Here is a 114,210-nt window from a genome sequence, read left to right as displayed (position 1 = left end):
GTCAAGACGGTTGTGCTTGGGCGAGGCGATCCCGTATCGCTTGACTATCGCCTTGAGAAAACCGCCAATGGCTGGAAAGTCTACGATATGAACATCATGGGCGTGTGGCTAGTCGAGGCCTATCGAAATCAGTTCGCCAATCAAATTAGTCAAAATGGCATCGATGGCTTGGTGAAATTTTTGCAGGACCGAAACAAGCAGCTAGCAACTGTTAAGCCCGCTAATTAAGCCCCAATGAAGATGTCATTTTTATTACCTGCTTCAGTAACACAAGCCAATGCTGTGCAGTTGGAGAGAGACGGCTTGCTTAGCCTGACTACATCAGGATTGATTGACTGCTCTGGCCTTCAAGATTTTGACTCAACGGTATTGACAGTCTTAATTTCATGGCAAAAGAACTTGCAGGCTCGCGGTTTAAACCTACAAATGACTGGAGCCCCAGAAAAGTTAACGGTGCTAGCCAGTGTATATGGCGTGTCAGCATTACTTGGTTTGTCATAGTATGCATCCAGCAATCTCCATTAAAAACATATCCAAAAACTATGGTGCACTGCAGGCGCTAGATCAGGTTTCCCTATCGATTGAGCAAGGTGAGTTTTTTGGTTTGCTGGGACCCAATGGTGCGGGTAAGACAACGCTGATCTCTATTTTGGCGGGTTTGGCGACTGCGGATCATGGCCATGCTGCGATTATGGGGGCGGATGTACAGAGCCATTTTCGTGAGGCTCGCCGAATGTTGGGCGTCGTGCCGCAAGAGTTAGTATTTGATCCTTTTTTTACGGTGCGCGAAACATTGCAATTTCAGTCGGGGTACTTTGGCATCCGCAATAATGATGCTTGGATTGATGAGATCATGGCCAATCTTGATCTAGTCAATAAGGCAGACAGCAATATGCGTGCTTTATCCGGCGGTATGAAACGACGGGTTCTGGTCGCTCAGGCCTTGGTTCATAGACCCCCGGTCATTATTTTAGATGAGCCTACAGCAGGGGTAGATGTGGAGTTACGTCAATCCCTTTGGCAATTTATTAGCCGCCTCAATCAAGATGGTCATACGATCGTATTGACAACGCATTACCTAGAAGAGGCCGAGGCACTCTGCCAGCGTATTGCAATGCTTAAGCAAGGAACCATTGTGGCTCTCGACACTACTCAGAATTTACTGAGTCAGTACGGCTCAATTAAAAAAGATGGTGAGGGTAAAACCGATCTTGAGAATGTTTTCGTCAATATTATGTCGGGCAGCGTATTGTGAAAAAGATTCTCACACCCCCTGCTTTAATTTACGGCAGCGGATTTCCGATGCTCTTGCGTAAAGAAATCAAACGGTTTTATAAGGTAGGCTTTCAGACGGTTGCAGCGCCGGTCTTGACGGCTATTTTGTACCTGATGATCTTCGGTCAAGTATTAGAAGGTAGGGAGATTTATGGCCGCTTGAGCTATTCAACTTTCTTGATTCCTGGTCTAGTCATGATGAGTGTCCTCCAAAACGCTTTTGCTAATACCTCCTCATCTTTGATTCAGTCAAAAGTGACTGGTAACTTGGTATTTGTACTATTGGCGCCATTTAGCCATATAGAGTTTTATGCTGCTTATGTATTAGCTGCAGTATTTCGTGGGGTAGTGGTTGGATTTGGAGTGCTGGCCATTACTGCGCTGTATGCACCACCTGCATTTGAATACCCACTGTGGATTTTGACATTTGCGTTTCTGGGCGCAGCCATATTAGGAAGTATGGGCCTCATTGCAGGTATCTGGGCTGACAAATATGATCAATTGGCTGCCTTCCAGAACTTTATTATCATGCCGGCAACGATGTTATCGGGCGTCTTTTATTCCATTCATTCTTTGCCCGCGGCTTGGCAAATCGTCTCCCATTTCAATCCTTTTTTCTACATGATTGATGGATTTCGTTTCGGCTTCTTCGGCGTTTCTGATATTTCACCCTGGAGAAGTCTAGTCATCATCGCTTGTTTTTTTATCCTAGTCTCAGCGCTAGCTTTGCGTTTATTGCAAAAAGGCTACAAACTCAGAAGTTAATGAGTAATTGACTACGCACTCAATATCAAAACACCAATACAAAATAATTCGTCATTAGGAGAGAGTATGTTGCCCACCCCAGAACAAATTGAGGGATATATCCAGCAAGGCATTTCTTGCACGCATATACAGGTTGAAGGCGATGGCCAGCATTTTTTTGCTACGATTGTGAGCCCTGAGTTTGCAGGTAAGCGATTAATTCAGCGTCATCAATTGGTCTATGCTGCCATGGGCGATCGTATGAAAGCTGAAGTGCATGCACTCTCTATTAAGGCTTTTACGCCTGAAGAGTTTGCCCAAAACGCCACAGCTTAAGAGGGCTGTCGTACCCGTTTCGTTTTTTACTGGAATCCATTCATGGACAAATTAAGTATGGTGGGCGGTACTCCGCTCAAGGGCGAAGTATTGATTTCTGGGGCTAAAAATGCAGCACTCCCTATTTTGTGCGCTTGCCTATTAACCGATCAAGCGATCGTATTGCGTAATGTGCCCGACCTACAAGATGTGCGCACTATGCTTAAGCTCTTACAAGAGATCGGTGTAAAAGTATCCTTTCCAGATGAGGCCAATCGAACGCATCTAGTGCTCCATGCAGCAGATATCAAGAGCTCTGAAGCCACCTATGAGATGGTGAAAACCATGCGGGCTTCAATATTGGTTCTCGGCCCTTTGCTAGCTAGAATGCATAGCGCTAAAGTATCTTTGCCCGGAGGTTGCGCAATTGGTGCGCGTCCAGTGGATCAGCATATTAAAGGCTTAAAGGCGATGGGGGCGACCATTCAAATTCAGAGTGGTTATATTCAGGCAGAAATGAAGCCGCCTTTAGAGCGTCTGCAAGGAGCCTCTATTTTGACGGACATGATTACCGTTACCGGTACTGAAAATTTATTGATGGCCGCCACCCTCGCAACCGGCACGACTATTTTAGAAAATGCCGCACGGGAGCCTGAAGTCGGTGACTTAGCTGAACTATTAGTGAAGATGGGTGCAAAGATCACTGGGATTGGCACTGACCGCCTGGTCATTCAAGGCGTTGAGAAACTGCATAGTGCTGAGCACACCATCATCGCTGATCGTATTGAGACAGGTACCTTTTTATGTGCGGTAGCTGCCACTGGCGGGGAAGTGCTGGTAAAACATTGCCGCCCGGATACGCTAGATGCTGTTCTGGCTAAATTAAAAGAGGTTGGGCTAGAGATGGAAGTGGGGCCTGACTGGATTAAGGCCTCAATGCAAGTGCGTCCCAAAGCTGTTAACTTCCGCACCTCTGAATACCCTGCCTTTCCGACTGATATGCAAGCGCAGCTCATGGCAGTTAATGCAATCGCCAGCGGTACCGCTACCATTACGGAAACGATCTTTGAGAATCGTTTCATGCATGTTCAAGAGATGAATCGTTTGGGGGCGGATATTGCGATTGAAGGCAATACCGCTGTAGTCCAAGGTGTAGAAAAGCTCTCTGGTGCAGTGGTGATGGCAACGGATTTACGGGCATCAGCCAGTTTAGTCATTGCAGGTTTGGCCGCTCAAGGCGAAACGCAGGTAGACCGTATCTACCACTTGGACCGCGGATATGATCGGATGGAGCAAAAACTCACCTTATTAGGGGCTCAGATTAAGCGAATTCATTAAGCCTGATAGATAATTAAGACATGAAGTTAACTTTAGCCCTTTCGAAGGGGCGCATCTTTGAAGAAACCGCTGAGATCTTATCCAAGATCGGTATTCGTCCGCTTGAGGATCCTGAAAAATCACGTAAATTAATTATTGAGACCTCTAATCCTGATGTCCGTTTAATTATTGTGCGCGCTTCGGATGTCCCTACCTACGTTCAATTTGGCGGAGCGGATTTTGGGGTGGCTGGTTTAGACGTGTTGATGGAAAATGGTACAGACGGTTTGTATGTGCCATTTGATCTCAATATTGCGAAGTGCCGAATGTCAGTAGCGGTCAAAGAGGGTTTTGACTATGCTGCTGCTGTCAAACAAGGCTCTCGTTTAAAGGTCGCTACCAAGTATGTCAATTGTGCTCGCGAGCATTTTGCGAACAAGGGCGTACATATTGATACGATTCATTTGTATGGATCGATGGAGCTAGCCCCATTAGTGGGTTTAGCCGATGCAATCGTGGATCTAGTGTCTACTGGAAATACCTTGCGTGCAAATGGCCTGATTGAAGTAGAGCCGATTGCCGATATCAGTGCGCGACTGGTAGTGAATCAGGCTTCATATAAACGTAAACGTGCTCAGTTACAGCCTTTCTTTGAGTTGCTCAAATAATATGCCTACAGCCATCCACGTAAAACGCCTCAACAGCAGCGATCCAGGATTTACGGAAATTCTGTTATCTAGCCTTTCTTTGCCGATGGCCGATGATGAGGCTATTGATGCAGCAGTCGTCCAGATTTTGGCGCAAGTGCAAGCCCACGGAGACGCTGCTGTTTTAGATTACACAAAACAGTTCGATCGTTTGAGTGTTGCCAGCGTGACTGAATTAGAGATTTCTCAGCAAGCGTTACAGCAGGCTTATGAGGGCTTGGCGGCAGACCAGAAGACTGCTTTAGACGTTGCTGCGCAACGGGTGCGCGCGTATCACGAGCAGCAAAAAATTGAAACCGGTTGCCACTCTTGGGAATATACCGAGCCTGATGGCACTCGTTTAGGTCAGAAAGTCACTGCACTGGATCGTGTGGGGATTTATGTGCCTGGTGGCAAAGCTGCCTACCCCTCCTCGGTGCTGATGAATGCCATTCCAGCCAAAGTGGCTGGTGTATCTGAAGTGATCATGGTTGTACCTACACCAGACGGAACCCGAAATCCGCTTGTCCTGGCTGCAGCTTGGTTGGCAGGGGTGGACCGGGTCTTTACGATTGGCGGTGCGCAGGCCGTAGGTGCCTTAGCTTATGGCACTAAAACCATTCCTGCCGTTGATAAAATTGTGGGTCCAGGTAATGCCTATGTTGCGGCAGCCAAGCGCAGAGTATTTGGTACGGTTGGTATTGACATGATTGCTGGACCATCGGAAATTTTAGTGCTCTGTGATGGCTCAAGCAATCCGGACTGGATTGCGATGGATTTATTTTCGCAGGCCGAGCATGATGAATTAGCGCAGTCTATTTTGCTTTGCCCCGACGCCAGTTTCATTGAACGGGTTCAAGCTAGCATCAATCAATTATTGCCAGAGATGCCTCGAAAGAAAGTGATTGAGACCTCGCTTACCAATCGTGCCTTATTAATTGAAGTAAAAGACATGGCAGAGGCTTGTGACATTGCCAATCAGATTGCTGCTGAGCATTTAGAGATTTGCACAACTGATCCGCGCCAGTGGGCAGAACAGATTCGGCATGCCGGCGCTATTTTTATAGGCAACTACACAAGCGAATCCTTAGGCGATTATTGTGCTGGCCCTAATCACGTTTTACCAACTGCTCGTACTGCGCGCTTTTCTTCACCTTTAGGTGTTTATGATTTTATTAAGCGCTCGAGCATGATTGAGGTCAGTGAAGCAGGTGCCCAAACCTTAGGCGCAGTAGCAAGCACTTTAGCCCATGGCGAAGGTCTTCAAGCCCATGCCCGTGCAGCGGAAATGCGCTTGAAGTAGTTACCTTAGACCAGAATTTCTTTCAAAGCTGCAAGCAGCGTATTGGTTTGATCATCGGTGCCGATAGTGATGCGCAGGAATTCTTCAATACGGGGTAGCTTAAAGTGGCGCACGATGATGCCACGATCACGTAAGGCCTGATACAGCTTTGCCCCCGCATGCTTTGGGTGACGCGTAAAAATAAAGTTAGCAGTGGACGGCAAGGTTTCAAAGCCTAGCGCTGCTAATACCTGCACTAAGCGTTCGCGGGTTTGAATGACCTTGGCACAGCTTGACTCTAAGTGCGCCTGATCTTCAATAGCGGCAATTGCACCTGCTTGGGCTAATTTACCCAGCGGGTAAGAATTAAAACTATTTTTGACTCGCTCAAGGCCTTCAATCAAAGTGGGATGACTCACCGCAAAGCCCACACGTAAGCCTGCTAAAGCGCGGGACTTAGACAGGGTGTGCACGACAACTAAATTTTCCGGACAGGCTGACCCACGCAAGAGCGGAATGCAAGATTCGGTTCCATAGTCCACGTAAGCTTCATCAATGACCACCACTGAATCACGATTGCGGCTTAACAAGGCCTCGATTTCTGCTCTGGAAATAGAACGTCCGGTAGGGGCATTGGGATTGGGAAAAATGATGCCCCCACTAGGGACCTTGAAATCCTCAGGATGTACTGCAAAGTCTGAGCCCAATGGAATGGTTTGATAGTCAATGCCAAATAGCTTGCAGTACACCGGGTAGAAGCTATAGGTGATGTCGGGGAATTGAACTGGCTTGGCTTGCTTGAGGAGCCCTAAAAAGATGTGAGCAAGCACTTCATCCGAGCCATTACCGACAAAGACCTGCTTTGGGTCCAAGCCATGCAAAGTTGCAATAGCTTTCTTGAGGGCGCTACCCTCAGGGTCAGGATAGAGCCTTAAATCATCATTATTGTGCTGCTCAATGGCTGCAAGCGCCTTGGGTGATGGGCCGTAAGGGCTTTCATTGGTATTGAGTTTCACCAGCCGCTCCATTTGCGGTTGTTCTCCGGGAACATATGGAGTGAGGGTGTGAACAACGGGGTTCCAAAAACGGCTCATGAGGGACTCTGGTCAAAAATCAGCAGGTAAGTAAAAAACGCAGTATTTAATTCAGTATTAGAAATGATATTATGAGGCTTCAATCAACACTTCGCCTCGCGGCGCACGTAAGCATGCGGCAAGCCGACGTTACCCGAAATACTTCGGAAACCAAAATTCAGATTGTCATCAATTTAGATGGCTCAGGAAAAGCCGAGCTCGCCTCCGGCGTTCCGTTTTTAGACCATATGCTCGATCAAATTGCCCGTCACGGCATGATTGACCTCAAAGTAATGGCTACAGGCGATACGCATATTGATGATCATCACACTGTTGAGGATGTGGGTATCACCTTGGGCCAGGCCTTTGCGAAGGCAGTAGGCGACAAAGCGGGTATCACCCGTTATGGGCATTCCTATGTGCCTCTAGATGAGACTTTATCTCGGGTAGTGATTGATTTTTCAGGTCGTCCTGGCCTGGAATTCAATGTACCTTTTACACGTGCACGGGTAGGTGATTTTGATGTGGACCTCAGTATTGAGTTCTTCCGCGGCTTTGTAAACCATGCTGGTGTGACGCTCCATATTGACAATTTGCGGGGAATTAACGCCCATCACCAAATTGAGACTGTGTTCAAAGCCTTTGGTCGCGCACTTCGGATGGCCTTGGAAATCGATCCACGGGCAGCGGGCGTTGTTCCCTCCACAAAGGGTAGTCTGTAATTTAGAGCGCTTCTGGTGCTTTTGCTAGAAGACTGAAGACTGCTAAAGCATAAGAAAACACAGGTTCACTTTGGCACAAACCATTGCAATTGTTGATTACGGAATGGGCAATCTGCGTTCTGTATATCAAGCATTCCATCATGTGGCCCCGGATGCTAACGTGCTGATTGCTAGCAAGCCAGAAGACATCATCTCAGCCGATCGTGTAGTGCTGCCAGGTCAGGGTGCCATGCCTGACTGCATGAGGCACCTTGAGGAATCAGGCCTACTTGAAGCATTGCTAGAGACCGCAAAAAACAAACCATTTTTAGGTGTCTGTGTTGGCGAACAGATGATGTTCGACCAAAGTGCTGAAGTGCGAGCAAATGCCGATCAATTGTGGACCCCCTGCCTAGGACTGATGCCAGGAGAAGTTCGCCGTTTTGAATTAACCGGCAGGCGTCAGCCCGATGGTTCTGTATACAAAGTCCCGCATATGGGCTGGAACCAAGTGCGCCAAGATAGGGAGCACCCTTTATGGGATGGTATTCCGGACCTCACTAGTTTCTATTTTGTTCATAGTTACTATGTTGTACCCCAGCGTAACGAAGACATTGTGGGCTCAACTGAATATGGAGATTGGTTTACTTCTGCCGTAGCAAGAGATAATATTTTCGCGACGCAGTTTCATCCGGAAAAGAGTGCAGAATACGGATTAAAGCTCTATCAAAATTTTGTTTCTTGGCAACCTTAATATTTTTATAACGCTTACTTAACGCGCTGCTATGCTACTTATTCCCGCAATTGATTTAAAAGATGGCCACTGTGTTCGACTTGAGCAAGGTGATATGGATCGGGCCACGGTGTTCTCAGAAGACCCGGGCGCAATGGCAGCCCATTGGATTAGTAAGGGTGCGCGTCGCTTGCATTTGGTGGATCTGAATGGCGCATTTGCCGGTAAGCTAAAAAATGAATCTGCCATTAAATCCATTCTCAAAGCCGTGGGTAATGAGATCCCGGTTCAACTGGGTGGTGGCATTCGTGATTTAGAAACGATTGAGCGCTTACTGGATGACGGTATCTCTACGGTGATTATTGGTACGGCGGCGGTAAAAAACCCAGGCTTTGTACAAGACGCTTGTGCTGCATTTCCAGGGCACATCATGGTTGGCCTTGATGCACGTGACGGCAAAGTAGCTACTGATGGTTGGAGCAAGATCACGGGACACGAAGTGATTGATTTAGCTAAGAAATTTGAAGACTGGGGTGTCGAAGCCATCATTTACACAGATATTGGGCGCGATGGGATGCTCAAGGGTGTCAATATGGATGCCACGATTAAATTAGCTCAAGCCATTCGTATACCCGTGATTGCCAGTGGCGGCCTATCCAATAATCAAGATATTGAGGCACTTTGTGAGGCTGAGGCTGAAGGCATCATGGGTGTGATTGCAGGACGCTCTATTTATGCTGGCGATCTGGATTTAACAGTGGCTCAACAATACGCTGATGAGTTAACACTCAAATTTACTAAGAAAATGATCTAGAGTAATGATCCGTGCTCACTAAAAGAATTATTCCTTGTCTTGATGTGACGGCAGGGCGCGTAGTGAAAGGGGTCAACTTTGTTGGCTTACGCGATGCGGGTGACCCTATTGAAATCGCGCGCCGCTATGATGCGCAGGGTGCTGATGAACTTACATTTTTAGACATTACCGCTACCTCCGATGGGCGCGATCTCATTTTGCACATCATCGAGGCTGTTGCCTCACAAGTTTTTATTCCACTGACGGTTGGTGGTGGTGTGCGTGTCGTTTCGGACGTCAGACGTTTACTCAATGCAGGTGCTGACAAAGTGAGCATGAACTCTTCCGCGGTGACTAATCCTGATTTAGTTTCTGATGCCGCCGCCCACTATGGTTCGCAGTGTATTGTTGTTGCGATCGATGCCAAAAAAACGCCGGCTGGCCATTGGGAAGTATTTACCCATGGCGGTAGAACAGCTACGGGTATGGACGTCGTTGCATGGGCAACAGAGGTGACTCAGCGTGGCGCTGGCGAGATTTTGCTCACGAGTATGAATCGCGATGGCAGTAAAGATGGTTTTGATTTGGAATTAACCGCGGCTGTCAGTGATGCCGTGAGCGTTCCGGTCATTGCATCAGGCGGGGTCGGTAATTTGCAGCATTTAGTGGATGGCATCACCAAAGGCCATGCTGATGCTGTACTAGCGGCGAGTATTTTTCATTATGGTGAATACACGGTTGGCCAAGCAAAAGAATATATGGCTAGCCAAGGTATTCCTGTTCGTATTTAAAGCGTATGAGAAAAGTGTCGAGTTGATCAAAAGATGAGTCCATTTACACCAAATCCCAATATAGAAGCAGGGCCATGGCTTGATGCCGTGAGCTGGAATGAGCAGGGCCTGGTTCCGGTGATTGCCCAAGAGTTCGGAAGTAAAGATATTTTGATGATGGCCTGGATGAACCGAGATGCTTTGTTGGCGACTTTACGCCTGGGTGAGGCAGTTTATTGGACCCGTTCACGTCAGAAACTTTGGCATAAGGGTGAAGAGTCTGGCCACACCCAAACAGTAAAAGACGTGCGTTTGGATTGCGATGGGGATACTATTTTGCTAGTGGTGGAGCAAAAAGACGGTATTGCCTGTCACACCGGCGAACACAGTTGTTTTTTTCAGGGCTGGGATTGTGCGACTACCAGCTGGCTAGATGAATCCAAGTCTCAAAAGTAAGCAAACTGTGCTTTCAGTACTCAAAAGACATAAAATGAGCTTATGACGACTCCAGCCCAACCTTCATCGAACCTCGATTCTGCGCTAGCGCATTTAGCTAATGTGCTTGATCAACGTCGTGATGCATTCAAGGCGGGCCAGACCGATCCGAAGACTTCCTATACCGCGCTGCTCTTTTCCAAGGGCGATGATGGGATTTTGAAGAAGATTGGTGAGGAAGCGACGGAGACAGTGATGGCGGCAAAGGATTCTCGCCATGCCAATTTAGCGCCTGAGCAACAGCAGCTATTGGTTGGGGAGGTCGCCGATCTGTGGTTTCATTGCCTCGTTGCGCTATCTCAGTTTAATTTGCGCCCGGAGAACGTCATTGCCGAGCTAGAGCGTCGTCTTGGTACCTCGGGTATTGAAGAGAAGGCGGCTCGCAAAGCAGCTGGTACAGAGTAAAGAACAGTAGGACTAAGGACTAAGGGATAAGTGATGAACCATGATCCGAATTGTTTGTTTTGTAAGATTGTTCAAGGCCTCATTCCTTCCCAAAAGGTCTATGAGGATGCGGAAATCTACGCTTTTAAAGACATTAACCCTGCTGCACCAGTGCACTTCCTAATCATTCCGAAGAAGCATCTAGCGATGCTGGAGTCAGCCGAGCCTGTCGATGCACCAATGCTAGGTAGAATGATGGAATTAGCACCGCGGCTTGCAAAGGAGCAGGGTTGTCGTCCTGGCCAAGATGGTGGATTTAGATTAGTGGTAAATAATGGTGCGGATGGCGGGCAAGAGGTTTATCACCTGCATCTGCATGTGATGGGCGGACCCCGCCCGTGGAAAAAATAATCCAAGGAGATTGATGATGGGCTCATTTAGTATTTGGCATTGGTTAATTGTGTTGGTTATTGTGATGCTGGTATTTGGCACGAAAAAACTGCGCAACATGGGTGCTGATTTGGGTGGTGCTGTGAAGGGTTTTAAGGATGGTATGAAAGCATCTGAAGAGCCTAAGACAGAAACCCCGGACCAGATACAGCAAAACACGGTTGCTACAGAAAAAACGGTAGATGTACAAGCTAAAGACATCAAGCAATAATCATGCGATGTACACATCGATGTATCCATCGATCCATTCATGATTGACCTTGGTGTTTCTAAACTCGCGCTTATCGCTGTAGTGGCTTTAGTGGTGATTGGTCCCGAGCGTCTGCCTAAGGTTGCCCGTATGGCGGGTAATTTATTTGGCCGCGCACAGCGTTACATGGCAGATGTGAAGTCTGAGGTTAGTCGCCAGATGGAAGTCGAAGAGTTTAAGAAGCTGCGTGAAGATAGCACCTCGATGTTTAAAGAGGTGGAGAACAGTATTGCATCGACAGTCAACGAAGCGAAAGCAAACCTCAGTGATCAAGCGGACATTTATGAAAGCAACTTCACCAGAGCGCCGCTTGATGCCAAAGAGGTTTTAGCGAAGTCAATGCGCCAAGGGCGTAAAAGCTGGGGTGTTCGGCGTGCAGCCAGGCCCGTTTGGTTTAAGCGTTCATCGGGAATGCGTACCCGGGTGCAATCGGGCGCCGCCAGAATGAAGCGTTTTCACCACAGCGCAAGCAATCACTAATTACTCATGTCGGATAACCACCCATCCGAAGACTCCGGTCTTCAAGAATCGTTTCTATCGCATTTATTTGAATTGCGTGACCGGGTCATTAAGGCCGGCTTAGCCATCATCATTGTTTTTGTGTGTTTGGTGTACTGGGCGCCTGACATTTTTCATTTGTTTGCTCAGCCCCTATTAAAAGCCCTGCCTGCTGGCGGAAAGATGATTGTGACGGATGTCACCGGCTCATTTTTTGTACCTATGAAAGTCACTATGCTGGTGGCCTTCTTGGTTGCCTTGCCAGTGGTGATGTATCAGTTATGGGCCTTCATTGCCCCTGGCCTCTACCAACATGAGCGTAAATTAATTGTGCCTTTGGTAGTCAGTAGTTACAGCTTATTCATCTTTGGCATGTCCTTTGCTTACTTTTTAGTATTCCCAACCGTCTTTGAGTTTATGGCCAGTTATAACGCTCCCTTGGGCGCGGAGATGTCAACTGACATTGATAATTACTTAAGTTTTGCCATGACTACTTTCTTGGCGTTTGGTATTACTTTTGAAGTGCCAGTAGTAGTGGTGGTGCTGGTAAGAATGGGCGTCGTTTCCTTAGCAAAGCTTCGAGAAATTCGACCTTATGTCATTGTGGGCGCTTTTGTCATTTCTGCAGTGGTTACCCCACCAGATGTACTGTCGCAGCTCTTGTTAGCGGTTCCAATGACCCTGCTGTATGAGTTGGGTTTGTTGATTGCCCGTTTTTATGTGCCTAAGCCAGGCGATGATGACTCTGCCGATGCTGATGCTGATGCCAACGCCAACGCCAACGCAAACAATCCGGGTGCTTAGACCACTGCTTGATCTTGCGCGTAGTGCGTATTGAGCCACTCGGTGAGCCGATCAAATCGATAGCGTCTTTGTCGCAGATTACCTTCCTGATCTGATTCACTTCCTACAAAAGCTTTAGCGGCGGCTAGCAAGCAGCGACGTTGCTGGGTTGTATCAATCTGAATAAGCCGGGGAAGTATTTTGGGTAGCTCATGCCTAATATCCACCACCACACAATGCTCATGCTGCAGTTGGCTGACTTCGCATAGTAAAAGCTCAGCTTTGCTCAGATTAAATTGATTGGCAATAATGAGGCGATGGCACATTAAAAGCCACTCTTGATCCAATTGATGCTCAGCATGATGATTAATGACTGTTTGGGCATTGGTGGCCAAACGATGCCAATCGTTGCTTTTTTGATTAGTAATATTTTCTAAAACCTTAGAAAGTAATAATGTTGCTTCAGGTACACCTTGTTGATGGGCCTGCCATATCCAATAAGAGGCTTGTAGACCCCGTACTTTTTCTTCAGACTTCTCTCGCTTACGCCATAAGTGGGCGCCTTTTAAAAACTGCGCTTGTGCATGACCGAGATCTGCTGCCATACCAAAGCAACGATCGCTCTCGGTAGCGCTGTATCCAGAAAACTGTGGGCGGCGATAAATTTCTCCTAACGCAAACCAAGCATTGCGATCACCATCTTTTGCCGCCATGTCTAACCAATAGGCTGCTTTTTTCAAAGAGGCATTTGATTTTCCAGAACTGTTATTCGTTAATGCAGAAGCTTGAGTGGTTTGGGCCAGCCTTAAGCCCAGAGTGTATTTGGCAACAGTCAAGCCAAGCTCAGCTGCTTGCAGTAGTGCGCTTTCGTTTTCATCTTCTACCCAAGCACCCCAAAGTGAAGAGAGCGCCTCGTCTTTGGGTTGTAGCTGAATCAGTAAGGCTTTTGCTGACAAGGTGAACGGGGTATCGATACTGGCTAAATGCATCAAAAATGCTTTGGCTTGTTTTTGCAGAGAAACAAAATGGCCATCACTCTGATCGCGATTCACACCGTGATTCTCAACACGACTCTCACCACGTTTATTTGCTAGCCAATCAACAAGGTTGGCCTGAAGTATTTTTTTATCTGGGTGCAGTAGTAAATCGGCTAGTTGCCACTGGACAGCATGATTTGCTGAAACATCCCTTTGCGCCATTTGCCAAAAGATTTCCCAGCCAAAGCCAAAAGCAGTTGAATTGAGGGTGGCAGCCAAAGGCACAGTAGCAATTTGCTCCAAAATGCCAAGCAATTGGGGGTGAGTGGGGTGATCACCAGAACCTAGACTAATTTCTAAGCTTAAATTGCTAAGCTCTTGATTGGTAATGGAAAGATAGGATTTTTCCAGCCAAATCAAGGCATTAGCGGGTTGAATCGGGGTTTTAAAGGCGCCTGTGAGGTAAGCCGCAGCTACATTTTGTTGCGCGGAAACATCACCTAAACGGGCGGACTGCAGGATTTTTAAGAATTCACGGCTTGCCATCTGACAATTTTGGCATTCAAAGGCCTAAAAAGACAGAAAACAAAGTGCTTGTTGCCCTGATACAACGAAGAAAGCCAAAAAACTATCTTTTGACAAGCAAAAACAGCGCTTAAATACCCTAACCACCAGTCTAGCAAAGCAATACAAGCAAAATCCATGAGTCCCTTTTTTATTTGGGCATTACTTTCAATTTATGGAGATTTAAAGAATGAAAAAATCACTACTAGCAGTTGCAGCAATCGGTGCATTTGCATCAGCTGCACAAGCTCAGTCATCAGTGACTGTTTACGGTATTTTGGATGTAGGTTATGTTGGTAACTCTGCAAGTGGCCCAGCTACAACTGGTGCAATCCAAGGCAATGGTCCTTCTACACAAAAAGTAACTAATAGCTCTTTTGGTCAGTCAGCTGAACAATCAAGCCGTATCGGTTTTAAAGGTACTGAAGATTTAGGTGGTGGTACTTCTGCGTTCTTTACAGCAGAATTTGGTCTTCAGCCACAAGGTACAACATGGGCACCTAACAATCGCCAAAGTTTTGTTGGTTTGAAGAAAAACGGTATCGGGCAAGCTTCCATCGGTACTCAATACACAGCATTGTGGATGAATGCATTGAACCCAACAGACCCAGGTAACGGTAACAACGTTGCAGGTAACATCATTCGTCCAGTTGGTTTGTCAGCATCACAAGACGGTCAAGGTGCAGCATCAACAGCTGTAACTATTTTGACAACTAACAGTTTGTACGGTGAAACAGCTCGTTTTGCTGGTTTCAGATTGGCTGCGAACTATGTAATGAACGGACAAGATGCAACTCAGCGCACAACTGCAGCTGTAGCTACAACACCCGCGACAGCTACTACAAACGGAAAAGTAGGTTCCGCAGCAGCTGTAACCGGTGGTCCAAACACTTTTACTGGTGTAAGTTTCTCAGGCGATTACACTTTGAACAAATTGTTAGTAACAGCTGCTTACTCTAACTTTAAGCAACAGCAAATCCAAGGTGCCGCAGGAACATTTGATCCAGCACTTGCGTTCCCTTCAACAGCCGTTACTGTTGCTAGTACAACAAATACCAGTGATACTCAGTATTACGGTGGTGCGACATACGACTTCGGAATCTTAAAAGCGTATGCAAACTATGTAAATCGTAAGATTGTAGATGCCAATAACTCAAGCAAGTACCTCAGTCGTTCAGGTCAACAGATTGGTGTTCGTAGTTATGTAACTCCAGTGATCGAAGCTTGGGCATCTGCTGGTCTTGGTCGTTATCAGGCATTTGGTGCAGGCGAGCCAACAGCTAACGTTACTGCTTACCAGTTGGGCGCAAACTACTACTTAAGTAAGCGCACTAACTTATACGGAATTTTTGGCCACAGCCAAACTTCATCTGTTAACGGTAGCTCTATCGTTGGCGCAACTGCCGGTTCATCAATTTCTGGCTATGCATTAGGCTTACGTCACACTTTCTAATCGCTTGCTAGCATGAGCTAGTTTGTAATTAGTTTGGCTTTATATAAACCCACTACAGCAATGTAGTGGGTTTATTCATTGTGTGTGGTGGTGTTACTGAGCGTTGATTTTTGAGAGTTACTGACTCAACTTCTGGTATTGTTTTTAGGCCGACTACGCTTCAGTGACCAGCCAAATCTCAACTTGTGGGAAGCTGAAAGTTGCTTTACGGTTAAGTGGGAGATTTTATTTAAGTGTTTTGTTGGCTTTCTTTTGGGAATTTTTAATGTTCATTAATATCTTCTTTACGGCTTTGATTGGGTGTTTTGCAACCTTATTTTCTTTGCCTGTACTCTCAGCGTATCCAGACAGATCTATTCGTCTGGTAGTCCCATTTGCTACTGGCGGAACCTCTGAAATCATTGCTAGATCTGTTGCTAGTAGTCTTAGTACTAGTCTGGGCCAATCCGTTTATGTTGATAACAAGCCCGGTGGCGCTGGCAATATTGCGATGGAGGAAGTTAAACGAGCTAAACCAGATGGCTACACTTTAATGCTAGGCCACGTAGGTACATTGGCTGTTAATCCTGCATTGTTTGGGAAAAAATTGCCATATGACCCAAATACAGATTTTGCTCCTGTTACCTTGGTGGCGAAAGTGCCTAATGTAATTGCAGTGAGCGAAAAGAATCCAATTAAGACATTAGCAGATTTAGTGGCTGATGCCAAAAAGAATCCTGGAAAGATTAATTATGGTTCAGCAGGCAATGGAAGCGCTGGACATTTGGCAATGGAATATTTTTCTGTGGAAGCAGGTATTGATTTAGTGCATGTTCCTTATAAAGGTTCTGGCCCAATGTTGACCGATTTAATTGGCGGTCAAATTCAAGCGACCTTCAATGGTTTGCCCTCTCTAATTGGGCAGATAAAAGGCAGCACATTGCGGCCGCTAGCTGTTGGCTCGCTTGAGCGTTCAAAGGTGTTGCCCAATGTTCCCACCATATCGGAATCGGGCTACAAGGGTTTTGAAACCTCTCAGTGGTATGGAATTATTGTTCCTGCTGGAACGCCACAATCGATTATTGACAGACTTCAAAAAGATATTGCTAAGGGTTTAAAGTCAAAAGAGGATTCCAAAAGAATGTTGGAAGACGGGGCTGTGTTGATTGGCGATACACCAGCTCAGTTTGGGGTTTTTATTAAGTCTGAGCAAACCCGCTGGGCAAAGGTAGTTGAAAAAGCAAAGATTACGGTTGATTAATCGTGATTAGTAGGGCGCAGTTTCGGTTGCTTCAGCGCCATTCAGCAAATTGCTTTGCCAATTCATCACAGTAATTTTTATCGATATTTTTAAAGGGAATAGTCATGCGTTCAATCAAGTTTATAGATCTCACATTAATAATGGGATTGCTGGCACTCATGCCGCTGAAAGCTGTAGCGCAAACAAATTACCCTAATAAGCCAATCAACTTCATTGTTCCTTACGGGGCTGGTGGAGGGGCTGATGCCCGCAGTCGTCAGATTGCCCAAAAGATGAGCGTCATTTTGAAGCAGCCGATTATTGTTGAAAATAAAGCAGGAGCTGGTGGCAATATCGGTACCGAGTTGATTGCTCGCGCTGCGCCAGATGGCTACACCATTGGTATGGGCAACTTTGCACCGATGGCTGTGAATAAAACCTTGTTTGGTAACTTACGCTATGACCCTGAAACTGATTTGATGCCTATTGTTTTAATTGAAAAAGGCCCTTTGGTTCTGGTGGTGAACCCATCTTCTTCATACAAAACAGTAGGGGATATTGTGGATAGTGCCAAAGCTAAGCCTGGCATTTTGACCTACTCATCAGGTGGTATTGGAGGAAGTCATCAATTATCTGCCGAGCTTTTTAAACAAAGCGCAGGCATTGATATGATTCATGTGCCCTATAAGAGTGGCTCTGCAGCGCTGACCGATTTAATGGGAGGCAACGTCACCATGATGTTTGATCAAATGTATTCAGCAATGCCAAGTATTAAAGCTGATAAGTTGCGAGCAATTGCCATTACCAGTAAAAAGCGCTCGCCATTGCTTCCAAACATACCTACCTTTGCTGAAATAGGGTATCCAAAAGTTGAAGTACTTAATTGGCAAGGGTTGATTGCCCCCAAAGGTACTCCCAAAGCCATTATTGATAAGCTCAACGCAGCAGCTAATGAAGCTCTTAAGGATCCACAATTACGAGAGTTAATGCTATCCCAAGGAAATGAAATTGGCGGCGGTACACCGGCAGACTTTATAGCCTTGGTTAAGGCAGAATCATCCAAGTGGGGTGCAGTCGTTAAGATCGCAGGTATTAAGCCTGAGTAAGTAGTGTTGATAATGAATCAGAGGTAATTAATACAACCTTGGAAAAGACTATTCTGTACGTTATGAGAGGTGCCTAAGACATTTGGGGAATGCCAAATTAAAATTCCCCTAAATTCCTAGACCTTGACCAAACAAATTTTGCGCAAGGTCGTTAGATTAAGTGTTGTTTGTCATTCCCCTTTTATTTCTTAAGGCTGTCGCGAATCTCTCTTAAAAGCACAATATCTTCTGGCGTTGGAGCTGGGGGTGCTGCTGGAGGCTCATCCATGACTCTTACACGATTTACCACCTTGACCATTTGAAATATCACAAATGCCAACAGGATGAAATTGATGGATATGGTGATGAAGTTGCCATAAGCAAAGATAGGAATTCCAGCCTTTTTGAGGGCGTCGTAGGTATACGGAACATTTTCCGGAATTTTCCCTAAAACAATAAAAAGGTTCGTGAAATCAATATGGCCACCCAGCAGGGTAGAAATAACCGGCATCACGATGTCATTGACAAGGGAATCGACAATTTTCCCAAATGCGCCCCCGATGATGACACCAACTGCTAAATCAATGACGTTGCCCTTGACTGCAAAGTCCCTAAATTCCTTTAAAACGCTCATATTTACCTTTCTTTTGATCTGAATCCTAGTTTTCTGGATAACAATTTCACAGCTTTCTTACGCACCTTATTTTTTACTTTAAAATACCATCATTAAGTATTTACACCTATAAACATTCTTCCAAGGAATTTTGTAAATGAGTAACGACCCCAGTATGGACAATGATCGCCGCAAGTGGCTGATCGCCACTTCAGCCGTCGGTGGCGTAGGCGCAGCGGCAGCCATATATCCCTTTGTTGCCAGTTTTGAGCCCTCTGAGCGTGCCAAAGCTGCCGGAGCGGCGGTAGAGATTGATATTTCTGGTATGAAGCCAGACGAGATGAGAATGGTTGAATGGCGCGGAAAGCCGGTTTGGGTTGTGCGTCGCACACCTGAGCAGGTAGCAGAGCTATCAAAGATTGATTCTGAGCTTGCGGATCCTGATTCTTTAAGAAATCAGGCTGAACTAACACCGTCATATGCACAAAACCAATGGCGCTCTATCAATCCAGAATATCTAGTAGTAGTGGGCATTTGTACGCACTTAGGGTGTTCTCCTAGCGCTAAATTTGAAGCAGGCGCCCAACCTTCCTTGCCCAATACTTGGCCAGGTGGCTTTCTCTGCCCTTGCCATGGCTCTACTTTTGATTTGGCAGGCCGTGTATTTAAGAATAAACCCGCACCAGACAACATGGAAGTGCCGCCACATATGTATTTGAGCGACACCAAGATTGTCATTGGCGACGATAAGAAGGCCTAAGGAGAGATAAATGGCATTTCATGAAAAAGAAGTCCCTGCTGGCTCATCTGCTGCAGTCAAGGTAATGGCTTGGGTTGACTCTCGGTTACCAGTAACTGAGGCCTTTAAGCGCCATATGAGCGAGTATTACGCGCCTAAAAACCTCAATTTCTTCTACATTTTTGGCGCTTTGGCAATTGTGGTCTTGGCAATCCAAATCATCACCGGTATTTTCCTGGTGATGAACTACAAGCCAGATGCAGCTAAGGCATTTGAATCTGTTGAGTACATCATGCGCGAAGTGCCTTTGGGCTGGTTGATTCGCTATACCCACTCCACTGGCGCCTCGATGTTCTTTGTGGTGATTTACATGCATATGTTCCGTGGTTTGATCTATGGCTCATATCGTAAGCCCCGTGAACTCATTTGGATCTTTGGTTGCGCCATTTTCTTGTGCTTGATGGGCGAGGCTTTCTTTGGCTATTTGCTGCCTTGGGGCCAGATGTCCTATTGGGGTGCTCAGGTTATTGTGAACTTGTTCTCCGCAATTCCGCTAATTGGCCCAGATCTGTCCCTTTGGTTGCGCGGCGACTATGTGGTTGGCGATGCTACCCTCAACCGCTTCTTTGCCTTCCATGTGATAGCCATTCCATTGGTATTGATTGGTTTGGTTGCAGCACACATTCTGGCATTGCATGAAGTGGGCTCAAACAATCCGGATGGCGTAGAGATTAAAAACACGCTGGATGCCAAAGGTAATCCAGTAGACGGTATTCCTTTCCATCCCTATTACAGTGTTCACGATGTGATGTACTTGGGTGGATTCTTAATCATCTTTGCCTCAATCGTATTCTTTGCTCCAGAAATGGGCGGATACTTCCTAGAGGCGAATAACTTTATTCCTGCAAACCCATTTGTCACGCCAACACACATTGCACCGGTTTGGTATTTCACACCGTTCTACTCGATGTTGCGTGCTACTACGACCAATTTCCTATTGCCTTTGTGGATTTTCTTGGCATTGATCTTAGGTATGTTTGCCTTGCGCAGTAAAGAGATCAAAGTCAAAGGCGCATGCGTTGCCATTGCCGTGATTTTGGCGGCTGGCTTTTATGCATTTGATGCCAAATTCTGGGGCGTAGTTATTATGGGCGGTTCGGTAGTGATCTTATTCTTCTTGCCTTGGCTTGATCACTCACCGGTGAAATCGATTCGTTATCGCCCACAATTTCATAAGTACATTTATGGCGTGTTTGTTGTGAGCTTTGTGATCCTAGGTTATTTGGGCATTCAGCCACCATCACCCGTATTTGAAAAGATTTCTCAGATTTGTACTATCTATTATCTGGGCTTCTTCTTAGCAATGCCGTTCTGGAGCACGCTGGGTTCATTCAAGCAAGTTCCTGATCGCATTACTTTTGCAGCCCATTAATTCAATCCCTGAGAAAAATTAGGAACTAGTATGAAACGAATTTTACAAACTGTAACAGGCGTATTGCAGGCTACGGTTTTGGTTGCTGCTTTAGGTTTTGGAATGGCTGCCAATGCTAATGAGGAAGGCTTTCCTTTAGACAAGGCTCCTAATCGCGTCAGTAATAACGCTTCATTGCAAAATGGCGCCAAGACCTTTGTGAACTATTGCTCGGGATGCCATTCAGCAGTGAGTTTGCGCTACAACCGCTTACGCGATATTGGCTTGACGGATCAACAGATCAAAGATAATTTGATTCTGAATGATGCCAAAGTAGGCGATCTAATGACCATCTCAATGACGCCAAAGGATGGCAAGGCGTATTTTGGTAAAACACCACCGGACTTATCTGTTGAAGCCCGCGCGCGTGGAACAGACTGGTTGTATACCTATTTCCGCACCTACTATAAAGATGACACCACACCAACCGGTTGGAATAATCTAGTGTATCCAAACGTGGGTATGCCACATGTTTTATGGCAGCTACAAGGCGAGAGAGCGGCAAAGTTTGAGGAACGCAAAGATCCGCATGACGAGACTCGGGTTGAAAAAGTGTTTGTTGGGTTTGAGCAGTTGACCCCAGGCACAATGAAGCCCCAAGAGTATGACGACAACATCGCAGACTTAGTAGCTTTCTTATCTTGGATGGCTGAGCCAGTGCAACTAGAGCGCAAGCGTCTTGGTGTAATTGTGCTCTTGTTCTTGGCAATCTTTACCTTGTTGGCTTGGCGTTTAAATAAAGCCTACTGGAAAGATATTCATTAACAACAGATCTGAATCTGAATTCACATTCGGATTCAGATGAAGACTTGAACTCAGATTTACATTTAAAGCAGTAATGTGTTGTATTGATTTAGAAATTTAAGGAATAAATTTATGATGGTGTTGTATTCGGGTACTAATTGCCCATTCTCGCAACGCTGCCGTTTGGTGCTTTTCGAAAAAGGCATGGATTTTGAGATTCGTGACGTAGACTTGTTTAACAAGCCTGAAGACATCTCAGTGATGAACCCTTACGGTCAGGTTCCTATTCTGGTTGAGCGCGACTTGATTTTGTATGAGTCCAACATCATTAATGAATATATTGATGAGCGTTTTCCTCACCCACAATTGATGCCGCCTGATCCAGTTGCCCGCGCACGCGCACGTCTCTTCCTCTTCAATTTTGAGAAAGAGTTGTTTGTGCATGTATCGGCTTTAGAGAATGAAAAAGGTAAGCCTGCTGAGAAGACCCATGAAAAAGCGCGTTTAGCGATTCGGGATCGTTTAACTCAACTTGCCCCTATTTTTGTTAAAAATAAGTACATGCTGGGTGATGAGTTTTCTATGTTGGACGTTGCAATAGCACCATTGTTGTGGCGTTTAGAGCATTACGGTATTGATTTATCCCGTAATGCTGCCCCTTTACTCAAGTATGCCGAGCGCATCTTCAGTAGACCTGCTTACATCGAAGCTTTGACACCTTCTGAAAAGGTTATGCGTCGCTAAGCGACTCATGACGTCATCAGAGATATCAGTATGTCTGACGTTCCAAGCAACAAGCCTTACCTAATCCGTGCTCTACATCAGTGGTGCACGGATTTTGGTTTTACGCCTTTCATTGCAGTATTTGTAGATGAAAGAGTAGAGGTGCCTATGGAGTTCGTGAAAAACAATGAAATTGTTCTAAATCTATCTGTAGAGGCCTGCCATCAACTGAATTTAGATAATGATTGGATTAGCTTTCAGGCTCGATTTGGCGGAATACCCAGAAAAATCATGGTGCCGGTTACGCATATATTAGCGATTTACGCCAAGGAAAATGGGCAAGGCATGTCCTTCCCGTTTGATCCAACAAAGGTATCTGCATTGCACGTTGCAGGGCAATCTGATGCACCTGCAGACAAACCCAGGTCCAATAGGCCAAGCTTGACGATTGTGAAGTAGGCTACAATATTGATCGTTGCCCCTTTAGCTCATCTGGTAGAGCAACTGATTTGTAATCAGTAGGTGGTCTGTTCGAGTCGGACAAGGGGCACCACATTTAAAGACCTAAATTGATCATGCATTTAGGTCTTTTTGCTTTTAGAAGTGCTCTTAGTGGATTAAAGAAACAGATCTAAAGAAGCAGATCTGTTTTCTTGGTTTCAGGCAGATAAAGCAAAGCAACAACAGCCCCACAACCCAGAAATACCGTGGGATACCAAAGCCCGGCAATGCTGTTACCAGACCATTGATTCAAGCCAGTAACAATCAGAGGTAATAATCCCCCGATCCACCCCGCCGCTAAATTATGGGGGAGGGTGGCTGCACTATTTCTATTCTTTGCCGGAAAAAGCTCTGCCAGTAATGCCGATTGCGGTCCGATCACCAGTGCCAGTGAGAGGGATAGGGCGGTCAGAATCAACCCTATTTGGACTACGAAAACGTCATTGCTCGATTGAAGATACTGCGCACTGAGTATCTGCAAAATCTCAAATGCCGGATAGATCAATACCGCCCCGAATATCAGACCACAGACCACCACTGGTTTTCTACCAACTTTATCGGATAGCCATCCTGTAAAAATAGTCAGCGGGAAAAGAACCAAGGTCGCATAGATACTGAGTTGATCTACCAAGGCGCTAGGAAGGTGGGCTGCTGTTTTCAGAAAAATGGCCGTGTAAACCTGTACACAGAAAAACAAGATGGCACCACTGGATGAAACACAGAAAAAGAGTAGAAACATTCTCTTTCGAATTTCTGGGTTCTTAAAGTTATTGATCAACTGCGATTCAACTTTTGCACCATGCTTACTAAGTTCTAGAAACACAGGGGTTTCTTCTAAAGATCTACGTATCCAAAATGCAATGATCAGGAGCAATAGGGACATCCAAAATGGTACACGCCAACCCCAAGACTGGAATTGGTCATCGCTAAGATAGTGCCGAAGTAGGGCCACCTGAATAGTCGATACTAAAATGCCTAGAGGACCCATGAGTTGTAAAAAACTAGTCTTGAACCCACGATTTTCTTGCCCTGCGTGTTCAGTAAGGTAGACCGCACTCCCACCAATTTCACCGCCGGCAGAAAGGCCTTGAAGTAGTCTGAGGCCGACTAACAAGACTGCGGCCCAAATGCCAATATCGGCATAGGTCGGTAAAAATCCAACGCTCACAGTAGCAACACCCATGAGGCTAATTGTCATCATGAATACGGGCTTACGACCAATGCGATCGCCCAATGATCCAAAAAAAGCGGCACCAAGTGGTCGCACAACCATACCCACACCAAAGGTCGCTAGACTGGCTAGAAGAGCCGTATTGGGGTCGCTAGAAGGAAAGAATAGGGGGCCAAAAATGACAGCTAAGGTAGCAAAAGTTAGAAAGTCATACCACTCTAAGAAAGTACCAAAGCAGGCTGCAACAGCTACTTTTCTATAAGAATGGGGATCTGATTTTGTCAAAATCAAAAGAGCCGTTTATTCAGGATCTGCAGCAGATTCAATCAGGGGGCTTGATAAGCTCTTACTAGGTTTAACACCTAACTCCCGTACTTTTTCTGCAGTCCGAATGAGGTTGCCTTTGCCAGACTTCAATTTGTTAAACGCATCATGGTAGCTAGTTTGGGCTTGATCCAATCGCTGACCTAATTTTTCTAGGTCATCCACAAATCCGACAAACTTATCGTACAAGCTGCCGCACTGTTTTGCGATCTCTAGCGCATTGCGATTTTGGTGGTCTTGGCGCCAGAGATGGGCTACAGTTCGCAGCGTAGCCATCAAGGTGCTGGGACAAACTAAAACAATATTTTTAGAGAGGGCTTCTTGATAAAGATTAGGCGCTGTTTTTAAGGCCAGCAAAAATGCAGGCTCAATGGGAACAAACATCAGCACAAAGTCTACCGAGCCAATACCGTAAAGTGCACTGTAGTTCTTCGAAGACAGCCCCTGAATATGCTGCCGTAGTGATTGAATATGAGCCGCTAATTCTTGTTCGGCAATGGCGGGGTCAGTTTCTTGGGCATGCCGTGCATACGCAGTAATCGATACCTTACTATCGACTACAAGACTTCTTCCCTCAGGAAGCTTGACCACTACGTCAGGTTGGAGACGTGAACCATCAGTCAGAGTATGACTATCTTGAACCAAATACTCCTCACCTTTGCGTAGGCCAGAAGATTCTAGGATGGACTCCAATACCAGCTCACCCCAATTACCCTGCACTTTAGAATCCCCTTTTAATGCTTGCGTTAGGGAGCGGGTCTCATCAGACATGCGTAGATTGAGATTGGCCAGGCGTTCTATTTCATTTTTAAGGGCAAAGCGTTCGCGCGCCTCATTACCGTAAGACGTATTAACTTGTTCTTTAAATTCACTTAGTTTGGTCTGTAGTGGTTTGAGCAATGCATCTAGACTAGCCACATTTTGCTCAGCAAAGCGTTTGGATTTGTCTTCCAAAATTTCATTTGCTAGATTCTTGAACTGACTGGTGAGGGCTTCTTTAGCTTCGTTGAGAGACTCAATTCTGCCAAGGCCTTGCTTGCGTTCAGAATGTAACTCTGCCTCTAGTCGAATAGCCTGTTGCAGGGCCTGATCGCGCTCAGTTCGTAAAGTGGTGGTTAGAGCCCCTTCATTCTGAATTTGCTCTTGCACTCGCATGAGGGCAGATCGCAAGTTCAGCGCATAAACTAAAAGGCCTGCACATATACCCAATGGCAGGCCAAATAAAAGCAGGGTGCTTAAATCAAATGTCACGAATGGAACAAATGCTCAAAAATATCAATAGGATGAGTTTGAGTAATTAAGCCTGCACTAAGGTTTTTAGTTCGCCGCTCTGAAACATCTCAGTCATGATGTCTGAACCGCCAATAAACTCACCATTAATATACAGCTGCGGAATAGTAGGCCAGTTTGAAAATTGCTTAATGCCTTGGCGAATACCTTCATCTTCGAGCACATTGACTGTGAAGATGTCGTTTACACCACAGGTGCGCAAGATGTTGATCGCATTGCCGGAGAAGCCGCACTGAGGAAACTGTGCGTTGCCTTTCATGAACAGCACTACAGGGTGGCTAGTCACGATTTCTTGAATTTTTGCTTGGTTATCCATCATTTTTTCCTAAAATACGTCGTTAATATGCTGCTGTTAATAAATTGAATTTTAAGCCTATATAGAAAAAAGGGCTAATAAGTGTCTTGGTCGAATCCTATGAGTGATCGGATCGACTTTTCCTGGCAGAGGCGGCGCGGTGATGACCCGCCAAATCGAGATGCACTTCAATATCCACCAAGCCTGCCATACCCATGAGCTGAACTACGGCTTCAGACTGGTCAAATCCATGTTCTACGGCAATGAAACCCCCTGGCTTTAAGTATGAATCCGCCTGGGAAATAATTGCTTCTAAGCAGGTAAGCCCACTGGCGAAATCTGTGAGGGCGGATGATGGCTCAAACCGCAAATCCCCCTCAATTAGATGGGGATCATGATTGGCAATATACGGAGGATTGCTCACAATGACGTCAAAGCGCATTTGGGCGTCAAGCGCCTCGTACCAATTGCCCTTAGCAAATTTCACCCTATTGCTAAGCCCTAATAATCGTGCATTTTCTTGTGCAATCAACAATGCATCTTCCGATTGATCTGTTGCGGTGCAGCTTACCTCTGGGGCAGTACTGGCAATGGCAAGAACAATCGCGCCAGAGCCCGTTCCTAGGTCTAGCAATTGAATTGGCCCGCTTTGCCCCTGGATCTGGGGTAGCCGACTGATTTGGGCTAAGGCAAGATCGACTAGCAATTCAGTTTCAGGGCGAGGAATGAGGACGCCTGGAGCAACCAGTAGTTCAATATTGTGAAATCCTTTTTTCCCTAAGACATAAGCAATCGGCTCACCTTGCATTCTGCGCGCCTCCAGGTTTTGCCATGCCCTCTGGGCTTCCTCATTGAGCACCATATCGTCACGAGACATTAAGGCAGATCGAGGGAGCTGATAGTGCTGCTCTAAAATGTACGCCAGCAGAATTCGTGCTTCTTTGGGCGGCAATGTTGAGTTACTGAGTAATGCCTTTAATGAGCGGGTTGCATCCATCTGAGAGGTCGTTAATGATCGCCTAGTGCCGCCAGTAGTTCCGCTTGATGCTCAGAAGCAAGGGCATTACATAGATCGTCCAAGTCGCCATCCATCATGGAGTCAATTTTGTAGAGCGTGAGATTAATTCGATGATCTGTAATCCGACCCTGCGGGAAGTTATACGTCCGAATACGATCACTTCTATCGCCAGAGCCTACTAAAGACTTACGGGTTTGCGCTTCGAGTTGATGTTTTTCTCGTTCACGGGCATCCATGATTCGAGAAACCAATACTTTCATAGCCTGTTCGCGGTTGCGATGTTGACTACGATCATCCTGACACTCCACCACAGTGCCCGTGGGTAAGTGCGTAATACGGACTGCAGAATCTGTTTTATTAATATGCTGACCACCTGCCCCAGAAGCGCGAAAAGTATCAACGCGTAGTTCAGCGGGGTTGATTTTGACGGCTTCTAATTCATCAGCTTCTGGCATCACTGCAACTGTGCACGCCGAGGTATGAATACGTCCCTGAGTCTCAGTTTGGGGAACTCGCTGCACGCGATGACCGCCAGATTCAAACTTGAGGCGGGAGTAGACCGATTGACCAACTAGGCGTAGGACTACTTCCTTGTAGCCACCTAAATCGGATTCAGCAGCATTCACAATTTCTACTTTCCAGCCTTGGCGCTCTGCAAAGCGGGTGTACATCCGATATAGATCACTCGCAAACAGAGCACTCTCATCACCGCCAGTACCAGCTCGGATCTCCAAAAACACATTACGCTCATCATTCACGTCTTTGGGAAGCAATAGTTTTTGCAATGTTTCTGCTAGCACCTCCATCGTCGCCTGTGCTTGCTTTTGCTCCTCATCAGCAAAGTCCTTCATATCAGGATCTTTACGCATTTCCTCGGCTGCCTGAGCATCTGACTCAGCCTGTTTATATAAACCGAACTGCTCAACCACGGTGGCAATATCTGCATGCTCACGCGTGAGCTTACGATATTGATCCATATCTTTCGTAGACTCTTGAGTAGTTAACAGGGAGTTGAGTTCGGCTAAGCGCGTATCTAGATGATCTAACTTAGCCCGCATGCTAGGCTTCATCTAATGATCTTCTGGCTTAGTGTGTGAGGAAAATAATTTGGGTAGTAATTTAATGAGTGCATCACGCTCGGCACCATGAGAGTGTTGCAAAGCATGTAGGGAGCCATGTAAAAACTTATTAGTTAAGCCTTGCGCCATTGCGTTGAGCACTTCTTGAGGGTCATCACCCCGCATCAAGCGTTTCATAGCGCGATCGAGCTCAAGCTGTCTGAGATGTTCACCCTGTTGTTGAATATCCTGAATCAATGGAACGGTTTTACGACCCTGCATCCAGTGCATAAAGTTTCCAACACGATCTTCAATAATCGCTTCGGCTTGACTTACTGCAGCATGGCGCAAAGAAGCACCTGTTTGAATCATGACGCCAAGGTCATCTACGGTGTAGAGATACACATCATTTAAACGAGAAATCTCTGATTCAATATCACGCGGCACTGCTAAATCGATCATGACCATAGGCTTATGGCGGCGTTGCTTAAGCGCACTCTCAACCATGCCTAAACCAATAATTGGTAAAGATGATGCAGTACTAGAAACAATGACATCAAATTCATGCAGTCGACTAGGAAGATCGGATAATTTCAAGGCCTCTGTGTTGATGTCCTGATTGGCTATAGCATCCGCTAATTCTTGACCGCGCTCGGTTGTTCGGTTAGCAATTGCTATTACCTTTGGTTTGCGCGCAGCAAAATGGGTTGCACATAGAGCGATCATTTCTCCGGCACCAATAAAGAGTACGCGTTGGTCTGCAATGGTTTCAAAGATCCGCTCTGTAAGTCGCACTGATGCGGCTGCCATCGACACCGAGTGGACGCCAATCTCTGTAGAGCTACGTACTTCTTTAGCGACTGCAAATGTCTTTTGAAAAAGTTGGTTGAGATAGGTTCCAAGGACGCCTGCATCATTGGCGGTGCGCACAGCATCCTTCATCTGACCTAAAATTTGGGTCTCTCCAATCACCATCGAATCTAGTCCACAAGCTACTCTGAAGGCATGTCGCACGGCATCAGACTGGGGCAGCGCATACACGTGGGGTTGTAAGCTGCTTGCCGCTAACTGTTGGGTTTTGGCTAGCCAGTCAAAGGTGGCTTCATGTAATAAGCTAGCTGCATTGGCGTCATTTGCGGCGCAGTAAATTTCCGTACGATTGCAGGTAGATAAAATAGTGGCTTCTGGCAGCCCAGCCTGATTCGCGCCAACCAGATGTTGGCGAAGATCGTGCAACGCTTCTTGAAGAAATTCAGGGGCAAAGGCCACTTTTTCTCGAATAGCAATCGGCGCTGTGTGATGATTGATGCCAAGTGTCAACAACTTCATTGTGTGATTATAGAATTGATGCGCTATTAATGGGGGTTGCAATGGGGTTTTTGGCTTTTTTACTAATCGGCAGCGTATCCGGCTTATTTGCCTGGGTGTCTTATCCAGGTCCCCAATCACTCAAACCACTCAAACTATCGCGTCAAAAGTGCCTTTGGGCAGCTCTGATCGGTTTCCTAGCGGCTTTCGCCAGCTCTTTCGCAGGGCAGTGGGCCGGATTCTTCCAATCCGGACAAATGCTGGAATGGCTCAGTGCCATTGTGGCTGCTAGTGCGTCAGGCTACCTTTATGCGGTGATTGCTAGGTAGCAAACTAAGTATCTAACTAAGTATCTAACTAAGTGCCTAATAAGTACCTAGCTAAACAGCGAGCCTTGATCTGATGCAAAGAGATCCTCTCCAGATTGGTTTACCCAGCATATTGGGCTCAGACCATGTTCTGTTAACCATGTATTGGCTTTCTTAAAGTGCCCACAACTGGCTTTTCCATCAGGCTGTAAGAATGGCTGATCGGTTTTATATACCCCCAGTCCTGAGGGGTGGGAGGACTGCAGGATGAGCTGCTGAGACCCCGATTCAATGAGGGCTAGCTTGGACTGGGCATGTCCACCCCACAGCATCCAGACAAGATTTGGTTGGTACTTGACCAACTCAGCAATCAGTCGATCAATGAGCGATTTCCAGCCTAGGTTTGCGTGGCTTCCTGCTTCGCCTAATTTGACGCTCAGCGCTGTATTGAGCAGGAGTACACCTTGCTTTGCCCAGTCATGCAAATCTCCGCTAGCAAGAGCACCAAAGCCCTCTAAAGCCAATGCTTTGCGAATATTGCGAAGAGAGCTTGGGAATTGGCGAGAGTTGAGGGGGATATGGCCAGGAACAGAAAAGGCTAGGCCTTGAGCAAGGCCTGGTGAATGGTAGGGATCTTGGCCCAGAATCACCACCTTGACATTAGAAAGGGCAGTCAGCGATAAGGCTTTGAAGAAATTCTGGGGCTCTGGCCTAATCAGGCTACCTTCCAAATCAATTTCTGCTTGAAGCTTACTTTGTAGAGTTTGCCATTGGGCAGACTCAAAGTAATCACCTAATAGACTACGCCAATCTTCAGGAATATCTGTAGGAGAAAATGCCGTCATTAATGCGCTGCAGTTAATGCATATTGTGCCGGCATTTGATTCTCTTCTAATGTAGTCATGCATTGATGCTCTAGATCATCCCTATAAAAGCTGATGGTGATGACTTGTTTGCTTACAAGGCTAGATAAAATTATATCTAGGCGTGCTGCAGTGATGCGTTCCCCATTGATGCTGGCAAGCAAATCTCCAGGGGCAAGTCCAGCTAGTTGCGCTGCACCGCCATCAAGCACATGGGATATCTTGAGCCAGCCATTTGAATCGACATGACGCATACCCAACTGAAGTTTAATTTTCTCTAGCTTGGTATATGCTTTTGTTTGAACTGAAATATAGTTTTGGTCAAACCATTTCTGTAGCGGAATATCTTCAACGCCAAAAATATAGCGGGCTTTAAATGCGCTCCAGGTTTTATGAAAACCAGGACCCAATAATTCCATCATCAAGTCATTAAGACCATCCTCTGCAATGCCATTCATGGTGAGGCCATGACGTTGCCAAATGAGGCGCATCAAATCATCCAGTGAAAGTTCGTTCAGGGTAAACATCCGAATTTGAAGATCCAGACCTAGGGCAAGCAGTGCCCCTTTGCCGTAGTAGCTCACTACTGCGTTGGGCGTGTTTTCATCTGCTTGGTAGTACTTCGTCCAGGCATCAAAAGAGCTGTCAGCCAAACTTTGCTTATGTCTTCCGGGGCCTCGCAGAACGCCATTCCAATGATTGGCAACGAGCTTAAGATAGGTCTTTAGATCAATCCGTTTACTACGTAATAGCTGTAGATCATCGTAGTAACTCGTAAAGCCTTCAAATAACCAAAGCAGGCGCGTATGGTTTCTGCGATGAAGTTGGTAGGGTTGAAAGGCTTTAGCTTGAATGCGCTTAACAAGCCAGGCATGGAAATATTCATGACTACATAGACCGAGGAACTCACGATAAGCAGTTTCATCTAAGGGTGTGTGGATCTGTGGGATCTGATCCCGTCGACAAAGCAGGGCAGTGCTATCGCGATGTTCAAGCCCGCCATAGCCGGCAAGTACCGCATTGACTAGAAACAGGTAATTCTCAAACGGAGCCTGTTTCGTTGCGGGCTCAAAAAGATCAATGGTGCACGTACAGATAGCTTGTAGATCTATTGCCAATCGCGCTAAATCCACTTCATGGATACATCCCTGAATCGCCATGCTGTGGGAAACGCCATTGGATTTCCAATGCGCAATCTGAAACACGCCCAGAGCAATCGGATGATCCAGCAAATCATCATAATTTTTGGCAAGATAAAAGCCATAGCCTTGGCTGTCAACCTTGGCTGCGCGCAAACTCGTCTGCACTGTCCAATCATCAGCAGATGCATCTTGAGGTGGTATTAGGACTAGGGCGCAAGGTAATAGCTCTTGACCCTTCACAGATAAACACAAACTACTAGCATTGATAAAGGCGCGATCAGTACCTAGATAAGCAGTGCGAACGGAAGAATCAAATGCATATACCGTAGTCAGAATATCAACAGGTCCAACTACATTAGGTAAGCGCCACTGATCATTATCGATTCGTTCAAGTGTTAACGGTTGATTTGGCTTGTCAGCAACATAGGCTTGAATTGTTTCAATGTGTTTACTAAAGTCCCGAATTAAATAGCTTCCTGGAATCCAGCTTGGCATTTGGACGATCTGCCCGCTAGGAAGTGGGTTGTCAATACGAAGCTTGACATGAAAGCGGTGGCCATTTAGATCGGCTGACCAAATCGTATATTGAATAGCGGGCCAATCTGAGGGGTGAGGGGTTTTCATCATCAGTTACTTCAAACTACTAAATTTCTTTTCAATATCTGCAATTTGTACTGCACCTGGAAAGCGACTACCATCAGTAAAGAAAAGGGTGGGTGTGCCTGTGATGCCATAGGTTTTTGCAAAAGCCGTATTTTTGTCTAAGGGGGTTGTGCAGTCGCTCTTGCCGCTAGGTGCGATGCCATTAATCATCCAGTCAACATAGGTTTTTTGTGGATCTGCAGAGCACCAAATTTGCTTAGACTTCTGTGCAGAGTCGGCTGATAGAATCGGAATCAAATAGGTATAGATCGTGACGTTATCTAGTTGCTGTAAGGATTTTTCTAGGCGCTTGCAATAGCCGCAATTGGGATCTGAAAACACGGCGAGTTGCCGAGTCCCATTTCCTTTGACGGCTTTTAAGGCATTGGCTGGAGACAGCTCAGACCACTTAATTCGATTCAGATCAGCCTGTCTTTGCTCGGTAATATTTTTGCCGCTAGCAAGTTCAATAATTTCACCTTGAATGAGGTATTTAGCGTTGGTATCGGTATAAAACACATCGTTACCAACCATGACCTCATAGATGCCGCTAATAGGTGAGGCGCTCACGCTCTTAATCTTGGTGTTGGCGCCAATCTTTTTTTGAAGCTCAGACTTAATCTGTTGCTCAGACTGTGCCTGTAGAGGCCCCACTGAAAGGAGGAGTGCACATACAGCAGCAAGGTTAAAAAATAGTTTATTCAAGATTAATATCTCCAAGGGCGCGTTCAATCAGACGCCGTTTTATAAAGTGACTGCGATTCACCATGCCTAGACCCCAGTTGCGTAATTGACGCTCTGTCGCACTGCTGGCCGAGAATAATTTTTTGAGTTTATCGGTTACCCACAAGAGCGCGCTAGTATCGCCTTGACGTTGTCGCTCATATCGACGCAACAACACCTGATCATTTAGCAACCGAAAGGATTCTCTTTCACCAATAATCTGCAGCAGGCTTGCTACATCTCTCAAGCCTAAATTTAAGCCTTGTCCTGCAAGTGGATGGATCACATGAGCAGCATCACCGATGAGTACTACCTGCGGATTTTCTGCTGGCCCAATAAATCGATCGGCCTTCATTTTCTTGAGTGGAAAGGTGGCTACTTTCGAGTGCAGCGTCAAGACGCCCAACTGCGCTACGAGCGCACCCTGAGCAATATTGGAAAACGCCTCAGTCCAAGCTGTTTGATCTAGCGTTAAAAGATGATTTGCGTTTTCAGTAGAGGTAGACCACACCATTGAGACTTGTTTGTTTGGTAGGGGCAGCATGGCAACAATATCGCCGCCGGGTAAGAACCATTGGTAGGCAGTTTCAAGGTGGGCACGTGTGCAAGTCCAGTTGGCTACTACCGCATTTTGCGAATAGCTTTCTTCACTAATCGAAATACCTAATTCATTTCGCATGGGTGAGTTTGATCCATCGGCTGCAATCAGCAGCTTTGCATGAACTTCAGAGCCATTCGCAAGGTGTAAGTCCACCCCATGAGAAAGGATTGCTAGCTTCTCTACGGATGAATTCACGCGCTCTAATTTATTTTGAAAGCGCGATGCCTGATCTAATGTGTGCTCAATTAAGTTGGCTTCCCCAATCCAAGCAAGCTGGGGTACACCTGCCTCAAAAGCGGAAAGATGCAGTTGATCTTGCTTATCGCCGCGATCACCAAAAATTTTCATATCTCTTACTGCCTGTAGGCGTCGGTGATCGAGTGCGTCCCAGAGCTGTAAATAGGATAGTAATTTTTGGGTGCCTGGTGAAAAGGCATAAATGCGTTGACCCCATTGATCACCATGAGGTTCAGGAACGGCAGACCCAAGGTCAGGCGCTATCTGAATGGTTTGAAGGCCTAGCCGTGCTAAACCCAGCGCGCATGCCTTGCCGACAATGCCACCTCCCACTACGGCAACATCAACCGCCCTCAATTGGGCAGTTTTTTTGGGTAATTCACTAGGAATATTTTGGCGCGCTTCTGACATATCTCGATGATATCGAAAGTAGCCCTTTACAATAGCGTCATGTCTTTAAAATGTGGCATCGTCGGCCTGCCTAACGTCGGCAAATCTACCCTCTTTAACGCGCTTACCAAGGCTGGGATCGCGGCGGAAAACTATCCTTTCTGCACGATCGAGCCTAATGTAGGCGTAGTAGAGGTTCCTGACCCCCGTCTGGCCGCTTTGGCTGAGATAGTCAAGCCTGAGCGAATATTGCCTGCTGCAGTCGAGTTCGTCGATATTGCGGGCTTGGTGGCCGGTGCCTCCAAAGGCGAGGGGCTTGGCAACCAATTCTTAGCCAACATTCGGGAAACCGATGCTATTACCCATGTTGTGCGTTGCTTTGAAGACGCGAACATCATTCACGTCGCAGGCAAGATTGATCCGATCGCCGATATTGGGGTTATTGACACTGAGCTAGCCTTATCTGACCTTGCTACCGTTGAAAAAACACTCAATCGCTCTAGTAAAGCTGCCAAGTCTGGTAACGATAAAGATGCGGCTGCCCTGGTTGCTGTGTTGACTAAGGTTCAGGCCCATCTTGATCAAGCGCTACCTGTACGCAGTATGGATTTGACGGAAGACGAACACCTTCTATTAAAGCCGCTTTGCCTCATTACTGCAAAACCTGCCATGTATGTTGCCAATGTCAAAGAAGATGGCTTTACAAATAACCCACACCTTGATGCTGTAAAAGAGCATGCTGCCAAAGAAGGCGCACCAGTAGTAGCAGTATGCGCCGCTATTGAGGCTGAAATCGCCGACTTGGACGATGCTGACAAAGTGGAGTTTTTAGCTGACCTTGGCATGCAAGAGCCAGGCTTAGATCGCGTGATTCGGGCGGGATATGACCTATTAGGTTTGCAGACTTACTTTACCGCTGGCGTAAAAGAAGTTCGGGCGTGGACTATTCACAAAGGAGATACCGGACCTCAGGCTGCTGGAGTGATTCATACGGACTTTGAGCGGGGGTTTATTCGTGCGCAAACGATTGCTTATGAAGATTTCATCCAGTTCAAGGGAGAGTCTGGCGCCAAAGAGGCGGGTAAGATGCGCGCTGAAGGTAAAGAGTATGTCGTTAAAGATGGTGATGTATTGAACTTCCTGTTTAACGTCTAAATCCACTAGCGATCAAACATAAAAAGCCCTTAATCTAGGGCTTTTTTAGTTTTATTCCCCAACAGTAGGGGGAAGAATAGATCCAAATTAAGCTGCTTTAACAGCCTTTTCTAGGCATTTAGAGATTTCTTCATAGCGCTTTAAGGCTATTTTGGAAGGAAGTACCTCTTTTTTGCGACCATCATCATTGCTTACCATCTTGATGTAACCCATAGCACTCAGATTTTTCAGGCGCCCGTGGAGAGTGGCTTGTGAGCCTAGCTCAGACAATGAAATCAGGTCACCCACTAACAGCAATTGTTGAGCATGAAATCCTAAAACAATTTTATTGAGCAATTCTTGCTCAATGCTGTCTAAACTTTTGCCAGGATTCATGCGATCCAAGGCATCGAGAAAATTAAGGAAACGAAGATATGATAATTTTGGTTTATTCATGAGGGTGAATACTAAAAGGCCTAGCGGTAAAGAAAATTGATTTAGGTCATTAACTTAGATTATATAGTGTAAACCCTTATCCTCAGGAAATCCATCGGTAAGCCGAATGAATTAATCCATACTGACAGTAATGACAAAATTATTACCAGAGTGGCTCACCGGAGTCTGCATTAGCTTGTTTGCCTATGGTGCATTGTTTTATCTTAATTCTTGGCTTACACAGCATTTGTCTTACAGTTCTGGAGTGAACTGGATTTACCTGCCCGCGGGGTTAAGGTTGTTTTTGACCTTAGTCTTTGGTTTGCCTGGAGCACTGGGAATTATGCTCAGCTCGTTTTTGATTACCCACACGGGCGAGAACCCACCAGATCTCACAAGCTGTATTGGAATTGGCTTGATTTCAGGATTTGCGCCTTACATGGCTAGAATATTTGTACTAAATAATATTCAAGTTGCACCCGATATGAGCAATTTCAACCTACCTAAATTAGCTGGCTGTATTTTGATTTTTTCTTTAGTAAGTGCCAGCCTACATCAGTGGTGGTTTTCTATTCGGGGGTTTGATGATGCCGGTACTTTTAACCACTTCATAGTGATGTTTGTAGGCGATATCCTTGGAACTATTTTATTGATCGCGGTGATTAAATATGGTTTAAATCTAGTAAGACCCAAATCAACCGTTTAATTAAATAACTCACCTAGCGCGACCCCAGGATCAGTAGCGCGCATCAATGCCTCACCTACCAAAAAGGCATTGATATGATGATTGCGCATTAATTGGACATCCGCACGATTCATAATTCCTGATTCTGTCACGATCGTTTTACCTGCGGGAACCATCGACAGTAATGACAAGGTGGTTTGTAATGTCACTTCAAAAGTTTTTAAATTACGATTGTTGATTCCGAGTAGTGGGGTTTTCAGATCTAGGGCTTGCTCTAATTCAGGGGCACTATGTACCTCCACAAGCACATCTAAGCCAAGCTCATGGGCGCAGGCTTCCAGTTCCTGCATTTGATTGCGTTCTAGGCAGGCCACTATTAATAAAATAGCATCTGCACCTAGTGCTCTGGCTTCATAAATTTGATAAGAATCAATCGTGAAGTCTTTACGTAAAACGGGGATGCTACACGCCGCTCTTGCAGATTGTAAATAAGCGTTCGCGCCTTGAAAGTAATTCCTATCCGTCAGAACTGATAAGCAGGCAGCTCCGTTATTGGCATACGACTGTGCAATTTCTGCTGGATGAAAATGCTCACGTAAGATGCCCTTACTAGGGCTTGCTTTTTTAATTTCCGCAATGACTCCCGCTTTGCCTGAGGCTATTTTCTGATTGATTGAATGAATAAAGCCACGAGGCTTCAGAGTCTCGTCACGGTTATTTTCTTCGGCCTGCTCACGCTGGTTAGCAAGCGATATCTTTTGTGAGTCAGCAGCAACTTCTACTTTTTTAGTGGCAACAATTTTTTCGAGAATATCACTCATGAGAATCTTTAATTATTTTTGGGTAGCTACAACAAATTGATCCAGTTTTTGGCGTGCTGCACCAGAGGCAATAGTAGCTCTCGCTATTTCAATACCACTAGCAATGCTGGGGGCGATACCGGCAACATACAGCACTGCTCCTGCATTGAGACAAACAATATCGCTTGCTGGTCCAGGTATCTTGTTGAGCACATCTAAGACAATGGCTTTAGATTCTGCTGCATTGCTAACTTTGAAGCTATTGGTTAACGCAGTACTTAGGCCAAAGTCTTGCGGATGAATTTCATATTCACGTACAAGACCATCCTTGAGTTCGCCCACCAAAGTGGGGCCCTCAAGTGAGATTTCATCTAAACCGTCGAGACCATAAACCACTAGCGCATGATCCATTCCCAGGGCTTTCAATACCCGAATCTGAATACCAACCAAGTCTGCATGAAATACCCCCATCAAGATACGCTTGGCATCCGCGGGATTGGTAAGCGGCCCTAAAATATTAAAAATAGTGCGCACACCTAAGTCTTTACGAATCGGCGCAACATTTTTCATGGCTGGGTGGTGGTTGGGTGCAAACATAAAGCCTGCCCCAGTTTGAGCAATACATTGCGCTACTTGTACTGGCGAGAGCGTCAGGTTAACCCCCAGTGATTCCAAAATGTCAGCGCTGCCAGATTTGCTGCTAACACTGCGATTACCATGCTTAGCAATCTTTGCGCCTGCAGCAGCGGCGACAAACATCGCTGCTGTAGAAATATTAAAGGTATGCGCACCATCACCGCCGGTACCAACGACATCTACTAAGTTGGCGCTATCCTCAACGTGTACTGGGGTAGCAAATTCGCGCATCACCTGAGCAGCAGCCGTAATTTCACCAACGGTTTCTTGCTTGGTACGTAGGGCAATTAATAAGCCGGCCACTAATGCCGGTGGTATTTCACCGCTCATTATCAGGCGCATCATTGCCGTCATTTCATCATGAGAAAGCTCGTGATGCTCAATGCAGCGTTGCAATGCTTGTTGCGGGCTAATGGGCATAGTTATTTCGTTTGCAAAAAATTCTTGAGTAGGGCGTGGCCATGCTCAGAAAGAATAGACTCTGGATGAAATTGCACACCTTCCACTGCGAGCTCACGATGGCGTACACCCATGATTTCTCCATCTGAGGAGGTGGCAGTAATTTCCAGTACCTCTGGCAAGGAACTTTTCTCAATGGCTAGGGAGTGATAGCGAGTTACTTTAAATGGGCTTGGAAGGTTCATAAATACACCAACGCCACTATGGTGAATATCATCTGTCTTACCGTGCATTACTTTTTGGGCGCGAATAATCTTGCCACCAAAAGCCTCGCCTATAGCTTGATGCCCAAGACAAACTCCTAGAATAGGAATATGCCCCGCATAACGCTTAATTGTTTCTACGGAGATACCCGCTTCTGTTGGACTGCATGGTCCAGGGGAAATACAAATACGCGCAGGATTGATATTAGCGATTTCTTCAACGCTAATCTCATCGTTACGAAACACTTTAACTTCCTCGCCTAATTCTGCAAAATATTGCACTAGATTGTAGGTAAACGAGTCATAGTTATCAATCATGAGGAGCATCGAGTCCTCCTTGCACTAAATCGGCCGCCATTAATACGGCACGCGCTTTGGCCTCAGTTTCTTTCCACTCAGCAGTAGGGTCGGAGTCAGCAACAACGCCCGCACCTGCTTGAGAGTGCAACATACCATTTTGGATAACGCCAGTACGAATCGCAATTGCGACATCCATGTCGCCAGAAAAGGAGAGGTAACCCACAGCACCACCATAGACTCCACGTTTTACTACTTCCATTTCATCAATAATTTCCATCGCCCGAATTTTAGGTGCGCCAGATAAAGTTCCAGCAGGGAAGGTGGCGCGTAAAACATCCATATTGCTCATATTGTCCAGCAATTCACCTTCTACTGAGCTGACAATATGCTGCACATGAGAATATTTTTCGATTGACATAGAATCCGTCAGTCTGACAGTTCCCGTTTTAGCAATGCGGCCTACATCGTTGCGCGCTAAGTCAATGAGCATGACGTGCTCCGCAATTTCTTTAGGATCGGCAAGCAACTCTTTGGCTAGCCGATCATCCTCTTCGGGTGAGGTGCCGCGTGGGCGTGTGCCTGCTAGCGGCCGAATGGTCACTATTTTTTCACCTTCACGATTTTCTTGGCGTACCAGTATTTCTGGGGATGAACCCACAATCTGCATTTCACCAAAATCATAAAAGTACATATAAGGCGATGGATTTAAGGAGCGCAATGCTCTATATAAAGCCAAAGGCGAATCAGTGAATGGCTTACTAATCCGTTGGCCAATGACAACTTGCATGCAATCACCAGCCAAAATGTATTCTTTGGTTTTTAGTACGGCGCGCTCGTAGTCAGCTGCTTTGAATCGACGAATTAATTCTGTTTTAGTGCTAGGTAGTGAGGCGGGTATAGTCACCGGTTTGCTTAAGCAGGCTAATATTTCTTTTAATCTAGCTTGGCCCTGATTAAAGCTATCAGCAACATCAGGATCGGCATAAACGATGAGATAAATACGACCCGCGACGTTATCAATGACTGCTAGCTCTTCTGTCAGCATTAGCTGAATATCGGGCACACCTAATTCGTCAGGAAGCTGGTGCTTGGCTAAGCGAGATTCAATATAGCGAACCGTATCATATCCAAAATAACCGGCTAGACCTCCACAGAAGCGGGGTAAGCCAGGTTGAACGGCAACCTTAAAGCGTTTGAAAAAAGCATCTACAAAATCTAAAGGATTGTCATGATTCGTTTCGATGACTTGTTCATTGAGCAAGACCTCGGTAACTGGGGCATCTGGTGTGCCGATCGTTCTTAAAATCGTTTTAGCTGGTAGTCCAATAAAAGAAAAGCGGCCAAAGCGTTCTCCACCTAAAACAGATTCTAGAAGATAGGTATTCTTTTGGCCGAAGGCTTGTGTCAGCTTGACGTAAAGAGACAGTGGTGTTTCTAAATCGGCTAACACTTCTTTTACTAAGGGGATGCGATTGAAGCCCTGCTTTGCAAGGGCTAAAAATTCTTCATGTTGCATTACGCGATTCCTGAGTTCGCTAGCTCGGTGCGCATGGCATCAATTACAGTGCCATAACTTTTATTCCCAAAGATTGCGGAGCCAGCAACAAAGGTATCAGCACCTGCTTTGGCGACCTGAGCGATGTTGTCGACTTTAATGCCACCATCAACTTCTAGACGAATATATCGCCCAGTCTCTGCTTGGTAGCGATCTAAGCGAGCACGTACTTGAGTGATTTTGTTGAGCGTGCTGGGAATAAAAGATTGCCCACCGAAGCCCGGGTTTACAGACATCAGGAGAACTAAATCTAGTAAATCTAAGGTGTGATCTAGATGGTCAAGGGGGGTGGCAGGGTTGAAGACTAGTCCAGCTTGACAGCCTTGGTCGCGAATCAAATTCAATGTGCGATTGACATGCGGACTTGCCTCGGGATGAAAACTAATCAGGTTTGCCCCGGCTTTAGCAAAATCGGGAACAAGACGGTCTACCGGCTCAACCATCAAGTGCACATCAATCATGGCTGGTTTGCCATCTTTTGTAGCATGCGGCCGAATTGCCTCACATACCAACGGCCCAATTGTGAGGTTGGGAACGTAGTGGTTATCCATCACATCAAAGTGAATCCAGTCTGCACCCGCTAAAAGAACGTCTTGAACTTCTTTACCAAGGCAGGCAAAGTCAGCTGACAAAATAGAGGGGGCAATAACAAATTGGGTATTTGAGGGTGATTTCTGGATATCCATACCTAGATTCTAGCTTGCAGTTGGCTTCGGGATAGCGCAGAATTCGAGCATGAATCCTCACGAAATCACGATTACGGTCAAAACTCAGTACCTACCGGAACAGTCTGACCCTGAAAATAGGCAATTTGCCTTTGCTTACACTGTCACCATACGGAATGCTGGCACAGCTAACGTTCAACTCATTGGTCGCCATTGGTTCATTACGGATGGCGATAATGACGTAAAAGAGGTCCGCGGGCTGGGCGTTGTAGGGCAGCAACCGCTTCTGAGGCCTGGCGAGCAATTTGAATACACCAGCTGGGCTACTTTGCCAACGCCAGCGGGAACAATGCGGGGTGAGTACTTTTGCGTTACTGAAGAGGCCCAGTTTTTCCAGGCCCCTATCTTAGAATTTGCTCTAGTTATGCCTAGAACCTTGCATTAATACCCTAGAAAGGCTATTTTTTGCCCTTACCGGTCCAAAGGACAATGAAGAGTAGTAATGCTAAAGCCAGGCCACCTTCTAAGACAAATAGGATCATTGGGTATTCATCGAGTACATTGGCAATCATGATTTTTATATCCAAATTATTGAGTAATAAAACAGATTTTGCCTGGAGTAAGCAAACCCTAGCTCGAAGTGTATTCGCTATCGCCCTTGTTAGTATGATCATCGGCTGCATGAGTCCTCCTACGCGAGGACCCGGATATTCCCGCGCAGGTAGTAGCTCCCCAGCCGCTTATAACTCTCCTATCGCTCAATTTCAGGCGGTGTCATGGCAAGCCTTACCTGGCTGGCAGCAAGATGACCTCTCCGCCGCTTGGCCCGCCTGGCTTAAGAGCTGTGAAGCCTTACGAAAGCGTAATAGCGAGATTAATTGGCGTCCAGTTTGCATGCAAGCGAGCAATATTTCTGCACGGGATGATGACGCAATCCGTCAGTATTTTGAGGCGAACTTTCAGGCCTACGAGATACGTAATAGCGCCAATGGAAATGAGACAGGTTTGGTTACTGGTTATTACGAGCCAGTGTTGAATGGTTCTCAGACCCGAACTGCCACTTACCCTGTCCCGCTCTATGCTTACCCCCATTCGTGGAAAAGTTCAAAGCCTAGTCCTGCACCACCCCGCTCAGAATTGATGAGCTCAGGAATCTTGCGTGGTTCTGAAATTGCTTGGGTAAAAGATCCTGTGGAGGCCGCTTTTATGCAAATTCAAGGATCTGGAAAAATTCGCTTGGATGATGGCCGTGTGCTGCGTTTAGGTTACGCCGGGACTAATGATCAGCCCTTTAAGTCTTTTGCACAGTGGTTGCTGGATCGTAAGGAAATCACCCGTAGTGAGGCAACCATGCAGGGTATTTCAGCATGGGCTAAGCGAAACCCCGGTCGAGTTGAAGAGATGCTCAATGCCAACCCCAGATTTGTTTTCTTTAAAGAGCTTCCTGGTAAGGTGAGTGCTGATCTGGGGCCCATTGGTGCACTGGGCGTGCCGCTCACGAGCGAGCGCAGTATTGCCGTAGACTTAAGAGCGCTGCCGCTAGGTGCGCCCGTCTTCTTAAGTACGACAAGACCATTAAGTAAGCAAGCTTTACAGAAACTCGTTATGGCGCAAGATACTGGTAAGGCTATTGTGGGTGGGGTGAGGGCAGACTACTATTGGGGTTCTGGAGATGCTGCTGGCGAATTGGCTGGGCGCATGAAACAGGATGGCAAGATGTGGTTATTGTTACCACGTTAAATGAGTACCTATTGGAAAGAGATACATGAGCTACAACACCATATTGACTGAAGTAGAAGGCAAGGTTGCCATCATTACTTTAAATCGCCCTCAGGTTTTGAATGCCCTTAACGATGAGTTGATGGATGAACTAGGTGCGGCGATGTTAGGCTTTGATGCGGATGACGGTATCGGCTGCATCATTGTGACGGGTAGTGAAAAAGCATTTGCTGCTGGTGCTGATATTGCAGCGATGGCAAAGCATGGATTTCAGGATGTGTATCGCGGCGATTTTATTTCACGCAACTGGGAACAAATTAAGCGGGTTCGCAAGCCGGTGATTGCGGCAGTATCTGGTTACGCTCTTGGTGGCGGATGCGAATTAGCGATGATGTGCGACACCATCATGGCTGCCGATAACGCAAAATTTGCACAGCCAGAAGTAAAGTTAGGCATTATTCCTGGCGCTGGTGGCACGCAGCGTCTCACACGTGCAGTGTCAAAGGCCAAGGCGATGGATCTTGCTCTGACTGGACGCATGATGGATGCTGTCGAAGCGGAACGTGCTGGTTTGGTTGCACGTATTTTCCCGCAAGCCGATTTAATAGTAGAAGTAAAAGCAATTGCAAAAACAATTGCTGATATGCCTTTGATCACGGCGATGATGGTTAAGGAATCTATCAACGCGGCTTATGAAACTACCTTATCTGAAGGTATTCGTTTTGAGCGTCGCTTATTTCATGCTTGTTTTGCTACAAACGATCAAAAAGAAGGGATGGCAGCGTTCATAGAAAAGCGCCCAGCTAAATTTACGAACTCTTAAAAATACTCGTTACTTAGAGCGCCTCTTTCGCTAAGTAACGTTGAGCTAGCTTAACCCAGTAGCTCACACCAACTGGAATCAGGGCATCATTAAAATCATAAGAGGGATTGTGAAGATGGCATGGGCCCATGCCATGACCAACGGAGCGGTGGTCTCCATCACCGTTCCCTAGAAACACATAGCAACCAGGTTTTTCTAGCAACATAAATGCAAAATCTTCTGCACCCATAGTTGGATCGATCGATGTATTGACATGTTGAGGGCCCACTAATTCGACCATGACCTCACTTGCAAATTGCACTTCTGGATCATGGTTTATGAGCGGTGGATAGCTTCTTATAAAACCGATCTCAGCCTGGCAATCAAAAGCGCTAGCAATATTGTGAGAAATTTCTTTAAGCCTTTGCTCAATCAGATCGAGCACTTCTAGTGTAAAGGTGCGAACGGTACCGCCGATAAAAGCGCTATCAGGGATGACATTATTAGTCTTGCCCGCATTAAATTGCGTCACCGATAAAACAGCGGCATCGATAGGGCGTTTATTGCGTGTAATGATGCTTTGTAGGGCTTGCACCACCTGGGTCCCAGCAAGCAACGGATCTGCACTATTGTGTGGAAGGGCGGCATGCCCTCCTTTGCCTCTAATCGTAATTTCAAAGCTATTACTAGAGGCCATCATGGGTCCTGAGGTGACCCCAAAGTGGCCCTCAGCAAGTCCAGGCCAATTGTGCAAACCAAAGACTGCGTCACATGGAAATTGTTCAAAAAGACCGTCTTGAATCATCGCTTGAGCACCAGCACCGCCCTCCTCTGCTGGTTGAAAGATGAAAATCACAGTACCCTTGAAGTCACGGTGATTTGAGAGATATTGTGCGGCACCCAAGAGCATGGCGGTATGACCATCATGACCACAAGCATGCATCTTGCCGGGATTCTTCGAGGTATGCTCAAAGGCATTATGTTCTTGTAGTGGCAGGGCATCCATGTCGGCACGTAATCCAACCATCTTTCCGCTACCTAAGTCACCTTCAAGCTTACCAACGACGCCGGTTTTTCCGAGTCCACGAAATACCGTAATTCCCCAGCTAGAAAGTGCTTCTGCAACTAAGTCAGAGGTGCGATTTTCTTCAAAACGCAGTTCGGGATGGGCATGAATATTGCGTCGGATTTCTTGAATCGCTGCTACGGATTCGATAATTTCTGGAAGTAATCGCATAGCTTTATCTTATCCGAATTTACTAGGGTAGCCTTATATACTGCGCAGCAAAATGTAAGGCATCCACGGAGTAGGGGCTATTCGCCTGCTTTTGCAGTGTTTTTGGAAGGCTGGGAATAATGCCTAGAAAGGGTGCAAAGATTCGATCTTTCAAGGTCTGTATGTTTTCTTCTAAAAATGGCATTTCTTCAGCAAGGGTATTTGCAACCCATCCCGCAATACTGAGTTGTCTAGATTGAATAGCTTCACAAGTAAGTAATGCGTGATTAATACAGCCTAAACGCATTCCGACCACCAGAATGACTGGCAAATCGATGGCTTGGGCCAAATCACCTAAATCTTCTTGGCTGTTAAGGGGTACTAAAAAACCACCGGCGCCTTCAACTACGACAGCGTCAAACTCAGCCGTGAGCACTCCTAAGGCATCAAGAATGACAGCACAATCTAGGCGAATATTCTGTTTCTCGGCTACTAAATGTGGGGCCGCCGGCTCGTCTAGGACATAAGGACAAAGCACGTAGTTTTGTGAATCCAAGCCTGAGGCTACCCTTAATGTTTCCACATCTTCATTACATTGTTGACCATCGGAACCAACATAGGTGCCTGCAGCTACTGGCTTGAAACCAACGGTTGTTTGACCAACTTCCTTTAACTTCACAATAAGAGCGCCTGCTACTAAGGTTTTACCAATCTCAGTATCTGTGCCGGCAATGAAAAAACCAGTTGATAGGTTCATGGAGGAGTTCAAGATTGAGAGTCCTTGCTAACTTTTTGTTCGATCACGTTTAAGGTGTGGATCAGCTCAGATAGATCCTCAATACGGTGGTTGGCGGAAAAGGTCACTCTTAGACGAGCGCTGCCGACAGGGACGGTTGGTGGACGAATCGCTGGAATCCAATAACCCGCCTCATCTAGTAACTTTGCTGCTGCCAAAGCATTGGCATTGCTACCGAGAATAATCGGTTGAATAGCGGTGCATGAGGGTATTTTTTCCCAATGAGAAAAGTGCATCTCTTGGTGCCAAACGGTAATCAGTTGATTTAACTGTTGACGACGACGTATTCCCTCTGGACCTTCAATCAGCTCAAGACTTTTTAAGACGGTATGCGCAATGGCGGGCGGTGTCGCAGTGCTGTAAATATACGGGCGACCCTTTTGAATCAGCCATTCGATAAATGGAGCGGTGGCACAAACAAAAGCGCCACTCACGCCGGCCGCCTTTCCGAGCGTACCAATATAAATAATGCGTTCTGAATGAACATTGAACTGCTCAAGAATGCCATGCCCGTGCTGGCCAAGAGCCCCAAAACCATGGGCATCATCAATCGATAGAAGCGCATCATGTTGGTTGGCGATTTCAATGAGCTTGCTCACTGGCGCAATATCTCCATCCATACTAAAGACGCCGTCAAGCACAATCATTTTGAGAGAGCGTCTATCCTGATCGAGCATTGCGTCTAGCGCATCCAGATTTTGATGATCAAAAATGGCCACAGTTGCTTTTGTTTGTGCACTAGCGAGGCGGATACCATCAATGAGTGAGGCATGATTGAGTGTTGCTGAATAAATACTGACATCACCAGAAGCAGCAAGTCGAGCGAGACCGGTAATAGCGGCCATATTTGCAAGATAGCCGGTACTAAAAAAAAGTGCACGTACATTAGGAATGTGCTGACTCTGAAAAGAGGCCAATTTTTTCTCTAGTAAATCGTGAGCGATGCTATGGCCGCTAATGAGGTGGGATGCACCACTGCCGACACCATATTTCTGCGCCCCCTCTGCTAGAGCCTCGACTAGACTCGGGTGGTTTGCTAAGCCTAGATAATCATTGCTGCAAAAAGCTTTAAGTTGACGATCATCAATGGTAACTTTGGTATCGCAGGCTGACTTTGTGGAGCGAAGCTTGCGCTTTAGTAATTTTGAATCAAGATCAATAATATGATCTTCGGCCATCTGTAGTGCATTAAATGTCTGACTCATGCCAGCGTCCGATTTAAAGCGCTGTGAACTGATTTACCCATCTGGATTGTTTCTGCTTGAGACAAAATATAGGGTGGCATGACATAAATCGTATTACTAATAGGCCTAATCAAGATACCCTCCTGAATGCTGGCAGAGAACATCTCACGGGCAAAATTTGAATGACCTTGGAGGAGGTGCGGTTTGATATCAAAAGCAAGGATCATACCCTGCTGGCGCCAATGTTCGATGCGTTCATCCTCTTTAGCCCAAGCAAATGCTTTGGTAAGGTCACTGCTACGTTCAATATTATTTTGCAGAACAGATTCTGTTTCGAAAATTGCTAAACAGGCTAAGGCAGCAGCACAAGCGAGGGGATTTCCAGTGTAAGAGTGCGAATGCAAAAAGCCTTGTTGGGTTTTGTCTCCATAAAATGCTTGATAAATCTTGTCAGTAGTCATCGAGAGAGATAGCGGTAGATATCCGCCACTAATTCCTTTGGATAATGTTAAGAAGTCTGGCCATACGCCTGCGTGCTCACAGGCAAAGAATTTTCCAGTACGTCCGCAGCCCACTGCAATTTCATCAGCGATGAGATGGATATCAAACTTATCACAGAGGGCTCTGACGATACGTAGGTATTGAGGTGAGTGCATCGCCATCTGCCCAGCACATTGCACTAAAGGCTCAACAATGATGGCGGCAATATTGTGATGTTCAACTTCAAGCAGTTTTTCTAACTCGTTTGCAGCATGTCTCGCAACGTCATCAGCATTTTCACCCTGAGCGGCTTTGCGGGCATCGGGCGATGGTATGGTGAATACGCTTTGTAACAATGCGCCATAAGCATCGCGAAAGATTGCTACATCTGTTACCGCTAGTGCGCCCAGTGTTTCGCCGTGATAGCCATTTTGTAGACAAACAAACTTTTTCTTGTTAGGGCGATGATTGAGTCGCCAAAAATGGTGACTCATCTTTAGAGCAATTTCTACGGCAGAGGCGCCATCAGACGCATAAAAAACATGACCTAGATTTCCCTTGGTCAAAGCGGCTAACTTTTCTGATAGCTCCACTACCGGTGGATGAGTGAACCCTGCCAACATGACATGTTCAATTTTTTCGAGTTGATCGGCAATGGCTTGATTGATGCGAGGATTGGAGTGCCCGAATAAATTGGTCCACCAAGAGCTAATGCAATCGAGTAGTGGGTTTTCTTTTTCATCGTAAAGCCATGCCCCCTTCCCTCTGGCGATAGCAATCAATGGAAATGACTCGTGGTGTTTCATTTGAGTACAGGGATGCCAAACAGCATCCTGACTACGCTGCACTAATGGCGTTTGATGGGAGTTGGTAATAACCTTCATATTTAGTATTTGAACACTAGTTTTTCCTAATTTGCGGCCGCATCTGTTATGTTTAAGGCCTAAATTGATCTATTTTCCGGAATTTAACTATGCCAGCTACTCAAATTGCTGAAAAACCCCTTACGCAAGTGCAGTCTAAGGCGGATTTGTATCGAGAGCTTGATGCATCCGGGCCTTGGAGTGTTTCCCAGATCGAGGCTCTGTTTGCATTGCCATTTAGCGATCTGATGTTTCGGGCGCAAGAGGTACATCGATTGAGTTTTCCTGACGGCGATGTCGAATTGGCGACCTTACTCTCTATTAAAACGGGAGGATGCCCCGAGGATTGCAGCTACTGTCCACAAGCTGCCCGCTATGACACAGATGTTAAGGCCAATAAATTAATGGATTTAGACGAGGTGTTAGATGCTGCGCGGGCTGCGAAGGCTGCGGGCTCTAATCGTTTTTGTATGGGCGCTGCCTGGCGCGAGCCTAAGGATCGGGATATCGAAAAAGTAGCCGCCATGATTAAGGGTGTGAAAGCGTTAGGTCTGGAAACCTGCGCCACGCTAGGAATGCTAGAAGCCAATCAGGCTCAGGCGCTTCAGGAAGCGGGTTTAGATTTTTATAACCATAATTTAGACACAAGTGAAGACTTTTATCGCTCGGTCATTTCAACTCGAGGCTATCAAGATCGTTTGGATACGATAGCCAATGTACGCACTGCGGGTATGTCAGTCTGCTGCGGTGGCATTGTTGGGATGGGTGAAACACGAGAGCAGCGTGCAGCTTTTTTGGCGCGCCTTGCCAACTTAAACCCCTATCCTGAGTCTGTTCCTATCAATCATTTAGTGCCTGTCGCAGGTACACCTCTAGAGCACCAAAAACCCCTAGATCCCTTGGAGTTCATTAGAACAATTGCGGTAGCTCGGATTACGATGCCGCGGGCCCGGGTGCGTTTATCCGCAGGTCGCCAAGAGATGGGAAGGGCGGTTCAAGCGATGTGTTTTCAGGCTGGAGCGAACTCTATTTTCTATGGTGAGCAACTACTTACTACCGGTAATCCAGAGGCTGAGCAGGACCGCGCGCTGTTGGCTGACCTTGGACTAAAGACGAAGCAAAGCTCAAAAGCAGAAGTTTTAATCTAAGAGTACGATCATTTATGGCTTTTGTTGACCGTCTCATTATGGAGTTCGATACTGCGCTTCGGTCGATGGTGGGTGGAGCTCATGCCCATCGCCCTATGCCAGGATCAAATGGGTATCCAGTGGATCAACTTGATACTGCTGATCGAGAGCATGCTGCTGGGCTAATGCGGGTAAATCATGTAGGCGAAGTTTGTGCCCAAGCGCTGTATCAAGCCCAAAAATTAGTGGCTCGTAAGGGTGAAATTCAGCAAATGCTGAGTGATTCTGCGCAAGAGGAGATGGATCATTTGGCTTGGTGTGAAATTCGCTTGAAAGAGCTGGGCTCGCATACGAGTTACCTTAACCCTATTTGGTATGCCGGATCGTTTGCGATCGGTATCATGGCTGGCCTAGCGGGTGATAAGTGGAGCTTGGGCTTTGTAGCTGAGACCGAAAAACAGGTAGAACATCACCTAGAAAGTCACCTGCACAATTTACCCCAACAGGATCATCGTTCACGCGCCATCGTGGACCAAATGCGTGAGGATGAAATTGAGCATGGTCGGGCGGCAATTTCTGCTGGTGGAGAGCCTCTGCCGGAGCCAATCAAAAAAATCATGCAGGCTGTTTCTACATTGATGACTAAAACTGCTTACAGAATCTAATGCTAAATAGCGGGAAGCTTCATTTTGAAGGCCAATTACTGTTTATTAACACAGTATATTTACTAGTTATTTCCCTAAATAGCTAAGATCTATCCTTAAGTATATATTCCAAGTGACTGTTTCAGATGGTATTTTTATAATCACTATTTCATGAACACATCTCGCTAAGTCTTTGTAATCAATAGAGAATTTCCTAAAAAAAGACCCAAAAAGACTTGACCCTCTTATAACGATCCTCTAAAGTGGGAGGAAGTGTGAAAAGGTGGGGTTAAATCAGTGTTTCAAGGTGCGTCAGCTCTCAATTTAGATGCAAAAGGCCGCATGTCTGTGCCGGCAAAGCATCGTGACGCCTTGTTAGTTCAAGGTGAGGGTCGCATTACGCTCACAAAACACCCTGATGGATGCCTACTTTTATTCCCACGCCCCGAGTGGGAAACATTCCGCTCGCGCGTTGCCCAATTGCCAATGGATGCCCACTGGTGGCGGCGTATATTTTTAGGCAACGCTGCGGAAATAGATTTGGATGGTGCCGGAAGAATTTTAGTCAGCCCTGAATTGCGCTCTGCAGCAGGGATTGAAAAAGAAGTCATATTGCTAGGTATGGGTACCCATCTGGAAGTGTGGGACGCAGCAACCTATGCTGCAAAAGAGCAGGCTGCCATTGCGCAAGGTATGCCTGAAGCGTTAAAGCAATTTAATTTTTGATGACAGGGTGTCATGAATACAACTCATCGCCCAGTACTACTGGCCGAGGCGGTGACAGCGCTAATCAGTGGCCCACTCATCACCAGCCACAGCACAACAGAAAATCTCATTTTGATCGATGGAACTTTTGGGCGTGGTGGGCATACAAAGGCATTGTTGGCCAAACTCCCTTCCAGTGCCAAGATGATTGCATTCGACAAAGATTTGGATGCCATTGCAGTAGCTCAGCAAATCAACGATCAACGATTGCATATCGTGCACGATAGCTTTGCGCAGATGGACCAGTATGCAGAGCCAGGATCCATCGATGGTATTTTGTTGGATCTTGGCATCAGCTCTCCACAAGTAGACGAAGCGCATCGAGGTTTTTCATTTCGCCGTGAGGGTCCTTTAGATATGCGGATGAATACGGACCAAGGTCTAACGGCTGCACAGTGGTTGGAGCAAGCGCCCCCAGAAGAAATCACCCATGTAATTAAGACCTATGGCGAGGAGCGTTTTGCATTTCAAATTGCAAAAGCAATTGTGGCTAAGCGCGAAGCAGGGTTGGCGCCAACAACAACTTTAGAGCTAGCAACTTTAGTTGCAAGCGTAGTTCGAACCCGAGAGGCTGGACAAGATCCTGCTACAAGAACCTTTCAAGCTTTACGTATTTTTATAAATCGTGAATTAGAAGATCTCGAGCGGGGATTAAAGGCGGCGCTTACCTTGCTTAAGCCGGGCGCAAGACTGGCAGTGATTAGCTTTCATTCTCTCGAAGATCGTATTGTTAAACAGTTTTTACAGGCCCACTCTAAAGTGGAGATTCCTCGAGGCCTACCGGTACGAGATAGGGATTTACCACAAAGTGAATTGGCAATTATTGGGCGAATTAAACCAAGTGCTGAGGAAGTTCGAGAAAATCCTCGTGCTCGTTCAGCCATTATGCGAGTGGCCGAAAAGCGATTGGGAGCAACAGCTTGAATCGCGCCACTTTTACGCTGCTCGCGCTACTGCTGATTTGCGCCCTATCTTTGGTAGCTTCACAGCAACGTGCGCGAAAATTATTTATCGCATTAGAGCGTGCACAAATTGAAGAGCGAAAACTGAATCAAGATTGGTTACGTTTGGAGTATGAGCAACGCAACCTATCAAAGTCCGCCAGAATTCGTGATGTAGCTCGCAACCAATTGCATATGGTGCCAATTTCTCCTGAGCGTACCTTGTATCTGAAGGAGGCGAGATGAGACCGGTTGGCTTTTCAACGACGCCAAATTTAGTACTGCGTCTTCCAATGTGGCGTTCACGCCTCATGTTGTTTTTATTATTTCTCGTCTTCATGATGTTGCTGATTCGTGCCTTTTGGATTCAGGGCCCTGGAAATGCATTTTATGAAGCCAAAGGTGTGCGTGGCACACAGCGAGAGTTAGAGTTACCAGCCTCTCGGGGAAAAATTTTAGATCGTAATGGGCAAGTAATCGCAACGAGCTTAGAGGCAAAGTCGATTATTGCTTATAACGATACCGTTCCAGATGACTTATCGGTTGAGAAGATTCGTGAGTTGGCTAGTCTCTTGCAAATGGGTGAAGCGGAATTACGTAAAAAACTGAAAGAAGATCGCAAGCAAATTTTCTTGAAGCGTCAAGTCGATCCTGAAGTGGCTCAGAAAGTTAAGCAATTAGAAATTCCGGGCATTGGCTTAAATAACGAATATCGCCGTTTTTATCCTGAGGGTGAGGCGATGGCGCACGTTGTTGGTTTTACCAATGTAGAGGATCGTGGGCAGGAAGGAATGGAGCTCTCGCGAGAAAAGGAGTTGGCTGGACATCCTGGGCAGCGAAGAGTGGTAGTAGACCGATTAGGTCGTGTGGTTGAAGATGTTGCCATTTTGCAGTTACCGCAAAATGGCAAGGACTTACAACTTTCTATCGATAGCAAAATTCAATTCTTAGCTTACAACGCAGTTAAAACTGCTGTCGAGCAGCATCGTGCCAGTGCTGGTGGTGCTGTAGTACTAGACACTCAGACAGGGGAAATTTTAGCGTTGGCCAATTACCCAAGCTATAACCCAAACGATCGTAGAAAACTAACCGGCGAACAATTACGTAATCGGGTGTTAACCGATACATTTGAGCCTGGTTCAACAATGAAGCCACTTACGATTGCGATTGCTTTAGAAAAGGGTGCGGTTACGCCAACAACAAATATGGTGATTGGTGCAAAGTACTTAATTGGGCCTAAGCCAATTACTGATACCCATCCTTATAGCAATTTAACTATCTCCCAAATTATTCAGAAATCAAGCAACATTGGGACAGCAAAAATTGCTATGAATAATCTCTCGGCAGAAGAAATGTGGAACTTCTACACCTCTGTTGGTCTGGGGCAGGCACCAAAGATTGGCTTTCCTGGTGCCGTGGCTGGAACAGTACACCCCTTTAAAAAATGGATGCCTACAGACCAGGCGCGGATCGCATTTGGTTATGGCATCTCTGGTTCGCTATTTCAAGTTGCACGTTCGTATACGATTTTTGCGCGAGATGGTGAATTGGTTCCACTAACTATCGAGAGAAGTGCGGACTTTAAGCCAGGTACACACATCATTTCTGCGAAGACTGCGATTGAGATGCGCAACATGATGGAATCTGTGACAGAGCCAGGTGGTACGGCAATTAAGGCACAGGCTGAAGGTTATCGTGTGGGTGGAAAAACAGGCACTGCGCACAAGTTAGTGGGTAAGGGGTATGGCAATAAATATCGCGCTTACTTTGTTGGACTTGCACCTATTAGTGCGCCACGTATTGTTGTAGCAGTCATGATCGATGAGCCTACGGGCGGAAGTCACTATGGCGGTGACGTTGCTGCACCAGTATTTTCAACGATCGTTAGTGAAACCTTACGTTCCTTAAATATTCTGCCAGATAGTAATACAAGGCAAGCCGCATTGGATGGAAAGATCCCTAGTGATATTCAAAGTGCTGCCGTCAAGACACAGCCAGCGGTTCTTAAAAGATGATGGCAGTGATGTATACAGAACCCCATCTATTGGTTTCCCATTTGCGTGAACTGACCCCCGCCTCTGCACGAGTATGCGCTGACTCTCGTCAGATTCAGAAGGGTGATATTTTCTTTGCCTATTCTGTAGGTCATGGTAATGCGCTGCGTGATGGACGGCATTACATTAACGCTGCCCTAGAAAATGGTGCTGCAGCTATCGTATTTGATCCTTCTGGCGATATTGCAAATTCGTATCTAGAGCATCCTCAATGTTTTGCTATTGAGAACCTAGCCTCATTGGCAGGTCCGCTTTGTGCGCAATGGTATGGGTATCCCGGCGATCATCTTCAGGTGATTGGCGTTACTGGTACGAATGGTAAAACTACGATTACCCAATGGCTTGCGCAAGCTATAGATGAGAAAACTCATCGGGTAGGATTGCTTGGAACCCTTGGCACTGGTTTTGTAGACTGCTTAGTACGTAGTGGCTACACAACACCCGATGCGCCTCGTTTACAAACGCAATTAAAAGAATTTGTAGATGCTGGTGCGAGCCAAGTAGTAATGGAAATTTCTTCACATGCGCTAGACCAAGGTCGAGTTGCTGGACTGGTAGTTGAGTGCGCTGTATTTACTAATTTGACACAAGATCATTTGGATTATCACGGCACGATGTCTGATTATGCTGAGGCGAAGGCAACACTTTTTCAGCGACCTGGTCTTTTGCATGCAGTGATTAACTTTGATGATGCGTTTGGTCGTGAGCTTGCAACTCGCTTATTGGCCAAAAATGGTCCTCAAGTTTGGGGGTATGCACTTAGTCAAGATGCCTTCACTGAATTTGAGAAATTCGGAGATCGCTTAAAACGAACGTATACAAAAAATAGTGCTGTATCAGCGGTAGGCTATGAGTCCGTCTTGAGTTGTGAGGGCATTGATTCAGCATTAGTGCAGCTCCCAATAATAGGTGGATTTAATCTCAGTAATTGTTTGGCAGTCTGGACTGTTCTATTAAGTCAAGGATTTCCATGTGAAAAGGCTACAAAACGAATAACAAAATTACGTCCAGTATCGGGGCGTATGGAGTTAATTCAGTTCCATAGTGCTCATAAAACAGCACACCCATTCATTGTTGTGGATTATGCACACACACCAGATGCACTGGCTAAAACGTTAGACGCACTTCGTCCCATAGCCAACCAAAGGGGTGGAAAAATTTGGTGCGTATTCGGTTGCGGCGGTGATCGCGATACGGGGAAGCGCTCGAAAATGGGCTCTGTAGCCCAAGAGTTTGCTGATCATGTCATTGTCACTAGTGATAATCCCAGATCTGAAGAGCCAGATGCGATTATTGCCATGATTAAAGCAGGTATGACAGCTGATGTAAAAAATGTGCAATTTGTTTCAGATCGTGCTGCTGCAATTATGGCGGCAGTGCGTCATGCAGATGCAAAGGATGTTGTGCTCATTGCCGGAAAGGGTCATGAATTTACTCAGGAAATTAATGGTAAGAAATTTGATTTCTCTGATCAAGAGCATGTCCAGCTCGCTGCGGGGAGAAGCGTGTGAGTTCATTCATTACAAAGCCTATGACTACGCTTTCTCAAATGCAGGCAATGCTACCAGGTAGTCAGCTATTCCATATCGCAGCAGAGGATGCCGAAACATTATCAATTTCGCGAGTAAGTAGCGATAGTCGAAAGGTTCAGGAGGGTGAATTTTTCGTTAGCTTGGTAGGTGATCGATTTGATGCCCATGATTTTTTGGTTGATGTGGCAAGTGCGGGCGCTAGTGCTGCACTTGTTTCTAGTCTAGATAAGTGTCCAAAGTATCTTCCGGCAGTATGCGTTCCAGATGTCAGAAGAAGCTTGGGTCAGCTAGCACAAGCATGGCGTGCACAGTTTTCGACCCCAGTCGCCTTAGTTACTGGCTCCAATGGAAAAACGACTGTTAAAGAAATGATTGCTTCTATATTTAAGGCAGCAGTGGGTTTAGAGCAGGTGCTTGTGACTCAGGGAAACTTAAATAATGATATCGGTCTGCCATTGACCTTGTTGCGTATGCGTGAGAGTGACCATTTGGCTGTGATTGAGTTAGGTATGAATCATCCTGGTGAGACTGCCCAACTAGCTGCTATTGCACAAGCCAACATTGTAGTAATTAATAATGCTCAGCGTGAGCATCAAGAATTTATGGCCACAGTCGAGGCGGTCGCAATTGAGCATGCGACTGCGCTGAGTGCATTAACGCTTAATGGTGTGGCAGTTTTTCCGGCAGATTCGGAATTTACTAGTCTATGGCGCCAAGCCTCTGCTGAGCGTAAGGCCATTGATTTTGCTTTTGTATCTGACCAGAAGGCGATGAGCGCATCAGTAACGGGCTCATCCCTACCCAACGGAAAAGTAGAAATTCAAACTGAGCTAGGCGTTATTGAGGTTCGGCTCAATACGCTGGGTGACCATAACATCAGGAATGCGCTAGCAGCTAGTGCTGTCGCTTTGGGTGCGGGCCTCAGTCTTGAAAATATTAAAACAGGCTTAGAGTCTTTTTTCCCGGTTAACGGCAGGATGCAGTCTAAATACTTAAGCGCACAGCGTACGCTGATTGATGATACTTATAACGCTAACCCGGATTCTGTTTGCGCTGCGATTGATTCACTAAAGCGATCGGGAAATATATCTTGGTTTGTGTTGGGCGATATGGGTGAGGTCGGAGATCAAGGCCCTGCGTTTCATGAAGAGGTGGGAGCATATGCAGCTGAATGCGGAATTGCCCAATTCTTTGCATTAGGGGAGCAATCTCATTTTGCGGTGCAGGGTTTTAATAAGATAAAAAATGAGCGGGCGCTTACTTCCCACGCATTTCATTTTATAGATATTGATCAATTACTAGAAGTTATGGGCGCTCAATTGAGGGCACTGCCCAATAGTCAGAATCAACATTTGGATATTTTGGTTAAAGGATCTCGTTTTATGCGTATGGAGCGGGTAGTTCAGGCCTTGCTAGAGGAGGCTAAGACATGCTCTTAATATTGGCGCAATGGCTTCAGGATGATTACGGATTCTTCCGAGTATTTAATTACATTACCTTTAGGGCGGTGATGGCAACTGTGACCGCCCTTTTAATTGGCCTAGCTGCCGGCCCTTGGGTGATTCGTAAGTTGGTGGCATTGAAGATGGGTCAGGCAGTGCGCACTGACGGTCCCCAAACCCATTTAGTGAAATCAGGCACACCAACAATGGGTGGTGTATTGATTTTGCTGGGCATTTTTATTTCCTGCATGCTGTGGGCGGACCTCAGTAATCGTTTTATTTGGATTGTGATGATTGTGACCTTTGGTTTTGGTCTAGTGGGCTGGGTAGATGACTATCGCAAAGTAGTTCGTAAAGACCCTAAGGGCATGGCTTCAAAGGAAAAATTCTTGTGGCAAACCTTGATTGGGTTATTTGCTGCCATTTACTTAGCATTCTCCGTGTCTGAAGTGAATAATCTCAAAGTATTGCAGTTGTTCCTAGATTGGCTTCGGAGTGGTTTTGCTTTAAATCTACCCGCAAAATCTAATTTGCTCATTCCGTTCATGAAGGAAATTAGCTATCCATTGGGAGTAATGGGCTTCATCATTTTGAGCTACTTAGTGATTGTGGGCAGTAGTAATGCAGTGAACTTGACGGATGGTCTTGATGGCCTGGTCATCATGCCAGTGATTCTAGTCGGCGCCGCTCTGGGCGCATTTGCTTATGTAATGGGAAATGCCATATACGCAAAATATTTATTATTCCCTTACATTCCTGGTGCTGGTGAGCTCATGATTTTCTGTGGAGCGATGGGAGGCGCAGGCCTAGCCTTTCTTTGGTACAACACACATCCTGCTCAGGTATTTATGGGTGATGTAGGTGCGCTTGCCTTAGGCGGCGCTTTAGGCACTATCGCAGTGATTGTTCGTCAAGAAATCGTACTGTTTGTGATGGGCGGTATTTTTGTTGCTGAAACCTGTTCAGTCATATTGCAAGTCGTATGGTTTAAATTTACCAAAAAACGTTTTGGAGAGGGGCGCCGTATTTTTAGAATGGCGCCGCTACATCATCATTTTGAATTAGGTGGCTGGCGCGAAACACAAGTGGTCGTGCGATTCTGGATTATCACTATTTTATTAGTGCTCATTGGCCTGTCGAGCCTGAAATTACGGTAAGCCAAAAAATATGAACATTTTAGATAACCCCTTCGCAAATCCAATCCTTTTAAGGGATGCGCAGTACCAGAGCCCTGAACATTTCTTAATCCTTGGATTAGGTGAATCTGGCTATGCGATGGCTAAGTGGTGTCTCCGAAATGGGGCTCAGCTTAGCCTTGCCGATACGCGTGAACGCGTAAACCTGAGTGAGCAGCAAAAAGTCTGGTTGAGTGACTTGGAATCTTCTGGGCTGCAGAATGTTTTTCTCGGATCCCTTAATGTTGCACTTCTTGAGCACATTGATGTGATTGGAATTAGCCCAGGACTATCTCCGCTGCATGAGCCGACTCAGTCATTTTTAGCCAAAGCACACGAGTTGAATGTGGATATCTGGGGTGAGATTGAATTCTTTGCTAGAGCGATTGCCGCACTAGACCGGATGGCCCAGGTAGATCAGTCAGTATATAAACCAGCCGTGTTAGCTATTACTGGAACTAATGGTAAAACCACCACAACGGCGTTAACGGGCCAACTATGTGAACGTGCTGGGAAGAAGGTAGCCGTAGCGGGAAACATCAGTCCTGCCGCTTTGAATAAACTCATGGCATGTTTGGATGCGTCAGATCAGATTAGCGATTTACCTGAAATTTGGGTTTTAGAGTTATCGAGTTTTCAACTGATATATACGAGCACCTTTAGCGCAACTGCAGCAGCCATATTAAATATTACGCAAGACCATTTGGATTGGCATGGCGATATGCAGGCATACGCTAGTGCAAAAGCCAATATTTTTGGCTCAGACACTATCTGTATTTTGAATCGCGATGACTCCTTGGTAATGAACCTACTGTCTCAAGAGCAGAAGGCAAGTAAATCAATCGTTACTTTTGGTTCGAATCGACCTGATGAGCAGGGCAGCTTTGGTATTGAGCATGATTTACGAGCGGGTGGTATTGACTGGTTGGTATGGGCTGAAATTGATGAGGATTTAGAGCCTCAACCAAAGCGTCGCCGTAAGACGGTAGTGGTAGATGAGGAGCCACTGCGTCTAAAACGATTAATTCCAGCAGATGCACTACGTATTCGTGGCCGTCATAATGCCCTTAATGCTCTGGCCGCACTGGCTTTGGCAAGAGCAGCAGGATTGCCAATGAATGTGCTGCTACATGGTCTGCGGGATTATCACGGTGAGCCACATCGAGTACAAAGCATAGCTATTGTTGCTAACGTTGAGTACGTCAATGATAGTAAAGGTACAAATGTAGGCGCTACTGTAGCTGCACTCAATGGATTTAGTGCAAATGAATCTGGCAAGCGTATTTGGTTAATTGCAGGCGGTGATGGTAAAGGTCAAGATTTCAGTCCGTTGCGTGAACCAGCCTTCAGGTTTGTAAAGGGCGCCTTTTTAATTGGTAAGGATGCTCCTGCAATTGCCACAGTTTTAGATGGGGTCGTCCCCTGCGTGATGAGTCAAACTTTACAAAATGCAGTACAAGAGGTTGCTAAAAAAGCGCAGTCTGGGGATATTGTTTTATTGTCCCCATCCTGCGCTAGTTTTGATCAATTCAGTGATTACATTGCACGTGCTGAAGTGTTTATTGCGGAAGTTGAAGAGTTGGGCATGCAATTCGAGGGAGTGCACGCTTGAATTTGAGAAAAAAATTCTTTCCTGAGAACCGATTGGGTTTGGGGCGCTTCTGGAATTTTTCTAGAGGGGGAATTGATCATTTTCGCAGTGGCTTAAGAGACGCTGTAACAGGTGTGGAGCAAACGCGTTCCAAGATGATGGATTATGACCAGTTATTAGTATGGGCTGTTCTATCACTCATGCTTATTGGTTTAGTGATGGTCTATTCTGCCTCGATTACTTTGGCTGATGGGCCTAAGTATGCAAATTACAGTAGCAATTTCTTTTTAATTCGCCATGTGATTTCTCTTGCGATTGCCATTGGCGTTGCTATCTGGGTATTTAAGATTCCGACTACAGTATGGGATCGTTACTCTCCTATTATTTTTGGTTTTACAGTACTACTCTTGATCGCTGTGTTAATTCCAGGCATTGGTAAAGGCGTGAACGGAGCTAAGCGCTGGATTCCATTAGGACTAATGAACTTTCAGCCATCTGAGCTGATGAAGTTTGCCGCTGTGATTTTTGCTGCGAGTTATACCGTACAGCGCCAAGAGCATTTACATTCATTTGTTAAAGGGATGCTACCAATGGGCATCGCCGTTGCATTAGTGGGCGGATTGCTCATGGCTGAGCCAGATATGGGTGCGTTTGTTGTAGTGGCTTTAATTGCGTTTGGTGTTTTATTTTTGGGTGGTATTAATGCAAAATTATTTGGCGGCCTTGTATTAGTTGGATTGCTGAGTGGCGCCATCATGATTGCGCTATCGCCATTTCGTCGAGGTCGGATGCTGGCCTTCATGGATCCATGGCAGGTTGATAACGCAGCGAATAAAGGATATCAGTTAACCCATTCATTGATGGCATTTGGCCGTGGGGAGTGGTTTGGTTTGGGTTTAGGGGGTAGTGTTGAAAAGTTGCACTACCTACCAGAAGCCCATACGGATTTCATCATGGCGGTGATTGGTGAAGAGCTCGGATTTGTAGGTGTTGTAGTAATGATCTTCTTGTTTTACTGGATCGTACGTCGTGCTTTTTTAATTGGTCGGACTGCTTTGCAATTAGATCGAAGCTTTGCTGGGCTTGCTGCCAAAGGTGTAGCGATTTGGATTGGTTGGCAAGCATTCATTAATATGGGTGTTAACTTAGGTTTACTGCCGACTAAAGGACTAACGCTGCCACTAGTGAGTTATGGCGGCTCTGGCATTTTGATGAATGCTGTTGCTATGGCAATGCTACTCAGAATTGATTACGAAAATCGTATCCTGATGCGTGGAGGTAAGCTATGACGCAACCTTCGATTCTGGTGATGGCTGGTGGAACTGGCGGACATATTTTCCCTGGGCTTGCAGTTGCAGAGTACCTGCGCATATGTGGCTGGAGGGTTTCTTGGCTTGGCAATCAAAGTGGGATGGAATATCGATTGGTAAAAGCATGTGGTTTTCCATTTGAGGCAGTTGATTTTGGCGGGCTTCGTGGAAAAGGCATTAAAGCTAAATTGATGCTACCCATGAACCTTATTAGAGCGAGTATTCAGAGTTGGAAAATTTTACGTCGTTTAAAGCCTAATGTGGTTTTAGGGATGGGTGGCTACATTACCTTCCCTGGTGGCTTGATGAGTAAATTACTCAATAGACCACTAGTGTTGCATGAAGCAAATTCAGTAGCGGGTAGCGCTAATTTAGCTTTGTCTAAAATTGCAATGCGGACCTTAACGGGTTTTCCAGAGGTGATGAAGGGTGCTGAGTGGGTAGGCAATCCAATTCGTGCAGAATTTGATGTTTTAGAATTGCCCGCAAAACGTTATGAACAGCGCACTGGGAACTTATCTATTTTGATAGTGGGCGGTAGTTTAGGCGCCGCTGTCTTAAATGAAGTTATTCCTGCGGCTCTTGCGATGATGGATAAGGCGTCGCGGCCAAGCATCATCCATCAGGCTGGTGATAAGCATTTAACTGATTTGCAGCAGCGTTATCAAGCGCTAGGGGTCGATGCTGATATCCGTCCGTTCATCGAGGACATGCCGGCAGCATATGCTCAGGCAGATTTAGTTATTTGTCGGTCGGGCGCAATGACTGTTTCAGAAATTGCTGCTTGTGGCGTTGCCTCCTGCTTAATCCCATTCCCATATGCAATTGATGATCATCAAACTGCAAATGCTCAATTTTTATCAAACGCAGATGCAGCAGTAGTAATTCCACAGCATAGCCTCACTCCAGAAAATCTTGCATTGCTTATTCAAAACTACAGCCGCCAAGATTTGCAGATCATGGCCGAGCGCGCGCATGCATTATCAAAACCACATGCAACTCAGCGGGTAGCTGAAGTTTGTGCAGACTGTGCAGGAGTCAGAATATGAAGCATATCGTTCAGCAGATTCACTTTGTTGGTATTGGTGGCGCAGGCATGAGTGGCATCGCTGAGGTCCTACTCAACTTAGGCTATCAGGTCTCCGGCTCTGATTTAGCTGAGGGCGCTGTCACCAAACGACTTAGAGAGTTAGGGGCCACTATTCATATTGGACACGAACCTAAAAATATTGGTACCGCAGAGGCGGTGGTCATTTCTACGGCGGTTACTGGCAATAATCCTGAAGTTTTAGCTGCTCGTGCAGCAAAAGTACCGGTCATTCAGCGGGCTGTTATGTTGGGTGAACTGATGCGCCTAAAACAAGGTATTGCGATTGCAGGTACTCATGGCAAAACGACTACTACTAGTTTAGTTGCATCAGTATTGGCTGAGGGCGGTCTAGATCCGACATTTGTGATTGGTGGAAAATTAAATTCTGCGGGTGCCAATGCGCGCTTAGGTCAGGGCGAATTTATTGTGGTTGAGGCTGATGAATCAGATGCTTCATTCTTACAGCTATTTCCAGCGATGGAGGTCATAACTAATATCGATGCTGATCATATGGATACTTATCAGCACGACATGGCTAGGCTAAAGCAAGCCTTTGTACAATTTACTCAGCAGATGCCTTTTTATGGCGTAGCTGTCCTCTGCATTGATGATGAAAATGTTAGAGACATCATTCCTTTTGTATCGCAGCCGGTATTACGCTATGGTCTGTCAGAAGATGCTGATATTCGTGCTAGTAATGTTCGTGCGGAAGGCACTCGAATGCATTTCACAGTAGATCGTAGGACTGTGCGTCGACATGGTAACAAGCCAGGACCTTTGCAAATTCAATTGAACCTACCTGGCTTACATAATGTACAAAATGCCTTGGCTGCAATTGGCATTGCAACAGAGTTAGGTGTTAGCGATGAAGCCATTGTTGAGGCGCTATCCCAATTTAGTGGCGTTGGCCGTCGATTTCAAAAGCATGGTGCAATTCCATTGGCGAATGGCGGCAGTTTTACTTTGATTGATGACTATGGACATCATCCGGTAGAGATGGCCGCTACTTTAGCTGCTGCTCGCGGTGCTTATCCAGACCAAAGATTAGTGTTGGCATTCCAGCCGCATCGATTTACGCGAACGCGTGATTGCTTTGGTGAGTTTGTGCAGGTTCTGAAAAACTTCGATGCCTTAGTTTTAACAGAGGTTTATCCGGCCGGTGAAGCAAAGATTCATGGCGCAGATAGTCAAAGCCTTATAAAGGCAGTGCTTACAACAGACCAGGGTAGTAGTGGCGTGATCGATATTTCAGCTGTGGCGTTTGCATCAACGGTCGCTGAAATGCCTCAAAAATTAAGCGCTGTACTGCGAGATGGCGATGTCTTAATTACGATGGGCGCTGGTTCAATTTCAGGATTACCTCATACCTTAGCGGAGGTCAAGCATGGCTGATCAGAATAGTCAGATGCTCTCTTGGGCTGAGCGCGTTAAGAAAGACTTAGCGAATCTGAATATCGAGTCACTTGGGCGAGTTGGCGTTTTGCTCGGCGGACGCTCCGGAGAGCGTGAGATTTCCCTGATGTCGGGAGGTGGTGTTCTTGAGGCCTTAAAGTCGAAGGGGGTTGATGCTCATGCTTTCGATCCTGGTCTGCGCTGCGTGACAGAATTAGCGAGTGAAAAATTCGATCGTATTTTTATTGCGCTACATGGACGCTTTGGTGAAGATGGAACCATTCAAGGTTTACTGGAGCTATTGGATTTACCATATACCGGCAGTGGTGTATTGGCCTCGGCTTTATCAATCGATAAGATTGCCACTAAGCAAATTTGGTTAAGTAATAGTCTTTCCACTCCTGAGTTCGAAGAGTTGACTGTAGATAGTGATTGGGATGCAGTGGTTCAGCATTTAGGATTGCCATTAATTGTGAAACCAGCGCATGAAGGATCTTCCTTAGGGCTAACTAAAGTGCGATCCGTAGAGGACTTGCCTGCAGCTTTTGCGCTTGCCAGCGCTATGGATAAGAAAGTCATTGCAGAAACATGCATTATTGGAGATGAGCTCACATGTCCTTTAGTCGGTTTTGGCGAAACTGCTGAGGCATTACCAGTTATCAAAATTATTCCGCCGCAAGCAAACTATGATTTTCATAACAAATACTTTTCTGATGAGACGCAGTATTTATGTCCGACGGGCTTATCTCCAGAGGTCAATCTTGCCGTTCAAAATTTAGCACTAGCTGCATATCGCGCATTGGGTTGTAACACCTGGGGTCGTGCGGATGTCATGCTAGATCAAAAAACAGGCCTACCTTATTTGCTCGAGATGAATACCTCTCCAGGAATGACCTCCCATTCTTTAGTACCAATGGCCGCAAAAGCTGCTGGGATTGACTATGCTGAATTAGTGCTGTGGATTATGAGTCAGACACTAAGTACGGTGAAGGCAAAGCGAATATGAGTCGAGTGAAGCCCTTCATCAGCGGATGTAGTGAAATTGTTTCTTTAATAGCTTCCCCACTTTGGGATTATCCGCATCGGATGCAAAAACTGAGCCGGTTTTTAGTGCTTTGCTTTGTAGCGATATTACTGATTGGGACTTTGGTTTGGCTTAGTCAGCGCCCAGTTTTTGTTTTAAAGCAAGTAATCATTGAGCCTGCTGTCGGACAGACACTGATGCATATTAATAAGCCCGTTGTTAAGCAGCAGGTTTTAGACACAGTACAAGGAAACTTTTTTAGCGTGAGGCTAGAGGATGTTAAGCGCGGATTTGAGACGATGCCTTGGGTACGTCATGCCAATGTTCGTAGAGTTTGGCCCAATGGTTTGGCAGTCACTATTGAGGAGCAAAAACCGTTTGGTATTTGGAGTGGAGCAGAGCGCCATACGCTGATGAATACCCATGGAGAACTTTTTTCAGGGCGTGTATCAGATGTGAGTGACAGCATTGAGTTGATTGATGTTTCAGGACCAGATGGCTCTAGTAAAGAAGTGAAGCGTCTCTATGAAAAAGCAAACGTATGGTTTAAGCCTTGGAATGCGGAAGTCAAAAGTTTGACCTTATCCGAGCGTTACGCTTGGCATGTCAAGCTCTCTAACGGCATGAGGGTCGAGTTTGGTCGTGACGAAGAAAACTCAGACAAAACGTTGACTGAGGACAGGGTAGCTCGCTTATTTAAACATTGGCCCCAAGTACAGGAAAAATGGGCCAATCGAATAGATGCCATCGATTTGCGATATGCGAATGGTTTTACTGTACATCTTGCATCTACAGGCATGAAAAATAATGAAGCAGGCATTAAAAAGACAGAGCAAAAGCAATGAAAAATCGGAATAGAAAATCATCATGAGCAAAGACAACCGCGATTTATTGGTAGGGTTAGATATTGGCACTTCAAAAGTAGTTGCCTTGGTTGCTGAATTAGCCCCTGATGGTCAATTTAATGTAGTTGGCGTTGGGCAAACTACGTCTAAAGGCTTGAAAAAAGGGGTTGTCGTCAATATTGAGGCGACAGTACAGTCCATTCAGAAAGCGCTTGAAGAAGCTGAGGTGATGGCTGATCGTCAAATTGCTCAGGTATTTACGGGTATTGCCGGAAATCATATTGTGAGCTTTAACTCTAGCGGCATGGTGGCTATTCGAGATAAAGAGGTAGGGGCAGGTGACATTGAGCGTGTTTTAGAAACCGCTAAGGCAATCAATATCCCCACCGATCAACAGATTCTTCATATTCTGGTTCAAGAATTTATTATTGATGGACAAGAAGACGTCCGTGAGCCAATTGGTATGAGTGGACTGAGGCTTGAAGTGAAGGTACACATTGTTACTGGCGCAGTGAGTGCAGCCCAAAATATTGTGAAATGCGTAAGACGATGCGGCTTAGAGGTCAATGACTTAATTCTTCAACCATTAGCCTCTAGTTTGGCAGTACTGACCGATGACGAAAAAGAGCTTGGTGTGGTGTTGATTGATATCGGTGGAGGCACTACAGATATTGCAATTTATTGCCAAGGATCTATTCGTCATACCGCTGTGATTCCAATCGCAGGCGATCAAATTACGAACGATATTGCGATGGCATTACGCACCCCCACTATTGATGCCGAAGATTTAAAAATTCAATATGGCATTGCTCGCCAAGATATGGCTGATCCAGCAACCATGATTGATGTGCCTGGTGTCGGTGATCGAGAGCCACGCCCTATGTCTAAACAAGCTTTAGCAGCAGTGATAGAACCGCGCGTTGAAGAGTTATTTACCTTGGTACGTGGAGTAGTACGTGATTCTGGTTACGAAGATATGGTGTCGTCAGGAATCGTACTAACTGGCGGCAGTACTTTAATGCCAGGCATGGTTGAATTGGCTGAACAAGTTTTTTTAAGACCGGCCCGTATTGGTACACCAGAGTATCGCGGCCACTTACATGAAGTGTTACGTAGCCCGCGATTTGCTACTAGCATCGGTTTATTAATGGAAGGTCAGGCGCAATTATTGCGCGGCCGCAGAGTGTCTCAATCGGGCGCGTTACAAAGTGTGATCTCGCGCATGAAGGAATGGTTCGCAGGAAATTTTTAAGTTTTTGTTTTTTTACTTCGTCGTCAATGTAGTACCTTATTTACCTTGGAGGGTATATGGAATTTGAAATGTTAGATCAAGAAATGGCCGGAAAAACCATTATTAAAGTGGTTGGAGTCGGTGGCGCTGGCGGCAATGCTGTTCAGCATATGATTCGTCGTGGTGTAAACGGCGTAGAGTTTATTTGCATGAACACCGATGCCGGCGCACTTCAGCGTTCAGAGGCCTCTGTGAATTTGCAACTAGGTTCTAGTGGTCTCGGTGCTGGTGCAAAACCTGAAATCGGTGCAGCTTCTGCGCAAGAAGCAAGAGCGCGCATCGCAGACTCATTACAGGGTGCACATATGGTGTTTATTACCGCGGGTATGGGTGGTGGAACTGGTACTGGTGCAGCACCAATCGTTGCACAAGTCGCTAAAGAGATGGGCATTTTGACAGTGGGTGTAATTAGTAAACCTTTTGATTTTGAGGGTGTTAAGCGTCTCAAGGTCGCAGAAAATGGTGCGGCTGAGCTGGAGTCTTATGTTGACTCTTTGATTGTGGTTCTCAATGAAAAGCTTTTCGAAGTGATGGGTGAGGATGCTGAGTTTGATAAAGCATTTGCTTGTGCTGATGATGTATTGCATAACGCAGTTTCTGGTATTGCAGAGATTATTAATGTACAGGGCTTAATTAACGTCGACTTTGAGGACGTAAAGACGGTCATGGGCGAGCAGGGTAAAGCCATGATGGGTACAGCAACTGTCTCTGGTATGGATCGTGCGCGCTTGGCTGCAGAGGCGGCAGTTGCATCGCCGTTACTAGAAGGTGTTGATCTGTCTGGAGCGCGTGGCGTGTTAGTCAATATTACTGCTAGTCGCTCATTGAAGCTGTCTGAAACACGTGAAGTGATGGCTGCGATTCGTGGTTATGCTGCGGATGATGCAACCGTTATTTTCGGGACAGTGTATGACGAGAGCTTAGGTGATGCATTACGGGTAACGGTAGTAGCTACTGGCTTGAATAATCCCCAAGCACGGCAACATCATCAACCAGAAGTGGTTTGGAGGCAAGCAACGGGAACTCATGATGCTATGCCAACCATGGCTGATTTAAATAGCTTTGCTCCATCAAGTGCATCTGCAGCAATGACGAGGGTCAGCATCGACTCAGCGTTAGGCGCTAATGCTGGAATGGCCGTGACAGGTGCAAGTAATGTATCTTCAATGCCTGCGCAGCCAGCAGCCAGTGGAGTTGATTACAGTCAATATGATTTGCCACGCGTATTCCGTAGTTCACGAGAGGCTACACCTGCACCTACTTTGGGTGCTGATAGCTCACCTCAGGCAAGGACGATGTTGGATAAAGGCGCTGATTATTATGAAATACCAGCCTTTTTACGAAAACAAGCAGATTAAACTATTGATTGATGTAATGGTAGGTTACAAAATGCCAGCGCGGCGCCCCTCCGGACGACGAATCCCGCGCTAGCGTTGGCAGATTTATGACGACTATTTAATGGAGATTTTATGATTGCAGTTGGACAGAAGTTACCTAATGCTACTTTGTACGAATTTTTAGATGAGGCGACTGAAGGTTGCTCTATTGGACCTAATGCGTTCGAAGTTGAAAAATTGACTGCTGGTAAAACAGTAGTGATCTTTGCGTTGCCTGGTGCATTTACGCCTACTTGCTCCGCAAAACATGTTCCTGGATTTATCGAGCATTTTGACGCACTCAAAGCTAAGGGTGTGGACGAGATTTGGTGTGTGTCAGTAAATGATCCTTTTGTCATGGGTGCTTGGGGCCGCGATTTGAAGGTGGGCAATAAAGTGCGTATGCTGGGTGATGGTAGTGCGGAGTTCACTAAAAAATTAGGTATGGAGTTTGACCTGATTGCTCGTGGCTTAGGTGTTCGCTCACAACGCTACGCTATGATTGTTCAAGATGGTGTGGTGAAAACGTTAGATCTCGAGGCACCAGGTAAGTTCGAGGTAAGTGACGCCGCTTCAGTATTAAAACAGCTGTAAGTAATCATTCCTGAGTAAATAAAGCATGATGAAACAACGCACAATTGCTGCCCCAATCAAAACTATCGGTATTGGTTTGCATTCGGGTTGCAAGGTTACCTTGTCGATTAAGCCTGCTCCTATTAATTCAGGAATTTTATTTGTTCGGGTAGACACTCCAGCGCAGTCAGTCGTTCCGGCCACTGCGCTAGCTGTATGCGATACGCGCCTTGCGTCTGTTATTCAAAATGAGGGTGTGCGAGTTTCTACTGTCGAGCATTTACTTTCAGCCTGTGCGGGACTGGGCCTTGATAATCTCATCATTGAATTAGATGGTGAGGAAGTGCCCATTATGGATGGTAGCGCTGCCTCATTTTTGTTCTTAATGGAATCTGCTGGTATTGAAGAGCAGAATGCAGCGAGACAATTTGTTGTTATCAAAAAACCAATTGAAGTGAGAGAGGGCGACAAGCTTGCACGCTTAGAACCATTCTTTGGCTTTAAATTGGATTTCACGATTGACTTCAAGCACCCCGCCGTCGATAAGACGGGGCAACGTTTTATAGTTGATTTTGCTGAGCATGCCTATCGTAGTGAAATCGGACGTGCACGAACCTTTGGCTTTGCACATGAAGTCGAAGCATTGCGGGAGATGGGTTTAGCGCGAGGCGGAAGTTTAGATAACGCCATAGTCCTAGACGAACATCGCATCCTCAATAATGAAGAACTACGCTATGAAGATGAGTTCGTAAGGCATAAGATTTTGGATGCGATTGGGGATCTCTATTTAGTGGGCCACCCGATTGTTGGATCTTATATTGCAGAAAAGTCAGGCCATGCTTTGAATAATGCTTTGTTGCGAAAGCTATTAGAAGACCCAAGCTCTTATGAGATTGACAGTTTTTCTGAAAATAAGGCACCAAAAGCCTATTCAAAAGAAAGTCAGCCCCTCTTTTTCTAATCCCTTAGGCCCCCAAACTACTTCGGTTTACTCTGGAGCAGTCGTTCGACTGCCTTGCGCAATTCTGAATCCGGGGCTAACTTCTCTAGCAATGACTCCCAAGAGGCTCTTGCCACAGAGTTGAAGCCTTTTGCACGTTCAGGGGTCTTGCGGGCTGCTTGGGATTTAATCTCCCAGGTTGCTGGTGCGGGTTTTGTGCGAACTTTAATGGCCGAGCAAATCACCCCATTTTTTCCTAACTCATTGATTAAGCTAGGTAAAACTTGCTGAAGGCGAGTGGCAATGCTAGCCCCGCTGACCAACAAAAAGAGCTCATTTTGGCCTCCTGATCTCCAGCCAGGCTCAATTTTTGGGCTTAGGTGGTCTAAATCCAGCGTAGTCAAAGCAGACTTTAGGGCCACTTTGAGCCGAACTAAATCCTCTGTCTTCGCTAAAATTCCTCCAAGACCCTCAGAATGACGAAGATAATCGAGCCATTCATGGGCTGCTTTCTTGCGCGGGGGCTTAGGTGCAAAGTTCATGGGTAAAAGAGGGTGCGGGTGATAAACTCAAGGTCTTAATTTACTTCAATATCCCATGGTAATCGGTCTTCTAAAAACCCTGGTCGGCAGTCGAAACGACCGCTTATTAAAACAGTATCGCAAGGTGGTTGCCAAAGTTAGTGCTTTCGAGCCTAGCCTGCAAGCTTTGGATGATGCTGCACTTCAAGCTAAAACTGCTGAGTTTAAATCTCGTCTAGCATCCGGGGAATCGCTCGATAGCATTACTCCAGAAGCTTTTGCTGTCGTGCGCGAAGCCAGCTCTCGAGTAATGAAGATGCGTCACTTTGATTCGCAGATTATGGGTGGTCTTGCACTGCATCAGGGCAAGATTGCTGAAATGGGTACAGGTGAGGGTAAAACGCTCACCGCAACACTTCCTGTTTATCTCAATGCATTGAGTGGCAATGGTGTGCACGTTGTTACCGTGAACGATTACTTAGCTCAGCGTGATGCTGAGTGGATGGCAACTCTCTATAACTTTTTAGGGATGAAAGTCGGCGTGAATCTGTCACAAATGGATCACACTACCAAGCATGAGGCTTACGCTGCTGATATTACTTACGGAACCAATAATGAGTTTGGTTTTGACTACTTACGTGACAACATGGTCCAGGATCTCGGTCAGCGCGTGCAGCGCGGCTTGGCTTATGCCATTGTTGACGAAGTGGATTCTATTCTGATTGATGAGGCACGAACTCCATTAATCATTTCCGGTCAGGCAGAAGATCATACGGATCTCTACTTAAAGATTAATGCTTTACCAGCATATTTAGAATTGCAAATTGGTGAAGAAAAAGCAGATGGTACTGGAGTTAAAAAACCTGGCGATTATTGGGTAGATGAAAAAACACAGCAAGTCTATTTAACAGAGCAAGGGCATGACAAAGCAGAAATGGCTTTAGTCGAGCTAGGCGCATTAAATGATGGCAATTCTTTATATGCCCCACAAAATATTACTTTGATGCACCATGTATATGCGGCTCTTCGTGCGCATACCTTGTATCACCGAGATCAGCAGTACGTTGTTCAGAACAATGAAGTCATCATCGTCGATGAATTCACTGGACGATTAATGCAGGGGCGCCGCTGGTCGGACGGCTTGCATCAAGCGGTAGAAGCCAAGGAAGGCGTGCCGATTCAGAATGAGAATCAGACACTAGCAACGATTACTTTCCAAAATTATTTCCGTATGTATGGCAAGTTGGCGGGAATGACCGGTACTGCAGATACCGAGGCTTATGAATTCAAGGAGATCTATAGTCTTGAAACAGTGGTGATGCCGCCCAATCGTATTAGCCAAAGAAAAGATCGTCAGGATCAAATTTATAAAACGTCTCGTGAGCGTTACGACGCAGTCATTAAAGATATCGAAGATTGCTATAAACGTGGACAGCCAGTATTGGTTGGAACTACTTCAATTGAAAACTCTGAATTAATTGCGGGTATTTTGGATAAGAGCCAGTTGCCGCATCAGGTCTTGAATGCTAAGCAACATGCACGTGAAGCCGAGATTATTGCTCAGGCTGGCCGGCCCAAGATGATTACTATTGCCACCAATATGGCGGGTCGTGGAACCGATATTGTGTTGGGCGGTAATGTAGGCAAACAATCTTCTTTAATTGAAGCGGATGATCAGTTTTCAGAGGCTGAAAAATCAAGCAAGATTAAGGCCTTACAAGATGAGTGGCAAAGTTTGCATGATCAAGTATTAAGTGCTGGTGGCTTACATATCATTGGTACTGAGCGTCATGAAAGTCGTCGTATTGATAACCAATTGCGTGGCCGTTCTGGACGCCAAGGTGATCCTGGATCCTCCCGCTTCTATCTTTCCTTGGATGACTCTCTTCTCCGTATTTTTGCTGGAGAGCGTTTGCGGGCTGTGATGGACCGCCTCAAAATGCCAGATGGCGAGCCTATTGAAGCTGGTATGGTGACTCGCTCTATTGAGTCTGCGCAACGCAAGGTAGAGGGCCGCAACTTTGATATTCGTAAGCAGTTGTTGGAGTACGACGATGTGGCGAATGATCAGCGCAAGGAAACCTACCGCTTACGAAATGAAGTATTAGAGAGCAGTGATGCTGGTGATTTAATTGCCAACCTACGTGAAGATGTGTTGCGTAGTATTTGCGGCTTGTATGTTCCGTTGGAGTCGATGGAAGAGCAGTGGGATTTAGTAGGGCTTGAAAAAGTACTGGCGAGCGATTGGGGCCTCACTCTTGATCTGAAGAACTGGGTTGAGAATTCCGCATCGGTTGATGATGCTCAGATTGTTGATAGAGTGTTACAGACTGCAAACGAAGTATATGACGCTAAAGTAGAGCTCTCTGGTCGAGCCTCTTTTGCTGGTTTTGAACGCTCTGTTTTGCTCTACAGCTTAGACACCCATTGGCGCGAACATTTAGCCGCCTTAGATCATTTGCGTCAGGGTATCCATTTGCGCGGCTACGCCCAAAAGGATCCAAAGCAAGAGTATCGTCGCGAGGCATTTGAGTTGTATGGCGAATTGCTGAATGTGATTAAGAATGATGTTGTTAAAAGCATCATGACGGTGCAGATCCGTAGTGCAAGTGAATTAGATGAAGCTGCCGAGTCAATGAATGAAGACCTTGCTAAGCTTTCTGACGTTCAATACCAACATGCCAACGCCGATAATGAAATTGCTGGATCAACGGGGGATCGTGGTGCAGTGGTCACTGTGACTCCTGCTCCCACTCGAACTGGACCAAAGATAGGTAGAAATGATCCTTGCCCTTGTGGTAGCGGTAAAAAATACAAGAGCTGTTGCGGCGCATTAGCTTAGATTGCATTTGGCTGCGTTCTATTTAGCGCCTAATAGGCTTTTACGCTTTCCCAAGGCTTTTTAAGGAAAGATCTTTCTGCAGCAATCTGATCAACTGGTAGATTTCGCAAGTACCTCACTAAGGGAGTCTTAACCGGCTCTTGAATGCCTCATCTACAATTGTTAAATCATGACAGTGAACTTACCTCTCCCCCAAAAAGACCAACTCAAGCCAGTCAAAGGCTTTCAGATGGGTATTGCTCAAGCCGGCATCAAAAAAGCGAACCGCAAAGATTTACTGGTGATGACGTTGGTGCCAGGATCACAGGTCGCTGGTGTTTTCACGCTCAATCGGTTTTGCGCTGCCCCCGTTCAAGTTTGTCGTGAGCATTTGGCTCAAAATGGTGAGAGGGGTGAAATTCTTGCCCTAGTGGTGAACACTGGTAATGCCAATGCAGGAACTGGTGAGCAAGGCATGAAAGATGCTTTAGCTACTTGTAAAGCCCTCGCCCAAGATTTGAAACTGAATCCAGAACAGATTCTGCCTTTTTCAACCGGAGTCATTCTAGAGCCGCTCCCCATTGAAAAAATCATCAACAATCTACCCAAGGCAGTAGCTGATTTAGATGAGGACCATTGGCTTGATGCTGCCCAGGCCATCATGACAACGGATACCCAACCGAAGGCGAGTTCGGTCACGGTGCAAACATCTTCAGGCCCTGTCACGATGACCGGTATTTGTAAGGGTGCAGGAATGATTCATCCAAATATGGCCACCATGCTTGGCTTCATCGCGATGGATGCTGGTTTTGCCCCTGGCCTACTTGCTGCACTGACCCGTGAGGTAGCAGACCTATCCTTTAATGCAATTACGATTGATGGCGATACCTCAACAAATGATTCCTTTATCGTGATGGCAACAGGCCAGGCGACAGTCGATATTCAGTCTGTGGATGACGAAAACTATAGTCTTGTGCGCAAGGCTTTAATTACGCTTGCACAGCAGTTGGCGAAAATGATTGTAAGAGATGGTGAAGGTGCGACAAAGTTCATCACTATTAACGTAGGCGGCGGTAAGACAGTGCAAGAATGCCGTCTTGTAGCAGAAGCAGTAGCTCACTCACCTTTAGTGAAGACGGCTTTTTTTGCTAGTGATCCAAACTTGGGTCGCATTCTTGCGGCGATTGGCTATGCTGGGATTGCGGATCTTGATGTGAACCAAGTGCAGATGTGGCTTGGGGATGTTTGGGTGGCAAAAGATGGTGGACGTAATCCAGATTACCAAGAGGCGGATGGTCAAAGAGTAATGCAGACCTCAGAAATTACTGTCAAGATTGATTTGGGTAGGGGCTCAGCGCAGCAAACTATGTGGACCTGTGATTTATCACATGAATACGTCTCTATCAATGCCGATTACCGCTCATAAAAAGATTCTCTATGAATGAAAAATTAGACCAACTTTTAAGTCATCTTGAAACATTTTTACCAAAGCAACTGACTCAAGAGCAATGGAAATCTACTACAGCCTTTAGATGGCGTCGGCGCGACAGTATTTTTGGGAGCATTGGTTTTTTGCAACCCGTCAAGCATGTGGCAGATATTTCATTTGATGACCTTAAAAACATTGATCGTCAGCGTGATTCAATTCGAGATAATACGAAAAATTTTATTCTCAGAAAACCAGCGAATAATATTTTATTAACAGGTGCGCGCGGCACTGGAAAGTCTTCCCTCATTAAAGCTAGCTTGCATGAATTCGCAAGTCAGGGCTTACGCTTGGTGGAGGTAGAAAAAGAGCACTTAGCGGATTTAGCCGACATTACAGAATTATTGGCTGATAGACCAGAGCGTTTTATTATTTTTTGTGATGACCTCTCATTTGAGGATGGTGAATCGGGCTACAAAGCGATGAAGTCTGCATTGGATGGTTCGGTATCAGCTCAGGTCGATAATATTTTGATTTACGCCACATCCAATCGGCGTCATTTATTACCCGAGTATATGAAAGATAATCTGACATATGCGCATAGTGATGACGGAGAGATTCACCCAGGTGAGGTGGTAGAGGAAAAAATTTCTTTATCTGAGCGGTTTGGCTTATGGCTTTCGTTCTATCCACCAAAGCAAGATGAATACCTTAGTATTGTTGCGCATTGGCTGGCTCATTTTGGTTTGAACGACAAGCAGATTGAAGCTGCGCGGGCAGAAGCATTAGTCTGGGCTTTAGAGCGTGGCTCACGCTCCGGTCGAGTAGCTTGGCAATTTGCTAAGCATTGGGCTGGCTTACATGCCGCATAATTTGAGAGACGCATGAGTCAAGGTGATCGTCCCATTACTGAGGTAGCCGCAGGGATTCTATTGGATTCTGAGGGTCGATATTTATTAGGCCAGCGTCCTGAAGGTAAGCCCTATGCAGGCTACTGGGAGGTCCCCGGTGGAAAAATCGAAAGTGGTGAATCTGTCTTCGATGCACTTAAACGTGAATTACAAGAAGAGCTCGGTATTGACATTGATGCTAGCCAAGAGCTAACTGTTTTGGAATATGACTATCCACATGCTTATGTGCGTTTACATGTCAGTGTGATACGCCAATGGAGTGGGACTCCTGCTGGGTGTGAGGGTCAGCAACTGTCTTGGCAATTACTTTCGGATCAAGCGCCTAGTGTTGAGCCGTTGTTGCCTGCGGCTTGGCCGATGTTAGAAAAACTAAGAGGCTTACTGAAGACTTAAAACTGGCAGAGCGTTAATCTAAATGGTACATCGTCATTTACCAGTTGTGGCTTACGATCTTGCTCAGTTTTCATAAAACGAATAGAGAGTAAATATTTGTTTGCGCTAATCTCAGAAAAGAGCAAATCATCTTCAACAGCAATCCGCATCAATTGATAGACCTTACCCGAAGGGGCTTGTTGAAATGATCCTTTGTGAGCAACGACATTTTTAGCCTCACCAGATTGACGTAATAGGCGCAAAAATATTTGACAGGCCTCTTGCCACGGCAAAAGGGGTGCTACATATTTTTCTAATACTTCTCTGCGCTGGTTGGACGGACTATTTTTCCAAGCATGGTAGCTAGGTAAATCTATTGGACTAGTTCCACCAGGAATATTTAGGCGTGTACGAATACCATTGAGCCACTCACTTTCAGTAATCACAGCATTCGGTTTACCCATTGAGCGATTGATATCTAGCGCTGCCTTATCGATATCCAAAATCGTTTGGGATAGCGCTTCTTGATCTACTTTTTGAGATGATTTTAAGCCATTCAAAGTATATTTTTGACGCTCGAATTCTTTAAGGAGAAGGGACTTGATATCGCCACGAGAACCGATATCACCCAAATCGAACAGCATTGCGATGGCATTGTGATGTAGCTCAGGATCATCTGATTTAAGAAAGTGATTAAAGCGGGCGAACAGATACTCCAGCCGAAGCATGCTTCGAACGAGTTCGTTAAAGGGATATTCGTAGACGATCACAAGGGTCTATTCTATGATGAACTTGTGGTGCACTAGCTAATTTTTAGCAGTTTTTGGTGCAGATTGAGCACTGCTTTATTTAGGCTATCCAGATCACCTTGATTCTCAATGACTGCATTAGCACTAATAAGGCGCTCTTCTCGACTGGCTTGGGCATTCAGGATGCCCTCAACCTCATTACGAGTCAGATTATTGCGCTGCATCACTCGCTCTATTTGGGTTTCTTTTGGACAATCAACTACGACTAAGTAGTCAATGAGATTGATCCAGGTGCCGGACTCAATCAATAGCGGCACTGAAAATACTAAATATGGGGCCTTTGTTTTCGACAGTGCTAATGCACGCTTAGCAGTTTCTTGGCGAATCAGGGGGTGAGTAATGCCTTCTAGGGTTTGCCTGGCATCGGGATTCTCAAAGACTAGCTTACGCATCTGATGCCGATTTAACGCTCCTGTGGCGTTGATAAATTCAAGCCCAAATGCCGCTTTAATCAATGGAATGGCACTTCCACCAGAGGCAGTAATTTCATGAGAAATCAGATCGGTATCAATAATTCCAGCACCCAGCGCGCCAAGTTGATCACTCACTAAGGTTTTTCCAGAGCCAATCCCGCCGGTTAGACCGACCAAAGGAATATGCCCTTTTAGAATGCCTAAATCAATTTGGGCAGCAGTAGGGTTGGAATGATTTGAGGCCATAACAACTCAATGATGCCAGCAATAGCTAAAAAAGGGCCAAAAGGCAGTGCCTGGCTTAGTGAATACGATTTGAACTTGAGCCACGCAAATCCAACGATTAATGAGGTGATCGAGGCTATCAGAAGAAGGCTGGGGAGCATACTCCACCCTAGCCATGCGCCTAAGCCTGCTAGTAACTTGGCATCGCCCATGCCGATGCCGTTTTGGCCTCGATATAGTTTGTAGATAGCATTTAAAGCCCAAATAACACCATATCCCACGGGTATACCCAGTAGTGACGCTAGCGGGGTTGTGATGGGGAATGGAGTCGTGTAATTAAATACAAGACCTAATGCGATGAAGGGGATCGTAATGCGATTGGGTAGCCGAAAGCTTTGCCAATCAACATAGGCCAAATACAAAAGGGTTCCTACGAACCCAGCCTTCGCCATCACAGCAAGGTATTGAGGGTCTATCAAATGATTTGTCCTAAGTTGAAGATTGGAAGGTACAAGATAATGACTAAGCTGCCGATAATAATCCCGACTAAAAGAATGAGTAAAGGCTCTAAGCTCTGACTCAGTGTGTGTAACTGTCCGCTGAGCTGAGACCCCAGAGTATGCGCTCGCTTATTGAGCATTTCCGATAATGATCCTCCTTCAGCGCCAATATGCAGTAGCAACAAAGTTTCAATGTCTAAAAGCATGGAATGTGGATCAGCTCTTTTGAGTGCTTCACCTAATGGCCATCCACGGGTCAGATGTTTAAAGATTTCAGCACTCATATCGTGGCTTACCCAGTTATTGGATGATTGTGCCGTCACTCGAAGTGCGTCCGGAAGGGGTAAGCCGGCCTCTAATAGATGGCCCAGGGTTCTGCACCAGTGGTTGAGCGTTGCTAGCCGTACTAAATTGCCTACTAAGGGTAGGCAAAGGATGAGCTTGTCGCAGCACTTTTGCAAGGAGATGAATCTAATCCAGCTATAAATAAAACCCCCTAGCCCTAAAAAACATAGACTAAGTAGCTCTATAAAATTACTTTGTATCGCGCTTGAAATAGCGATTAGCGCCTTAGTTGGCGTAGGCAGCTCCGCTTGGAAATGACTAAAGACATCCTTAAAAACAGGAACCACCCAAACCATCATTACTAAGACCAGTAAGAATGAGGTAGACAAAGTGATTACAGGATAAGTCAAAGACTGCAGTACTTTTCTACGTAATTCAATTTGGGCTTCTAGTTGCTCGGAGATAGTACGCAACGCTAGTGCAAGATCTCCAGATCTCTCACTCACTCTAATTAGGTTATAAAACTCAGGAGAAAATTTTCCACCTTGTGCACTTAAGCAGTGAGAGAAGCTGTTACCCTTTTGAAGAAGCGCGTGGAGATTTTCTAACCATGAATGCCTAGACTTTGGGGCGGATTGGATAATCAGCCGTATGCAATTGAGCAGAGGCAGGCCCGCATGAAGCAGCGCTAATAATTGCTGAGAAAAGTGGAGTTGCTCCGTTTTACTCAAAGATCGATTTGAAAATGGGTTTATTAGTGCCAAATACCTACCTCAGCATCCAAGGATTTCTGATCAATTAATCCTTCTTGAACCGCTTTTCTACCGGCTGCGTACAGATTGCAGTGGGGATTTAATCCATTTAACTCATTGCTACCCAGTACCTCATGTACTCCCAGTCGACCAAAATAACCGGAGCCTCTGCAATGCAAGCACTCCGAAATCCCGCCATGGTTCCTGCAGAAATGACAGGGTTTGCGCACTAGTCTTTGTGAACTAACGCAGCGAAGACACGATTCGACAGATTCCTGATCCACACCAAGCATCTTTAACCGACTTAATGCGCCTAAAGCATTGCGAGTATGCAGGGTACTCAATACTAGATGGCCGGTTTGTGCAGCTTGAATAGCCAGTTGCGCAGTAGCTGCATCTCGTATTTCACCAATCATGATCACATCAGGATCTTGCCTTAATAGGGCGCGGATGATGATGGGAAAATCTAAACCTGCACGTGGATGATAGGCAACTTGATTTACTCCCGGGAGTCGTATTTCAATAGGATCCTCTACGGAGCAAATATTGCGTTCAATTTGGTTCAACGCATTTAGACAGCTATAGAGTGTGCGGGTCTTACCGCTGCCTGTAGGGCCAGTCACCAATATCAGGCCATTGGTCTGGCGGATAGCTTGATGAAAAATTGCCAGCTGTTCTGGCAGCAAGCCCAGTTTATTGAGATCCAGATCTTCTATTTGACTAGGGAGTATGCGGACAACCGCTTTTTCACCATACAGTGTAGGCAGAATAGAAACCCGGCAATCAATATTAGGTTTACTGAAATCGAGTCCAATTGAAAGGCGGCCATCTTGCGGCAAGCGTTTCTCAGCGATATCTAAGCGAGCCAATATTTTGATGCGAGCAAGCAGGCGCTCATGCAGCTCAATCGGAAATTGATTTTGCATTTCTAGTTGCCCATCTATCCTCACACGGACAATTGTTTCCTGAGGCCTAGCCTCGATATGAATATCCGTTGCCCTGGAATTTAAAGCATGAACTGCAATCTTGTACCAGGTACGAATAACATGAGAGTCGTGGAGTGAGTCGTGCAGTGAGTCATGATGTGAGCGACTCAATCTAGATTCTGATGAGGTCTGTAGAGCTTGACAGTTTTAACGCCTTGCTCGTCACATTGCACAATTTCTAATACAACATTAGCAATTTTGATACTGACGTCATGATCTGGAATAGCCTCTAATTTTTCAAGGATAAGCCCATTTAATGTGCGCGGTCCTTCAAGCGGTAAATTCAGGTCTAGAAGGCGATTTAAATCTCGCAGCGCAGCAGTTCCACTCGCAAGGTAGGTGCCGTCTTTAAGCCAGCGTGGATCATGAGAGAGATTAGAGAATGAGGTTGTAAATTCACCAATTAATTCTTCGACAATATCCTCGAAAGTCACTAACCCGAGTAGCTCACCATATTCGTTGACTACCAAGCTTAAGCGCTGTTGATTGTCTTGAAAGAATTGCATTTGTTGCAATACAGGTGTGCCACTAGGTATAAAGTAGGGCTCATTGAGCAGTGCCTTAAAGTCCTCGTGTCGTAACTCATTATTACCGAGCAAAGACAGTGCCTTTTTGACTGAAAGGATGCCAATAATACGTTCAGAGTCAATATCACAAACAGGCAATTTATTGTGATAACACGTTTCTAATTGCTCCATCACTTCGTTGATTGGCCTTGATACATCCAGCATTTCAATTTTTGAACGGGGTGTCATTACGTCATCAACCAAGATGTTTTCTAAATTAAATAAATTCAGCAGAATATTTCTATGGTGGGTAGAGACAAAGCGGTTAGATTCCAATACAAGGCTTCGCAACTCTTCCTTGCTCATGGCTCTACTTTCAGTAGAGGTTTGCAATCCAGAAATCTTCATGAGGCTTGATACCAAGGCATTGATCAACCAAAGTAGCGGCTTTAAAACATAAGCCAGTGGCAGAATAATCCACCCTACATTGCTGGCAATTTTTTCAGGAAAAGCGGCACCAATGACCTTGGGAATAATTTCGCTAAAAATGATAATTAACATTGCCACAACCAAGGTGGCAATTGACAGAACTAATCCACTATCGCCAAATAAATGTAATGCAATACCAGTCACCAAGATCGGCAGAATAGTATTGATCAAATTATTGGAGATGAGCAGAACAGAGAGTAAAGAATCTATTCTTTTAAGCAGTCGCTCGGCAAGTGCGGCACCAGGATTTCCGCTATTGGCCATTGCCCTTAGTCGATGCCGATTAGAGGACAACATACTTGTCTCGGTCATCGAGAAGAAGCCAGAAAGTGCCAGTAAAAATAGGACTAGTGCAACTTGACCAACAAAAGGCCAGTTATCAAAAAAAGTGTCCATCAAATATGCCTAGAAAGAATAAGGAGGATTCAATATAGCAAAGTGTGGTTTCACTAGCTATAGGCAGACCAGAAAATTGGGTTCATGCGGACTGAGATGTATGTCAGAATCGTCGCATGACTAACATTAAACCGATCTTCATTCCCCAATCGGTTGAATATTGCATCATTGAGGCTCCCTTTGCTTGCTTGGGTCTTCAGACTGAACTGGTACAGGAGAGTCTGATGATTTCCAAAATAGACTACCTTCCCCTAGGAAGCGTTGGTCTTTCGCCCGGCAATGCATTGGCGAAGGTATTTGAAAACCAGTGCGCTCGGTACTTTATTGATGCGGCATTTACATTTGATTTACCCTTAAAGCCTACTGGAACTGCGCACCAACAAAAAGTATGGGACGCTATTTCAGGAATCAAGGCTGGCAATACTGCAAGTTATGGGGAGATTGCCAGGGGCATTCAAAGCGGACCTCGTGCTGTGGGATGGGCTTGCGGCGCTAATCCTTATCCATTAGTTATCCCCTGTCATCGAGTAGTTTCGACTCAGGGTATCGGCGGATTTATGGGGGAAGATAATCCTGGTTTTTATCGCCAAATTAAAGTTTGGCTACTAAAACACGAGGGCGCTATTTAAGGCTGTCTCAGCCTGCGAGAAGTAACAAAATAGAACGCCTTTATTAAGTAATCATTCGTTGCGGCGATCTTTGTAAAAGCATAAAAAATCCATACGGTATTTCGGGAGAGCTTTACGCCTGATGAATTGAACATTGCCGATCTATCAGTAATTTTTCCTAAGGTCATGACCGCAAGACCAAAAGCAAGGAAGCAGAAGCGCCTCATACCAGCCTCATTTTTTGGGATCAGGAGAATATATTTTAAGGAGTCTGCTAATTTATCGGTAGCGATTTGGAGGAGGTCTGACTGATTCAGTCGGGCGGGCTTCCAGTTCACTCCGCGTGCCTGGTCCTCTGGGGAGTCCTTGAGGATATTGGTCATTTGTAAGGCCTGTCCAAATCCAATGGCTAGTGCTTCATGTCCTTTAATTCGCCTTGCAAATGCTGGCGAGTAGGAAGTAAAAAGTGTCGTGAGGAGCTCTCCAACCACTCCCGCAACGACGTAGCAATAGTCTTCAAATTCAGCTAAGTCTTTGAGGCCATCTTTATTTTGTCGATGATGAAAGCGAGTCATCCCGTCCGACATGATGGAAACGCAGCGGCTAATGGCTGCTTGGTTAGCTTGGGGGAAGGTATGAAAAATGCGTAAAACAGTTGGGATGTGAGCAATCAAATCAAGCTCATCTGCATTAGGGTGATTTTTTAGTGCTTGTAAACAGGGGGCAACAAAGGACTCTGCGGGGGCAGCTCCTAAAACAGAATCTAAAAATAACTTAGATAGGGATTGTTTTTCAGTTGGGGTGAGTTCTGCTGCATCTTCAATGGTATCGACGATGCGGCACAGTAAATAAGTGTTTCCGACTACCACTTCCATTTCTGGTGGGAGCAGGGGAATGGTGAGGGCAAAAGTGCGCGAAACAGAGCCCAAGATGGCTTTTTGATAAGCCAAATCTTCTTGGGGGTTCACTGATAAATACACCAATGAATTATCTCAGACAGCCATAGCGGGATTGATCTCTTCGGTAATGGATGGCATCGGACGGCATTAGATGACATAAGTGACAAAGCCATATAATTTGACAAAATTCCTTTAGGAGACATAAGGCGATGTTGATTTGGTTTGTCATCATCTATTGGGTGATATCGGTAGGCATCGGTCTGTGGGCGGCTCTACGGGTTAAAAATACCGCTGACTTTGCAGCAGCAGGACATAGCCTGCCCCTGCCGGTGGTAACCGCTACGGTATTTGCCACTTGGTTTGGTTCTGAGGCTGTTCTCGGTATTCCAGCAACTTTTTTAAAGGAAGGGCTGGGAGGGATTGTTTCCGATCCCTTTGGATCTTCTTTGTGCTTAATACTGGTAGGCCTCTTTTTTGCCCGCCATCTTTATAACCGCCGAATGCTAACAATTGGTGATTTTTTCAGGGAAAAATATGGGCGTACCGTCGAGGTTTTAGTCACGCTCTGTATTGTGGTGTCCTATTTGGGGTGGGTTGCAGCGCAGATTAAGGCCTTAGGCTTGGTTTTTAATGTGGTGTCTGATGGCAGTATTTCTCAAACTGGGGGTATGTTGATCGGCGCAGGGAGCGTATTGATCTACACCTTATTTGGAGGTATGTGGTCGGTAGCCATCACGGACTTTATTCAGATGATCATTATTGTGATTGGTATGCTGTACATCGGTGGTGAAATCACTTCTCAAACGGGTGGAATTAGTGTGGTGATTGAGCATGCAGCTGCCGCCGGTCAATTCTCAAACTTTTGGCCTGATATGAATCTTGCCTCTATCCTAGGATTTACTGCCGCCTTATGCACCATGATGTTGGGATCCATTCCACAGCAGGATGTATTTCAGAGAATTACTTCATCTAAGAACGCCAATATTGCAGTGCAGGCTGCATTATTAGGAGGCGTGATGTATTTCATTTTTGCTTTTGTCCCTCTCTATCTAGCCTATGCGGCTACTATCATTAGCCCTGATCTAGTAAAGCAATACCTCAATACTGATCCACAAATGATTTTGCCTAAGTTGATCTTGAATCATGCGCCCATGATTGCCCAAGTGATGTTTTTTGGGGCACTTCTTTCTGCCATCAAGAGCTGTGCAAGCGCTACCCTGCTAGCACCATCGGTAACCTTTGCAGAAAATATCGTTAGAGGGTTCTTTAAGCATTTATCTGATCAAGACCTACTCAAGGTGATGAGAATGACTGTTTTGTGTTTTACGGTTGTCGTTACCTTTTTTGCCATTAATTCTGAGTTGTCGATATTTAAGATGGTTGAAAATGCCTACAAGGTCACATTGGTTGCCGCCTTTGTTCCGCTTGCTTTTGGTGTGTACTGGTCGAGGGCGAACTCATTAGGGGGTTTGCTATCAGTCGTATGCGGCCTGACCGTATGGATCAGTTGCGAAACTTTAGCGCCTCATGCCATCCTTCCCCCTCAATTAGCTGGTTTGTTTGCCAGTATTGTTGGCATGCTTTTAGGTGGATTAGTACCTAGGGGAAGATTGAGCCCAATTTAGTCACTCATTAACGCCAATGAGGGGGTAATCATAGGCGTAACTTCTTATTGCACTGCAAAATATTCTCATCTAATATGGCTTTAACTTAAAGTTTTTTATTCTGATGGAGTTTTTATGAAAATCTGTGTAATTGGTGGGGGTGGCGCTATTGGCGGCTATCTTGCAGTGATGCTGGCGCGATCAGGTAATGACGTGACTGTGGTTGCCCGTGGTGCTACGCTAGCTGCAATTAAAGAACGTGGCCTTGCTTTGATTATGGCCGACCAACCTGCACCCTTAGTTGCCCGAGTAAAGGCTGTTGAAAAAATTACTGACGTAGAGGCACCTGATGTCATTATCTTGGCTGTTAAGGCGCATCAGGTTGAGCCCATCATTCAGGATCTGGCTTTAATCATGGGCCCAGATACCATTTTGATCCCGATGCAAAATGGGATTCCATGGTGGTACTTTCAAAAGCTGGGGGGAGATTATCCGGATCACTCAGTGGAAACAGTGGATGCTGGCGGTGTTGCTAAAAAAGCCATCAACCCAAACAATATTATTGGGTGTGTTGTTTACCCGGCTACCTTTACTCAGGCTCCCGGAGTGATTCGCCACGTTGAAGGCAATCGATTTCCTTTGGGCGAGTTAGACGGTGTAGTCACAGACCGTATTCAGAAGATCTCTGACATGATGACGGCTGCGGGATTTAAGTCACCAATCTTGGAAGATATTCGTTCTGAGATTTGGTTGAAGCTGTGGGGAAATATGACCTTTAATCCAATCAGTTCATTAACCCATGGAACCTTAGAAGGTATCTGCCAATACCCATTAACGAAAGAGTTGGCACGTAACATGATGGCAGAGGCCCAAACCATTGCAGAAAAGTTGGGGGTTACCTTCCGAGTCGATATTGAACGCCGTATTGCTGGCGCAGAAAAAGTAGGTAAACATAAGACTTCGATGCTGCAAGATTTAGAGGCTGGTCGCAGCTTAGAAGTAGATGCCTTACTGGGTTCAGTCATTGAGTTGGGCAAAATTACGCAGACACCTACCCCTTGTTTGAATACTGTGTTCGCACTCACTAAATACTTGGATGACAACGTGCAGGCTTCAAAAGGAAGTTTGGCTTTACCCTCAGTATCGGGATATTAAAAAATATTACCTGCAACAAAAAGCCTCACCCTATTTCTGGGGTGAGGCTTTATTTTTTAAGGTAGATACTAAGTAGACTTACTCGAATAGATTATCTAATTGACCGACGCCATCAATGATGATGCTGACCTTGCTGCCTGGTTTCATAGAGCCAACACCCACAGAAGTGCCGCAGGCAATAATGTCGCCCGGTAACAGTGGTATGTCCTGTGAAATGAGGCTCACTAATTGTGCAGGTGAAAAAATCATATCGCTAATGGGGTAATTTTGACGCTCTTGATCATTTAATATTGTTTTGACGGTCAGCTTACTAGGATCCACATCAGTGGTGATGTAGGGTCCAAATACACCAAACGTATTGAAACTTTTTGCACGTGTCCACTGGGCATATCCTGGATCACGATTCAGAATTTCAATAGCGGTGACATCGTTAATGCACGTGTAACCAAAAATGGCTCTTGCAGCCTCTGCCTCATTCACTTGGTAGCAGTCTTTGCCGATGACTATTCCTAATTCGCCTTCATAAACTACTTTTCCTGAGTATGAGTCAGGCGTACGAATAGTCTGATTTGCGGCTAAAAATGTGTTGTTGCCCTTAAGAAAGTAGAGGGGTTCAGTAGGCACTGTATGCGCAAGCTTGGCTACTAAGGCATGAAAATTATCCACCATGGCTACCATCTTGGAGGGAGTGCAGGGAATATCGATCGTGACATCCGTCAATTTGATCGTTTCCCCAGTGGCCTGTGGATTTTGAAAGAGGTCGCCTTCATAGACGGCAATCTGTTCCCCTTGCATTTGTCCAAGGCCAGGTTTACCTTGGTATTGAAATCTAAGCCATTGAGCCATAATCATTTTTCTTGGAAGTTACTATTGATAAATCATTATCTTACAGAGCCAAAGCCATGAATCAACTCACTGAATTAACGTTTGCACCTGAATTTGATCAGCCGATTCGATATATAGAGCGTACGCGGAGTTATTACCTTGGCCTCGGATATGACACGCCGTATGTATGGGCGCACTATGGGGATGTTCCATTTACCGCCTTAAAGAAGCCATTAAGCCAATCCGTTGTGGGATTGGTGACCACTGCCGTCCCGTTCGATGCTAGCAAAGGGCCACAAGGAGCTGGGGCGCCATACAACGCAGCAGCAAAATTTTATGAGCCATATTGTTTGCCGATTGATGCTGAGATAGATCTGCGTATTGCGCATGTCGGTATCGATAGACAAAATGCCGATATGGCAGACATGCAATGCTGGCTTCCGCTTAATGCTGCTATGCAAGAAGTGAATAATGGCCGCATTCAGTCATTATCAAAAAATATTTATGGGCTGCCTACTAACCGGAGTCAGCGACATACATTAGAAGTCGATGCCCCACAGATTTTGAAGATGCTGCGTGCGGATCAAGTCGATGTTGCTGTATTAATTCCGAACTGTCCTATTTGTCATCAAAGCCAAAGTTTATTGGCGCGTTATTTGGAGGAGGCGGGAATACCAACAATAGTAATGGGATCGGCAAAAGATATCGTGGAGTATTGCGGTGTGCCCCGCTTGTTATTTAGCGATTTTCCTTTGGGAAATGCTGCAGGTTTACCTAATAATCCTCAGGCGCAATCAGCTAACTTTGCTTTAGCATTACGGGTCTTGGAAAGCGCTCCTGGACCCCGAACAACCGTGCAGTCACCGCTGGTTTGGTCAAAAGAGCCTCATTGGAAATTAGATTACTCCAACCTTAAAAAGCTTTCTGCGCTTGAGCTTGCCCGATTGCGTGAAGAGGTAGAGTTTGCTAGGGAGACAGCGCGAGAGCTCAGAATGAAAAGCGTTGGAGTTTAGGTCTGTCTTGCCAGGGAATACTCGCAGAGGGCTCGTAATGCTGAAGTAGCTTCGTTTTGTGGAAAATCCGCAATGTACTCCAACGCAAGATCGATCTCTCTTTTTGCGGCGGCATGGGTGTATTCCAAAGCGCCTGAATGCTGGACCGCATTGAGAATCTGCGCAAATACATCTTCTGGAAGATCTTGATTTTGTTCAATAGCTTCGCGTACTAGTAGACGTTCTTCTGGGCTACCATTCTCTAAAAGGTAAATCAATGGAAGCGTAGGCTTGCCCTCACGTAAATCATCCCCAGCATTTTTTCCCATCTGGGCTGCATCTGCGGTGTAATCCAGGAGATCGTCCATTAATTGAAAGGCGGTTCCAATATGCCGACCGAATGCTGCGGATTGCTCACGTTGTTTGGCATCGGCGCCAGCCAAAATAGCGCCAAGCTCAGCGGAGGCTTCGAATAACTTAGCTGTTTTAAAGCGGATTACGCGAAGATAGCTATCCTCATCTACCTCTGGATCATTCATATTGAGGAGTTGTAAGACCTCCCCCTCAGCAATCGTATTGGTGGCATTAGAGAGGATTTCCATGATGCGGGGGTCATTTGGCCCCACCATCATCTGAAAAGCTCTTGAATAGAGAAAGTCACCCACGAGAACGCTGGCAGCGTTACCAAATGCAGCATTAGCCGTCTCCCGCCCCCTTCTGAGGGTAGACTCATCCACAACATCATCATGCAACAGGGTGGCTGTATGAATGAATTCAACTACCGCTGCCAGTTCCAGTACGTGGGGGTTTTCCTGGCTAGGGGCTAGGGCCTTAGTGACCAATAGGAGCAAGGCTGGCCTGATCCGTTTCCCCCCCGCCTGGATGATATAAGCCGAGATTTGGTCTATCAGGGCGACTTTAGACGCTAGGCGTAGGCGAATAACATCGTCTAAAGCCTTGAAATCTAAAGAAATTGGGGTCAAAATTTGACTTAATTGATGGGTTTTGACAGTGCTCGTCATGCAAGATATAATAATCGGCTTAGCTCATCCAGGGTGGATTAGCTTAAATGTAGATATTAATTAAGGTTTCAAACCATGTACGCGGTCATAAAAACCGGTGGCAAACAATATAAAGTTGCTGCTGGTGAAAAATTGAAAATAGAACAGATACCAGCGGAAATCGGCAGCGAAATTACTCTTGATCAGGTCCTCGCCGTAGGCGAAGGCGCTTCACTCAAATTGGGTGATCCATTGGTTAATGGTGCAGCTGTGATAGCCACTGTCGTCTCCCAGGGACGTCACGATAAAGTGACAATCTTTAAGATGCGCCGTCGCAAGCACTATCAAAAGCACCAAGGCCATCGTCAGAATTACACAGAAATTCTGATTAACACCATCAAAGCTTAATTTAGGCTAACGGCGAATAGCAGGAGAAAAATATGGCACAGAAAAAAGGCGGCGGCTCGACGCGAAATGGTCGCGATTCGGAATCGAAACGTTTAGGCGTTAAGGTTTTTGGCGGCGAGCATATTAATGCTGGCAGTATCATCATTCGTCAACGTGGAACACGGGTTCATCCTGGTGCGAACGTCGGCATTGGAAAAGATCACACTTTATTTGCATTAATTGAAGGTAAAGTAGAGTTTGGCGTTAAGGGTGCTTTGAAGAAGGCCCAGGTTTCAGTTTTGCCTCTGTAATTAGGCGCCTGACTGAGATTCGTTTTATTCCGATTTATCCGAATTTAACTCTTAGGAACAGGCCTCGCTAAGCGAGGCCTTTTTTATTCATGAAATTTATTGACGAAGCACGTATTGAAGTGATTGCTGGCCAAGGTGGCGCCGGAAGCGCTTCTATGCGCCGCGAAAAGTTTATCGAATTCGGTGGTCCTGATGGTGGCGATGGCGGTAAGGGTGGAAGCGTCTGGGCCACGGCCGATCGCAATATCAACACGCTTATCGATTATCGCTACGCTAAAACCCATACCGCAAAAAATGGGGAACCTGGCCGTGGTGCTGATTGCTATGGTCGCGCGGGCGACGATATCGAGCTTCGCATGCCAGTAGGCACAATCATTGCTGACTACGATACAGGTGAACCCATTGCTGACTTGACCACCCATGGTGAGCGCCTCTGCTTGGCTCAGGGTGGTGTTGGTGGCTGGGGAAATATTCACTTCAAGAGTAGTACTAATCGAGCCCCACGTCAGAAGACTAACGGTAAGGATGGTGAGCGCCGCAAACTAAAATTAGAATTAAAAGTCTTAGCGGATGTCGGTTTGTTAGGAATGCCTAATGCTGGTAAGTCGACTCTGATTACAGCTGTTTCTAATGCACGTCCAAAAATTGCGGATTACCCATTTACTACCTTGCATCCCAATCTAGGCGTAGTGCGAGTAGGTAGTGAGCGCAGTTTTGTTATTGCAGATATTCCGGGCCTGATTGAAGGCGCTGCAGAGGGTGCTGGTTTGGGACATCGATTCTTAAGGCATTTGCAACGCACCGGTGTGCTCTTGCATCTGGTGGACGTAGCACCTTTCGATGACAATATTGATCCCGTAGCAGATGCCAAAGCGATTGTGAATGAGTTGCGCAAGTATGACGAGGCACTTGTTGAGAAACCCCGTTGGTTGGTCCTGAATAAAGTCGACATGATCCCTGAAGAGGATCGTGCGAAGGTAGTTGCTAATTTTATTAAAAAGTTTAAGTGGACTGGCCCTGTATTTGAGATTTCTGCTCTAACAGGATTGGGTTGCGATAAGCTGTGCTATGCCTTGCAAGATTATTTAGATTCTGTTCGAAAAGATCGGGACGATGCGGATGAGCGTGCTGCGGATCCTCGCTATCAAGATCATCCAGAAGACAAAACCCCAGATTAATTAGTTTTATCTAAAATTCACATTCAATATGGATATTGAGAAACCCCAGCGGATTGTTGTCAAAGTCGGATCAAGCCTCGTCACTAATAATGGCGAGGGTTTGGATCATGCTGCCATAGCAAAATGGGCTGAACAAATAGCGACATTGTTAAGTGCGGGTCACGAAGTCTTAATGGTGAGCTCTGGGGCAATTGCTGAAGGAATGCAACGATTGGGCTGGACTAAGCGCCCACATGACATTCATCAATTACAAGCGGCTGCGGCCGTCGGTCAGATGGGTCTAGTTCAGGTATATGAGAGCTGTTTTGCGCGGTTTAATTTACGAAGCGCACAGGTTTTATTAACCAATGCTGATTTAGCTGATGCAGAACGTAACGCAAATGCAAAGGCAACTCTGGAGACTTTGCTTGTGTTGGGCGTAGTGCCCATCATCAACGAAAATGACACCGTTGTGACTGATGAAATCAAGTTTGGTGACAACGATAGCTTAGCTGCATTAGTAACGAATTTAGTGCGCGCCGATCTTCTAGTGATTTTGACGGATCAAGGTGGATTGTTTACCGCCGATCCACGTCAAGATGCCAGCGCTACTTTGCTCAACACGGCGGTAGCAGGAGATCCTGCTTTGGAAAAAATGGCCGGTGGGGCTGCTAGTGAACTTAGTAAAGGTGGCATGCTAACCAAGGTACTGGCTGGAAAAATAGCGGCACAAACAGGTGCCTCTACCGTGATCGCTTCTGGTCATGAAACACAGGTGCTTACCCGCTTAATCGACGGTGAAAAAATTGGCACTCGCCTTACCGCAGCTTAATCACCTCTTTAAGAAGTGCTAAGTGGTTTTTTCTTAAATGAATTAATTCACTACCCCAAAAGAATTCGTTGGCTTTGTTTGACCTGTAAAGCCATTCGGATTGAGAGATTTAACGATTGATTTCAGGTTTTTCTCTTGGGTATTAAAACTACAAAAAGCACCCTGGGCCAATGCGGCTTGGTATCGATTGGGGGTGTGGTCTTTAATGGGCAACCAAGTGCTCAGTGGATTTTCTTGCCATTTGTTGTTATCGAATGTGCCATATAAGCGCCACTGAAATGAATCACAGCGGATGCCTTCATATTGGGTCTGGGTGTTTCCATTTGGGCTAGTTAGTACAACCGTATATCGAGTAATGCCGTCTGCACCAATTAAAATTGAGTCGGTATCTACTGCAAACTTAAAAACCGTTTGCTGAGAAACATAAAATGGCTGCAGGCTCGCTTTATTGGGCGGGTTCAAGGGCATGGCCGTGCTACCTTCCTTGAAAATCATCGGCGCAAAGGGATCGACCCCACTTTCTAGAGGGTCACCGGCGCAGCCCACTAAAGCGGTACACAACGCTACGCCAAAAGAATAAAGAGCAATGCGGTCAAAATAATGTGTTGTCATGGCTTATCTGTCGGTTTTGTATCTTTGGGTTGATTTGCTTCGTCTGCATAAAAAGATTGAAACAAATCTAGTGGCGAGCCCCAAGCCAGCTGTTGCATTCGAATCCCTTTAGAGAGGTATCTTGCGAGCTCAGAAAGGGCTAATTGATAAACCCCGCGCTTGAAATCAATCACGCTATCGAGTTGAATCCAAAAAGGAACCCAGCGCCATGAATCAAATTCAGGATGCTCAGACGCATTGAGGTCAACATCATGATCTTGGCCCACTAAGCGCAATAAAAACCAAATTTGTTTTTGACCACGATAGTTCACGCGATGCGCTCTGCTGGCATGTTGGCGGCGTAAAAGCTCCTCAGGGACTTCGTAGCGAAGCCAATCCTTTGTTCGTCCAATAATTTGGACATGTTCTGGCAGTAAACCCACCTCTTCTTGCAATTCGCGATACATGGCTTGTTCAGGGCTTTCACCATGCTGAATTCCGCCTTGCGGGAACTGCCACGAATGCTGCCCAACGCGTTTTCCCCAGAAAACCTCGTTTAGGTCGTTGAGGAGGACTATGCCGACATTGGGTCGATATCCTTCACGGTCAAGCATGATCGCGTCTCAAATCCTTTAAAATCAATGATTTGATTATATCCATACATGAAAGCATCACAATCATTCCTCGCCACACTTAAAGAAGCCCCTTCAGACGCTGAGGTGGTTTCGCACAAGCTGATGGTGCGCGCCGGCCTAATTCGTAAGCTTAATGCTGGTATTTATAACTACTTGCCGCTAGGGTTAAAGGTCATTCGTAAGGTCGAAAGCATTATTCGTGACGAGATGAATCGTGCTGGTGCGATTGAGTTATTGATGCCCATGATTCAGCCTGCTGAGTTATGGCAAGAAACTGGTCGTTGGGAAAAGATGGGACCAGAGTTACTCCGCATTAAGGATCGTCATGATCGTGATTTTCTTATTCAGCCTACCTCTGAAGAGGTGGTGACAGATTTAGCGCGTAACGAAATCAAAAGCTATAAGCAACTCCCAGTGAATTTTTATCAAATTCAAACAAAGTTCCGGGATGAGCGCCGTCCTCGATTCGGCATTATGCGCGGTCGTGAATTTAGTATGAAAGATGCTTATTCCTTTGATCGTGATACCGAAGGATTAAAGAAGTCTTATCAAATCATGTTTGATGCATACACCCGTATTTTCACTCGGATGGGTTTGAGGTTTCGTGCAGTTACTGCGGATAATGGCGCTATTGGTGGGTCTGGTAGTCAGGAGTTTCACGTCATTGCCGATATTGGTGAAGATGCGATTGTGTATTGCCCGAACTCGGATTACGCAGCCAATCTCGAAGCGGCAGAATCACTCTCCTTGTTAGCAGTTCGCGCCCCTGCGACGCAAGACATGACGAGAATCGCTACGCCAGATCAAACGCATTGCGCTGACGTTGCAAAATTCTTAGGATTACCACTTGAGCAAACAGTGAAGTCATTGCTATTTGCTGCAGAGCAAGCGCAGGGTGAGGTTGCCTTATTTATGCTGTTGATTCGGGGAGATCACGAGCTAAATGAAATTAAGGCGAGCAAGATTCCCGGTATGGCGCAATCACGCTTTGCAACCGAGACAGAAATAAAGCTTGCATGCAATTCACTGGCAGGTTATCTAGGTCCGGTCGGTGTTGCTCCAACGGTCACGATTGTTGCAGACCATACTGTTGCCAATATGGCTGATTTTGTTTGTGGTGCTAACGAGGCTGGATATCACTTGACTGGGGTGAACTGGGGTCGAGACTTACCAGAGCCTATGGCCATGGATCTTCGTAACGCGGTGGTGGGTGATCCCTCTCCTGATGGCAAGGGTGCGGTAGATATTTGTCGCGGTATCGAGGTTGGGCATGTATTTCAGCTTGGCACTCGTTATTCTGAAGCAATGGGTTGTACCTATTTAGATCAGCAGGGCAAAGCGCAACCGATGGTGATGGGCTGCTATGGTATCGGCGTAACGCGTTTGCTAGGGGCTGCTATTGAGCAAGGTAATGATGAGCGCGGTATTATTTGGCCGATTTCAATGGCCCCATTTGAAGTGGTGATTTGCCCAATGGGCTACGATAAGTCAGAGGCTGTGCGTTCTGCCGTGGATCAATTGCATAGTGAATTGGTCGCCGCTGGAATTGATGTGGTTCTGGATGATCGTGGTGAGAGACCGGGTGTTATGTTCGCTGATTGGGAATTGATCGGCGTGCCATTCAGGGTGGTTATTGGCGACCGTGGCTTGGCAGATTCTCAGGCGGAATTTAAGGGGCGTACGGATGCAGAATCGCAAAATATTCCACTGTCAGAGATTAAGGAAAAAGTCATTGCTGCAGTACAGACTGCAAAGCAATTGATTTCTTAATTACTTTTTGAATAAGCCGCCAAGTCCTTTGGCGGCTCCTTTTGCGGCCATCGACGCCATCGTGCGCGCCATTTTGCCACCTTTGAACTGCTTCATCATCGTTTGCATTTGATCAAACTGCGCTAGTAGGCGGTTGACTTCTTGTACTTGAACACCGGCGCCCGCAGCAATACGGCGTTTACGACTGGCTTTAAGTAATTCGGGCTTCATGCGTTCGCGTGGGGTCATGCTATCAATGATGCCGCGCATCCGCTGTGTTTGTTTATCGGCAACACTTAGATTAGTTTTAGAGGCCGCTTGTGCCATATGACTTGGCAATTTATCCATTAAGCTGGCCATGCCGCCCATTTTCTGCATTTGAGATAGCTGATCTCTAAAGTCACCCAAATCAAATCCGCCCTTGGCAATTTTGCCGGCTAACTTTTCTGCTTTGGCGACATCAACGTTTTGCTGAGCCTGTTCAACCAGCGCCAGAATGTCACCCATTCCCAAAATACGGTTAGCCATGCGATCAGCATCAAATGCCTCAAGGCCGTCCATTTTTTCGGCGACACCAATAAATTTCAGTGGCACTCCAGTGATTTGGCGTACTGATAATGCGGCGCCTCCACGAGCATCACCATCTAGCTTAGTCAAGATCACGCCAGTAAGTGGAAGAGCTTCATGAAAGGCTTTGGCTGTGTTGACAGCATCTTGCCCTAGCATGGCATCGACCACAAATAGCGTCTCAATAGGATTTAGACTGGTGTGCAGAGTATTGATTTCTTGCATTAACGCTTCATCGATACCCAGGCGTCCAGCGGTATCGACTAATAAAACATCAAAATAATGACGTCGTGCCCAATCTAAGGCGGCAAGCGCTATTGCATTTGGTGTCTGATTGATATTGCTTGGAAAAAACTCAGCACCTACTTGTTTGGTGACCATTTCTAACTGCTCAATCGCCGCTGGGCGGTAGACGTCACAGGAGACTGTTAAAACCTTCTTTTTCTTCTTCTCTTGTAGATACTTGGCTAGCTTTCCGACTGAAGTCGTTTTACCCGCACCCTGCAGGCCTGCCATTAGTATGACTGCCGGTGGTTGGGTCGCTAAATTGAGCTCCCCAGTTTGCGCGTCATCGCCGCGCATGACTTGGGCAAGCTCTCGCTGGACCAATCCCACTAGGGCTTGGCCGGGGCTGAGGCTGCCAACAACCTCTTCACCTAGGGCTTTAAATTTGATTTGTTCGAGTAAAGATTTCACGACAGGAAGCGCTACATCAGCCTCCAGTAAGGCAAGGCGGATCTCCCGTAACATTTCTGAGGTGTTACTTTCGGTGAGGCGAGCCTCTCCACGCATTGTTTTTACAACGCGAGATAGGCGATCAGTGAGATTCTCTAGCATTTATCGATTAGACTTTCCAGATGGACATTTTAGGTTACTCGGGCAGCGGATGGCTCCCATTCACAATTTATTTGTTTCTTTTGACTTTTTTAAGTTGGAGATCCAAGACAAAAGTCGAGCCTCCCGTATTCACTTTTCTCATTCAGGCCGCCATTCTGGTGGCTTTACTGATGCATGGTTTACAACTGCATGACTCTGTTTTCGCGGCACAGGGCTTTGTATTTGGCTTTGCCCAAGATCTTTCTTTAATAGCCTGGGTCGGGCTCGCGTTTTACTGGTTCCAATCTTGGTTTTTACCTATCGCCAGTTTGCGTTGGATGGTTTTATTTTTTGCACTACTTTGTTCCGCCTTGCCGATGCTATTTCCCGGAACTATCATTTCACCGGCTGCCGTTTCGGATCCTTGGTTTAAGGGGCACTTTATTGTGGCTACGATTGCGGTTGGTTTATTAACCTTGGCAGCAATGCACGCTATTTTAATGACCGTGCAGGATCGTGCCTTACATCGCCAATTAGCGATTGCCCCCATTGGCCGCTCAGCGCATTGGCTGGAAGATCTGCCACCATTGATGACGATGGAAAGTCTCCTATTTAATTTACTGTATGTGGGTTTTGCTTTGTTAAGTCTGACGGTATTCTCAGGCTTGCTGTTCTCACAAACCTTATTTGGCAAGCCTTTGGTTTTTGATCACAAAACAATCTTTGCCTTACTTTCTTGGTTTTTATTTGGCAGTTTGTTAATTGCGCGCTGGAGTGTAGGTTTGCGAGGGCGCGTCGCACTGCGTTGGGTCTTAAGTGCCTATACGGCATTGTTACTGGCCTACGCAGGCAGTCGATTTGTTTTAGAAGTGATTCTTCAAAGAGCGTGATATTTTGACTAAGTGGATTTTATTATTTGCTGGTGTGATCATTTTTTATTTATGGTTCAAAGGCAAAAATCGGGCGAAGGTCAGTGCGAACCGGGAATTACGAGCTTCAGCCCCACAGTCCAAAAGGTCAACTCCTGAAACGATGGTGCAATGTCAGTACTGTCAATTGCATTTACCAAAATCGAGTGCCCTCATCAATGAAGAGCGGTATTACTGCTCTGCGGGGCATCTGAATGCGATCGATGCCTCAGGTTGGCTGGGATCTGCTTTTTGGAGAGCATCCCCAAATCAAGACGCCAGACCAGAGGGTATGAATCCTGATTTAATGGTCATTCATCACATCAGCTTGCCTCCAGGGGGCTTCGTTAAGGGCCGTTGCACTCAATTTGTAATTGATTTTTTCCAAAATAAGTTGGATTCCGATTTAGACCCCTACTTTAAAGAAATTGCTAATCAGACTGTTTCTAGTCACTTTTTGATTGCCCGTAGTGGCGAGATTTTTCAATTAGTGTCAACCCATAACAGGGCTTGGCATGCGGGGCTTTCATCCTTTTTGGGGCGCGAGAAGTGCAATGATTTTTCGATTGGAGTGGAGTTAGAGGGGGATGGCGATCATCCTTTTGAAGAAATTCAATATTTGTCGCTGGCAAACTTATCGGGGCAATTGCACTCAATGTACCCAAATCTTGCTTTTGCTGGACATAGTGATATCGCTCCAAATAGAAAAACAGATCCAGGCACCTCCTTCGATTGGGAAAAGTTTCGGACAAAAAGCAACATCTCATCAGAAAAATTACCCTTTGGATTACATTCTCGCTAGTGCTAATTTTAGTATGTGAGTACTCGCTCACTTTCTCACCCTTTGCATAAAAGGGGAGAATATCCTGCACCAAAATGGTAGCAAAATCAGTAAAACCCCCAGGGAAAATACTTACAATTATTTGAGATAACTACCTTACTTAATTTCTATTTTTTCCCTATACTTAGTATCAAATTCAATTTCAAACACTAGATGTAGTGGTTGAAGACGGTATTACATAATCGATTTTTAATAATTTTTTGTCCAAATAACTATAAATAAGCAGGAAACAGATGACATACGCTAACCCTCAGACAGCTGAACAAGCCACCAATAGCAATAGCCCAGGAATGAACCCTTCGGACTCTATGAGTCAGGCCCCATCTGCCGGCTTTACTGCCGGCGGCATTGGTGGTGGCCAAGCCACTCAGCTGTCCGATTACAAAATTATTCGACGCAATGGTTCCGTTGTGGCATTCGAGCCCTCCAAAATTGCGATCGCGGTCACAAAAGCATTTTTGGCAGTAAATGGCGGTCAAGGTGCGGCTTCAGCACGTGTTCGCGAGCAGGTAGAGCAATTAACCCATGCGGTCGTTCGCGCCTTATTGCGCAGTCGTCCCAATGGCGGTACTTTTCATATTGAAGACATCCAAGATCAAGTTGAATTGGCCTTGATGCGCAGTGGCGAGCATAACGTTGCTCGTGCTTATGTCTTGTATCGCGAAAAGCGAAACCAAGAGCGTGTTACTCAGCAAGGTGCAGCGCAAGAAAGTCAGGCTTCGACCGATGCCGCTCAATCTGGGCTGAAGGTAAACGATAACGGCCAAGAGAAATGGCTCGATATGGCGGCTTTGCGTACGATTATCGAGGCTGCCTGCGAAGGTTTGGGCACTCAAATCGTTGCAGGCCCGATCATTACTGAAACCATCAAGAACTTATACGATGGTGTGCCATTGGCGCAGGTATATGACTCCGCTATTTTGGCTTCACGTACCCTCATTGAAAACGACCCAGCGTATAGCCAGGTTACTGCACGTATTTTGATGCACGTGATTCGTAAAGAAATTTTGGGTCGCGAGGTATTGCAGGGTGATATGCAGGCGGAATACGCGCCTTACTTTGCTAATTACATTAATGAAGGCATTGCTGCTGAGTTGTTAGACCCACGTATGCGTGAGTTTGATTTACCAAGATTGGCTGCCGCATTAGACGCAAGCCGCGATTTGCAGTTCAACTACCTTGGTCTACAGACTTTGTACGACCGCTACTTCTTGCATATTGAGGATCGCCGTATTGAAATGCCGCAAGCGTTTTTCATGCGTGTCGCCATGGGCTTGTCTTTAAACGAGTTGGATCGTGAGCATCGCGCCATTGAGTTCTATGAAATCCTTTCTAGTTTTGATTTCATGTCCAGTACGCCAACCTTGTTTAATTCAGCTACGACACGTCCGCAGCTATCAAGCTGCTATTTAACGACTGTAGATGATGATTTGGAAGGCATTTATGAGGCGCTCAAAGAGAATGCACTCTTATCTAAATTTGCTGGTGGCTTAGGTAACGATTGGACCAATGTTCGCGCCTTGGGAAGTCATATTAAAGGTACCAACGGTAAGTCCCAAGGTGTTGTGCCTTTCTTAAAAGTAGTTAACGACACGGCAGTTGCAGTCAATCAAGGCGGTAAGCGTAAGGGTGCAGTCTGTGCTTACTTAGAAACATGGCACTTAGACATCGAAGAGTTCCTAGAGCTGCGCAAGAACACTGGCGATGATCGTCGTCGTACCCATGACATGAATACTTCCAACTGGATTCCTGACTTGTTTATGAAACGCGTCATGGAGGGTGCTGATTGGACTTTGTTTACACCATCTACAACCCCTGATTTGCATGACAAGTACGGTAAAGCATTTGAAGAGGCTTATGTTGCTTACGAGAAAAAAGCGGATGATGGTCAATTAAAGCCATTCCGCCGTATTCCTGCACAGCAACTCTGGCGCAAAATGTTGGGTATGTTGTTTGAAACGGGTCATCCATGGATCACATTTAAAGATCCTTGCAATATCCGTAGCCCACAACAGCACATCGGCGTAGTGCACTCATCAAATTTGTGTACTGAAATCACGCTCAATACCAATGAAACTGAGATTGCTGTTTGTAATTTAGGCTCTGTGAACCTAACGGCACACATGACAACAGATGCATCTGGCAAGATGATTTTGGATCACGAGAAGCTGCAAAAGACAGTGCGTACTGCAATGCGTATGCTCGATAACGTGATTGACATCAACTATTACGCGGTTGCTAAGGCGCGGAATTCAAACTTAAAGCATCGCCCTGTTGGTATGGGCATCATGGGCTTCCAGGATTGCCTGCACATGCAGCGTATTCCATATGCAAGTGATGAAGCAGTGCAGTTTGCAGACTCTTCGATGGAAGCCGTTTGTTATTACGCCTATCAAGCTTCAAACGAATTGGCTGAAGAGCGCGGTGTCTATACGACCTATAAGGGCTCATTGTGGGATCGCGGCATTCTTCCGCAAGACTCAGTAGCGATGTTGGCTGAGCAACGCGGCGGTTATTTAGAAGTTGATAGCTCCTCCACAATGAACTGGGAAGGTCTACGTGCGCGTATTAAGCAGTTCGGTATGCGCAATTCAAACTGCGTTGCCATCGCACCGACTGCGACGATTTCCAATATCATTGGTGTGTCGGCATGTATCGAGCCTACATTCCAGAATTTGTTTGTGAAATCCAACCTTTCAGGTGAGTTCACGGTAGTCAATGAATATTTGGTACGCGACTTGAAAGATCGTGGCTTATGGGATGAAGTGATGATTGCGGATTTGAAGTACTTCGATGGCACTTTATCCAAGATTGATCGTGTTCCACAAGATTTACGTGATTTGTACGCTACTGCTTTTGAAGTAGAGCCAAGTTGGTTGGTTGAAGCAGCATCCCGTCGTCAGAAGTGGATTGACCAGGCACAGTCACTCAATATCTATATGGGCGGCGCATCTGGTAAGAAATTGGATGACACGTATAAGTTGGCTTGGTTGCGCGGTCTAAAGACAACGTATTACCTTCGCACCATGGCAGCGACTCATATTGAGAAGTCTACTGTGAAAGGCGGCCAACTTAATGCGGTTTCTAGCGGAGGTGGTGTGAGCGGTACGGATGCAGCAGCAGCGGCTCAAGAATTAGATGGTCCGGCATGCACGATGCGCCCAGGCGATGACGGATTTGAAGAATGTGAAGCATGCCAATAAGCCGTTTGCTTATTGGACCTAGGAAAAAAAATTGAGGAGAAGTTTATGTTGAATTGGGAAGAGGAAGTTGCCCCCGCATTTGTAAAATCAGGTCTTGTGGATCAACCAATGGTTGCAGAGCCACAGCGTCCAAAGCTGGATGAAGTTGCTTTGGCTCCGTTGGCGGCAATCGTTGCCGAAAAAATGACCAGTCGCGTCAATGTAGCGGATAAGCGCATTATTAATGCCAAGACTGATGTAAACCAGCTCGTGCCATTCAAATATAAGTGGGCGTGGGAGAAGTATTTAGCTGGCTGTGCAAACCATTGGATGCCACAAGAGATCAATATGAACCGCGATATAGCGCTTTGGAAAGATCCTAATGGCCTCACAGAGGATGAGCGTCGCATTATTAAGCGCAATCTTGGTTTCTTCACAACGGCCGATTCTTTAGCGGCAAACAATATTGTTTTGGGAACGTATCGCCATATTACTGCTCCAGAGTGCCGTCAATACTTGCTACGCCAGGCTTTTGAGGAAGCGATTCATACCCATGCCTATCAATATATTGTTGAATCTTTAGGCTTAGATCAGAGCGAAATCTTCAATGCGTATAACGAAATTGAATCGATTCGTGCCAAAGATGAGTTCTTAATTCCGTTTATTGATGTATTAACTGATCCAAACTTCAAGACAGGTACATTAGAAAACGATCAAAAGTTGCTTCGTTCACTGATTGTTTTTGCTTGCGTCATGGAAGGTTTGTTCTTTTATGTTGGTTTTACGCAAATACTTGCAATGGGTCGTCAAAACAAAATGACGGGTGCTGCTGAGCAGTATCAATACATCTTGCGTGACGAGTCTATGCACTGCAATTTTGGTATTGATTTAATTAATCAAATTAAGCTGGAGAACCCACAGATATGGACTTCCGAGTTCAAAGATGAGATCAAATCGATCTTCGAAAAAGCGGTGGAATTAGAGTACCGTTATGCCGAAGATACGATGCCTCGCGGAGTGCTCGGATTGAACGCGCCAATGTTCAAAGGTTACCTAAGATACATCTGTAATCGCAGATGTTTGCAAATAGGACTTGACGCCATGTTCCCAAATGAAGAGAATCCATTCCCATGGATGTCAGAAATGATTGATCTGAAAAAAGAACGAAACTTTTTTGAGACACGCGTTATTGAGTACCAAACTGGTGGTGCACTAAGTTGGGAGTAGTAGCTTACTAAAAAGTGCATAGCCGGCTAAATAGGAGAGTAGACGGTTGGATAGTTTTAAAAGTCAGCAAAACCAGGCTCAAATCCAAAAACCCTTATCCAAGGGTGTCTGGACTACTCTCTCTATTTTTTTTAGCAAATTTAAAAAGCCGTTGTCCCTTGGGGCAACGGCTTTTTTTCCAAGATTCATTAGCGTGCAGCACCTAGCATCAAGCCGCGCGCGGATGAATAGCTCGCTCGTCACCCAATATGTTGCAAAGCAAGGCGGGATTGAATGGTCGGGTTTTCTTAATCGGTAGTTCGTATTCATCTTCACGTGAAGGAGTATTACTATGGCAATCGCCAAGAAGAAAGTTGCTGCAAAGAAGCCTGCTGCTAAAAAAGTAGCTGCTAAGAAGCCTGCTGCTAAAAAAGCTGCTGCTAAGAAGCCTGCTGCTAAAAAAGTTGCTGCAAAGAAGCCTGCTGCTAAAAAAGCTGCTGCTAAGAAGCCTGCTGCTAAAAAAGCTGCTGCTAAGAAGCCTGCTGCTAAAAAAGCTGCTGCTAAGAAGCCTGCTGCTAAAAAAGCTGCTGCTAAGAAGCCTGCTGCTAAAAAAGCTGCTGCTAAGAAGCCTGCTGCTAAAAAAGCTGCTGCTAAGAAGCCTGCTGCTAAAAAAGCTGCTGCTAAGAAGCCTGCTGCTAAAAAAGTAGCAAAAAAAAAGTAAGTAAGCCTGCTGCGAAGAAAGCGGGCAAGGCAGTAAAAAAGCCCGTGGCTAAAAAAGTTGCCGCTTCAACTACGTTGAATCCGGCTGCAGCTTGGCCCTTCCCAACTGGTACACGCCCATAAGTTTTGACTTGTGAGCGGGTTAAGTTCAAAGGGATCTCTCGCGAGATCCCTTTTTTATTACCATTTGATCGTCAAATGCCCCAGATAAGGGGTATTTTTAGCCCTGATGGGGTTTTAAAATGCAAAACCAAAGGCGGATTTAAATTGAGACACGATCTCATCTTTGCTGATGTGATGATTTTGAGGTCCTTGGTGGGCAATTTTGATCGAACCCATTAAGCTGGCCAATCGACCAGTGGATTCCCAGTCCATGCCATTCTCCAATCCAAAGAGCAGTCCCCCACGAAATGCATCACCACATCCTGTTGGATCAACTATTTTTGCTGCTGTCACGGGCGGAATGGCAATACATTTGCCGTCAAAGTAAATATCTGCCCCTTCAGCGCCTTTGGTTACTATCAAAGCCTTCACTCTTTCTGAAATTTTTGCCAGACTAAGTCCAGTTCTTTGGGAAAGCATTTCGCCTTCATAGTCATTAACCGCGAGATAGCTGGCTATATCAATCAGCTCTAGCAGCTCTGGACCATTAAACATGGGCAGACCTTGGCCTGGATCAAAGATAAATGGAACACCAGCTTCGGCTAATTGGTGACAGTGCTCCCACATGCCTTGACGACCATCGGGTGCAACAATGCCAAATTTTGCGGTGCCTTTGGCGCTTTGCGTACGCTCTTGTATTACCGCTGAGACTAAATTGAGATGAGATTCATTCATCGCTCCTGGATGAAATGCCGTGATTTGATTATTTGCTTGATCCGTAGTGATCATTGCTTGGGCTGTAAAACCAGCCTCTATTTGACGAATGTGTGTCGCATCAATTTGCAATTGATTTAATCGGTCTAGGTAAGGGCCTGCGTCATTTCCGACTGTAGCCATGATGATAGGGTCGCCACCCAATAAATTGAGGTTGTAAGCAATATTGCCTGCACACCCACCGAATTCGCGGCGCATGGTCGGCACTAAAAAGGCCACATTCAGAATATGAATTTGTTCAGGCAAAATTTGATCGGCAAATTTGCCTTCAAAGTTCATGATGGTGTCGTATGCGATTGAGCCGCAGATCAAGCTGGCCATAAGTTACTTTCTAATAATAGATAAATGAATGAAGGAGTGGCTAGGGTAAGTACCGGTGTGATGTTCAATTTTGGATCAAGCTCAGGGATAAAAAACACGAACACGATATCCTGCAGCGTTTTGCGGAAGAGATAGCGGCAGTTCTAAGCGATAGATTGCACCGGAGGGAGCGCCGCGGAGTGAAAAATTGGGATGCGATGTTTGCCAAGTACTTGGTACCCAATCTTTTGGAGTCAGCCGAATAAATTGCATTTCAGATTCCTCAGCATCAGTGAGTGAAATTTCTAAATTCGGAAATAAAACAGGGATCGCAAGACGATTTTGTATTTCCACTTGCAACACAGATTGATTTGCAGCTGTTTTAAGGCCTTCTCGCGAGTTTTCTGATGCGAGGGTGGCGGTAGTTATTTTCCATGCAGAGAAATCGCTTGTAGAGCGATTGATGCACCCTAGCGCGCGACATAATTTTTCATCCACTTGCTGCAAAATTGAAAATGCACTTGATGCTATCGGTGAAGATGTTCCATCAACGCGTGTTGCGAGCGCTGGCAAAAGCGCATTTCTTGAAAGGTGCTCAGCAAAAAGTATGAGCAGAATAAAAAACAGACCTAAGGCAATAAATTTAAGGCTTTTTTTTTGAGTTGACGCGAAAGAATGCTGGGTGTCATCCATTTTTGTATTGAGAGTGCCATGCAAGCAAACCCATCCGTCACTCTCTTTCCAAACAGCTAGGGTTAACCATTGGCTATAGGTTGCGATGACCTCTTCTGCTTGGCGCGCTAGAACGCCAGATAAAACAATTTTTCCGCCAACACGCATCTTATTCACTAGTGCAGGTGCGAGCACTTGAAGTGGGTTTGCCAAGATGTTGGCCATCACGATGTCATATTTTGTCTGCGCTGCTAATTCCGGCTCGCCAGCATTGGGCAGAACAAATCGGATTATTGTGTGATTGATTTCCGCATTGCTGCGAGCAGCCACCATGGCTTGAGGATCGATATCCGTCCCTACAACTGGGCTACAGCCTAATTTTGCTGCGGCAATCGCAAGAATTCCAGATCCACAGCCGTAGTCTAAGAGACTTTGATTTTGAAGGTGGCTGTTTTGCTCAAGCCACAGTAGGCATAGGTGCGTTGTGGGATGGCTACCAGTACCGAATGCTAGCCCTGGGTCAACTGCCAAACAGATCGCGTTTGGGTCGGTAGGTGCTTCATGCCAAGAGGGAACCACCCAAATACGCTCACCAATTTGAATAGGGGCAAATTGACTTTGCGTTAAGCGCACCCAATCTTGCTCCTCAACAATTCTTTCTTGAGGTGTCGGTAGATGAAATCCGGCCACCTTGAGAGAGCTTAAGAGTTCTGGAATGAAATGTTCGGCTGCAGAACCATCAATCTCTGGATTGAATAATGCTGTGACCGAGGAGCGATCCCAGGCCTGAACTTCGGGAGAGAGACCTGGCTCGCCATAGAGGGGATTCTCATCGTAACCACCGGCAGCATCATCTTCCACCGTGACTGAAAGTGCGCCTAGCTCTAACAAAGCATCACCAAAGGGCTCTGCAATTTCTGCGGGTACTGTAAAAACTAACTCACGATAAGACATGTATTACCCACTTAGATGAAATGAATTGCACATTAGGATCAAGACCTTCAACTCTTGTCTTGCGGCTTACGGCTTACCGCGACTAGCGGCCTGTTCTTCGAGGCGATGCTCCAGGTAGTGAATACTGGTACCACCCTCAATAAAGTTAGGATCAAGCATTAACTCGCGGTGCAGTGGCACATTGGTAGTAATGCCATCGATCACCATTTCAGAGAGGGCAATTTGCATCCTGCGGATTGCCTGCTCTCGAGTATTGCCATAAGCAATCAATTTTCCGATCATAGAATCGTAATGAGAGGGCACTACGTAGCCACTATAAGCATGAGAATCTACCCGAATACCAGGGCCTCCTGGCATGTGAAATGAACCAATGCGACCAGGACTGGGGGTGAACTTAAATGGATCTTCTGCATTTAGGCGGCATTCAATGGCATGACCGCGAAAGACGATATCTTTTTGGCGGTAACTTAGTTTGAGACCAGCTGCAATCCGAATCTGCTCCTGAACAATGTCAACACCGGTAATCATTTCGGTTACTGGATGCTCGACTTGGACGCGGGTATTCATCTCAATAAAGAAGAATTCACCATCTTCAAACAGAAATTCAAAAGTACCGGCACCGCGATAACCGATTTTTCGACATGCTTCAGCACAGCGCTCGCCAATTTTGGCGATCAAGCGACGATCAATACCCGGTGCTGGTGCTTCTTCAATTACTTTTTGATGGCGACGCTGCATAGAGCAGTCACGCTCACCTAGCCAAATAGCATTTCCATGGGTATCGGCCAAAATTTGAATTTCTACATGGCGAGGCTTCTCTAGAAACTTTTCCATATAGACTTCAGGATTACCAAAAGCGCGACCAGCTTCTTCTTTGGTCATATTTACAGCATTGATCAATGCCGCTTCGGTGTGAACAACACGCATTCCACGTCCACCACCACCGCCAGCAGCTTTGATGATGACTGGGTAGCCTACTTTTTTAGCTGTGGCAATAATTTCTTTTGGGTTATCTGGCAAAGCCCCTTCAGATCCTGGTACACAAGGAACGCCCGCCTTGATCATGGCGCGTTTAGCAGACACTTTGTCACCCATTAAACGAATGGATGCCGAGGTAGGGCCGATAAAAGAAAACCCGGATTTTTCTACTCGCTCTGCAAAATCGGCATTCTCTGACAGAAAGCCATAGCCTGGATGAATCGCTTCTGCATCAGTCACTTCTGCCGCAGAAATGATGGCTGGCATATTGAGGTAACTGAGGGTGGAAGGGGGAGGTCCAATACAAACGGCCTCATCTGAAAGTTTGACGTATTTGGCTTCTTTGTCAGCAGTTGAATACACCACTACCGTCTTAATTCCCAACTCACGACAGGCGCGTTGGATACGAAGTGCAATTTCACCGCGGTTAGCGATGAGGATCTTAGTGAACATATAGGCCGATCTAGGTGATGATGAAAAGCGGCTGGTCAAATTCAACCCCTTGACCGTTTTCACACAGGATTTGCTTAATTACGCCATCTTTTTCAGATTCAATTTCATTGAGTAGTTTCATAGCTTCAATGATGCAGAGGGTCTGTCCAATCTTGACGGTATCGCCTACATTGACAAAGTTTGCAGATTCCGGATTTGCTGCACGATAGAAAGTACCAACCATAGGAGAGCGAGCCACAAAACCAGTTTCAGCCGGAGCTTCTTGAGGAATCGGCGCCTCAGCAACTGGCAAAGTCATTGCTGCCGGATTGCCTTGCATCTGCTGTATCGGAGCATGATTAGCATAAACAATCTGGCCCGCTGGCGCTGAAGATCCAGCATTAACAATACGCACTCGGTCTTCACCCTCATTCACTTCTAATTCAGAAATACCTGATTCAGAAACAAGGTCGATTAAGGTTTTTAGTTTTCTCAGATCCATGGGAGGAATTCCTTTTTAGTAATACTGAACAGATATTTATGGGTTTAAACGTGCAATAGCCGCTTGTAGGGCCAGCTCATAGCCAATGGGACCTAAGCCACAAATCACGCCAGTGGCAATATCAGATAGGTAAGAGTGCTTGCGAAACTCTTCACGTTGATGGATGTTGGAAAGATGCACTTCTGTGAATGGAATGGCAACACCTGCCAAGGCATCCCGCAAGGCAACGCTAGTATGGGTAAAGGCGCCAGGATTAATGATGATGAAGTCGATGCCATCTTGTTTGGCTTTTTGAACGCGGTCAATCAACTCGCCCTCATGATTACTTTGAAAAGTCGTTAGACCCACAGACTCTGACTTTGCAATCGCTTCAAGCTTGGTATGAATATCTTGCATCGTGGTTTTGCCATAAACCTCTGGCTCGCGTGTCCCCAGTAAATTGAGGTTTGGGCCTTGAATAACAAGAATTGAGATATTTTTTGACATTTATCAGTCTTTTTAGCAACAGTTAAGTTAGATTCAGTATCTGAGCCGGGGTAAATTTTTAAATAAAAAAATACTAATTTACCCTGTCGAACGGTTTGCAAAGCTCTCAAATGAGTATAACCCTGACGCCTGTAAAAAAGCCCAAAACTGACGCTTGTTTCTATTTTTTAAGCGCCTTAAACAAAAAAATAGGGCTGATTAGGCTGAAATAATGCTTAAAAAATACTTAGGGGAAATAATTTAATGGATGGTAAAAACCAACAAAACTGCTTATAAAGCGGATTTTATGTATTTTCTAAGCTCTTCTTCGCTTATCTTGCCAAGCTTACTACTTGTAGCTTTACCCTGGGCATCAATCACAACGGTGTACGGGAGAGCGCCCTGAGTATTGCCCATTTGCTTTGACAGACTACTACCTTCTAACCCTCCAATAACAATGGGATAAGAAACAGGAGTACTTTCTAAGAATTGACGAATGTTAGAGGGTGAATCGATGCCAATGCCAACAAATAAGACATTTTGACTCTTAAACTCCGCCTGTAGTTTGTCTAGGGTGGGCATTTCCTCTACGCAGGGAGGGCACCAGGAGGCCCAAAAGTTCACCACTAAGATTTTTCCCTGCCACTGGCCTGTATCAACTGCATTTCCGTCTGGTGTTTTCCAAGCATTAGCAAAAAAAGCTTTAATTGCTGGATCTTTTGCGAGGCCTGCTTGATAAATCCATTGGGAGGTCAGCACGCCAGCAAATAATGCCAAGGCACCTGTAATGGCAACGATTACCCATTGTCTTCTGTTCATTCCAACTCCTTCGCTAAAATTCAATAATGCATATTCATATCTTAGGCATTTGCGGTACTTTCATGGGCGGCATTGCCGCTATCGCTCGGCAGGCCGGACACCGCGTTACTGGCTGTGATGCCAACGTTTATCCGCCAATGAGCACGCAGCTTGAAGCTCAGGGCATTGATCTTATTGAGGGATTTTCGTCGGATCAATTATTACAGTTTCAGACAATGCCCGATTTATTTGTGATCGGCAATGTTGTCTCTCGCGGCAATCCGTTGATGGAGGCTATTCTTAATCAGGGTCTCCCATACACCTCGGGCCCACAATGGCTTGGTGAGCAGGTCTTATTTGGTAGGCACGTATTGGCAGTGGCGGGTACTCATGGAAAAACAACGACTTCAGCCATGCTGGCCTGGATCTTGGAATTCAACGGCTACAAGCCAGGGTATTTAATTGGTGGCGTGCCACTCAATTTCACAGTTTCAGCTCGCCTAGGTGAGGGCCAATATTTTGTCATTGAGGCAGATGAATATGACACAGCTTTTTTTGATAAGCGCAGCAAATTCGTGCACTACCGGCCCCGCACTGCCTTACTCAATAACTTAGAGTTTGATCATGCGGATATTTTTGCAGATCTACTAGCTATTGAAACCCAATTTCATCATCTCGTGCGAACGGTGCCTAGTGATGGTTTACTAGTTGTGAATGGCGAAGAGCCCGCTTTAGAGCGCGTGATTGAGCGGGGTGCATGGACTCCAGTAGAGCGTTTTGGCCAAGCTGAGAAAAACGAATGGTCTTTGATTTCTGAGGCAGGTGACGGCTTTGCGGTGATGAGGGGGGGTAAAGCCCTGGCTACTGTGACCTGGGCGGCAGATTCAGGAGTCATGGGCCGCCATAATCAACTCAATGCATTAGCCGCTATTGCGTCTGCAAATCACATTGGCATTACGCCTGCTGATGCTGCCAGAGCGCTAGCAGAATTTAAAAACGTTAAGCGTCGCCTAGAAACAATTGGGATTGAGAATCAGGTTACGGTCTATGATGATTTCGCGCATCACCCTACAGCAATTACCACTACTGTAGATGGCTTACGTCGACGTGTTGGTCAGGCGCGCATTTTGGCCGTGCTCGAGCCGCGCTCGAACACCATGAAATTAGGCGTTATGAAAGCGCAGCTACCGGCTAGCTTAAATGCGGCGGACAAAATATTTGCGTACGGCGCAGATGCCGGAAAAGAATCGTTGGGGTGGGATTTAAATGCGGTGCTATCCCCACTCAACATTTCTGAGTTAAATCGTGCCAGAGCCTACGATAATATCGATGCGTTAGCGCAAGCAATTGCACAAGAGGCGAGACCTGGTGACCATGTGTTGGTCATGAGTAATGGTGGATTCGGTGGAATTCACCAGAAAATCTTAACTGCAATTAAAAAAATAGCATTAGATAAAGATCAGAAACCAGAAAGCGGGTTAATCCGATGAGATTAAAGGATAAGGTAGCCATCATCACGGGAGCTGCTAAGGGAATTGGTTTTGCAACTGCTCAGCGTTTTGCTCAAGAGGGTGCAAAGGTGATGATTGCGGATATTGATCCAGAGGCAGTGAACGCTGCCGTCGATCAAATTCCGGGGTCTGAGGCCTATGAGGTCAATGTCACCGATCGTGTGAGTATTCAGGCAGCGGTAGACCAAATTATGCAGCGCCATGGCCGGATTGATATTTTGATTAATAACGCAGGGATTACTCAAGATGCCCGTTTGGTCAAAATGACCGAAGCGCAGTTTGACGCAGTTATTGATGTCAATCTGAAGGGTGTATTTAATTGCGCTCAGTTGGTGGTGCCACACATGCTAGAAGCTGGTCGAGGCTCTATCGTGAACGCCTCTAGCGTTGTGGGCATTTATGGAAACTTTGGGCAGACAAATTACGCTGCGAGTAAGTTTGGAGTCATCGGTTTTACCAAAACTTGGGCTCGAGAACTCGGGGCTAAAGGAGTGCGTGTGAATGCAGTCTGCCCAGGTTTTATTGCCACTGAAATGGTCAATGCAATGCCTGAAAATATTTTGCGCGATATTGAGCGGCGAAGTTGGCTCGGGCGACTCGGAACTCCAGAAGAAATAGCGAATATCTATTTATTTTTAGCAAGTGATGAAGCTAGTTATGTAAATGGTGTTGCACTTGAAGCCAGCGGCGGGATCTCTCTTTAAATATGCATCTTTTATATGAGGAGGGTGGTGACATCAAGGTCGCCACAGTGCAGTCAGCATCCGGTAGTGGGGATACAGAGTCCTGGCAAGCCACTAGTCTGTCTGGTAAAAAAATCAAGCTTAAGGCTAAGGAAGTCTGGCTTCGATTTGAAAAGCCTGAGCCACAAGCATTAATGGATGAGGCTAGTACGCTAGCTAAAGAAATCGATTTACCATTTGTATGGGACTGTGCTCCCGATGAAGAGTTTAGTCTGGTAGATGTAGCGCTTGAATACTTTGGCGCTGGAGCTAATATTTTTCAACAGACTGCCTTAGCTATTGCGTTACAAAGTGCCCCCGTGTTTTTTCGTCGCAAAGGGCGCGGACGATTTCAGAGGGCGCCGCTAGAGCAGTTGCAAGCGGGCTTAGCTGCTATAGAGCGCAAGCAAAAAGAATCAGAACAACAGTCTGTTTGGCAAAAAGAATTGGTTTCCGGAGTTTTCCCTGAAGCGCTTGCATCGCAAGCAACCCAGCTATTGTTTTCTCCCGATAAAAATACTTCAGCATACAAAGCATTTATTGCAGCTTGTACAGAGTCAGGTGAATCTCCAGCGCAACTGATGATCCGATGTAAGGCGATTGATTCACCTTTAGATTATCACCAAGGGATGTTTTTGAAAGCCCATTTTCCTGGTGGTTCTGCTCACGATACTTCACTAATGGTAGATCAGGGAGTCTTTGAGCAGGCTATTGCAGGACTCCCTGTAGCCGAGGTCATTGCCTTTTCTATTGATGACGCTGGCACTACAGAAATCGATGATGCTTTATCAGTAACGTCCATTGATGGAGGTGGTCATCGCATTGGTATTCATATTGCGGCTCCAGGACTGGTTATTACTAAGGATGATCCTTTAGATCAAGCTGCCCGTTCACGCATGTCTACAGTGTATTTTCCTGGGGATAAGATTACGATGCTGCCCGATGCGGTGATTGGGCAGTTCTCATTGGATGAGGGCGCGCCACGCCCAGCTTTATCGATTTATGTGGATCTTGATGGTGCGGGAGTAGTGGATAAAGATTCTTTGCAGTTGCGTGCCGAGATGGTTCCAATGGGCTCCAATTTACGCTTGGAAAATCTAGAGCATCAGGTAACTGAAGAAAGCTTGCTTGATACGCAGGCTCAATTCCCGTATCGCCAAGAACTGTCGGTGCTTTGGAATGCTGCCAAGCTGTTACACGCAGGTCGCCAAGAGCAACGGGTCGTTAATGGATTGCGCCCAGAAAAATTAGGTGTCATTGACCCTAATGCGCTGGCAAGAGATTTCCATTTTCAAATTCAGGAGCAAGATGGCGTCCAGCGTGTAGACATTACTGCGCGTCAACGGGGATCTATTCTCGATACGATTGTGGCCGAGTGGATGATCTACTGTAATAGTGCATCGGGACGTTTATTGGCTGACCATGGTTTACCTGGACTCTTCCGCACTCAAAAGGGCTGGGGCCCGTTGCGGACCCGCATGCAAACTACTCCAGGGCCACACGAGGGCTTGGGTTTGGATTACTACGCCTGGTGTACATCGCCCCTACGTCGCTATTCTGATTTGGTTAATCAATCACAACTGCTGGCAATTGCTAAGCATGGTGTTACGGCAAAAATGGTTGCTCCTTTTCCGCCACGAGATGCGGCTTTAATGGGCATTGCTGCTGACTTTGAATCTTGTTATCAGGCCTATGGTGAATATCAAGACCGACTTGAAAAATACTGGTGCTTACGCTGGATCGGACAAGAGGCGCTGCCTAAGCAAGTATTTGTAAGGCATTTGAAAGAGGGTATGTCACGGTTAGAGCCTATTCCTTTGCACTTATCCGTGCCGGAGTTGGCAACGCATCCTCGCATGACACGTGCAGAAGTCATGATTGATGATGTAGATCTATTGCAACTGAGTGCTGGAGTGCGGGTGCTTCATATTGTCATACCTGAAGTCATTGTGAGTGATGTCAGCGCTACCTAGATTGAGGTCCTCCTTAGCTTTCTTGCAAGGCCACTGGCAGCGTCACCCGTTCCGCTCAGCTTTGTGCATATCGATTGTTCTGCATCTTATTTTTTTATCTTTTCGTTGGGGTATTGGAGAGATCCAGAGCAGACGCCTTAATACGCCACTCAGTGTAGTGTTGGTGAATGCTAGTAATCAAACCAGTCCAAAGCAGGCAAGTAAGTTGGCTCAGGCAGATTTGAGTGGTGGTGGCAACACCTCAAATCAAGATGCAACGGCAATGCACCGTGCCAGGCTAGGTAGTGAGGCGCGAGTGGAGGTATTAGAAAAACAACAACAGCAGATGTTGGCGAAGCTGGACGCAGAAAAAGCACTTTCTGGTGGTCGCAAAAGTGGTGATGAGAAAAAGGCAACATCACAACTCAATTCTCTTGAGGCTGAGTTAGCTAAGCGCTTACAAGTGAGTGGACGTGAGCCACGCCGTAAGGTCTTAACGGGCGCCAGTACTAAGGCAGTGGTGTTCGCACAGTATTACGATGCGATGCGTCAAAAAATTGAGACCTATGGCAGTGCTTTTTTCCCTCGGGCCAATGGCCGACCCTTATATGGCAGTTTAGTCATCGTGGTGAGCGTCGATTCTCAAGGCCGCATTGCAAGCAATCTAGCAGGTAAGGATGGGCTCAGTATCGGCCGCAGTTCAGGCAATCCCGAATTAGATCGTCAGGCCTTGGCAATCGTGAGAGCATCTGCTCCATTTGGACCCTTTCCAGCTGAAATGCAACGTCAGATTGATATTTTGGATTGGATTTCTACTTTTGAATTCACACGAGATGGTTCTGACCGCCTAGAGTTACGCCGTTAATCAAAATACGCTTATCCTGTAGCCAATATGAGTCAACACCAAATAATCGAATTTAATCTGGACCCCACTCAATTTCCTGGCTTGGATGTCTATGCAGTTGCTGGCAACCCCATAGCCCATAGCAAGTCTCCTGCTATTCACCAACGATTTGCAGAGCAGTCACAGCAAGCCATTCACTATGGACGCTTACAGCCTGCGCTGGATGGTTTTGAAACGGCAGCCAACGTATTTTTTGCTGCCGGTGGCAAGGGGATGAATGTAACGGTTCCGTTTAAGTTGGATGCCAAAGCTTTCGCTCAAGAATTAAGTCCACGCGCACAACTAGCGGGTGCTGTAAATACTTTATCAATCCACAATGGAAAAATTGTTGGTGATAATACGGACGGCGCTGGCTTAGTGCGAGATTTATTAGCGCAAGGTATTCGGATGCAAGGTGCTCGTATTCTGGTTTTAGGTGCCGGCGGTGCTGCTCGGGGCGTATTAGGTCCTCTGTTGGATCAACTACCGCAACAACTGGTCTTGGCTAATCGCTCTGCTCCCAAAGCAGATGCATTGGTGCAGTTGTTTTGCGAGCTAGCGAGTACGCGCCAGCTTACTCTGCAGTCTGCCCGCTTGATTGACTTAGAGGGCTCTGTAATCACTAATGCTCCCTTTGATTTAGTCATTAATGCAACTGCAGCCGGATTAGATAATGCATCACCTATTAGTGATTCAGTGGCGAATAATATTTTTTCACCGAAGTCATTTGCTTACGATATGGTTTATGGACAAGTTACGCCGTTGATGCGGCAAGCATTACAAAGAGGTGCCCGCGTCAGCGATGGATTGGGGATGTTGGTTGAACAAGCCGCTGATGCATTTCTGATCTGGCGTGGTTCACAGTGGAGTGAAGCGATTGATCCTCGCGCGGTATTGGACGAGCTACGCAGCATCTAACTACCTTTGGATTAAATACCGATGCGCTGGCTTAGATATTTTTTAAAGTGTATTTTCGGTGGCTTTATCGCCATGCAGATCTACTTTGTAATTCAAATTGGCTTATGGGTTTTCATTAACCCTAGCAGTACCGCCTTTCAGCGTGCAGAAGATTGGCGTTTATGTGGTCTGCGTTGGTCTTGTGCAGTCCAATCCTCCTGGGTGCCTTACGACAAGATTTCCCTCAATCTCAAACGGGCTGTGCTTGTAAGTGAGGACGATATTTTTTTTCAGCATGCGGGTGTGCGGGTAGAAGATATGCAAAAAGCCTGGTCAAAAAATGCACAACGCAAGCAAAGCAACCCCGTTAATAGCGCCCAATCCAGTACAGCATTACGTGGTGGATCCACTATCACGCAGCAGTTAGCTAAAAACCTGTTTTTATCCTCAGAGCAACATTATTTCCGCAAGGGGCAGGAGCTCATCATTACTGGCTTGCTTGAGCTAATGCTTCCCAAGAAAAGACTTTTTGAGGTTTATCTCAACTCAGTAGAGTGGGGTGAGGGTATTTTTGGTATTGGAGCAGCATCACAACATTACTTTGGGATTGCACCTAATGCATTAGGTCGTGAGCAATCGGCAGCATTAGCTTCTGCTTTGCCGGCACCTAAGTGTTTCGACAAAGCCCAGTATTGCCGCAAGGCGAATATTCATTTCCCAACACGACAAAACTTTATTCTAGAAAATATGGATAGAGTGGCCTTGGCGCCAACCACCCCGAAGAAATGAGATCACTAGTGGCCCAGCCATCACCGAGA

Annotated in this window: 117 protein-coding genes, 1 tRNA gene and 3 pseudogenes (1 of these 121 running past the window's edge); 76 read left to right on the top strand and 45 right to left on the bottom strand. The window is 46.0% G+C overall.

Annotated features, from left to right (window positions below):
• The 8 genes and pseudogenes from B0G85_RS05500 to hisD form a co-directional block, all read left to right on the top strand.
• A protein-coding gene (locus B0G85_RS05500; RefSeq protein ID WP_100379446.1) for an MlaC/ttg2D family ABC transporter substrate-binding protein crosses the window boundary here: on the top strand, positions 1–228 show its 3' portion. Its footprint begins 420 nt before the window's first position; 228 of the gene's 648 nt are visible here — the last part of the coding sequence; its start codon lies beyond the left edge, outside the window; it ends in the stop codon at positions 226–228.
• A gap of 12 nt (positions 229–240) precedes the next feature.
• Entirely contained in the window at positions 241–501 is a 261-nt protein-coding gene (locus B0G85_RS05495; RefSeq protein WP_100379578.1) for an STAS domain-containing protein, read from the top strand.
• Between the two features lies 1 nt (position 502).
• Positions 503–1,186 (top strand): annotated as a pseudogene (locus tag B0G85_RS05490) (ABC transporter ATP-binding protein); the annotation flags it as partial.
• A gap of 116 nt (positions 1,187–1,302) precedes the next feature.
• Positions 1,303–2,040 carry an ABC transporter permease gene (locus tag B0G85_RS05485; RefSeq protein ID WP_198508741.1) on the top strand — a complete coding sequence of 246 codons (738 nt, stop codon included), beginning with the start codon at positions 1,303–1,305 and terminating at the stop codon, positions 2,038–2,040.
• 66 nt (positions 2,041–2,106) lie between these two features.
• Positions 2,107–2,355 carry a BolA family protein gene (locus B0G85_RS05480; protein WP_100379444.1) on the top strand — a complete coding sequence of 83 codons (249 nt, stop codon included), beginning with the start codon at positions 2,107–2,109 and terminating at the stop codon, positions 2,353–2,355.
• 42 nt (positions 2,356–2,397) lie between these two features.
• The gene (murA, locus tag B0G85_RS05475; protein ID WP_100379443.1) at positions 2,398–3,672 is read left to right on the top strand and encodes a UDP-N-acetylglucosamine 1-carboxyvinyltransferase; all 1,275 of its coding nucleotides are present in this window, start codon (positions 2,398–2,400) and stop codon (positions 3,670–3,672) included.
• A 20-nt stretch (positions 3,673–3,692) separates the two neighbouring features.
• Positions 3,693–4,319, top strand: coding sequence for an ATP phosphoribosyltransferase (gene hisG, locus B0G85_RS05470; protein ID WP_100379442.1), 627 nt, complete (start codon positions 3,693–3,695; stop codon positions 4,317–4,319).
• A 1-nt stretch (position 4,320) separates the two neighbouring features.
• On the top strand, positions 4,321–5,640 hold the full coding sequence (gene hisD / locus B0G85_RS05465) for a histidinol dehydrogenase (protein WP_100379441.1): 1,320 nt from the start codon (positions 4,321–4,323) through the stop codon (positions 5,638–5,640).
• Positions 5,641–5,645: 5 nt separating this feature from the next.
• Here the strand turns inward: hisD and hisC are convergent, their stop codons facing one another.
• Positions 5,646–6,713, bottom strand: coding sequence for a histidinol-phosphate transaminase (gene hisC / locus B0G85_RS05460; protein ID WP_100379440.1), 1,068 nt, complete (start codon positions 6,711–6,713; stop codon positions 5,646–5,648).
• Between the two features lie 113 nt (positions 6,714–6,826).
• On the opposite strand from hisC, the gene hisB reads away from it, so the two are divergent.
• From hisB to tatC, 10 genes are all read left to right on the top strand, one after another.
• Entirely contained in the window at positions 6,827–7,414 is a 588-nt protein-coding gene (gene hisB, locus B0G85_RS05455) for an imidazoleglycerol-phosphate dehydratase HisB (RefSeq protein WP_100379576.1), read from the top strand.
• Positions 7,415–7,484: 70 nt separating this feature from the next.
• Positions 7,485–8,147: an imidazole glycerol phosphate synthase subunit HisH gene (gene hisH, locus B0G85_RS05450; RefSeq protein ID WP_100379439.1), complete on the top strand. Its 663-nt coding sequence runs from the start codon at positions 7,485–7,487 to the stop codon at positions 8,145–8,147.
• 31 nt (positions 8,148–8,178) lie between these two features.
• Complete coding sequence (gene hisA, locus B0G85_RS05445) at positions 8,179–8,940, top strand: 1-(5-phosphoribosyl)-5-[(5-phosphoribosylamino)methylideneamino]imidazole-4-carboxamide isomerase (protein WP_100379438.1); 762 nt, start codon at positions 8,179–8,181, stop codon at positions 8,938–8,940.
• 11 nt (positions 8,941–8,951) lie between these two features.
• Complete coding sequence (hisF, locus tag B0G85_RS05440; protein ID WP_100379437.1) at positions 8,952–9,710, top strand: imidazole glycerol phosphate synthase subunit HisF; 759 nt, start codon at positions 8,952–8,954, stop codon at positions 9,708–9,710.
• Positions 9,711–9,743: 33 nt separating this feature from the next.
• Positions 9,744–10,145: a phosphoribosyl-AMP cyclohydrolase gene (hisI, locus tag B0G85_RS05435; RefSeq protein WP_100379436.1), complete on the top strand. Its 402-nt coding sequence runs from the start codon at positions 9,744–9,746 to the stop codon at positions 10,143–10,145.
• 42 nt (positions 10,146–10,187) lie between these two features.
• Positions 10,188–10,589: a phosphoribosyl-ATP diphosphatase gene (locus B0G85_RS05430; RefSeq protein ID WP_100379435.1), complete on the top strand. Its 402-nt coding sequence runs from the start codon at positions 10,188–10,190 to the stop codon at positions 10,587–10,589.
• Positions 10,590–10,622: 33 nt separating this feature from the next.
• Complete coding sequence (locus tag B0G85_RS05425) at positions 10,623–10,979, top strand: histidine triad nucleotide-binding protein (RefSeq protein WP_100379434.1); 357 nt, start codon at positions 10,623–10,625, stop codon at positions 10,977–10,979.
• Positions 10,980–10,995: 16 nt separating this feature from the next.
• Entirely contained in the window at positions 10,996–11,229 is a 234-nt protein-coding gene (gene tatA, locus B0G85_RS05420) for a Sec-independent protein translocase subunit TatA (protein ID WP_100379575.1), read from the top strand.
• A gap of 39 nt (positions 11,230–11,268) precedes the next feature.
• Positions 11,269–11,748 (top strand): Sec-independent protein translocase protein TatB, encoded by a 480-nt coding sequence (gene tatB, locus B0G85_RS05415; protein WP_100379433.1) that lies wholly within the window; start codon positions 11,269–11,271, stop codon positions 11,746–11,748.
• 6 nt (positions 11,749–11,754) lie between these two features.
• Positions 11,755–12,570 (top strand): twin-arginine translocase subunit TatC, encoded by an 816-nt coding sequence (tatC, locus tag B0G85_RS05410; protein WP_100379432.1) that lies wholly within the window; start codon positions 11,755–11,757, stop codon positions 12,568–12,570.
• Here tatC and B0G85_RS05405 read toward each other — a convergent pair.
• Entirely contained in the window at positions 12,567–14,072 is a 1,506-nt protein-coding gene (locus B0G85_RS05405) for a tetratricopeptide repeat protein (RefSeq protein WP_100379431.1), read from the bottom strand. The two genes, tatC and B0G85_RS05405, sit on opposite strands and share 4 nt — an antisense overlap.
• Before the next feature lie 208 nt (positions 14,073–14,280).
• Here B0G85_RS05405 and B0G85_RS05400 point away from each other — a divergent pair, with 208 nt between their 5' ends.
• The 3 genes from B0G85_RS05400 to B0G85_RS05390 all read left to right on the top strand — a co-directional run bounded on the left by B0G85_RS05400 (position 14,281) and on the right by B0G85_RS05390 (position 17,868).
• The gene (locus tag B0G85_RS05400) at positions 14,281–15,543 is read left to right on the top strand and encodes a porin (RefSeq protein ID WP_100379430.1); all 1,263 of its coding nucleotides are present in this window, start codon (positions 14,281–14,283) and stop codon (positions 15,541–15,543) included.
• A gap of 265 nt (positions 15,544–15,808) precedes the next feature.
• Entirely contained in the window at positions 15,809–16,783 is a 975-nt protein-coding gene (locus B0G85_RS05395) for a Bug family tripartite tricarboxylate transporter substrate binding protein (protein ID WP_100379429.1), read from the top strand.
• A gap of 104 nt (positions 16,784–16,887) precedes the next feature.
• On the top strand, positions 16,888–17,868 hold the full coding sequence (locus B0G85_RS05390) for a Bug family tripartite tricarboxylate transporter substrate binding protein (RefSeq protein WP_100379428.1): 981 nt from the start codon (positions 16,888–16,890) through the stop codon (positions 17,866–17,868).
• Positions 17,869–18,049: 181 nt separating this feature from the next.
• Here the strand turns inward: B0G85_RS05390 and mscL are convergent, their stop codons facing one another.
• The gene (mscL, locus tag B0G85_RS05385; protein WP_100379427.1) at positions 18,050–18,481 is read right to left on the bottom strand and encodes a large conductance mechanosensitive channel protein MscL; all 432 of its coding nucleotides are present in this window, start codon (positions 18,479–18,481) and stop codon (positions 18,050–18,052) included.
• Between the two features lie 136 nt (positions 18,482–18,617).
• Here mscL and petA point away from each other — a divergent pair, with 136 nt between their 5' ends.
• From petA to B0G85_RS05355, 6 genes are all read left to right on the top strand, one after another.
• Positions 18,618–19,220: a ubiquinol-cytochrome c reductase iron-sulfur subunit gene (gene petA / locus B0G85_RS05380; RefSeq protein WP_100379426.1), complete on the top strand. Its 603-nt coding sequence runs from the start codon at positions 18,618–18,620 to the stop codon at positions 19,218–19,220.
• A 10-nt stretch (positions 19,221–19,230) separates the two neighbouring features.
• Positions 19,231–20,631, top strand: coding sequence for a cytochrome b (locus B0G85_RS05375; protein WP_100379425.1), 1,401 nt, complete (start codon positions 19,231–19,233; stop codon positions 20,629–20,631).
• 30 nt (positions 20,632–20,661) lie between these two features.
• On the top strand, positions 20,662–21,435 hold the full coding sequence (locus tag B0G85_RS05370; RefSeq protein ID WP_100379424.1) for a cytochrome c1: 774 nt from the start codon (positions 20,662–20,664) through the stop codon (positions 21,433–21,435).
• 111 nt (positions 21,436–21,546) lie between these two features.
• Positions 21,547–22,158 carry a glutathione S-transferase N-terminal domain-containing protein gene (locus B0G85_RS05365; RefSeq protein WP_100379423.1) on the top strand — a complete coding sequence of 204 codons (612 nt, stop codon included), beginning with the start codon at positions 21,547–21,549 and terminating at the stop codon, positions 22,156–22,158.
• Positions 22,159–22,188: 30 nt separating this feature from the next.
• Positions 22,189–22,596 (top strand): ClpXP protease specificity-enhancing factor, encoded by a 408-nt coding sequence (locus tag B0G85_RS05360; protein ID WP_100379422.1) that lies wholly within the window; start codon positions 22,189–22,191, stop codon positions 22,594–22,596.
• Positions 22,597–22,614: 18 nt separating this feature from the next.
• Positions 22,615–22,690: transfer RNA gene (locus B0G85_RS05355), tRNA-Thr, on the top strand.
• 78 nt (positions 22,691–22,768) lie between these two features.
• Here the strand turns inward: B0G85_RS05355 and B0G85_RS05350 are convergent.
• The 6 genes from B0G85_RS05350 to hemA all read right to left on the bottom strand — a co-directional run bounded on the left by B0G85_RS05350 (position 22,769) and on the right by hemA (position 29,123).
• Positions 22,769–24,094: an MFS transporter gene (locus tag B0G85_RS05350; protein WP_232725957.1), complete on the bottom strand. Its 1,326-nt coding sequence runs from the start codon at positions 24,092–24,094 to the stop codon at positions 22,769–22,771.
• Between the two features lie 15 nt (positions 24,095–24,109).
• A complete protein-coding gene (locus B0G85_RS05345; RefSeq protein ID WP_100379420.1) occupies positions 24,110–25,384 on the bottom strand; it encodes a DNA recombination protein RmuC in 1,275 nt (424 codons plus the stop codon).
• Between the two features lie 46 nt (positions 25,385–25,430).
• A complete protein-coding gene (grxD, locus tag B0G85_RS05340; protein WP_100379419.1) occupies positions 25,431–25,742 on the bottom strand; it encodes a Grx4 family monothiol glutaredoxin in 312 nt (103 codons plus the stop codon).
• A 94-nt stretch (positions 25,743–25,836) separates the two neighbouring features.
• Positions 25,837–26,715 (bottom strand): peptide chain release factor N(5)-glutamine methyltransferase, encoded by an 879-nt coding sequence (gene prmC, locus B0G85_RS05335; RefSeq protein WP_100379418.1) that lies wholly within the window; start codon positions 26,713–26,715, stop codon positions 25,837–25,839.
• An 11-nt stretch (positions 26,716–26,726) separates the two neighbouring features.
• Positions 26,727–27,806, bottom strand: a complete 1,080-nt coding sequence (prfA, locus tag B0G85_RS05330; RefSeq protein WP_100379417.1) for a peptide chain release factor 1 — start codon at positions 27,804–27,806, stop codon at positions 26,727–26,729.
• Positions 27,807–29,123, bottom strand: a complete 1,317-nt coding sequence (gene hemA, locus B0G85_RS05325; protein ID WP_100379416.1) for a glutamyl-tRNA reductase — start codon at positions 29,121–29,123, stop codon at positions 27,807–27,809.
• A 29-nt stretch (positions 29,124–29,152) separates the two neighbouring features.
• On the opposite strand from hemA, the gene B0G85_RS05320 reads away from it, so the two are divergent.
• Complete coding sequence (locus B0G85_RS05320) at positions 29,153–29,431, top strand: hypothetical protein (RefSeq protein ID WP_232725956.1); 279 nt, start codon at positions 29,153–29,155, stop codon at positions 29,429–29,431.
• A 47-nt stretch (positions 29,432–29,478) separates the two neighbouring features.
• Here B0G85_RS05320 and B0G85_RS05315 read toward each other — a convergent pair whose 3' ends face one another.
• From B0G85_RS05315 to B0G85_RS05300, 4 genes are read right to left on the bottom strand one after another with little or no spacing between them, the layout of a single operon-like run.
• The gene (locus B0G85_RS05315) at positions 29,479–30,255 is read right to left on the bottom strand and encodes a uracil-DNA glycosylase (RefSeq protein ID WP_100379414.1); all 777 of its coding nucleotides are present in this window, start codon (positions 30,253–30,255) and stop codon (positions 29,479–29,481) included.
• Positions 30,255–32,042 (bottom strand): M61 family metallopeptidase, encoded by a 1,788-nt coding sequence (locus tag B0G85_RS05310; RefSeq protein ID WP_232725955.1) that lies wholly within the window; start codon positions 32,040–32,042, stop codon positions 30,255–30,257. The genes B0G85_RS05315 and B0G85_RS05310 overlap by 1 nt, the downstream gene beginning before the upstream one ends.
• Positions 32,043–32,045: 3 nt before the next feature.
• Positions 32,046–32,762, bottom strand: a complete 717-nt coding sequence (locus B0G85_RS05305; RefSeq protein ID WP_100379413.1) for a DsbC family protein — start codon at positions 32,760–32,762, stop codon at positions 32,046–32,048.
• Positions 32,755–34,029, bottom strand: coding sequence for an FAD-dependent monooxygenase (locus B0G85_RS05300; RefSeq protein WP_100379412.1), 1,275 nt, complete (start codon positions 34,027–34,029; stop codon positions 32,755–32,757). Before B0G85_RS05300 ends, B0G85_RS05305 begins: the two co-directional genes overlap by 8 nt.
• A 39-nt stretch (positions 34,030–34,068) precedes the next feature.
• On the opposite strand from B0G85_RS05300, the gene ychF reads away from it, so the two are divergent.
• The gene (gene ychF, locus B0G85_RS05295; protein ID WP_100379411.1) at positions 34,069–35,163 is read left to right on the top strand and encodes a redox-regulated ATPase YchF; all 1,095 of its coding nucleotides are present in this window, start codon (positions 34,069–34,071) and stop codon (positions 35,161–35,163) included.
• 87 nt (positions 35,164–35,250) lie between these two features.
• On the opposite strand, the gene B0G85_RS05290 is transcribed toward ychF, so the two are convergent.
• The gene (locus tag B0G85_RS05290) at positions 35,251–35,598 is read right to left on the bottom strand and encodes a hypothetical protein (RefSeq protein ID WP_100379410.1); all 348 of its coding nucleotides are present in this window, start codon (positions 35,596–35,598) and stop codon (positions 35,251–35,253) included.
• Positions 35,599–35,728: 130 nt separating this feature from the next.
• On the opposite strand from B0G85_RS05290, the gene B0G85_RS05285 reads away from it, so the two are divergent.
• Positions 35,729–36,283, top strand: a complete 555-nt coding sequence (locus tag B0G85_RS05285; protein ID WP_100379409.1) for a hypothetical protein — start codon at positions 35,729–35,731, stop codon at positions 36,281–36,283.
• Here B0G85_RS05285 and trpC read toward each other — a convergent pair.
• From trpC to rpe, 5 genes are read right to left on the bottom strand one after another with little or no spacing between them, the layout of a single operon-like run.
• A complete protein-coding gene (trpC, locus tag B0G85_RS05280; protein WP_100379408.1) occupies positions 36,280–37,083 on the bottom strand; it encodes an indole-3-glycerol phosphate synthase TrpC in 804 nt (267 codons plus the stop codon). The genes B0G85_RS05285 and trpC overlap by 4 nt on opposite strands.
• Positions 37,084–37,095: 12 nt before the next feature.
• The gene (gene trpD, locus B0G85_RS05275; RefSeq protein ID WP_100379407.1) at positions 37,096–38,118 is read right to left on the bottom strand and encodes an anthranilate phosphoribosyltransferase; all 1,023 of its coding nucleotides are present in this window, start codon (positions 38,116–38,118) and stop codon (positions 37,096–37,098) included.
• A gap of 2 nt (positions 38,119–38,120) precedes the next feature.
• Positions 38,121–38,687 carry an anthranilate synthase component II gene (locus B0G85_RS05270; protein ID WP_100379406.1) on the bottom strand — a complete coding sequence of 189 codons (567 nt, stop codon included), beginning with the start codon at positions 38,685–38,687 and terminating at the stop codon, positions 38,121–38,123.
• Positions 38,671–40,176: an anthranilate synthase component I gene (gene trpE / locus B0G85_RS05265; RefSeq protein ID WP_100379405.1), complete on the bottom strand. Its 1,506-nt coding sequence runs from the start codon at positions 40,174–40,176 to the stop codon at positions 38,671–38,673. Before trpE ends, B0G85_RS05270 begins: the two co-directional genes overlap by 17 nt.
• On the bottom strand, positions 40,176–40,901 hold the full coding sequence (rpe, locus tag B0G85_RS05260) for a ribulose-phosphate 3-epimerase (protein WP_100379404.1): 726 nt from the start codon (positions 40,899–40,901) through the stop codon (positions 40,176–40,178). Before rpe ends, trpE begins: the two co-directional genes overlap by 1 nt.
• A 49-nt stretch (positions 40,902–40,950) precedes the next feature.
• Between rpe and apaG the strand changes: the two genes are divergently transcribed.
• Complete coding sequence (apaG, locus tag B0G85_RS05255; protein ID WP_100379403.1) at positions 40,951–41,325, top strand: Co2+/Mg2+ efflux facilitator ApaG/CorD; 375 nt, start codon at positions 40,951–40,953, stop codon at positions 41,323–41,325.
• Positions 41,326–41,338: 13 nt separating this feature from the next.
• Here apaG and B0G85_RS10385 read toward each other — a convergent pair whose 3' ends face one another.
• Positions 41,339–41,563: a hypothetical protein gene (locus tag B0G85_RS10385; protein WP_232725969.1), complete on the bottom strand. Its 225-nt coding sequence runs from the start codon at positions 41,561–41,563 to the stop codon at positions 41,339–41,341.
• Between B0G85_RS10385 and mltA the strand changes: the two genes are divergently transcribed.
• Together mltA and B0G85_RS05245 are read left to right on the top strand one after the other, a co-directional pair.
• Positions 41,562–42,620 carry a murein transglycosylase A gene (gene mltA, locus B0G85_RS05250; protein WP_232725954.1) on the top strand — a complete coding sequence of 353 codons (1,059 nt, stop codon included), beginning with the start codon at positions 41,562–41,564 and terminating at the stop codon, positions 42,618–42,620. The genes B0G85_RS10385 and mltA overlap by 2 nt on opposite strands.
• 25 nt (positions 42,621–42,645) lie before the next feature.
• Positions 42,646–43,422, top strand: coding sequence for an enoyl-CoA hydratase (locus B0G85_RS05245; RefSeq protein ID WP_100379401.1), 777 nt, complete (start codon positions 42,646–42,648; stop codon positions 43,420–43,422).
• A 13-nt stretch (positions 43,423–43,435) separates the two neighbouring features.
• Here the strand turns inward: B0G85_RS05245 and B0G85_RS05240 are convergent, their stop codons facing one another.
• The 4 genes from B0G85_RS05240 to bioA are packed head-to-tail and all read right to left on the bottom strand — an operon-like array spanning position 43,436 to position 47,961.
• A complete protein-coding gene (locus B0G85_RS05240) occupies positions 43,436–44,638 on the bottom strand; it encodes a M20 aminoacylase family protein (RefSeq protein WP_100379400.1) in 1,203 nt (400 codons plus the stop codon).
• A 22-nt stretch (positions 44,639–44,660) separates the two neighbouring features.
• Positions 44,661–45,374: a dethiobiotin synthase gene (gene bioD, locus B0G85_RS05235; protein ID WP_100379399.1), complete on the bottom strand. Its 714-nt coding sequence runs from the start codon at positions 45,372–45,374 to the stop codon at positions 44,661–44,663.
• Between the two features lie 8 nt (positions 45,375–45,382).
• A complete protein-coding gene (locus B0G85_RS05230; RefSeq protein ID WP_100379398.1) occupies positions 45,383–46,618 on the bottom strand; it encodes an aminotransferase class I/II-fold pyridoxal phosphate-dependent enzyme in 1,236 nt (411 codons plus the stop codon).
• A complete protein-coding gene (gene bioA, locus B0G85_RS05225; RefSeq protein WP_100379397.1) occupies positions 46,615–47,961 on the bottom strand; it encodes an adenosylmethionine--8-amino-7-oxononanoate transaminase in 1,347 nt (448 codons plus the stop codon). The genes B0G85_RS05230 and bioA overlap by 4 nt, the downstream gene beginning before the upstream one ends.
• 89 nt (positions 47,962–48,050) lie before the next feature.
• On the opposite strand from bioA, the gene bioB reads away from it, so the two are divergent.
• The 19 genes from bioB (at position 48,051) to lpxC (ending at position 69,073) form a co-directional block, all read left to right on the top strand.
• Positions 48,051–49,088: a biotin synthase BioB gene (gene bioB, locus B0G85_RS05220; protein ID WP_100379396.1), complete on the top strand. Its 1,038-nt coding sequence runs from the start codon at positions 48,051–48,053 to the stop codon at positions 49,086–49,088.
• Positions 49,089–49,102: 14 nt separating this feature from the next.
• Complete coding sequence (gene coq7 / locus B0G85_RS05215; protein ID WP_100379395.1) at positions 49,103–49,732, top strand: 2-polyprenyl-3-methyl-6-methoxy-1,4-benzoquinone monooxygenase; 630 nt, start codon at positions 49,103–49,105, stop codon at positions 49,730–49,732.
• Between the two features lie 276 nt (positions 49,733–50,008).
• Entirely contained in the window at positions 50,009–50,437 is a 429-nt protein-coding gene (gene mraZ / locus B0G85_RS05210; protein ID WP_100379394.1) for a division/cell wall cluster transcriptional repressor MraZ, read from the top strand.
• A 12-nt stretch (positions 50,438–50,449) separates the two neighbouring features.
• Positions 50,450–51,400, top strand: coding sequence for a 16S rRNA (cytosine(1402)-N(4))-methyltransferase RsmH (gene rsmH / locus B0G85_RS05205; RefSeq protein ID WP_100379393.1), 951 nt, complete (start codon positions 50,450–50,452; stop codon positions 51,398–51,400).
• Entirely contained in the window at positions 51,397–51,663 is a 267-nt protein-coding gene (gene ftsL, locus B0G85_RS05200; protein ID WP_100379392.1) for a cell division protein FtsL, read from the top strand. The genes rsmH and ftsL overlap by 4 nt, the downstream gene beginning before the upstream one ends.
• On the top strand, positions 51,660–53,432 hold the full coding sequence (locus tag B0G85_RS05195; protein WP_232725953.1) for a peptidoglycan D,D-transpeptidase FtsI family protein: 1,773 nt from the start codon (positions 51,660–51,662) through the stop codon (positions 53,430–53,432). The genes ftsL and B0G85_RS05195 overlap by 4 nt, the downstream gene beginning before the upstream one ends.
• Positions 53,429–54,982: a UDP-N-acetylmuramoyl-L-alanyl-D-glutamate--2,6-diaminopimelate ligase gene (locus tag B0G85_RS05190; protein WP_100379391.1), complete on the top strand. Its 1,554-nt coding sequence runs from the start codon at positions 53,429–53,431 to the stop codon at positions 54,980–54,982. The genes B0G85_RS05195 and B0G85_RS05190 overlap by 4 nt, the downstream gene beginning before the upstream one ends.
• 20 nt (positions 54,983–55,002) lie before the next feature.
• The gene (locus B0G85_RS05185) at positions 55,003–56,442 is read left to right on the top strand and encodes a UDP-N-acetylmuramoyl-tripeptide--D-alanyl-D-alanine ligase (protein WP_100379390.1); all 1,440 of its coding nucleotides are present in this window, start codon (positions 55,003–55,005) and stop codon (positions 56,440–56,442) included.
• The gene (gene mraY / locus B0G85_RS05180) at positions 56,433–57,602 is read left to right on the top strand and encodes a phospho-N-acetylmuramoyl-pentapeptide-transferase (RefSeq protein ID WP_100379389.1); all 1,170 of its coding nucleotides are present in this window, start codon (positions 56,433–56,435) and stop codon (positions 57,600–57,602) included. The genes B0G85_RS05185 and mraY overlap by 10 nt, the downstream gene beginning before the upstream one ends.
• Positions 57,603–57,612: 10 nt before the next feature.
• Positions 57,613–59,232, top strand: coding sequence for a UDP-N-acetylmuramoyl-L-alanine--D-glutamate ligase (gene murD, locus B0G85_RS05175; RefSeq protein ID WP_100379388.1), 1,620 nt, complete (start codon positions 57,613–57,615; stop codon positions 59,230–59,232).
• Between the two features lie 32 nt (positions 59,233–59,264).
• Positions 59,265–60,500 carry a putative lipid II flippase FtsW gene (gene ftsW / locus B0G85_RS05170; protein WP_232725966.1) on the top strand — a complete coding sequence of 412 codons (1,236 nt, stop codon included), beginning with the start codon at positions 59,265–59,267 and terminating at the stop codon, positions 60,498–60,500.
• Positions 60,497–61,570 carry an undecaprenyldiphospho-muramoylpentapeptide beta-N-acetylglucosaminyltransferase gene (murG, locus tag B0G85_RS05165; protein ID WP_100379386.1) on the top strand — a complete coding sequence of 358 codons (1,074 nt, stop codon included), beginning with the start codon at positions 60,497–60,499 and terminating at the stop codon, positions 61,568–61,570. Before ftsW ends, murG begins: the two co-directional genes overlap by 4 nt.
• Positions 61,567–63,003 (top strand): UDP-N-acetylmuramate--L-alanine ligase, encoded by a 1,437-nt coding sequence (gene murC, locus B0G85_RS05160; protein WP_100379385.1) that lies wholly within the window; start codon positions 61,567–61,569, stop codon positions 63,001–63,003. Before murG ends, murC begins: the two co-directional genes overlap by 4 nt.
• A 13-nt stretch (positions 63,004–63,016) precedes the next feature.
• Complete coding sequence (locus B0G85_RS05155; RefSeq protein ID WP_100379573.1) at positions 63,017–64,009, top strand: D-alanine--D-alanine ligase; 993 nt, start codon at positions 63,017–63,019, stop codon at positions 64,007–64,009.
• Positions 64,006–64,872: a cell division protein FtsQ/DivIB gene (locus tag B0G85_RS05150; protein ID WP_100379384.1), complete on the top strand. Its 867-nt coding sequence runs from the start codon at positions 64,006–64,008 to the stop codon at positions 64,870–64,872. The genes B0G85_RS05155 and B0G85_RS05150 overlap by 4 nt, the downstream gene beginning before the upstream one ends.
• A 22-nt stretch (positions 64,873–64,894) precedes the next feature.
• The gene (gene ftsA, locus B0G85_RS05145; protein WP_100379383.1) at positions 64,895–66,124 is read left to right on the top strand and encodes a cell division protein FtsA; all 1,230 of its coding nucleotides are present in this window, start codon (positions 64,895–64,897) and stop codon (positions 66,122–66,124) included.
• A 56-nt stretch (positions 66,125–66,180) separates the two neighbouring features.
• Positions 66,181–67,521, top strand: coding sequence for a cell division protein FtsZ (gene ftsZ, locus B0G85_RS05140; RefSeq protein WP_100379382.1), 1,341 nt, complete (start codon positions 66,181–66,183; stop codon positions 67,519–67,521).
• A 111-nt stretch (positions 67,522–67,632) separates the two neighbouring features.
• Positions 67,633–68,133, top strand: a complete 501-nt coding sequence (locus B0G85_RS05135) for a peroxiredoxin (RefSeq protein ID WP_100379381.1) — start codon at positions 67,633–67,635, stop codon at positions 68,131–68,133.
• Between the two features lie 25 nt (positions 68,134–68,158).
• On the top strand, positions 68,159–69,073 hold the full coding sequence (gene lpxC / locus B0G85_RS05130; RefSeq protein WP_100379380.1) for a UDP-3-O-acyl-N-acetylglucosamine deacetylase: 915 nt from the start codon (positions 68,159–68,161) through the stop codon (positions 69,071–69,073).
• A 17-nt stretch (positions 69,074–69,090) separates the two neighbouring features.
• On the opposite strand, the gene B0G85_RS05125 is transcribed toward lpxC, so the two are convergent.
• Positions 69,091–69,594 carry a hypothetical protein gene (locus B0G85_RS05125; protein ID WP_100379379.1) on the bottom strand — a complete coding sequence of 168 codons (504 nt, stop codon included), beginning with the start codon at positions 69,592–69,594 and terminating at the stop codon, positions 69,091–69,093.
• Positions 69,595–69,649: 55 nt separating this feature from the next.
• Here B0G85_RS05125 and secA point away from each other — a divergent pair, with 55 nt between their 5' ends.
• The 4 genes from secA to B0G85_RS05105 all read left to right on the top strand — a co-directional run bounded on the left by secA (position 69,650) and on the right by B0G85_RS05105 (position 75,124).
• A complete protein-coding gene (gene secA, locus B0G85_RS05120) occupies positions 69,650–72,415 on the top strand; it encodes a preprotein translocase subunit SecA (protein WP_100379378.1) in 2,766 nt (921 codons plus the stop codon).
• A 169-nt stretch (positions 72,416–72,584) separates the two neighbouring features.
• The gene (argJ, locus tag B0G85_RS05115) at positions 72,585–73,820 is read left to right on the top strand and encodes a bifunctional glutamate N-acetyltransferase/amino-acid acetyltransferase ArgJ (protein WP_100379377.1); all 1,236 of its coding nucleotides are present in this window, start codon (positions 72,585–72,587) and stop codon (positions 73,818–73,820) included.
• Positions 73,821–73,831: 11 nt separating this feature from the next.
• The gene (locus tag B0G85_RS05110; protein WP_100379376.1) at positions 73,832–74,692 is read left to right on the top strand and encodes an ATP-binding protein; all 861 of its coding nucleotides are present in this window, start codon (positions 73,832–73,834) and stop codon (positions 74,690–74,692) included.
• A 12-nt stretch (positions 74,693–74,704) separates the two neighbouring features.
• Positions 74,705–75,124 carry an NUDIX domain-containing protein gene (locus tag B0G85_RS05105; RefSeq protein ID WP_100379375.1) on the top strand — a complete coding sequence of 140 codons (420 nt, stop codon included), beginning with the start codon at positions 74,705–74,707 and terminating at the stop codon, positions 75,122–75,124.
• On the opposite strand, the gene zapD is transcribed toward B0G85_RS05105, so the two are convergent.
• From zapD to B0G85_RS05075, 6 genes are read right to left on the bottom strand one after another with little or no spacing between them, the layout of a single operon-like run.
• Complete coding sequence (gene zapD / locus B0G85_RS05100; RefSeq protein ID WP_100379374.1) at positions 75,121–75,873, bottom strand: cell division protein ZapD; 753 nt, start codon at positions 75,871–75,873, stop codon at positions 75,121–75,123. The two genes, B0G85_RS05105 and zapD, sit on opposite strands and share 4 nt — an antisense overlap.
• A 32-nt stretch (positions 75,874–75,905) precedes the next feature.
• Positions 75,906–76,571, bottom strand: a complete 666-nt coding sequence (coaE, locus tag B0G85_RS05095; RefSeq protein WP_100379373.1) for a dephospho-CoA kinase — start codon at positions 76,569–76,571, stop codon at positions 75,906–75,908.
• A complete protein-coding gene (locus tag B0G85_RS05090; RefSeq protein ID WP_232725952.1) occupies positions 76,526–77,029 on the bottom strand; it encodes a prepilin peptidase in 504 nt (167 codons plus the stop codon). Before B0G85_RS05090 ends, coaE begins: the two co-directional genes overlap by 46 nt.
• Positions 77,026–78,099, bottom strand: a complete 1,074-nt coding sequence (locus tag B0G85_RS05085) for a type II secretion system F family protein (protein WP_232725951.1) — start codon at positions 78,097–78,099, stop codon at positions 77,026–77,028. The genes B0G85_RS05090 and B0G85_RS05085 overlap by 4 nt, the downstream gene beginning before the upstream one ends.
• Complete coding sequence (locus B0G85_RS05080; protein ID WP_232725950.1) at positions 78,090–79,184, bottom strand: GspE/PulE family protein; 1,095 nt, start codon at positions 79,182–79,184, stop codon at positions 78,090–78,092. The genes B0G85_RS05085 and B0G85_RS05080 overlap by 10 nt, the downstream gene beginning before the upstream one ends.
• Positions 79,181–80,464: an HlyC/CorC family transporter gene (locus tag B0G85_RS05075; protein WP_100379372.1), complete on the bottom strand. Its 1,284-nt coding sequence runs from the start codon at positions 80,462–80,464 to the stop codon at positions 79,181–79,183. The genes B0G85_RS05080 and B0G85_RS05075 overlap by 4 nt, the downstream gene beginning before the upstream one ends.
• A 116-nt stretch (positions 80,465–80,580) precedes the next feature.
• Here B0G85_RS05075 and B0G85_RS05070 point away from each other — a divergent pair, with 116 nt between their 5' ends.
• Positions 80,581–81,093, top strand: a complete 513-nt coding sequence (locus tag B0G85_RS05070) for a methylated-DNA--[protein]-cysteine S-methyltransferase (RefSeq protein WP_100379371.1) — start codon at positions 80,581–80,583, stop codon at positions 81,091–81,093.
• Here B0G85_RS05070 and B0G85_RS05065 read toward each other — a convergent pair.
• The gene (locus B0G85_RS05065; protein ID WP_100379569.1) at positions 81,090–82,052 is read right to left on the bottom strand and encodes a phytoene/squalene synthase family protein; all 963 of its coding nucleotides are present in this window, start codon (positions 82,050–82,052) and stop codon (positions 81,090–81,092) included. The two genes, B0G85_RS05070 and B0G85_RS05065, sit on opposite strands and share 4 nt — an antisense overlap.
• A gap of 128 nt (positions 82,053–82,180) precedes the next feature.
• Here B0G85_RS05065 and B0G85_RS05060 point away from each other — a divergent pair, with 128 nt between their 5' ends.
• On the top strand, positions 82,181–83,596 hold the full coding sequence (locus tag B0G85_RS05060; protein ID WP_100379370.1) for a high affinity choline transporter 1: 1,416 nt from the start codon (positions 82,181–82,183) through the stop codon (positions 83,594–83,596).
• Between the two features lie 114 nt (positions 83,597–83,710).
• Entirely contained in the window at positions 83,711–84,730 is a 1,020-nt protein-coding gene (locus tag B0G85_RS05055) for a 2-dehydropantoate 2-reductase (protein WP_100379369.1), read from the top strand.
• A gap of 78 nt (positions 84,731–84,808) precedes the next feature.
• On the opposite strand, the gene B0G85_RS05050 is transcribed toward B0G85_RS05055, so the two are convergent.
• Complete coding sequence (locus B0G85_RS05050) at positions 84,809–85,576, bottom strand: fumarylacetoacetate hydrolase family protein (RefSeq protein ID WP_100379568.1); 768 nt, start codon at positions 85,574–85,576, stop codon at positions 84,809–84,811.
• A 56-nt stretch (positions 85,577–85,632) separates the two neighbouring features.
• Here B0G85_RS05050 and B0G85_RS05045 point away from each other — a divergent pair, with 56 nt between their 5' ends.
• On the top strand, positions 85,633–86,568 hold the full coding sequence (locus B0G85_RS05045) for a glycine reductase (RefSeq protein ID WP_100379567.1): 936 nt from the start codon (positions 85,633–85,635) through the stop codon (positions 86,566–86,568).
• On the opposite strand, the gene B0G85_RS05040 is transcribed toward B0G85_RS05045, so the two are convergent.
• Positions 86,565–87,569, bottom strand: coding sequence for a polyprenyl synthetase family protein (locus B0G85_RS05040; RefSeq protein WP_100379368.1), 1,005 nt, complete (start codon positions 87,567–87,569; stop codon positions 86,565–86,567). The two genes, B0G85_RS05045 and B0G85_RS05040, sit on opposite strands and share 4 nt — an antisense overlap.
• A 75-nt stretch (positions 87,570–87,644) precedes the next feature.
• Between B0G85_RS05040 and rplU the strand changes: the two genes are divergently transcribed.
• The 4 genes and pseudogenes from rplU to proB all read left to right on the top strand — a co-directional run.
• The gene (gene rplU / locus B0G85_RS05035) at positions 87,645–87,956 is read left to right on the top strand and encodes a 50S ribosomal protein L21 (RefSeq protein ID WP_100379367.1); all 312 of its coding nucleotides are present in this window, start codon (positions 87,645–87,647) and stop codon (positions 87,954–87,956) included.
• A gap of 32 nt (positions 87,957–87,988) precedes the next feature.
• On the top strand, positions 87,989–88,246 hold the full coding sequence (gene rpmA, locus B0G85_RS05030; RefSeq protein WP_100379366.1) for a 50S ribosomal protein L27: 258 nt from the start codon (positions 87,989–87,991) through the stop codon (positions 88,244–88,246).
• An 89-nt stretch (positions 88,247–88,335) separates the two neighbouring features.
• Positions 88,336–89,424 carry a GTPase ObgE gene (obgE, locus tag B0G85_RS05025; protein WP_100379365.1) on the top strand — a complete coding sequence of 363 codons (1,089 nt, stop codon included), beginning with the start codon at positions 88,336–88,338 and terminating at the stop codon, positions 89,422–89,424.
• Between the two features lie 28 nt (positions 89,425–89,452).
• Positions 89,453–90,229, top strand: a pseudogene (gene proB, locus B0G85_RS05020) (glutamate 5-kinase); the annotation flags it as partial.
• A gap of 48 nt (positions 90,230–90,277) precedes the next feature.
• Here proB and B0G85_RS05015 read toward each other — a convergent pair.
• Together B0G85_RS05015 and B0G85_RS05010 are read right to left on the bottom strand one after the other, a co-directional pair.
• The gene (locus B0G85_RS05015) at positions 90,278–90,847 is read right to left on the bottom strand and encodes a CNP1-like family protein (RefSeq protein ID WP_100379363.1); all 570 of its coding nucleotides are present in this window, start codon (positions 90,845–90,847) and stop codon (positions 90,278–90,280) included.
• Positions 90,844–91,440, bottom strand: a complete 597-nt coding sequence (locus B0G85_RS05010; RefSeq protein ID WP_100379362.1) for an RNA pyrophosphohydrolase — start codon at positions 91,438–91,440, stop codon at positions 90,844–90,846. The genes B0G85_RS05015 and B0G85_RS05010 overlap by 4 nt, the downstream gene beginning before the upstream one ends.
• Before the next feature lie 48 nt (positions 91,441–91,488).
• Here B0G85_RS05010 and B0G85_RS05005 point away from each other — a divergent pair, with 48 nt between their 5' ends.
• Positions 91,489–93,231 carry a proline--tRNA ligase gene (locus tag B0G85_RS05005; RefSeq protein ID WP_100379361.1) on the top strand — a complete coding sequence of 581 codons (1,743 nt, stop codon included), beginning with the start codon at positions 91,489–91,491 and terminating at the stop codon, positions 93,229–93,231.
• Here B0G85_RS05005 and ffh read toward each other — a convergent pair whose 3' ends face one another.
• Positions 93,232–94,614 carry a signal recognition particle protein gene (gene ffh, locus B0G85_RS05000; RefSeq protein ID WP_100379360.1) on the bottom strand — a complete coding sequence of 461 codons (1,383 nt, stop codon included), beginning with the start codon at positions 94,612–94,614 and terminating at the stop codon, positions 93,232–93,234.
• Positions 94,615–94,694: 80 nt separating this feature from the next.
• On the opposite strand from ffh, the gene B0G85_RS04995 reads away from it, so the two are divergent.
• The 5 genes from B0G85_RS04995 to B0G85_RS04970 all read left to right on the top strand — a co-directional run bounded on the left by B0G85_RS04995 (position 94,695) and on the right by B0G85_RS04970 (position 101,451).
• Positions 94,695–95,483, top strand: a complete 789-nt coding sequence (locus B0G85_RS04995; protein WP_232725949.1) for a cytochrome C assembly family protein — start codon at positions 94,695–94,697, stop codon at positions 95,481–95,483.
• Positions 95,484–95,487: 4 nt separating this feature from the next.
• Positions 95,488–96,303: a 1,6-anhydro-N-acetylmuramyl-L-alanine amidase AmpD gene (gene ampD / locus B0G85_RS04990; RefSeq protein WP_255408132.1), complete on the top strand. Its 816-nt coding sequence runs from the start codon at positions 95,488–95,490 to the stop codon at positions 96,301–96,303.
• Between the two features lie 272 nt (positions 96,304–96,575).
• Positions 96,576–99,545, top strand: a complete 2,970-nt coding sequence (locus B0G85_RS04985; RefSeq protein WP_100379358.1) for a ribonucleoside-diphosphate reductase subunit alpha — start codon at positions 96,576–96,578, stop codon at positions 99,543–99,545.
• A gap of 45 nt (positions 99,546–99,590) precedes the next feature.
• Entirely contained in the window at positions 99,591–100,751 is a 1,161-nt protein-coding gene (locus tag B0G85_RS04980) for a ribonucleotide-diphosphate reductase subunit beta (protein ID WP_100379357.1), read from the top strand.
• 331 nt (positions 100,752–101,082) lie between these two features.
• Positions 101,083–101,451: a histone H1-like repetitive region-containing protein gene (locus B0G85_RS04970; RefSeq protein ID WP_157799289.1), complete on the top strand. Its 369-nt coding sequence runs from the start codon at positions 101,083–101,085 to the stop codon at positions 101,449–101,451.
• Here the strand turns inward: B0G85_RS04970 and B0G85_RS10465 are convergent.
• The 8 genes and pseudogenes from B0G85_RS10465 to B0G85_RS04940 form a co-directional block, all read right to left on the bottom strand.
• Positions 101,426–101,602: a hypothetical protein gene (locus B0G85_RS10465; RefSeq protein ID WP_157799288.1), complete on the bottom strand. Its 177-nt coding sequence runs from the start codon at positions 101,600–101,602 to the stop codon at positions 101,426–101,428. The genes B0G85_RS04970 and B0G85_RS10465 overlap by 26 nt on opposite strands.
• 85 nt (positions 101,603–101,687) lie before the next feature.
• The gene (locus tag B0G85_RS04965; protein WP_100379355.1) at positions 101,688–102,647 is read right to left on the bottom strand and encodes a carbohydrate kinase family protein; all 960 of its coding nucleotides are present in this window, start codon (positions 102,645–102,647) and stop codon (positions 101,688–101,690) included.
• Positions 102,648–102,728: 81 nt separating this feature from the next.
• Positions 102,729–103,319, bottom strand: coding sequence for a DUF3426 domain-containing protein (locus B0G85_RS10380; protein ID WP_232725965.1), 591 nt, complete (start codon positions 103,317–103,319; stop codon positions 102,729–102,731).
• 12 nt (positions 103,320–103,331) lie between these two features.
• Positions 103,332–104,252 (bottom strand): annotated as a pseudogene (gene prmA / locus B0G85_RS10375) (50S ribosomal protein L11 methyltransferase); the annotation flags it as partial.
• A 66-nt stretch (positions 104,253–104,318) separates the two neighbouring features.
• A complete protein-coding gene (accC, locus tag B0G85_RS04955; RefSeq protein ID WP_100379353.1) occupies positions 104,319–105,683 on the bottom strand; it encodes an acetyl-CoA carboxylase biotin carboxylase subunit in 1,365 nt (454 codons plus the stop codon).
• A 10-nt stretch (positions 105,684–105,693) separates the two neighbouring features.
• Positions 105,694–106,164, bottom strand: a complete 471-nt coding sequence (gene accB, locus B0G85_RS04950; RefSeq protein ID WP_100379352.1) for an acetyl-CoA carboxylase biotin carboxyl carrier protein — start codon at positions 106,162–106,164, stop codon at positions 105,694–105,696.
• Positions 106,165–106,200: 36 nt separating this feature from the next.
• Positions 106,201–106,650 (bottom strand): type II 3-dehydroquinate dehydratase, encoded by a 450-nt coding sequence (gene aroQ / locus B0G85_RS04945; RefSeq protein ID WP_100379351.1) that lies wholly within the window; start codon positions 106,648–106,650, stop codon positions 106,201–106,203.
• A gap of 270 nt (positions 106,651–106,920) precedes the next feature.
• Complete coding sequence (locus B0G85_RS04940) at positions 106,921–107,448, bottom strand: TlpA family protein disulfide reductase (RefSeq protein WP_100379350.1); 528 nt, start codon at positions 107,446–107,448, stop codon at positions 106,921–106,923.
• Positions 107,449–107,474: 26 nt separating this feature from the next.
• Here B0G85_RS04940 and mpl point away from each other — a divergent pair, with 26 nt between their 5' ends.
• The 6 genes from mpl (at position 107,475) to mtgA (ending at position 114,181) form a co-directional block, all read left to right on the top strand.
• The gene (gene mpl, locus B0G85_RS04935; protein ID WP_100379349.1) at positions 107,475–108,917 is read left to right on the top strand and encodes a UDP-N-acetylmuramate:L-alanyl-gamma-D-glutamyl-meso-diaminopimelate ligase; all 1,443 of its coding nucleotides are present in this window, start codon (positions 107,475–107,477) and stop codon (positions 108,915–108,917) included.
• Complete coding sequence (gene fabG / locus B0G85_RS04930; RefSeq protein ID WP_100379348.1) at positions 108,914–109,642, top strand: 3-oxoacyl-ACP reductase FabG; 729 nt, start codon at positions 108,914–108,916, stop codon at positions 109,640–109,642. The genes mpl and fabG overlap by 4 nt, the downstream gene beginning before the upstream one ends.
• A gap of 2 nt (positions 109,643–109,644) precedes the next feature.
• On the top strand, positions 109,645–111,633 hold the full coding sequence (locus tag B0G85_RS04925; RefSeq protein ID WP_100379347.1) for a ribonuclease catalytic domain-containing protein: 1,989 nt from the start codon (positions 109,645–109,647) through the stop codon (positions 111,631–111,633).
• Positions 111,634–111,796: 163 nt separating this feature from the next.
• Positions 111,797–112,477, top strand: coding sequence for an energy transducer TonB family protein (locus B0G85_RS04920; protein ID WP_232725948.1), 681 nt, complete (start codon positions 111,797–111,799; stop codon positions 112,475–112,477).
• A 27-nt stretch (positions 112,478–112,504) separates the two neighbouring features.
• A complete protein-coding gene (gene aroE / locus B0G85_RS04915) occupies positions 112,505–113,413 on the top strand; it encodes a shikimate dehydrogenase (protein ID WP_100379345.1) in 909 nt (302 codons plus the stop codon).
• A 21-nt stretch (positions 113,414–113,434) separates the two neighbouring features.
• Positions 113,435–114,181 carry a monofunctional biosynthetic peptidoglycan transglycosylase gene (gene mtgA / locus B0G85_RS04910; RefSeq protein WP_100379344.1) on the top strand — a complete coding sequence of 249 codons (747 nt, stop codon included), beginning with the start codon at positions 113,435–113,437 and terminating at the stop codon, positions 114,179–114,181.
• The last annotated feature ends 29 nt before the right edge of the window (positions 114,182–114,210 follow it).

Source organism: Polynucleobacter brandtiae, assembly GCF_002797575.1.
GTDB classification, from domain to species: Bacteria; Pseudomonadota; Gammaproteobacteria; order Burkholderiales; family Burkholderiaceae; genus Polynucleobacter; species Polynucleobacter brandtiae.
The sequence above is the reverse complement of the archived record's forward strand: the minus strand, read 5'-3'. Positions and strand labels throughout refer to the sequence as shown.

Bases quoted from the DNA above. Each gene is read 5' to 3' on its own strand.
- B0G85_RS05015 (WP_100379363.1), bottom strand. From the start codon at position 90,847: ATGACAACACATTATTTTGACCGCATTGCTCTTTATTCTTTTGGCGTA.
- B0G85_RS05075 (WP_100379372.1), bottom strand. From the start codon at position 80,464: ATGGACACTTTTTTTGATAACTGGCCTTTTGTTGGTCAAGTTGCACTA.
- B0G85_RS05045 (WP_100379567.1), top strand. From the start codon at position 85,633: ATGAATCAACTCACTGAATTAACGTTTGCACCTGAATTTGATCAGCCG.
- B0G85_RS05055 (WP_100379369.1), top strand. From the start codon at position 83,711: ATGAAAATCTGTGTAATTGGTGGGGGTGGCGCTATTGGCGGCTATCTT.
- ychF (WP_100379411.1), top strand. From the start codon at position 34,069: ATGTCTTTAAAATGTGGCATCGTCGGCCTGCCTAACGTCGGCAAATCT.
- hisA (WP_100379438.1), top strand. From the start codon at position 8,179: ATGCTACTTATTCCCGCAATTGATTTAAAAGATGGCCACTGTGTTCGA.
- accC (WP_100379353.1), bottom strand. From the start codon at position 105,683: ATGTTCACTAAGATCCTCATCGCTAACCGCGGTGAAATTGCACTTCGT.
- mraY (WP_100379389.1), top strand. From the start codon at position 56,433: ATGCTCTTAATATTGGCGCAATGGCTTCAGGATGATTACGGATTCTTC.
- bioA (WP_100379397.1), bottom strand. From the start codon at position 47,961: ATGAAGGTTATTACCAACTCCCATCAAACGCCATTAGTGCAGCGTAGT.
- apaG (WP_100379403.1), top strand. From the start codon at position 40,951: ATGAATCCTCACGAAATCACGATTACGGTCAAAACTCAGTACCTACCG.
- ftsZ (WP_100379382.1), top strand. From the start codon at position 66,181: ATGGAATTTGAAATGTTAGATCAAGAAATGGCCGGAAAAACCATTATT.
- B0G85_RS04970 (WP_157799289.1), top strand. From the start codon at position 101,083: ATGGCAATCGCCAAGAAGAAAGTTGCTGCAAAGAAGCCTGCTGCTAAA.
- B0G85_RS05310 (WP_232725955.1), bottom strand. From the start codon at position 32,042: ATGATGAAAACCCCTCACCCCTCAGATTGGCCCGCTATTCAATATACG.
- bioD (WP_100379399.1), bottom strand. From the start codon at position 45,374: ATGAACCTATCAACTGGTTTTTTCATTGCCGGCACAGATACTGAGATT.
- secA (WP_100379378.1), top strand. From the start codon at position 69,650: ATGGTAATCGGTCTTCTAAAAACCCTGGTCGGCAGTCGAAACGACCGC.
- bioB (WP_100379396.1), top strand. From the start codon at position 48,051: ATGCCAGCTACTCAAATTGCTGAAAAACCCCTTACGCAAGTGCAGTCT.
- petA (WP_100379426.1), top strand. From the start codon at position 18,618: ATGAGTAACGACCCCAGTATGGACAATGATCGCCGCAAGTGGCTGATC.
- B0G85_RS05285 (WP_100379409.1), top strand. From the start codon at position 35,729: ATGACAAAATTATTACCAGAGTGGCTCACCGGAGTCTGCATTAGCTTG.
- B0G85_RS05040 (WP_100379368.1), bottom strand. From the start codon at position 87,569: ATGACGAGCACTGTCAAAACCCATCAATTAAGTCAAATTTTGACCCCA.
- B0G85_RS04980 (WP_100379357.1), top strand. From the start codon at position 99,591: ATGTTGAATTGGGAAGAGGAAGTTGCCCCCGCATTTGTAAAATCAGGT.
- B0G85_RS10380 (WP_232725965.1), bottom strand. From the start codon at position 103,319: ATGGATGACACCCAGCATTCTTTCGCGTCAACTCAAAAAAAAAGCCTT.
- B0G85_RS05405 (WP_100379431.1), bottom strand. From the start codon at position 14,072: ATGGCAAGCCGTGAATTCTTAAAAATCCTGCAGTCCGCCCGTTTAGGT.
- murC (WP_100379385.1), top strand. From the start codon at position 61,567: ATGAAGCATATCGTTCAGCAGATTCACTTTGTTGGTATTGGTGGCGCA.
- prfA (WP_100379417.1), bottom strand. From the start codon at position 27,806: ATGAAGCCTAGCATGCGGGCTAAGTTAGATCATCTAGATACGCGCTTA.
- B0G85_RS05240 (WP_100379400.1), bottom strand. From the start codon at position 44,638: ATGCGATTACTTCCAGAAATTATCGAATCCGTAGCAGCGATTCAAGAA.
- obgE (WP_100379365.1), top strand. From the start codon at position 88,336: ATGAAATTTATTGACGAAGCACGTATTGAAGTGATTGCTGGCCAAGGT.
- B0G85_RS05070 (WP_100379371.1), top strand. From the start codon at position 80,581: ATGACTAACATTAAACCGATCTTCATTCCCCAATCGGTTGAATATTGC.
- trpE (WP_100379405.1), bottom strand. From the start codon at position 40,176: ATGCAACATGAAGAATTTTTAGCCCTTGCAAAGCAGGGCTTCAATCGC.
- B0G85_RS05320 (WP_232725956.1), top strand. From the start codon at position 29,153: ATGGGGGTTGCAATGGGGTTTTTGGCTTTTTTACTAATCGGCAGCGTA.
- prmC (WP_100379418.1), bottom strand. From the start codon at position 26,715: ATGGATGCAACCCGCTCATTAAAGGCATTACTCAGTAACTCAACATTG.
- mpl (WP_100379349.1), top strand. From the start codon at position 107,475: ATGCATATTCATATCTTAGGCATTTGCGGTACTTTCATGGGCGGCATT.
- B0G85_RS05390 (WP_100379428.1), top strand. From the start codon at position 16,888: ATGCGTTCAATCAAGTTTATAGATCTCACATTAATAATGGGATTGCTG.
- trpD (WP_100379407.1), bottom strand. From the start codon at position 38,118: ATGCCCATTAGCCCGCAACAAGCATTGCAACGCTGCATTGAGCATCAC.
- B0G85_RS05185 (WP_100379390.1), top strand. From the start codon at position 55,003: ATGACTACGCTTTCTCAAATGCAGGCAATGCTACCAGGTAGTCAGCTA.
- B0G85_RS05370 (WP_100379424.1), top strand. From the start codon at position 20,662: ATGAAACGAATTTTACAAACTGTAACAGGCGTATTGCAGGCTACGGTT.
- mscL (WP_100379427.1), bottom strand. From the start codon at position 18,481: ATGAGCGTTTTAAAGGAATTTAGGGACTTTGCAGTCAAGGGCAACGTC.
- B0G85_RS05300 (WP_100379412.1), bottom strand. From the start codon at position 34,029: ATGTCAGAAGCGCGCCAAAATATTCCTAGTGAATTACCCAAAAAAACT.
- B0G85_RS05480 (WP_100379444.1), top strand. From the start codon at position 2,107: ATGTTGCCCACCCCAGAACAAATTGAGGGATATATCCAGCAAGGCATT.
- B0G85_RS05315 (WP_100379414.1), bottom strand. From the start codon at position 30,255: ATGACGGCATTTTCTCCTACAGATATTCCTGAAGATTGGCGTAGTCTA.
- tatA (WP_100379575.1), top strand. From the start codon at position 10,996: ATGGGCTCATTTAGTATTTGGCATTGGTTAATTGTGTTGGTTATTGTG.
- coaE (WP_100379373.1), bottom strand. From the start codon at position 76,571: ATGGCCTCAAATCATTCCAACCCTACTGCTGCCCAAATTGATTTAGGC.
- ftsA (WP_100379383.1), top strand. From the start codon at position 64,895: ATGAGCAAAGACAACCGCGATTTATTGGTAGGGTTAGATATTGGCACT.
- murA (WP_100379443.1), top strand. From the start codon at position 2,398: ATGGACAAATTAAGTATGGTGGGCGGTACTCCGCTCAAGGGCGAAGTA.
- B0G85_RS05110 (WP_100379376.1), top strand. From the start codon at position 73,832: ATGAATGAAAAATTAGACCAACTTTTAAGTCATCTTGAAACATTTTTA.
- accB (WP_100379352.1), bottom strand. From the start codon at position 106,164: ATGGATCTGAGAAAACTAAAAACCTTAATCGACCTTGTTTCTGAATCA.
- mtgA (WP_100379344.1), top strand. From the start codon at position 113,435: ATGCGCTGGCTTAGATATTTTTTAAAGTGTATTTTCGGTGGCTTTATC.
- B0G85_RS05190 (WP_100379391.1), top strand. From the start codon at position 53,429: ATGATGGCAGTGATGTATACAGAACCCCATCTATTGGTTTCCCATTTG.
- fabG (WP_100379348.1), top strand. From the start codon at position 108,914: ATGAGATTAAAGGATAAGGTAGCCATCATCACGGGAGCTGCTAAGGGA.
- trpC (WP_100379408.1), bottom strand. From the start codon at position 37,083: ATGAGTGATATTCTCGAAAAAATTGTTGCCACTAAAAAAGTAGAAGTT.
- B0G85_RS05400 (WP_100379430.1), top strand. From the start codon at position 14,281: ATGAAAAAATCACTACTAGCAGTTGCAGCAATCGGTGCATTTGCATCA.
- B0G85_RS05150 (WP_100379384.1), top strand. From the start codon at position 64,006: ATGAGTCGAGTGAAGCCCTTCATCAGCGGATGTAGTGAAATTGTTTCT.
- B0G85_RS05425 (WP_100379434.1), top strand. From the start codon at position 10,623: ATGAACCATGATCCGAATTGTTTGTTTTGTAAGATTGTTCAAGGCCTC.
- B0G85_RS05050 (WP_100379568.1), bottom strand. From the start codon at position 85,576: ATGGCTCAATGGCTTAGATTTCAATACCAAGGTAAACCTGGCCTTGGA.
- argJ (WP_100379377.1), top strand. From the start codon at position 72,585: ATGACAGTGAACTTACCTCTCCCCCAAAAAGACCAACTCAAGCCAGTC.
- murD (WP_100379388.1), top strand. From the start codon at position 57,613: ATGAACATTTTAGATAACCCCTTCGCAAATCCAATCCTTTTAAGGGAT.
- hisC (WP_100379440.1), bottom strand. From the start codon at position 6,713: ATGAGCCGTTTTTGGAACCCCGTTGTTCACACCCTCACTCCATATGTT.
- B0G85_RS05135 (WP_100379381.1), top strand. From the start codon at position 67,633: ATGATTGCAGTTGGACAGAAGTTACCTAATGCTACTTTGTACGAATTT.
- B0G85_RS04925 (WP_100379347.1), top strand. From the start codon at position 109,645: ATGCATCTTTTATATGAGGAGGGTGGTGACATCAAGGTCGCCACAGTG.
- ffh (WP_100379360.1), bottom strand. From the start codon at position 94,614: ATGCTAGAGAATCTCACTGATCGCCTATCTCGCGTTGTAAAAACAATG.
- rpmA (WP_100379366.1), top strand. From the start codon at position 87,989: ATGGCACAGAAAAAAGGCGGCGGCTCGACGCGAAATGGTCGCGATTCG.
- B0G85_RS05485 (WP_198508741.1), top strand. From the start codon at position 1,303: ATGCTCTTGCGTAAAGAAATCAAACGGTTTTATAAGGTAGGCTTTCAG.
- B0G85_RS05365 (WP_100379423.1), top strand. From the start codon at position 21,547: ATGATGGTGTTGTATTCGGGTACTAATTGCCCATTCTCGCAACGCTGC.
- tatB (WP_100379433.1), top strand. From the start codon at position 11,269: ATGATTGACCTTGGTGTTTCTAAACTCGCGCTTATCGCTGTAGTGGCT.
- aroQ (WP_100379351.1), bottom strand. From the start codon at position 106,650: ATGTCAAAAAATATCTCAATTCTTGTTATTCAAGGCCCAAACCTCAAT.
- hisG (WP_100379442.1), top strand. From the start codon at position 3,693: ATGAAGTTAACTTTAGCCCTTTCGAAGGGGCGCATCTTTGAAGAAACC.
- hisB (WP_100379576.1), top strand. From the start codon at position 6,827: ATGCGGCAAGCCGACGTTACCCGAAATACTTCGGAAACCAAAATTCAG.
- coq7 (WP_100379395.1), top strand. From the start codon at position 49,103: ATGGCTTTTGTTGACCGTCTCATTATGGAGTTCGATACTGCGCTTCGG.
- B0G85_RS05360 (WP_100379422.1), top strand. From the start codon at position 22,189: ATGTCTGACGTTCCAAGCAACAAGCCTTACCTAATCCGTGCTCTACAT.
- B0G85_RS04965 (WP_100379355.1), bottom strand. From the start codon at position 102,647: ATGGCCAGCTTGATCTGCGGCTCAATCGCATACGACACCATCATGAAC.
- B0G85_RS05290 (WP_100379410.1), bottom strand. From the start codon at position 35,598: ATGAATAAACCAAAATTATCATATCTTCGTTTCCTTAATTTTCTCGAT.
- grxD (WP_100379419.1), bottom strand. From the start codon at position 25,742: ATGATGGATAACCAAGCAAAAATTCAAGAAATCGTGACTAGCCACCCT.
- B0G85_RS04940 (WP_100379350.1), bottom strand. From the start codon at position 107,448: ATGAACAGAAGACAATGGGTAATCGTTGCCATTACAGGTGCCTTGGCA.
- aroE (WP_100379345.1), top strand. From the start codon at position 112,505: ATGAGTCAACACCAAATAATCGAATTTAATCTGGACCCCACTCAATTT.
- B0G85_RS05430 (WP_100379435.1), top strand. From the start codon at position 10,188: ATGACGACTCCAGCCCAACCTTCATCGAACCTCGATTCTGCGCTAGCG.
- B0G85_RS05230 (WP_100379398.1), bottom strand. From the start codon at position 46,618: ATGAGTCAGACATTTAATGCACTACAGATGGCCGAAGATCATATTATT.
- hisD (WP_100379441.1), top strand. From the start codon at position 4,321: ATGCCTACAGCCATCCACGTAAAACGCCTCAACAGCAGCGATCCAGGA.
- B0G85_RS05245 (WP_100379401.1), top strand. From the start codon at position 42,646: ATGAGCTACAACACCATATTGACTGAAGTAGAAGGCAAGGTTGCCATC.
- rpe (WP_100379404.1), bottom strand. From the start codon at position 40,901: ATGGATATCCAGAAATCACCCTCAAATACCCAATTTGTTATTGCCCCC.
- B0G85_RS05375 (WP_100379425.1), top strand. From the start codon at position 19,231: ATGGCATTTCATGAAAAAGAAGTCCCTGCTGGCTCATCTGCTGCAGTC.
- B0G85_RS05155 (WP_100379573.1), top strand. From the start codon at position 63,017: ATGCTCTCTTGGGCTGAGCGCGTTAAGAAAGACTTAGCGAATCTGAAT.
- B0G85_RS05270 (WP_100379406.1), bottom strand. From the start codon at position 38,687: ATGCTCCTCATGATTGATAACTATGACTCGTTTACCTACAATCTAGTG.
- mltA (WP_232725954.1), top strand. From the start codon at position 41,562: ATGAGTCCTCCTACGCGAGGACCCGGATATTCCCGCGCAGGTAGTAGC.
- B0G85_RS04985 (WP_100379358.1), top strand. From the start codon at position 96,576: ATGACATACGCTAACCCTCAGACAGCTGAACAAGCCACCAATAGCAAT.
- hemA (WP_100379416.1), bottom strand. From the start codon at position 29,123: ATGAAGTTGTTGACACTTGGCATCAATCATCACACAGCGCCGATTGCT.
- lpxC (WP_100379380.1), top strand. From the start codon at position 68,159: ATGATGAAACAACGCACAATTGCTGCCCCAATCAAAACTATCGGTATT.
- B0G85_RS05495 (WP_100379578.1), top strand. From the start codon at position 241: ATGTCATTTTTATTACCTGCTTCAGTAACACAAGCCAATGCTGTGCAG.
- tatC (WP_100379432.1), top strand. From the start codon at position 11,755: ATGTCGGATAACCACCCATCCGAAGACTCCGGTCTTCAAGAATCGTTT.
- B0G85_RS05125 (WP_100379379.1), bottom strand. From the start codon at position 69,594: ATGAACTTTGCACCTAAGCCCCCGCGCAAGAAAGCAGCCCATGAATGG.
- rplU (WP_100379367.1), top strand. From the start codon at position 87,645: ATGTACGCGGTCATAAAAACCGGTGGCAAACAATATAAAGTTGCTGCT.
- murG (WP_100379386.1), top strand. From the start codon at position 60,497: ATGACGCAACCTTCGATTCTGGTGATGGCTGGTGGAACTGGCGGACAT.
- B0G85_RS05195 (WP_232725953.1), top strand. From the start codon at position 51,660: ATGAGACCGGTTGGCTTTTCAACGACGCCAAATTTAGTACTGCGTCTT.
- rsmH (WP_100379393.1), top strand. From the start codon at position 50,450: ATGAATACAACTCATCGCCCAGTACTACTGGCCGAGGCGGTGACAGCG.
- B0G85_RS05395 (WP_100379429.1), top strand. From the start codon at position 15,809: ATGTTCATTAATATCTTCTTTACGGCTTTGATTGGGTGTTTTGCAACC.
- hisI (WP_100379436.1), top strand. From the start codon at position 9,744: ATGAGTCCATTTACACCAAATCCCAATATAGAAGCAGGGCCATGGCTT.
- B0G85_RS05010 (WP_100379362.1), bottom strand. From the start codon at position 91,440: ATGCTTGACCGTGAAGGATATCGACCCAATGTCGGCATAGTCCTCCTC.
- B0G85_RS05005 (WP_100379361.1), top strand. From the start codon at position 91,489: ATGAAAGCATCACAATCATTCCTCGCCACACTTAAAGAAGCCCCTTCA.
- B0G85_RS05060 (WP_100379370.1), top strand. From the start codon at position 82,181: ATGTTGATTTGGTTTGTCATCATCTATTGGGTGATATCGGTAGGCATC.
- B0G85_RS10385 (WP_232725969.1), bottom strand. From the start codon at position 41,563: ATGCAGCCGATGATCATACTAACAAGGGCGATAGCGAATACACTTCGA.
- B0G85_RS05105 (WP_100379375.1), top strand. From the start codon at position 74,705: ATGAGTCAAGGTGATCGTCCCATTACTGAGGTAGCCGCAGGGATTCTA.